At 71.1% G+C, this 111356-nt stretch carries 104 protein-coding genes (2 of these 104 cut by a window edge); 61 read left to right on the top strand and 43 right to left on the bottom strand.

The annotated features are described in order from the left end of the window. On the top strand, window positions 1-689 hold the 3' portion of the coding sequence (locus tag ACFQ6S_RS09630; protein WP_383405540.1) for a SpoIIE family protein phosphatase. The gene continues 1498 nt to the left of window position 1, outside the view; the window shows 689 of its 2187 coding nt (coding positions 1499-2187); the start codon falls outside the window, past its left edge; the stop codon is at window positions 687-689. A gap of 38 nt (window positions 690-727) precedes the next feature. Here ACFQ6S_RS09630 and ACFQ6S_RS09625 read toward each other — a convergent pair whose 3' ends face one another. Then, complete coding sequence (locus tag ACFQ6S_RS09625) at window positions 728-1627, bottom strand: DMT family transporter (RefSeq protein ID WP_383405538.1); 900 nt, start codon at window positions 1625-1627, stop codon at window positions 728-730. A 68-nt stretch (window positions 1628-1695) separates the two neighbouring features. Between ACFQ6S_RS09625 and ACFQ6S_RS09620 the strand changes: the two genes are divergently transcribed. The 4 genes from ACFQ6S_RS09620 to ACFQ6S_RS09605 all read left to right on the top strand — a co-directional run bounded on the left by ACFQ6S_RS09620 (window position 1696) and on the right by ACFQ6S_RS09605 (window position 7134). Then, on the top strand, window positions 1696-2550 hold the full coding sequence (locus ACFQ6S_RS09620) for a LysR family transcriptional regulator (protein WP_383405536.1): 855 nt from the start codon (window positions 1696-1698) through the stop codon (window positions 2548-2550). Between the two features lie 407 nt (window positions 2551-2957). Then, window positions 2958-3731 (top strand): HAD family hydrolase, encoded by a 774-nt coding sequence (locus ACFQ6S_RS09615; RefSeq protein ID WP_383405533.1) that lies wholly within the window; start codon window positions 2958-2960, stop codon window positions 3729-3731. After that, on the top strand, window positions 3728-6127 hold the full coding sequence (locus ACFQ6S_RS09610; protein ID WP_383405531.1) for a glycoside hydrolase family 65 protein: 2400 nt from the start codon (window positions 3728-3730) through the stop codon (window positions 6125-6127). Before ACFQ6S_RS09615 ends, ACFQ6S_RS09610 begins: the two co-directional genes overlap by 4 nt. A 125-nt stretch (window positions 6128-6252) precedes the next feature. Beyond that, a complete protein-coding gene (locus tag ACFQ6S_RS09605; protein ID WP_383405529.1) occupies window positions 6253-7134 on the top strand; it encodes a universal stress protein in 882 nt (293 codons plus the stop codon). A gap of 3 nt (window positions 7135-7137) precedes the next feature. On the opposite strand, the gene ppk2 is transcribed toward ACFQ6S_RS09605, so the two are convergent. Next, entirely contained in the window at window positions 7138-7941 is an 804-nt protein-coding gene (ppk2, locus tag ACFQ6S_RS09600) for a polyphosphate kinase 2 (RefSeq protein WP_383405527.1), read from the bottom strand. Between the two features lie 125 nt (window positions 7942-8066). Between ppk2 and ACFQ6S_RS09595 the strand changes: the two genes are divergently transcribed. Next, on the top strand, window positions 8067-8219 hold the full coding sequence (locus tag ACFQ6S_RS09595) for a hypothetical protein (RefSeq protein ID WP_383405525.1): 153 nt from the start codon (window positions 8067-8069) through the stop codon (window positions 8217-8219). Beyond that, a complete protein-coding gene (locus ACFQ6S_RS09590) occupies window positions 8216-8407 on the top strand; it encodes a hypothetical protein (protein ID WP_383405523.1) in 192 nt (63 codons plus the stop codon). The genes ACFQ6S_RS09595 and ACFQ6S_RS09590 overlap by 4 nt, the downstream gene beginning before the upstream one ends. Window positions 8408-8462: 55 nt before the next feature. Here the strand turns inward: ACFQ6S_RS09590 and ACFQ6S_RS09585 are convergent, their stop codons facing one another. Then, window positions 8463-8819 (bottom strand): DUF6479 family protein, encoded by a 357-nt coding sequence (locus ACFQ6S_RS09585; protein ID WP_383405521.1) that lies wholly within the window; start codon window positions 8817-8819, stop codon window positions 8463-8465. A 143-nt stretch (window positions 8820-8962) separates the two neighbouring features. Between ACFQ6S_RS09585 and ACFQ6S_RS09580 the strand changes: the two genes are divergently transcribed. The 6 genes from ACFQ6S_RS09580 (at window position 8963) to ACFQ6S_RS09555 (ending at window position 15002) form a co-directional block, all read left to right on the top strand. Continuing rightward, window positions 8963-9337, top strand: coding sequence for a ferredoxin (locus ACFQ6S_RS09580; RefSeq protein WP_383405519.1), 375 nt, complete (start codon window positions 8963-8965; stop codon window positions 9335-9337). A gap of 82 nt (window positions 9338-9419) precedes the next feature. Next, on the top strand, window positions 9420-10598 hold the full coding sequence (locus ACFQ6S_RS09575) for an acyl-CoA dehydrogenase family protein (protein WP_383405517.1): 1179 nt from the start codon (window positions 9420-9422) through the stop codon (window positions 10596-10598). Between the two features lie 182 nt (window positions 10599-10780). Then, a complete protein-coding gene (locus tag ACFQ6S_RS09570) occupies window positions 10781-12328 on the top strand; it encodes a S8 family serine peptidase (RefSeq protein ID WP_383405515.1) in 1548 nt (515 codons plus the stop codon). Between the two features lie 3 nt (window positions 12329-12331). Next, a complete protein-coding gene (locus tag ACFQ6S_RS09565) occupies window positions 12332-12652 on the top strand; it encodes a hypothetical protein (RefSeq protein WP_383405513.1) in 321 nt (106 codons plus the stop codon). 2 nt (window positions 12653-12654) lie between these two features. Next, entirely contained in the window at window positions 12655-13734 is a 1080-nt protein-coding gene (locus tag ACFQ6S_RS09560; protein ID WP_383405511.1) for a M14 family metallopeptidase, read from the top strand. A 68-nt stretch (window positions 13735-13802) separates the two neighbouring features. After that, the gene (locus tag ACFQ6S_RS09555) at window positions 13803-15002 is read left to right on the top strand and encodes a hypothetical protein (RefSeq protein ID WP_383405510.1); all 1200 of its coding nucleotides are present in this window, start codon (window positions 13803-13805) and stop codon (window positions 15000-15002) included. A gap of 11 nt (window positions 15003-15013) precedes the next feature. Here the strand turns inward: ACFQ6S_RS09555 and ACFQ6S_RS09550 are convergent, their stop codons facing one another. Next, a complete protein-coding gene (locus tag ACFQ6S_RS09550) occupies window positions 15014-15445 on the bottom strand; it encodes a peptidoglycan-binding protein (protein ID WP_383405508.1) in 432 nt (143 codons plus the stop codon). Window positions 15446-15688: 243 nt separating this feature from the next. On the opposite strand from ACFQ6S_RS09550, the gene ACFQ6S_RS09545 reads away from it, so the two are divergent. The 3 genes from ACFQ6S_RS09545 (at window position 15689) to ACFQ6S_RS09535 (ending at window position 20429) form a co-directional block, all read left to right on the top strand. Then, on the top strand, window positions 15689-16468 hold the full coding sequence (locus tag ACFQ6S_RS09545) for an oxygenase MpaB family protein (protein ID WP_383406524.1): 780 nt from the start codon (window positions 15689-15691) through the stop codon (window positions 16466-16468). A gap of 63 nt (window positions 16469-16531) precedes the next feature. After that, window positions 16532-18772, top strand: a complete 2241-nt coding sequence (locus ACFQ6S_RS09540) for a tetratricopeptide repeat protein (protein WP_383405506.1) — start codon at window positions 16532-16534, stop codon at window positions 18770-18772. 82 nt (window positions 18773-18854) lie between these two features. After that, window positions 18855-20429, top strand: a complete 1575-nt coding sequence (locus ACFQ6S_RS09535; protein ID WP_383405504.1) for a phytoene desaturase family protein — start codon at window positions 18855-18857, stop codon at window positions 20427-20429. Window positions 20430-20474: 45 nt separating this feature from the next. On the opposite strand, the gene ACFQ6S_RS09530 is transcribed toward ACFQ6S_RS09535, so the two are convergent. Continuing rightward, window positions 20475-21290, bottom strand: a complete 816-nt coding sequence (locus ACFQ6S_RS09530; protein WP_383405502.1) for an SDR family NAD(P)-dependent oxidoreductase — start codon at window positions 21288-21290, stop codon at window positions 20475-20477. A 54-nt stretch (window positions 21291-21344) separates the two neighbouring features. On the opposite strand from ACFQ6S_RS09530, the gene ACFQ6S_RS09525 reads away from it, so the two are divergent. After that, window positions 21345-22196 (top strand): helix-turn-helix transcriptional regulator, encoded by an 852-nt coding sequence (locus tag ACFQ6S_RS09525; protein ID WP_383405500.1) that lies wholly within the window; start codon window positions 21345-21347, stop codon window positions 22194-22196. Between the two features lie 4 nt (window positions 22197-22200). On the opposite strand, the gene ACFQ6S_RS09520 is transcribed toward ACFQ6S_RS09525, so the two are convergent. Continuing rightward, a complete protein-coding gene (locus ACFQ6S_RS09520) occupies window positions 22201-23970 on the bottom strand; it encodes a serine hydrolase (protein ID WP_383405498.1) in 1770 nt (589 codons plus the stop codon). Between the two features lie 169 nt (window positions 23971-24139). Here ACFQ6S_RS09520 and ACFQ6S_RS09515 point away from each other — a divergent pair, with 169 nt between their 5' ends. Both ACFQ6S_RS09515 and ACFQ6S_RS09510 read left to right on the top strand, forming a co-directional pair. Further along, on the top strand, window positions 24140-25249 hold the full coding sequence (locus tag ACFQ6S_RS09515; protein ID WP_383405496.1) for a nitronate monooxygenase: 1110 nt from the start codon (window positions 24140-24142) through the stop codon (window positions 25247-25249). Further along, the gene (locus ACFQ6S_RS09510; RefSeq protein ID WP_383405495.1) at window positions 25246-26823 is read left to right on the top strand and encodes an acyl-CoA synthetase; all 1578 of its coding nucleotides are present in this window, start codon (window positions 25246-25248) and stop codon (window positions 26821-26823) included. The genes ACFQ6S_RS09515 and ACFQ6S_RS09510 overlap by 4 nt, the downstream gene beginning before the upstream one ends. A 2-nt stretch (window positions 26824-26825) precedes the next feature. On the opposite strand, the gene ACFQ6S_RS09505 is transcribed toward ACFQ6S_RS09510, so the two are convergent. The 4 genes from ACFQ6S_RS09505 to ACFQ6S_RS09490 form a co-directional block, all read right to left on the bottom strand. Beyond that, window positions 26826-29735 carry an ATP-binding protein gene (locus ACFQ6S_RS09505; RefSeq protein WP_383405493.1) on the bottom strand — a complete coding sequence of 970 codons (2910 nt, stop codon included), beginning with the start codon at window positions 29733-29735 and terminating at the stop codon, window positions 26826-26828. 187 nt (window positions 29736-29922) lie between these two features. Beyond that, window positions 29923-30840 carry a (-)-alpha-amorphene synthase gene (locus ACFQ6S_RS09500; protein ID WP_383405491.1) on the bottom strand — a complete coding sequence of 306 codons (918 nt, stop codon included), beginning with the start codon at window positions 30838-30840 and terminating at the stop codon, window positions 29923-29925. 73 nt (window positions 30841-30913) lie between these two features. Continuing rightward, window positions 30914-32461 carry a cytochrome P450 gene (locus ACFQ6S_RS09495; protein WP_383405489.1) on the bottom strand — a complete coding sequence of 516 codons (1548 nt, stop codon included), beginning with the start codon at window positions 32459-32461 and terminating at the stop codon, window positions 30914-30916. A gap of 164 nt (window positions 32462-32625) precedes the next feature. Continuing rightward, entirely contained in the window at window positions 32626-35058 is a 2433-nt protein-coding gene (locus ACFQ6S_RS09490; RefSeq protein WP_383405487.1) for a penicillin acylase family protein, read from the bottom strand. Window positions 35059-35178: 120 nt separating this feature from the next. On the opposite strand from ACFQ6S_RS09490, the gene ACFQ6S_RS09485 reads away from it, so the two are divergent. Continuing rightward, the gene (locus ACFQ6S_RS09485; RefSeq protein ID WP_383405485.1) at window positions 35179-36678 is read left to right on the top strand and encodes an acyl-CoA synthetase; all 1500 of its coding nucleotides are present in this window, start codon (window positions 35179-35181) and stop codon (window positions 36676-36678) included. A gap of 23 nt (window positions 36679-36701) precedes the next feature. Here the strand turns inward: ACFQ6S_RS09485 and paaK are convergent, their stop codons facing one another. Beyond that, window positions 36702-37997 (bottom strand): phenylacetate--CoA ligase PaaK, encoded by a 1296-nt coding sequence (gene paaK, locus ACFQ6S_RS09480; protein WP_383405483.1) that lies wholly within the window; start codon window positions 37995-37997, stop codon window positions 36702-36704. A gap of 201 nt (window positions 37998-38198) precedes the next feature. Here paaK and ACFQ6S_RS09475 point away from each other — a divergent pair, with 201 nt between their 5' ends. The 3 genes from ACFQ6S_RS09475 (at window position 38199) to ACFQ6S_RS09465 (ending at window position 40905) form a co-directional block, all read left to right on the top strand. Then, on the top strand, window positions 38199-39053 hold the full coding sequence (locus tag ACFQ6S_RS09475; protein WP_383405481.1) for an alpha/beta fold hydrolase: 855 nt from the start codon (window positions 38199-38201) through the stop codon (window positions 39051-39053). A 79-nt stretch (window positions 39054-39132) separates the two neighbouring features. Beyond that, complete coding sequence (locus tag ACFQ6S_RS09470; protein WP_383405479.1) at window positions 39133-39618, top strand: cation:proton antiporter regulatory subunit; 486 nt, start codon at window positions 39133-39135, stop codon at window positions 39616-39618. Window positions 39619-39624: 6 nt separating this feature from the next. Continuing rightward, window positions 39625-40905: a cation:proton antiporter gene (locus ACFQ6S_RS09465; protein ID WP_383405477.1), complete on the top strand. Its 1281-nt coding sequence runs from the start codon at window positions 39625-39627 to the stop codon at window positions 40903-40905. Between the two features lie 136 nt (window positions 40906-41041). Here ACFQ6S_RS09465 and ACFQ6S_RS09460 read toward each other — a convergent pair whose 3' ends face one another. From ACFQ6S_RS09460 to ACFQ6S_RS09450, 3 genes are all read right to left on the bottom strand, one after another. After that, window positions 41042-41482: a hypothetical protein gene (locus ACFQ6S_RS09460; protein ID WP_383405476.1), complete on the bottom strand. Its 441-nt coding sequence runs from the start codon at window positions 41480-41482 to the stop codon at window positions 41042-41044. 138 nt (window positions 41483-41620) lie between these two features. After that, window positions 41621-43420 carry a sulfatase gene (locus ACFQ6S_RS09455; RefSeq protein WP_383405474.1) on the bottom strand — a complete coding sequence of 600 codons (1800 nt, stop codon included), beginning with the start codon at window positions 43418-43420 and terminating at the stop codon, window positions 41621-41623. 117 nt (window positions 43421-43537) lie between these two features. Then, window positions 43538-45166, bottom strand: coding sequence for an acyl-CoA synthetase (locus ACFQ6S_RS09450; protein ID WP_383405472.1), 1629 nt, complete (start codon window positions 45164-45166; stop codon window positions 43538-43540). Between the two features lie 166 nt (window positions 45167-45332). Here ACFQ6S_RS09450 and ACFQ6S_RS09445 point away from each other — a divergent pair, with 166 nt between their 5' ends. From ACFQ6S_RS09445 to ACFQ6S_RS09415, 7 genes are all read left to right on the top strand, one after another. Continuing rightward, entirely contained in the window at window positions 45333-46133 is an 801-nt protein-coding gene (locus ACFQ6S_RS09445) for a crotonase/enoyl-CoA hydratase family protein (RefSeq protein WP_383405470.1), read from the top strand. Window positions 46134-46180: 47 nt separating this feature from the next. After that, window positions 46181-47137 carry a Zn-ribbon domain-containing OB-fold protein gene (locus ACFQ6S_RS09440; RefSeq protein WP_383405468.1) on the top strand — a complete coding sequence of 319 codons (957 nt, stop codon included), beginning with the start codon at window positions 46181-46183 and terminating at the stop codon, window positions 47135-47137. Further along, window positions 47134-48183, top strand: coding sequence for a thiolase domain-containing protein (locus ACFQ6S_RS09435; protein WP_383405466.1), 1050 nt, complete (start codon window positions 47134-47136; stop codon window positions 48181-48183). The genes ACFQ6S_RS09440 and ACFQ6S_RS09435 overlap by 4 nt, the downstream gene beginning before the upstream one ends. After that, complete coding sequence (locus ACFQ6S_RS09430; protein WP_383405464.1) at window positions 48180-49346, top strand: thiolase domain-containing protein; 1167 nt, start codon at window positions 48180-48182, stop codon at window positions 49344-49346. The genes ACFQ6S_RS09435 and ACFQ6S_RS09430 overlap by 4 nt, the downstream gene beginning before the upstream one ends. Window positions 49347-49464: 118 nt before the next feature. After that, window positions 49465-49710, top strand: a complete 246-nt coding sequence (locus ACFQ6S_RS09425; RefSeq protein WP_383405462.1) for a DUF397 domain-containing protein — start codon at window positions 49465-49467, stop codon at window positions 49708-49710. A gap of 154 nt (window positions 49711-49864) precedes the next feature. Beyond that, the gene (locus ACFQ6S_RS09420) at window positions 49865-50362 is read left to right on the top strand and encodes a hypothetical protein (RefSeq protein ID WP_383405461.1); all 498 of its coding nucleotides are present in this window, start codon (window positions 49865-49867) and stop codon (window positions 50360-50362) included. A gap of 230 nt (window positions 50363-50592) precedes the next feature. After that, window positions 50593-52827 (top strand): glycoside hydrolase N-terminal domain-containing protein, encoded by a 2235-nt coding sequence (locus ACFQ6S_RS09415; RefSeq protein ID WP_383405459.1) that lies wholly within the window; start codon window positions 50593-50595, stop codon window positions 52825-52827. Here ACFQ6S_RS09415 and ACFQ6S_RS09410 read toward each other — a convergent pair. After that, the gene (locus ACFQ6S_RS09410; protein WP_383406521.1) at window positions 52805-54730 is read right to left on the bottom strand and encodes an N-acetylmuramoyl-L-alanine amidase; all 1926 of its coding nucleotides are present in this window, start codon (window positions 54728-54730) and stop codon (window positions 52805-52807) included. The two genes, ACFQ6S_RS09415 and ACFQ6S_RS09410, sit on opposite strands and share 23 nt — an antisense overlap. Before the next feature lie 291 nt (window positions 54731-55021). After that, complete coding sequence (locus tag ACFQ6S_RS09405; RefSeq protein ID WP_383405457.1) at window positions 55022-56155, bottom strand: aminoglycoside phosphotransferase family protein; 1134 nt, start codon at window positions 56153-56155, stop codon at window positions 55022-55024. Between the two features lie 245 nt (window positions 56156-56400). Between ACFQ6S_RS09405 and ACFQ6S_RS09400 the strand changes: the two genes are divergently transcribed. Beyond that, a complete protein-coding gene (locus ACFQ6S_RS09400; RefSeq protein WP_383405455.1) occupies window positions 56401-57891 on the top strand; it encodes a hypothetical protein in 1491 nt (496 codons plus the stop codon). Window positions 57892-57968: 77 nt separating this feature from the next. Here the strand turns inward: ACFQ6S_RS09400 and ACFQ6S_RS09395 are convergent, their stop codons facing one another. Beyond that, a complete protein-coding gene (locus tag ACFQ6S_RS09395; protein WP_383405453.1) occupies window positions 57969-59399 on the bottom strand; it encodes a PP2C family protein-serine/threonine phosphatase in 1431 nt (476 codons plus the stop codon). 432 nt (window positions 59400-59831) lie between these two features. Between ACFQ6S_RS09395 and ACFQ6S_RS09390 the strand changes: the two genes are divergently transcribed. Further along, window positions 59832-60245, top strand: a complete 414-nt coding sequence (locus tag ACFQ6S_RS09390; protein WP_383405451.1) for an SsgA family sporulation/cell division regulator — start codon at window positions 59832-59834, stop codon at window positions 60243-60245. Window positions 60246-60291: 46 nt separating this feature from the next. On the opposite strand, the gene ACFQ6S_RS09385 is transcribed toward ACFQ6S_RS09390, so the two are convergent. Then, the gene (locus ACFQ6S_RS09385) at window positions 60292-61389 is read right to left on the bottom strand and encodes a chemotaxis protein (protein ID WP_383405449.1); all 1098 of its coding nucleotides are present in this window, start codon (window positions 61387-61389) and stop codon (window positions 60292-60294) included. A 65-nt stretch (window positions 61390-61454) separates the two neighbouring features. Next, the gene (locus tag ACFQ6S_RS09380) at window positions 61455-63038 is read right to left on the bottom strand and encodes an alpha/beta hydrolase (RefSeq protein ID WP_383405447.1); all 1584 of its coding nucleotides are present in this window, start codon (window positions 63036-63038) and stop codon (window positions 61455-61457) included. 266 nt (window positions 63039-63304) lie between these two features. Here ACFQ6S_RS09380 and ACFQ6S_RS09375 point away from each other — a divergent pair, with 266 nt between their 5' ends. Beyond that, window positions 63305-63955 (top strand): chaplin family protein, encoded by a 651-nt coding sequence (locus tag ACFQ6S_RS09375; RefSeq protein ID WP_383405445.1) that lies wholly within the window; start codon window positions 63305-63307, stop codon window positions 63953-63955. A gap of 241 nt (window positions 63956-64196) precedes the next feature. Then, window positions 64197-65051, top strand: a complete 855-nt coding sequence (locus ACFQ6S_RS09370) for a GNAT family N-acetyltransferase (protein WP_383405443.1) — start codon at window positions 64197-64199, stop codon at window positions 65049-65051. 52 nt (window positions 65052-65103) lie between these two features. On the opposite strand, the gene ACFQ6S_RS09365 is transcribed toward ACFQ6S_RS09370, so the two are convergent. Further along, entirely contained in the window at window positions 65104-65589 is a 486-nt protein-coding gene (locus ACFQ6S_RS09365; RefSeq protein WP_383405442.1) for a nucleoside deaminase, read from the bottom strand. Window positions 65590-65713: 124 nt separating this feature from the next. Between ACFQ6S_RS09365 and ACFQ6S_RS09360 the strand changes: the two genes are divergently transcribed. Beyond that, window positions 65714-66490, top strand: coding sequence for a GNAT family N-acetyltransferase (locus ACFQ6S_RS09360; protein ID WP_383405440.1), 777 nt, complete (start codon window positions 65714-65716; stop codon window positions 66488-66490). A gap of 24 nt (window positions 66491-66514) precedes the next feature. Here ACFQ6S_RS09360 and ACFQ6S_RS09355 read toward each other — a convergent pair whose 3' ends face one another. Continuing rightward, window positions 66515-67222, bottom strand: coding sequence for a TetR/AcrR family transcriptional regulator (locus ACFQ6S_RS09355; protein ID WP_383405438.1), 708 nt, complete (start codon window positions 67220-67222; stop codon window positions 66515-66517). A gap of 126 nt (window positions 67223-67348) precedes the next feature. Here ACFQ6S_RS09355 and ACFQ6S_RS09350 point away from each other — a divergent pair, with 126 nt between their 5' ends. Continuing rightward, window positions 67349-68308: an NAD-dependent epimerase/dehydratase family protein gene (locus ACFQ6S_RS09350; protein ID WP_383405436.1), complete on the top strand. Its 960-nt coding sequence runs from the start codon at window positions 67349-67351 to the stop codon at window positions 68306-68308. A 57-nt stretch (window positions 68309-68365) separates the two neighbouring features. Then, entirely contained in the window at window positions 68366-69310 is a 945-nt protein-coding gene (locus ACFQ6S_RS09345) for an NAD-dependent epimerase/dehydratase family protein (RefSeq protein ID WP_383405434.1), read from the top strand. A gap of 36 nt (window positions 69311-69346) precedes the next feature. Here ACFQ6S_RS09345 and ACFQ6S_RS09340 read toward each other — a convergent pair whose 3' ends face one another. The 3 genes from ACFQ6S_RS09340 to ACFQ6S_RS09330 form a co-directional block, all read right to left on the bottom strand. Beyond that, on the bottom strand, window positions 69347-69610 hold the full coding sequence (locus ACFQ6S_RS09340) for a GlsB/YeaQ/YmgE family stress response membrane protein (RefSeq protein ID WP_383405433.1): 264 nt from the start codon (window positions 69608-69610) through the stop codon (window positions 69347-69349). A 70-nt stretch (window positions 69611-69680) separates the two neighbouring features. Continuing rightward, complete coding sequence (locus tag ACFQ6S_RS09335) at window positions 69681-70238, bottom strand: AAA family ATPase (RefSeq protein WP_383405431.1); 558 nt, start codon at window positions 70236-70238, stop codon at window positions 69681-69683. Window positions 70239-70280: 42 nt separating this feature from the next. Next, entirely contained in the window at window positions 70281-70871 is a 591-nt protein-coding gene (locus tag ACFQ6S_RS09330; RefSeq protein ID WP_383405429.1) for a hypothetical protein, read from the bottom strand. A 199-nt stretch (window positions 70872-71070) separates the two neighbouring features. Here ACFQ6S_RS09330 and ACFQ6S_RS09325 point away from each other — a divergent pair, with 199 nt between their 5' ends. Beyond that, window positions 71071-71838 carry an ArsR/SmtB family transcription factor gene (locus ACFQ6S_RS09325; RefSeq protein WP_383406518.1) on the top strand — a complete coding sequence of 256 codons (768 nt, stop codon included), beginning with the start codon at window positions 71071-71073 and terminating at the stop codon, window positions 71836-71838. Between the two features lie 82 nt (window positions 71839-71920). On the opposite strand, the gene ACFQ6S_RS09320 is transcribed toward ACFQ6S_RS09325, so the two are convergent. Both ACFQ6S_RS09320 and ACFQ6S_RS09315 read right to left on the bottom strand, forming a co-directional pair. Next, a complete protein-coding gene (locus ACFQ6S_RS09320) occupies window positions 71921-72361 on the bottom strand; it encodes an SPW repeat protein (RefSeq protein ID WP_383405427.1) in 441 nt (146 codons plus the stop codon). 135 nt (window positions 72362-72496) lie between these two features. Then, window positions 72497-73117, bottom strand: a complete 621-nt coding sequence (locus ACFQ6S_RS09315) for a sigma-70 family RNA polymerase sigma factor (protein ID WP_383405425.1) — start codon at window positions 73115-73117, stop codon at window positions 72497-72499. Window positions 73118-73215: 98 nt separating this feature from the next. On the opposite strand from ACFQ6S_RS09315, the gene ACFQ6S_RS09310 reads away from it, so the two are divergent. Then, window positions 73216-74262 carry a MerR family transcriptional regulator gene (locus tag ACFQ6S_RS09310; RefSeq protein ID WP_383405423.1) on the top strand — a complete coding sequence of 349 codons (1047 nt, stop codon included), beginning with the start codon at window positions 73216-73218 and terminating at the stop codon, window positions 74260-74262. Window positions 74263-74286: 24 nt separating this feature from the next. Here ACFQ6S_RS09310 and ACFQ6S_RS09305 read toward each other — a convergent pair whose 3' ends face one another. Together ACFQ6S_RS09305 and ACFQ6S_RS09300 are read right to left on the bottom strand one after the other, a co-directional pair. Further along, a complete protein-coding gene (locus ACFQ6S_RS09305) occupies window positions 74287-75657 on the bottom strand; it encodes a cryptochrome/photolyase family protein (protein WP_383405421.1) in 1371 nt (456 codons plus the stop codon). Window positions 75658-75721: 64 nt separating this feature from the next. Beyond that, complete coding sequence (locus ACFQ6S_RS09300; RefSeq protein WP_383405419.1) at window positions 75722-77248, bottom strand: SDR family oxidoreductase; 1527 nt, start codon at window positions 77246-77248, stop codon at window positions 75722-75724. Between the two features lie 242 nt (window positions 77249-77490). On the opposite strand from ACFQ6S_RS09300, the gene ACFQ6S_RS09295 reads away from it, so the two are divergent. After that, on the top strand, window positions 77491-77658 hold the full coding sequence (locus ACFQ6S_RS09295; protein ID WP_383405417.1) for a hypothetical protein: 168 nt from the start codon (window positions 77491-77493) through the stop codon (window positions 77656-77658). 24 nt (window positions 77659-77682) lie between these two features. On the opposite strand, the gene ACFQ6S_RS09290 is transcribed toward ACFQ6S_RS09295, so the two are convergent. After that, complete coding sequence (locus ACFQ6S_RS09290) at window positions 77683-78723, bottom strand: acyl-CoA dehydrogenase family protein (RefSeq protein ID WP_383405415.1); 1041 nt, start codon at window positions 78721-78723, stop codon at window positions 77683-77685. A 99-nt stretch (window positions 78724-78822) separates the two neighbouring features. Here ACFQ6S_RS09290 and ACFQ6S_RS09285 point away from each other — a divergent pair, with 99 nt between their 5' ends. From ACFQ6S_RS09285 to ACFQ6S_RS09240, 10 genes are all read left to right on the top strand, one after another. Further along, window positions 78823-79179, top strand: coding sequence for a YciI family protein (locus ACFQ6S_RS09285; protein WP_383405413.1), 357 nt, complete (start codon window positions 78823-78825; stop codon window positions 79177-79179). Next, window positions 79176-80369: an RNA polymerase sigma factor gene (locus tag ACFQ6S_RS09280; protein WP_383405411.1), complete on the top strand. Its 1194-nt coding sequence runs from the start codon at window positions 79176-79178 to the stop codon at window positions 80367-80369. Before ACFQ6S_RS09285 ends, ACFQ6S_RS09280 begins: the two co-directional genes overlap by 4 nt. A gap of 143 nt (window positions 80370-80512) precedes the next feature. Then, window positions 80513-81283: a GntR family transcriptional regulator gene (locus tag ACFQ6S_RS09275; RefSeq protein WP_383405409.1), complete on the top strand. Its 771-nt coding sequence runs from the start codon at window positions 80513-80515 to the stop codon at window positions 81281-81283. Between the two features lie 60 nt (window positions 81284-81343). Beyond that, entirely contained in the window at window positions 81344-81571 is a 228-nt protein-coding gene (locus tag ACFQ6S_RS09270) for a ferredoxin family protein (protein WP_381630816.1), read from the top strand. A gap of 14 nt (window positions 81572-81585) precedes the next feature. Further along, window positions 81586-82941 (top strand): ABC transporter substrate-binding protein, encoded by a 1356-nt coding sequence (locus ACFQ6S_RS09265; RefSeq protein WP_383405407.1) that lies wholly within the window; start codon window positions 81586-81588, stop codon window positions 82939-82941. Further along, window positions 82938-83786, top strand: a complete 849-nt coding sequence (locus tag ACFQ6S_RS09260; RefSeq protein ID WP_383405405.1) for an ABC transporter permease — start codon at window positions 82938-82940, stop codon at window positions 83784-83786. Before ACFQ6S_RS09265 ends, ACFQ6S_RS09260 begins: the two co-directional genes overlap by 4 nt. Continuing rightward, window positions 83783-84586, top strand: a complete 804-nt coding sequence (locus tag ACFQ6S_RS09255) for an ABC transporter ATP-binding protein (RefSeq protein ID WP_383405403.1) — start codon at window positions 83783-83785, stop codon at window positions 84584-84586. The genes ACFQ6S_RS09260 and ACFQ6S_RS09255 overlap by 4 nt, the downstream gene beginning before the upstream one ends. 43 nt (window positions 84587-84629) lie before the next feature. After that, window positions 84630-87392, top strand: coding sequence for a fumarate reductase/succinate dehydrogenase flavoprotein subunit (locus ACFQ6S_RS09250; RefSeq protein ID WP_383405401.1), 2763 nt, complete (start codon window positions 84630-84632; stop codon window positions 87390-87392). A gap of 224 nt (window positions 87393-87616) precedes the next feature. After that, complete coding sequence (locus tag ACFQ6S_RS09245; RefSeq protein WP_383405399.1) at window positions 87617-88327, top strand: chitinase; 711 nt, start codon at window positions 87617-87619, stop codon at window positions 88325-88327. A gap of 39 nt (window positions 88328-88366) precedes the next feature. Beyond that, window positions 88367-89272, top strand: a complete 906-nt coding sequence (locus ACFQ6S_RS09240) for an aldo/keto reductase (protein WP_383405398.1) — start codon at window positions 88367-88369, stop codon at window positions 89270-89272. A gap of 19 nt (window positions 89273-89291) precedes the next feature. Here the strand turns inward: ACFQ6S_RS09240 and sph are convergent, their stop codons facing one another. Beyond that, on the bottom strand, window positions 89292-90278 hold the full coding sequence (gene sph / locus ACFQ6S_RS09235) for a sphingomyelin phosphodiesterase (protein WP_383405396.1): 987 nt from the start codon (window positions 90276-90278) through the stop codon (window positions 89292-89294). Window positions 90279-90397: 119 nt separating this feature from the next. Next, a complete protein-coding gene (locus tag ACFQ6S_RS09230) occupies window positions 90398-90856 on the bottom strand; it encodes a pyridoxamine 5'-phosphate oxidase family protein (RefSeq protein WP_383405394.1) in 459 nt (152 codons plus the stop codon). 134 nt (window positions 90857-90990) lie between these two features. Here ACFQ6S_RS09230 and ACFQ6S_RS09225 point away from each other — a divergent pair, with 134 nt between their 5' ends. Together ACFQ6S_RS09225 and ACFQ6S_RS09220 are read left to right on the top strand one after the other, a co-directional pair. Then, window positions 90991-91377 carry a VOC family protein gene (locus ACFQ6S_RS09225; RefSeq protein ID WP_383405392.1) on the top strand — a complete coding sequence of 129 codons (387 nt, stop codon included), beginning with the start codon at window positions 90991-90993 and terminating at the stop codon, window positions 91375-91377. Window positions 91378-91424: 47 nt separating this feature from the next. Continuing rightward, window positions 91425-92495 (top strand): adenosine deaminase, encoded by a 1071-nt coding sequence (locus ACFQ6S_RS09220; RefSeq protein ID WP_383405390.1) that lies wholly within the window; start codon window positions 91425-91427, stop codon window positions 92493-92495. A 19-nt stretch (window positions 92496-92514) separates the two neighbouring features. Here the strand turns inward: ACFQ6S_RS09220 and ACFQ6S_RS09215 are convergent, their stop codons facing one another. Then, window positions 92515-93018, bottom strand: a complete 504-nt coding sequence (locus tag ACFQ6S_RS09215; RefSeq protein ID WP_383405388.1) for a DUF664 domain-containing protein — start codon at window positions 93016-93018, stop codon at window positions 92515-92517. Between the two features lie 25 nt (window positions 93019-93043). After that, window positions 93044-93931: a LysR substrate-binding domain-containing protein gene (locus ACFQ6S_RS09210; protein WP_383405386.1), complete on the bottom strand. Its 888-nt coding sequence runs from the start codon at window positions 93929-93931 to the stop codon at window positions 93044-93046. A 138-nt stretch (window positions 93932-94069) separates the two neighbouring features. Between ACFQ6S_RS09210 and mgrA the strand changes: the two genes are divergently transcribed. Then, window positions 94070-95062 carry an L-glyceraldehyde 3-phosphate reductase gene (gene mgrA, locus ACFQ6S_RS09205; RefSeq protein WP_383405384.1) on the top strand — a complete coding sequence of 331 codons (993 nt, stop codon included), beginning with the start codon at window positions 94070-94072 and terminating at the stop codon, window positions 95060-95062. Here the strand turns inward: mgrA and ACFQ6S_RS09200 are convergent. Together ACFQ6S_RS09200 and ACFQ6S_RS09195 are read right to left on the bottom strand one after the other, a co-directional pair. Then, the gene (locus ACFQ6S_RS09200) at window positions 95052-95339 is read right to left on the bottom strand and encodes a DUF1905 domain-containing protein (RefSeq protein ID WP_383405382.1); all 288 of its coding nucleotides are present in this window, start codon (window positions 95337-95339) and stop codon (window positions 95052-95054) included. The genes mgrA and ACFQ6S_RS09200 overlap by 11 nt on opposite strands. Window positions 95340-95410: 71 nt before the next feature. Continuing rightward, complete coding sequence (locus ACFQ6S_RS09195; protein ID WP_383405380.1) at window positions 95411-95794, bottom strand: nuclear transport factor 2 family protein; 384 nt, start codon at window positions 95792-95794, stop codon at window positions 95411-95413. Window positions 95795-96141: 347 nt separating this feature from the next. On the opposite strand from ACFQ6S_RS09195, the gene ACFQ6S_RS09190 reads away from it, so the two are divergent. From ACFQ6S_RS09190 to ACFQ6S_RS09175, 4 genes are all read left to right on the top strand, one after another. Beyond that, entirely contained in the window at window positions 96142-96552 is a 411-nt protein-coding gene (locus ACFQ6S_RS09190) for a hypothetical protein (RefSeq protein ID WP_383405379.1), read from the top strand. 71 nt (window positions 96553-96623) lie between these two features. Next, window positions 96624-98969: an FHA domain-containing protein gene (locus tag ACFQ6S_RS09185; RefSeq protein WP_383405377.1), complete on the top strand. Its 2346-nt coding sequence runs from the start codon at window positions 96624-96626 to the stop codon at window positions 98967-98969. 9 nt (window positions 98970-98978) lie between these two features. Then, a complete protein-coding gene (locus tag ACFQ6S_RS09180; protein WP_383405375.1) occupies window positions 98979-99524 on the top strand; it encodes a hypothetical protein in 546 nt (181 codons plus the stop codon). Continuing rightward, entirely contained in the window at window positions 99514-100560 is a 1047-nt protein-coding gene (locus ACFQ6S_RS09175; protein WP_383405373.1) for a serine/threonine-protein kinase, read from the top strand. The genes ACFQ6S_RS09180 and ACFQ6S_RS09175 overlap by 11 nt, the downstream gene beginning before the upstream one ends. A gap of 12 nt (window positions 100561-100572) precedes the next feature. Here the strand turns inward: ACFQ6S_RS09175 and ACFQ6S_RS09170 are convergent, their stop codons facing one another. Beyond that, window positions 100573-101862, bottom strand: coding sequence for a streptophobe family protein (locus tag ACFQ6S_RS09170; protein ID WP_383405371.1), 1290 nt, complete (start codon window positions 101860-101862; stop codon window positions 100573-100575). A gap of 134 nt (window positions 101863-101996) precedes the next feature. Between ACFQ6S_RS09170 and ACFQ6S_RS09165 the strand changes: the two genes are divergently transcribed. From ACFQ6S_RS09165 to ACFQ6S_RS09155, 3 genes are all read left to right on the top strand, one after another. Continuing rightward, window positions 101997-103121 (top strand): DUF6777 domain-containing protein, encoded by a 1125-nt coding sequence (locus tag ACFQ6S_RS09165; protein ID WP_383405369.1) that lies wholly within the window; start codon window positions 101997-101999, stop codon window positions 103119-103121. A gap of 99 nt (window positions 103122-103220) precedes the next feature. Further along, complete coding sequence (locus ACFQ6S_RS09160) at window positions 103221-103676, top strand: ATP-binding protein (RefSeq protein ID WP_383405367.1); 456 nt, start codon at window positions 103221-103223, stop codon at window positions 103674-103676. 89 nt (window positions 103677-103765) lie between these two features. After that, entirely contained in the window at window positions 103766-104212 is a 447-nt protein-coding gene (locus ACFQ6S_RS09155; RefSeq protein WP_383405366.1) for a helix-turn-helix domain-containing protein, read from the top strand. Between the two features lie 15 nt (window positions 104213-104227). Here the strand turns inward: ACFQ6S_RS09155 and ACFQ6S_RS09150 are convergent, their stop codons facing one another. The 3 genes from ACFQ6S_RS09150 to ACFQ6S_RS09140 all read right to left on the bottom strand — a co-directional run bounded on the left by ACFQ6S_RS09150 (window position 104228) and on the right by ACFQ6S_RS09140 (window position 106772). Next, window positions 104228-104830, bottom strand: coding sequence for a ClpP family protease (locus ACFQ6S_RS09150; protein ID WP_383405364.1), 603 nt, complete (start codon window positions 104828-104830; stop codon window positions 104228-104230). Window position 104831: 1 nt separating this feature from the next. Further along, window positions 104832-105470 carry a ClpP family protease gene (locus tag ACFQ6S_RS09145; RefSeq protein WP_383405362.1) on the bottom strand — a complete coding sequence of 213 codons (639 nt, stop codon included), beginning with the start codon at window positions 105468-105470 and terminating at the stop codon, window positions 104832-104834. An 87-nt stretch (window positions 105471-105557) separates the two neighbouring features. After that, the gene (locus ACFQ6S_RS09140) at window positions 105558-106772 is read right to left on the bottom strand and encodes an epoxide hydrolase family protein (protein ID WP_383405360.1); all 1215 of its coding nucleotides are present in this window, start codon (window positions 106770-106772) and stop codon (window positions 105558-105560) included. 124 nt (window positions 106773-106896) lie between these two features. Here ACFQ6S_RS09140 and ACFQ6S_RS09135 point away from each other — a divergent pair, with 124 nt between their 5' ends. Beyond that, on the top strand, window positions 106897-107379 hold the full coding sequence (locus ACFQ6S_RS09135; protein ID WP_383405358.1) for a VOC family protein: 483 nt from the start codon (window positions 106897-106899) through the stop codon (window positions 107377-107379). Between the two features lie 20 nt (window positions 107380-107399). Here the strand turns inward: ACFQ6S_RS09135 and ACFQ6S_RS09130 are convergent, their stop codons facing one another. From ACFQ6S_RS09130 to ACFQ6S_RS09115, 4 genes are all read right to left on the bottom strand, one after another. After that, complete coding sequence (locus tag ACFQ6S_RS09130; protein WP_383405356.1) at window positions 107400-108326, bottom strand: SGNH/GDSL hydrolase family protein; 927 nt, start codon at window positions 108324-108326, stop codon at window positions 107400-107402. A 118-nt stretch (window positions 108327-108444) separates the two neighbouring features. Next, entirely contained in the window at window positions 108445-109323 is an 879-nt protein-coding gene (locus ACFQ6S_RS09125) for a geranyl diphosphate 2-C-methyltransferase (protein ID WP_383405354.1), read from the bottom strand. 50 nt (window positions 109324-109373) lie between these two features. Further along, on the bottom strand, window positions 109374-110423 hold the full coding sequence (locus ACFQ6S_RS09120; protein ID WP_383405352.1) for a family 2 encapsulin nanocompartment cargo protein terpene cyclase: 1050 nt from the start codon (window positions 110421-110423) through the stop codon (window positions 109374-109376). A gap of 16 nt (window positions 110424-110439) precedes the next feature. After that, window positions 110440-111356, bottom strand: partial view of a family 2B encapsulin nanocompartment shell protein gene (locus tag ACFQ6S_RS09115; protein ID WP_383405350.1) — the 3' portion only. It continues 514 nt past the right edge of the window; only the last 917 of its 1431 coding nucleotides appear in the window; its start codon lies beyond the right edge, outside the window — the gene reads right to left on this strand; it ends in the stop codon at window positions 110440-110442.

Below are 111356 nucleotides of genomic sequence, written 5' to 3'. Positions count from 1 at the left end.
CCCGGCAGCTGCCCGAGGTCGCCGGTCTGAGCGCCGTCGCCCGCTATCGTCCGGCCGGCCACGGACTGGAGGTCGGCGGCGACTTCTACGACCTGATCCGGCTGGACGACACCACCGCCGCGGCCGCGATCGGCGACGTCCAGGGACATGACGTCGACGCGGCGGCCCTGATGGGACAGGTACGCGCGGCCGTCCACGGGCACGCGGCCGCCGGCGCCGCGCCGGGCGACGTCCTAGGCACGACGAACCGGCTGCTGGACGACCTCGACTCGGGCAGGTTCGCCAGCTGCCTCTACGCACGTCTCGACCTCGCGCGCGGGATGGCCTGTCTGGCGGGCGCGGGGCATCCGCCTGCCGTGCTGCGGCACCCGGACGGCAGTACCGAGGTGCTGCGGGTCCCTCCGGGACTGCTCCTCGGTGTCGAGCGCACGGCCGAGTATCCGGCCGTCGAGGTCCCGTTCCTGCCCGGATCCGTTCTCGTCCTGTACACGGACGGACTGATCGAGCGCCCCGGCCTCGACCCGGACGTCGCCGTGGACGCGCTCGCCGAACTCGTCGCCCGCGCCGATCCGGCCGACCTGGACGACATGGCCGACCGCCTCATCCGCCACGCGGGCGAGCCCGTCGACGACGTCGCCCTGTTCCTGATCCGCCGCGGGCCGGCGACTCCTGGGCGGAGCGTCGGCTGAACGTGGCCCGGGAATCCTGGCGCCGACGGCCGAGGACGTCAGCCCCGCGACGTCAGGATGCTCAATGAGTTGGCGGCGACGATGGCGCCGATGCCCGCCCACTCCGGTCCGCCCAGGCCCTGACCGAGGCCGATCCAGCCGACCACGGCCGCGAGGACCGGATTGACGCTCATGAACAGGCCGAAGGCGCGGGGCGGGACGTGGCGCAGGGTGAACAGGTCCGCGAGGTACGGCACGGCCGAGGACAGGACACCGGCGGTGACCGCGCAGGCGACGGCGCCGACCGTGGGCGGGTGCCGTACGGCGACGGCGATGCCGACCGGCAGGAACATCACCGCCGAGATGCCGGCCGCGACCGCCGCGCCCTGGGCGCCGGGGACACGCCGGCCGACCGTGCGGTTGAGCAGGATGTACGACGCCCAGCAGACGGCCGCCAGCAGGCCCAGGGCCATCCCGAGGTAGTCGGTCGAGGGCCGCGGGCGCATCAGGACGACGACACCGGCCGCGGCGATCACCGCGCAGCACACGTCCACCCGGCGGCGCGAGGTCGCCAGGGCGATGGTGAGCGGGCCGAGGAACTCCAGGGTCACCGCCAGACCCAGCCCTACGCGCTCGATCGCCGAGTACAGGGAGAGGTTCATGGTGCCGAACACCAGTGCCAGCAGGATCACCGGCCACCACTGACGCCAGGTGAACGCACGCAGCCGCGGCCTGCCGACGGCGAACAGCACCAGCGCGGCGACGTACTGGCGCACGGCGACCACACCGACGGGGCCGAGGACGGGAAAGGCGAGGGAGCCGATCGCGGCACCGGTCTGGTTGGACAGGCCGCTGCCGATCATCGTGGCCACGCCGGCGAGGCGTCCGCCGGTGTGCTCGGGAGCGGCCGGCTCGACGGCGGAGGAGGGCGCGGTCGCGGGTGCGGTTCGGGTGCGCATGCGGCGATCGTGTGTCCTGTCGATCCTTGCGCAAAATGCGTGCGCGAGATGATCTATACGCTTCAGTCATGGATGTGGAGCTGAGACAGTTGCGCTGCCTCGTCGCGATCGTCGACGAGGGCACCTTCACCGACGCCGCCATAGCCCTCGGTGTCTCCCAGGCGGCCGTTTCCCGCTCGCTGGCCTCGCTGGAACGTGCGCTGGGCGCCCGGCTGCTGCGGCGGACCTCCCGCGAGGTGTCCCCGACCGGGACCGGGCTGCGTGTCCTGGCCCACGCGCGGCGGGTGCTCGGCGAGGTGGACGAACTGGTCCGGGAAGCGGCCTCGGGGCACGCCCGGCTGCGGATGGGCTACGCCTGGGCGGCGCTCGGCCGGCACACCCCGGCCTTCCAGCGCCGCTGGGCCGCCGCCCACCCCGGGACCGACCTTCAGCTCGTCCGCGTCAACTCCTCCACCGCGGGGCTCGCCGAGGGCGCCTGCGACCTGTCCGTCGTGCGGCGGCCGGTGGACGACCGGCGGTTCGACTCCGCCATCGTGGGACTGGAGCGGCGCCTGTGCGCAGTGGCCGCCGACGACCCGCTGGCCCGGCGCCGCTCGGTCCGACTCGCCGACCTCAGCGGACGTACCCTCCTCGTCGACCGCCGCACCGGCACCACGACCACCGACCTGTGGCCGCCCGACTCGCGCCCGGCGACCGAGGAGACACACGACGTCGACGACTGGCTCACGGTGATCTCGACGGGCCGTTGCGTCGGCGTGACGGCCGAGGCCACCGCCAACCAGTACCCGCGCCCCGGAGTCGTCTACCGGCCGCTGCGCGACGCCGAACCCATCGCCGTACGGCTGGCCTGGTGGCGCGAAGACCCGCCGCCCGCCGCACAGGCGGTGATCGAACTGCTCACGGCGCTGTACCGGGGGGACTGAGGCCGGTCCGGGAATGCCGGGCCCGCACACGGGGCGGGAAGGGCCCCATCCACTTCTCGCGGATCCTGATTGCGCGGTGCACGGCTGCGAGCCGCTTCCCCGCGCCTGTGTGGGTCCTTCCCGTCACCTCCAGCACACCACGCCCGCGGCGGGTACGCCAGAGCCGTTCGGCACTTCAGGGGCGGCGGCGAGGTGACAAGGCAGGCTTGACGGGTACCCATGAGCGGATCCCGCCCGGGCGCGGGAGAACCGTCGAGTGGAGGTGAGCAGGCCGTGGGCCTCGCGTTCCCTGGTGCCGTCCCGGCCCGGCGTCCCCCGGATGCCGCAGACGCGCGGTCGCGCGCCGAGCGGCGCCCGATCGCCGTGCCCCGCCCGATCGCCGTCCGCCGTGCGCGGCGGGTGTGACCATGCACCGGCCCCTCGACCCCGACCGGTCCGACGCCCCCCTCGCCGACATCCTGCGCGACGTGCGTGCCGTCGTCTTCGACACCGACGGAGTCATCACCGACTCGGCCAAGGTGCACGCCGCCGCCTGGAAGGTCGCCTTCGACGACTTCCTGCGCGCGCACCCGCCCGACGACCCCGACCGGCGCGGCCCCTTCGACGTGCGGGACGACTATCTCCGGCACGTGGACGGCAAGTCCCGTCTCGACGGGGCCGCGGCCTTCCTCGCCGCGCGCGGCATCGAGGCGGCGCCCGAGACGGTACGGGCCGTGGCCCAGGACAAGGAACGCCTCTTCACCGAGCGGCTGCGCGAGCGCGGCGTCGACGCCTACCCGGGGACCGTACGGCTGGTGAAGGCGCTGCGCGCGGCGGGAGTGCCCCGTGCGGCGGCCTCCGCCTCCCGGCACGCCGGCGAGCTGCTGAGCAGGGCCGGGGTGCTCGATCTGTTCGACGCCCTGGTGGACGGCGGCGAGGCGGCCCGGCTGGGTCTCGCGGGCAAGCCCGAACCCGACCTCTTCCTGGAGGCGGTGAGCCGGCTGGGCGTGTCCGCCGACCGGGCGGCCGTCGTCGAGGACGCCCTGGCGGGCGTGGAGGCCGGGCGGCGCGGCGGATTCGCCCTGGTGGTCGGCGTGGACCGGGCCGTCGGCGCGGACACGGGGGCGCGCCTGCTGCGGCACGGCGCCGACATCGTCGTACGCGACCTCGGAGAACTCTGCGCGGGAGGAGAGCCGAAGTGACGGACGAGCCGAGCCCGGAGGCCGAGGCGGTGGGCTGGACCTGGGAGTACGAGGGCTATACGCCCGCCGACGAACGCCTCCGCGAGTCGCTGTGCACCCTCGGCAACGGTTACTTCGCCACCCGGGGCGTGCTCCCGGAGTGTGCCGCCGACGACATCCACTATCCGGGGACCTATGTGGCCGGCATCTACAACCGACTCACCTCCGATGTGTCGGGCCGCCGGGTGGAGAACGAGGACATCGTCAATGTCCCGAACTGGCTGCCCCTGCGCTTCCGCCTCCCCGAGGGGCACTGGATCGACCCCGACAACACGACCGTGCTCCAACACCGCCAGTTGCTGCGTCTGCCCGCAGGGCTGCTGGAACGCCGGACCCGCTACGACCTCGGCGAGGGCCGGATGCTGACGGTGCGTCAGCAGCGGTTCGTGCACATGGCCGACCCTCATCTGGCCGCCCTGCGCACCGAGTTCACGGCCGAGGGGTACTCCGGACCGCTGGAGGTGGAGGCCGCCCTGGACGGCGGTGTCACCAACTCCGGTGTGCCGCGCTACCGGGAGCTCGACGGCCGCCATCTGACGCACATCCACACCGGCGCCTCCGCCCGGGACACCGTGTGGCTGCGCTGCCGCACCCGCACCTCCGACGTCCGGATCGGCCTCGCGGCCCGGCTCACCGCCGACGTGCCCGCCGAGATCCGCCACGAACTGCCGTATGTCATCCAGCGGATGACGCTCGACCTGGCCCCCGGCCGTACCGCCACCGTCGACAAGACCATCGCCCTGCACACCTCCCGCGACCCGGCGATCAGCGACCCGCTGCACGCCGCCATCGACCGGGTCGGCCGGTCCCCGGGTTTCGAGGCGCTGCTCGAGTCCCATCGCACCGCCTGGGGCCAGCTCTGGCGCCGCGCCGAGCTCGACGTCCCCGGTGAGTCGGGCATCATCCTGCGACTGCACCTCTTCCACGTCCTGCAGACCCTCTCCCCGCACACCGCCGAACTCGACGTCGGCGTGCCCGCCCGGGGACTGCACGGCGAGGCGTACCGCGGCCACGTCTTCTGGGACGAGTTGTTCGTCCTGCCCTACCTCAACCTGCACTTCCCGGAGGTCTCCCGGGCCCTGCTCCGCTACCGTCACCGCCGCCTCGAACAGGCCCGCACCACCGCGGCGGCGGCCGGCCGGCGGGGTGCGATGTACCCCTGGCAGAGCGGCAGTGACGGGCGTGAGGAGACCCAGCAGCTCCATCTCAACCCGCGCTCGGGACGCTGGCTGCCCGACCACTCCCACCTCCAGCACCATGTGGGATCGGCCATCGCCTACAACGTGTGGCAGTACTGCGAGGCCAGCGGCGACATGGAGTTCCTGCACACCAAGGGCGCCGAGATGCTGTTGCAGATCGCGCGCTTCTGGGCCGACAAGGCCGTCTACGACGGCGGCATGGGCCGATACCGCATCAAGGGCGTCGTCGGCCCCGACGAGTACCACGAGGCCTACCCGGACGCCGAGACACCGGGCCTGGACGACAACGCGTACACCAACGTCACCGCGGCCTGGGTGCTCGCCCGCACCCTGGAGCTGCTGGACACCCTGCCCGAGCCGCGCCGGCGCGAACTCGTCGAACGCACCGGCCTGGACGCCGGCGAACTCACCCTGTGGGAGGACGTCGCACACACTCTGCACGTCCCATTCCACGGCGACGTCATCAGCCAGTTCGCGGGCTACGGCGACCTCACCGAACTCGACTGGAACGGATACCGCGAGCGATACGGCGACATCCGGCGGCTCGACCGGATCCTGGAGGCGGAGGGCGACACCGTCAACCGCTACCAGGCCTCCAAACAGGCCGATGTCCTGATGCTCGGCTACCTCTTCGCGCCGGCCGAGCTGCGGGACCTGTTCCGCAGGTTGGGCTACCGGCTCGACGAGGACATGTGGCGGCGCACCGTCGACCACTACATGCACCGCACCAGTCACGGCTCCACCCTCAGCGGCCTGGTGCACGGATGGGTGCTGGCCCGGTGCCGGCGCACCGAGGCGTGGAAGTTCGTCCAGGAGGCCCTTCAGGGCGACATCGCCGACGTGCAGGGCGGCACCACCGGCGAAGGCATCCACCTCGGCGCCATGGCCGGCACCCTCGACCTCGTCCAGCGCGGACTGACCGGCCTGGAGACCCGGGACGGCGCGCTGTGGCTCGACCCCGTGCCGCTGCCCGAGCTGTCCACCTACGGGTTCTCCCTGCGCTACCAGGGCAACTGGGGCGTACGGCTGCGCCTGGAGCGGGGACTGCTGGAGATCGAGGTCCCCTCCTCCGACGCCTCACCGATCGACGTACGGCTCCCGGAGCGCGAGGTCTTCCTCCAGCCGGGGGAGCAGGGGCGACTGGTCCTGCCCGACTGACACCGGCCCGGTGCGTGATGCGGCCGGCGGGTGGAGGCTGAGAGAACAGCGCTCCGCGGTCCGCGCCCGGGGCAGCCGCGGAGAGATCGCAGGCGCTCGCGGATCCTGCCCGGAAAGGGGAAGCGATGAGGGGCCCGGTGGTCGTAGGGGTGGACGGTTCGCCGTCGAGCATGGCGGCCGTGGAGGTCGCGGCGCACGAGGCCCGGCTGCGGGGCGTGGGGCTGCGGCTGGTGCACGCCTTCGGCCGGCCGGTCGCGCACATACCGCCCGGCGGGCGGCCCTGGGAGCCGAGCGACGCCGGGATGCACGAACTCATCGACGGCACACTCACCAAGGCGGAGCGCCGCGCCCATGACACGGGACCCGGCGTCGAGATCACGCGCGAGGTCGTCGTCGGGGAGCCGGTGACGGTCCTGGAGATCGAATCGCGCACCGCGTCCCTGGCCGTGGTCGGCAGCCGGGGCCTGAGCCGGTTCGGCGCCCTGCTGCTCGGCTCGACGGCCGGTCACCTGGCCGCCCACGCCGCCTGCCCGGTGCTGGTGGTGCGGCGCCGGCCCAACCCCGCCGGGCCCGTCCTGCTGGCCGTGGACGGCTCGCCCGCGGCCCGCGGAGCGGTCGAGTTCGCCTTCGCCCACGCCTCCCTGCACGGCGTCGGCCTGGTGGCCCTGCACGCCTGGAGCATCCGGACCGAACGCGCCTACGAGTCTCCCGCCGACCCGCCGTTCGTGACGTACGACGAGGGCCGGCTGCACGACGAGGAGGAGCGCGTGCTCGCCGAGGCGCTGGGCGGGCTGCGCGACCGCTATCCCGATGTCGCGGTGGACCGCAGGCTGGTGCGCGACCGGGTCCGGCACTCCCTGATCGAGGCCAGTGCGGACGCGGGGCTCGTGGTGGTCGGGGCGCGCGGACGGGGCGGGTTCGCCGGGTTGCTGCTGGGCTCGGTCAGCCAGGCGGTGCTGCACCACGCCCAGTGCCCGGTCGCCGTCGTCCGGCCCGGCCACGAGTGAGGCTCAGAGATCGGCCGCGTGGTCCGGTACGTAGTTCTGAAGGTTGCGCGGCGGTCGCCGGTAGCCGGTCGGCTCCGGCCGCTCGGGCAGGTCCAGGACCGGCGGGAGCACGTCCTGGTAGGGGACGGAGGCCAGCAGGTGGGCGATCATGTTCAGCCGGGCGCGGCGCTTGTCGTCGCTCTCCACCACGTACCAGGGCGCCTCGGTGATGTCGGTGTGCACCAGCATCTCGTCCTTGGCCCGCGAGTACTCCTCCCAGCGGGTGATCGACTCCAGGTCCATCGGAGACAGCTTCCAGCGGCGCAGCGGGTCCTCGAGCCGGCGGCGGAAACGCTCCTGCTGCTCTTCGTCGCTCACCGAGAACCAGTACTTGCGCAGCAGGATCCCGGCCTCCGTCAGCATCCGCTCGAACAGCGGGCACTGCCGCAGGAAGAGCTGGTACTCGGCCCGGGTGCAAAAGCCCATGACGTGCTCGACGCCGGCCCGGTTGTACCAGCTGCGGTCGAACAGCACGATCTCCCCGGCGGCCGGGAGATGCCCGATGTACCGCTGGAAGTACCACTGGGTGCGCTCGCGCTCCGTCGGCTTGGGCAGGGCCGCGATCCGTGCCACCCGTGGGTTGAGATGCTCCGTGACCCGCTTGATGGTGCCGCCCTTGCCCGCCGCGTCCCGGCCCTCGAAGACCACGACCAGCCGGGCGCCCTCCGCCCGCACCCACTCCTGGAGCTTCACCAACTCCGTCTGCAGGCGCAGCAGTTCCTTCTCGTACGTCTTGCGGCGCAGCTTCGCCGCCTTGTCGCCGGCCATGCCGCCTCCCCACAGCCGAACTCGGACCCCGGAACTGCACGGTACTGACCGACGGCGGGCGGCGCACCCCGGACGCCGGCGCACGGCCCTCGCGTGGGCGGCGGGCGGGCAGGCAGGATGACCTCATGGCCGGTGCAGATCCACACATCCACGTCGAGCGGGGTGTGACCCGCTACGACGCCCGGGTACGCAACCTCCTGGCCGGTACCTTCGGCCTGGCCGGTGACCTCCCCGCGACGGTCGTCACCGGCTGCTCCTCGCGGTGCCGTACGCGATGACCTCACCGAGGCCCGAGAGCGTCACCTGCCTCGCCTGCCGGGAGCATGCCCGTACCGAGCATCTTCGCCTCGCCGAGCAGATCGAACGGCTGGGGACGATGCCGGGCTCCGTCGTCACCGGCGGCGAGGCGGGCGAGGCGGCGCAGCATCACCGGGACCTCGCGCGGAGGTTCGCCGGCGGCGGTTGAGGCGCACGGGCGCCGGTCGGCCCGGGAGGTGGACGGCGGCAACGCGGAGCCGCGGTCAGCCCTGTCCGCCGCCGCCGAACGATCCGCTTCCGCCGTCGTCCCAGCGGGGCCGTCGCTGCGACGCACTGCGCCGGGAGGGCATGTTGCCGTGGGCGGGCATCTCGTGCGGGGTCAGCCGGCGGTCGCTCCTGGGCACCTCGTCCGGCTCCCGGTGCTCCCGGACCTCATGGACCGGGCCGCCCTCGGGCACCCGGGGTTGCTCCTCGGGGCGCGGCGGAGACGGTTCCCGGCGCCTGATCCGGGCGCCCACGACGAAGGCGCCGATGAGCAGTCCCACGACGACCAGACCGGCGACGATCAGTCCGATGCCGAGCGCGCCTTCCGCGGCGATGTTCGTCCGTGCGATGTTCATGGCCCCGCGAGTACCCGTGGCATCCCGTATGAACCCGATCGGTCCGACCGCGCCGCCAGGGTCACCCGCACGGAGCACGAGGGCCGGCCGGAACCCTTGCGAGCACCGGGTTTGGGGCCCATCGGACCGGCTACCCGAGCGATGTGACACAGACGACGTCCCAGCAGCAGCCGGTCCAGTTTCTGGAGGACCGCTTCACGTGCGCCCAGGCTTGTACCGAGTGCGCCCGGGCCTGTGCCCTGCGTGCGAGCCTGGTCGATCCCGACGGGCCCGAGGACCAGGAACTTCTGCGACGCAAGGGCATCCTGTGCGCCGAGGTGTGTGACGCGACCTGCCGAGTGCTGGCCGAGCAGAACCAACTGGACGAGGCCGCTTTGCGGCTCCAGCTGGAGTGGGCCCGGACGGTGTGCCTGGAGAGCGCGCACGCGTTCGACCGTCTGCCGGCCGCCGAGGAGACCGCCCAGGCGTGCCGCGACTGCGCGCGGGCCTGCACGGAGTTCATGAGCACCCTCGACTGAGGCGTCCTCGCCATTCCCAATTTCTGAAACACGTTCTACGGTGTGCGCCGTCAGGACCGCCCTTGGGGAGCCTGGAGGCGCCGTGCACCTCGAATACACGCCCGAGCAGCAGCGGCTGCGCAGCGAACTGCGCGACTACTTCGCCGAACTGGTGCCGGACCTCACCCAGACCCGCTTCACCGACCCGGCAGCCCAGAAACGCCACTACCGCAAGACCATCCGGCGGCTCGGCGCGGCCGGCTGGCTGGGCGTGGGCTGGCCCAAGGAGTACGGCGGACGCGGCCTGACCACGATGGAACAGTTCATCTTCTTCGACGAGGCCGCGCAGGCCGGCGTACCGCTGCCGCTGATGGCACTCAACACCGTCGGCCCGACGATCATGCGGTACGGCACCGACGAGCAGAAGGCGTACTTCCTGCCGCGGATCCTCTCCGGCGAGATCGACTTCGCCATCGGCTACAGCGAGCCCGAGGCGGGCACCGACCTGGCGTCCCTGAAGACGCGCGCGGTGCGGGACGGCGACGACTACGTCGTCAACGGCCAGAAGATCTGGACGACCAACGGCGACACGGCCGACTGGGTCTGGCTCGCCGTCCGCACCGACCCCGGCGCCCCGCCGCACAAGGGCATCACGATGCTCCTCGTCCCGACCACCGATCCCGGCTACTCGTGCACCGTCATCAACACCCTCGCCTCGCACGACACCACGGCCAGCTACTACGAGAACATCCGCGTGCCCGTCTCCCGCCGCGTCGGCGCGGAGAACCAGGGCTGGCGCCTGATCACCAACCAGCTCAACCACGAGCGCGTCACCCTCGCCGCCCACGGCACCATGGCCATCCGCGCCCTGCACGACGTCCAGCGCTGGGCCATGGAGACCAAACTCGCCGACGGCCGCCGGGTGATCGACCTCCCCTGGGTACGCCGCCGCCTGGCCCAGACCCACACCAGGCTCGACGCCCTCAAGCTCCTCAACTGGCGGATGGTCAGCGCCGTTCAGGAAGGCACGCTCACCCCGCAGGACGCGTCCGCCGTCAAGGTCTACGGCTCCGAAGCGCGCCGCGACGCCTACGCGTGGCTGATGGAGATCGTCGCGGCGCCCGGGGCGCTGAAGGAGGGTTCGGCGGGCGCGGTGCTGCACGGCGAACTGGAGCGCGGCTACCGCTCGGCCGTCATCTTCACCTTCGGCGGCGGCAACAACGAGATCCAGCGGGAGATCATCTCGTGGATCGGGCTGGGGATGCCGAGGGTACGGCGATAGCGAGTTGGTTGACCCGGCAAAAACTGAACGGGCAACTGAGGCCCCGCTGCGGGGGAATCGTGCGTTTGCCGAGCGTTGAGGGTGCGAGGAGACTGGCGGAGAGGGGGTTTTACAAGGCCGCGAGTCCGGCGCCGTGACGTCACCGGCGGGGGCTCACGCGCCGACCTGAAGAGGCGAGTGCAATGTCACGTCAGTACTACCAGCGTGGTCATCTCGTCGAGGCTGAAGAACTCGACGACGTCGTCGCGGTCAAGATGGGCACGGAAATCCGTGCGAGCGCCGCCGCCGAGAGAGCCGCGGAACTGGGGAGCAGCGCCCGCGGGGAGATCCGCGAGGCCGGCGTCGACGACGAGACCACCGACGCGTTCGCGCGCGCGAGCTGGGTGTTCGTCAGGCCGAACCAGCGGACGCGCGAGGTGTTCACCGCGGGCGGGGCGATTCCCGGCGCGGAGACAAGCGGCAAGGTGATCCGGCGGCCCAACGGCAGGATCGGTATCGCGACCGACGCGTTGACCGTCCGACTGGAGCCGGAACTCTCCGAGGAGGAGGCCGAACGCGAGCTCGAGGCAGCGGGCCTGACGGTTGTCGGCAGGCTGGGCTTCGCGAGGAATTTGTACGAGGTGCGCGCCCCGGCGTCGCAGGACGCCCTCGCGGCCTCCGTCGAACTGCACGGCAACGACCGCTTCGTGTTCGCCGAACCGGCGTTCATCGAGCACGTCCCCGCCCGCTTCAGGCCCACCGGGGCCCGCTACGGGGAGCAGTGGCAATGGAGGAACCCCGGTGTCGACGGCGGTACTCCCGACGCCGATGTGCACATCGAGACGGCCTGGGACCGAACCTTCGGGGCGGGGATCCGGGTCGCCGTCATCGACAACGGCTTCGACGCGCAGCACCCGGACCTCGCCGCCGGGCTGGACCCGCTGTCGGGCTTCTTCGCCGAGGGCGCGCAGCGCCCGGCCTTCGTCCAAGGCACCTCGGGGATGCCGGACAGCGATCACGGCACGTTCTGTGCCGGCATGGTCGGGGCCCGGCACGACAACGGGGCGGGAGGTACGGGTGCGGCCCCCGAGTGCGGCCTGATGCTGCTGGCCTGTCTGCCGGACCAGATCGGAACGCAGACCAGCCTCGGTCGGGCGGTGGCGTACGCGGCCGACCCGTCGACGGAGGTTCCCGGGATCGGTCCCGGTGGCGGGGCGGACATTCTCGTCAGCAGCCTGGGCCCGAACGGTGCGGACTGGGACCTGTCCAGCACTCTGGAGCTCGCCCTCGAGTTCGCCGCCTCGCACGGACGGCAGGGCAAGGGGCTGCCGATCTTCTGGGCGGCGAGCAACGGCAGGAACGTCGACATCGCCAAGGACGAAGTGGTCTCCCACGCGGACGTGATCGCCGTGGTGCGCTCGACCAACAAGGACCGGGAGGACAACGCGGCACGCGGCCCGGAGGTGGAACTGATCGCCCCCGGCGTCGACGTCCTCAGCACCACGTCCGGCGGTGGCTACGGAACCAGCACCGGCACCAGCTTCGCCGCTCCCTGCGCGGCCGGGTGCGCGGCACTCGCACTGTCGGTGAACCCCCAGCTCACGCGGGATCAACTACGTGAGGTGATGCACCGGTCGGCCGACCGGATCGGCGGCCCGCAGGTCCAGTACGACGCGGCCGGTCACAACGACGACTACGGCTTCGGCCGGGTGAACGCCGCCCAGGCCGTCGAGCTCGCCGACGGGATCTAGGCGATGAGCGAGGAACCCGCGGTCTTCCGCTGCCATGTCGTCGCCGAGAACGCCGAGGCGCTCAGGGAGTTCGTCCGTGAGACACGGCCCGACGTCGGCTGCCGCGCCGTCGCGCGCGGCAGCCGGGCGGGTGTCGGACTCGACCTCTACTTCCGCCAGGACCAGCTCGACCGTGCCAGGGCGGCCAGATCGGCACCGCTGGTGGACATCACGACGATCGAGAACGTCACGGACAACTGGCGCGCCCGAAAGGAAGAGGTCGGCGCGGGAGACCGCTTCGCCGACCGGGACGCCGTTCCGCACGGGCTCGGCCGTAAGGAGTGACCGTGTATCTCAACGTGGCCGAGATCGAATCGGCGATCACCAGTCTGCACGGCGCCTACCCCGGGGCGACCGAGGTCATCGACCTGCCGCACCCCACGCACGAAGGCCGGACGACGAGGCTGCTGCGGGTCGGCACGCGGCAGTCCGACGAAGTGCCCGCCATCCTGCTGCTGGGTGGGATGCACGCGCGCGAGTGGGTGCCGCCCGACGCGTTGATCTCGCTGGCAGCCGACCTGCTGGAGGCCCATGACGCCGTCACCGGGCTCGGTTACGGGTCCTCGACGTTCACGGCGGCGCAGGTCACGCGGGTGCTGGAGGAAGTCAGTCTGTTCTTCTTCCCCTGCGTCAACCCCGATGGCCGGGCCTTCAGCCAGACCACCTCCGCGATGTGGCGGAAGAACCGCCGGTCGGCACCTGCCGGTTCCACGGGCCCCTCATGCGTGGGAGTCGATCTGAACCGGAACTTCGACTTCGTGTGGGACCACAAGGCAAAGTTCGCCCCGGACGCGGATGTTCACACATCGGACAAGCCGTGCGATCCGCAGGTTTACCGCGGACCGGCCGCCGCCTCGGAGCCCGAGACCCGGAACGTGGTCTGGGCACTCGACAGCCACCCGCGGATCCGGTGGATGGTCGACGTCCACAGCGCGGTTCCGGTGATCCTGCACAACTGGGGCTCCGACCAGAACCAGTCCACCAGCCCCAGCGACAACTTCCTCAACTCCGACCTCGACCCCATACGCGGGCGACCCGACGACGGCATCGGCGAGTTCATCGCCGAACCGGACCTGAAGATCGCCGTCGAACTGGCGGAACGGATGAACGACGCGGTTCGTGCGGTGCGCGGGGTCGACTACGGGGTCGAGCCGGCGTACGGGCTGTATCCCACCTCGGGCACGAGTGACGACTACGCCTACAGCCGGCACCTCACCGACCCGGCCGACGCCAAGGTGTTCGGCTACACCATCGAATGTGGTGACACCTTCCAACCCGAGTTCAGCGAAGCCGAAGAGGTCATCCGGGAGGTCTCGGCCGCGTTGCTGGCACTCGCGCTCAACGCTCCGGCGGTCACGGACGCCTGAGGCCCGGCGGCGCACCCTCGTTCGGGGCAATCACCGGCGGCACACGGCCGGATACCGACGATGGGCGCATGGGACTTGGCCAGTGGATGCGAGGCTTGATTCCGGGGCGCTACCCCGAGTGGTACCGCGAGCGACGGTCCTGGGAACAAGGCGAGGACGCCCGCGCCACGGTCCGGAAACTCCGGGCGATGCTCAACGAACGCAAACGGGCGGTGGAGAGTTCCGGCACTCCGGACGGTCTGGCGTTGCTGGCCGCGGCGGAGGAGGAACTGCACTGCGCGGAGCGCATCCTGAACTTCGACCACCATCACCGGGCGCCCATGGGCTCTCATGTGACGGCGGCGCAGGTCCACCTGAACACGGCACGTCTGCTCTGGCTGAAGTCGTTTCTCTCGTCCCCGGCCGAAGTGGCGCCCTATCTCCCCGGAATGCTCGCGGTGGTCAGAGAACACCTGACCCGCGACGACCCGCGCAGGGTCGCCACGGAAGTCGTGATGGAGAAGACCGCGCGGCGACGGCTCATCGACGAGACGGAACTGCTCATCGTCCTCGAGGCCGTCGATGTGGCCCACACCGTCGCACTGCGTGAGAAGCTCCGCGCGAGCAGTTTCGTACGCATCGTCTGGAGGGTGGCCGTCTTCCTCTTCTTTCTGGCTGTAGCGGTGGCCGTACTCACCTCCCTCTTCCCCGAATCCGTTCCCCTGTGCTTCAACCCCTCACGGCCGAACGACGCGCCCGCCACGGATTCGAAGGTCGACTATGTGGTCGTCTGCCCCACGGGAAGTCAGGATTCCTTCCAATCCACCGAACTCGACCAGAACTTCGCCGCCGTTTCGGCATGGGGCGACTATCTCGTCGTGGAATTCGTCGGCCTCGTCGCCGCCGGCGTGGCGGCGGCGACCACACTGCGGAAAATCAGGGGTACGTCGACGCCCTTTCCCGTGCCGATCGCCCTGGCGGCTCTCAAGATTCCCGCAGGTGCGCTTACGGCCGTACTGGGTCTGCTCCTCATGCGGGGCGGCTTCGTGCCCGGGCTCACCTCGCTGGACTCCTCGGCGCAGATCATCGCCTGGGCCGTCATCTTCGGATACTCCCAGCAACTCTTCACCAGATGGGTCGACCTCCAGGGCCAGAAGGTCCTGGAATCCGTAGGCGGCCCCCAGGGTGCCCGGGCTTCCTCCGGTCGCACCGCCGTTCCTGTCACGGGATCTGCGCCCGCGGCAGGAACGGCAAGGGGCCATTCTGCTGATGAAGATGTCGATGGCTGATCGGCCGAGGACTACTCCGCGCCCACGACGTGCGGCACGTGCAGCTTGTCCCAGGACTTCCTCCCGGGCAGACCGTCCGCGTCCTTGCCGGTGAAACCCAGCTTGCGCTGCCACTTGGAGTAGGACGCCCGGTCCGCGTCGCTCCACTGGAAGTCCGGCCCGCCTGGATATGACGAGCAGCCTTCCTCGATGAGGCGGTAGCCCATGGCCTCGATGATCGGGCTGGTCCTGGTCGGCTGGAAGAAGCCGGGACCAGGGAACGGCTCGAAACCGACGACCGATTCCGGGGCGGAAACGCGGATACGCTGTCCGATCTGAATCAAGTTCGGATTGGTGATCTCGGGGTTCCACTCCAGAACCTGGGCCAGTGTCAGGCCGTGCATGGCGGCAATCTTGTTGAGATTGTCACCCTTCTTCGCCACGTAGAATTTTGTCTCACCCATATGGCCTACTTTAGCCAGGAATTGGCTGACCGCAAACGCGGACTCAATTGCGGATTCAGCTGTTTACGCGTCAACTGCAGAGTCCGTGTGCTGCGGATGAACGGGGTCTTCCCAAGCCGCCCTCGATGCGTACCGTGTTCGGCGTACGTCCATACGAAGCGGAGAGGGGCGACCGTGGCCTTCCTGGGGGACGATCGGGCCGCGGTGCGGTCGGTCACCTGGCAGTTGCACGCCGACCCGATCATGTGGGTCGCCGGAGTCCGTGCGCTCTACCTCCAGGCCCTGCACCCCCGAGCCGTCCGCGGCGTCACGCAGAACTCCGACTTCCGGCGCGACGCCTGGGGACGTCTGCTGCGCACCGCGAACTTCGTCGGCACCATCACCTACGGCACCACCGAGGCCGCCGAGAAGGCCGGCGCCCGGGTGCGGAGGATCCACAGCATGCTGAGCGCCACCGACCCGGACACGGGGGAGCGGTACGGCGTCGGCGAACCCGGACTGCTGCTGTGGGTGCACTGCGCCGCGATCGACTCCTATCTGCAGGTCGCGCGCCGCTCCGGCATCCGCCTCACCGACGAGCAGGCTGACCGCTACATCGACGAACAGCGCCTCGGATCCCGTCTGGTGGGCCTCGACCCCGACGCCGTACCGGCGAACCGGGCCGAGATGGCGGCGTACTTCGAGAAGGTGCGCCCCGAGCTCGCGTGCGGACCCGAGGCACGCGAGGTGGACGACTTCCTGCTCCGCCCGCCGACGCACCCCCTTCTCGTTCCGGCGCGCGAGGTGATCTGGCGGCGCGTGGCGCACCTTGCGTACGCCGCCCTGCCGCCATACGCCCACGAGCTGTACGGCAGACCGGCCCCGAAACCCGCCACCGTCACCCGTCAGTTGCGTGTCACGGGCACCCTGCTGCGCTGTATTCCCGCACGTCTGCGCTGGCAACTCCCGCCCAAACACATCCTGCGCGCCATGGCACGACTCGGTCCCGGCTCGCGCCCGGCACCGTACAAACTCGGACGATAGCTCGCCATACTGGACGAGCCGAGGGAGGGTGGGGCGGACCACAACGGGGGGCGAGCGCGGGAGATGGGGGACAGCAGGCTGATCCAGGGCCGGTACCGGCTGCTCGATCCGATCGGGCGCGGCGGTATGGGCGAGGTGTGGCGTGCGCGCGACGAGTCGCTGGGCCGGCAGGTCGCCGTGAAGTGCCTCAAGCCGCTGGGACCCCATCACGACCACTCCTTCACCCGTGTCCTGCGTGAGCGGTTTCGCCGCGAGGCCCGGGTGGCGGCGGCCCTGCAGCACCGCGGGGTGACCGTCGTCCACGACTTCGGCGAGTCCGACGGCGTGCTGTTCCTGGTCATGGAGCTGCTGGAGGGCCGCAACCTCAGCCAGCTGCTGGAGGACAACAAGCATCATCCGCTGCCCGTCCCGGATGTCGTCGACATCGCCGACCAGGTCGCCGCCGCCCTCGCCTACACCCACCGGCAGGGCATCGTGCACCGGGATCTGAAACCGGCGAACATCATGCGGCTCGCCGACGGCACGGTGAAGATCTGCGACTTCGGCATAGCGCGTCTCGCCCACGACATCGGCTTCACCTCCCGGCTGACCGGCACCGGGATCGCGATGGGCACCCCGCACTACATGTCACCGGAGCAGATCGGCGGGGAGGAGGTGGACCAGCGCAGCGACCTGTACTCGCTGGGGTGCGTGCTGTACGAGATCGCGACCGGGGTGCCCCCGTTCGACCTGGACGACCCCTGGGCGATCCTCGTCGGGCACCGCGACACCCCGCCCCGGCCGCCGCGCAGCCACCGTGCCGAGCTGCCGGAGTACTTCGAGCAGGTCATCCTCTCCCTGTTGGCCAAGCGCCCCGAGGAACGCCCGCACGACGGAGGAGAGTTGGGCCGCCGGATCAGCGCGGGCCGTACGACCCCGGCGTACGTACCGACCGTGGTGACCCCGCAACCGGCCCTGCGGCCCCCGGAACCCGTGGCCCGCGAGACCCGCCTGCCCTCCTGGACCCGTGGCATGACCACCGGCCACAAGGCCACCGGCGCCGGACTGCGCACCACACCCCCCGACGCCGCGGCCGGCCTCACCGGCGAGTGGATCCCCCGTCCGGCCACGGGCCGGCCCGACGAGACCGCCGTACCCGATCAGCCGCCCGCCCCGTCCGCGGCGACGCTGACCGCGCTGGCCGGACGGCACAACGCCGGGCTGAGCCTCGGCCGGCTGGGCCGCTGGACCGAGGCGGGCGAGGTGCACCGGGCCGTGGCGGCCGAGCGCGAGCACCTTCTGGGCCCCGACCACCCCGACACCCTGGCCAGCCGCTACGAGGTCGCCTTCACCCTGAGCCGCACCGGCCGCGCCGCCGACGCGCTGCGCGAGTACAAGCACGTCGCCCGTGCCCGCAGCCTCGCCCTCGGTCCGGACCACCCCGACACGCTCGCCGCCAGGCAGGAAATGGCCTACGTTCTCGGCCAGTTGGGCCGCCACTTCGACGCCCACCAGGTCTACACATCGGTGCTCATCGCCCGCGAGCGCGCCATGGGCCCCGACCATCCCGACACCCTGCGCTGCCGTCACAACCTCGCCTTCAACCTCAGTCGGCTCGGCCGGCTGGAGGACTCGTACCGCATGGCCGACGAGGTCGCCGCCGCCCGCGCCCGCATCCTCGGCCCGCACCACCCCGACACCCTGGTCACCCGCTACGAAGTCGCGTACGCACTGGGCCAGTTGGGCCGCTGGGCGGAGGCCCTGCAGACCTACGGCGAGGTCGCCGAGGCCCGAGCCCAGGCCCTCGGCCCCGATCATCCCGACACCCTCGCCGCCCGCTACGAGGTCGGTATCAGCCTCGGCCGTCTCGGGCGCAGCGCTGAGGCGCTCAGGCTCTACCGCGACCTGATCGACGATCGCACCCGCGTCCACGGCCCCGCCCACCCCGAGACCCTGCGCGCCCGTCACGGCCTCGGGGTCAACCTCGGCCGCCTCGGCCGCTGGGAGGAGGCGCTCGCCGAGTCCCGTGACGTGTGCGCGATCCGGGAGCGCGTGCTGAGCCACGACCACCCCGACACCCTGGTCAGCCGGCGCGAGGTCGCGGTGAGCCTCGGCTGGCTGGGCCGCTGGCCGGACGCGCTCACCGAGTACCGCAGAGTGGCCGACGCCCGCGAACGCGTCCTCGGCGCCGACCACCCCGACACCCTCGCCAGCCGCAACGACGAGGCCCACTGCCTGCAACAGCTCGGGCGGGCAGCGGAGGCGGTCGAGCTGTACCGGAGGGTGGCGCTGCTGCGGCAACAGCGGGTGCCGGGCGGGCAGTGATCCCGCCGGACTCAGGGGTACGGCTCCCACTGTCGCGATCTGCCCTCTGGCCGACCTAGATCATCACGTGTTACGAAGAACCATGCCTGCACACGAGGGAAACCCGGGACACCGTACGTACGACGCCGTGATCGTCGGCGGAGGCCACAACGGGCTGGTCGCCGCCGCCTACCTGGCGCGGGCCGGGCGGTCCGTGCTGGTGCTGGAGAGGCTGGACCACACCGGGGGCGCCGCCGTGTCCACGCGGCCGTTCGCCGGGGTCGACGCACGGCTCTCCCGCTACTCGTACCTGGTCAGCCTGCTGCCCTCGAAGATCGTGCAGGACCTCGGCCTGTCCTTCCGCATCCGCACTCGCGACGTCTCCTCGTACACGCCCGTCGAGCGGGGCGGACGGCCGACCGGGCTGCTCGTGGGCGGCGGCGAGGGACGCACCCGGGAGGCGTTCGCCCGGCTGACGGGCGGGGAGCGCGAGTACGAGGCCTGGCAGCGCTTCTACGGCATGACCGGCGAGGTCGCCCAGCGGGTGTTCCCGACCCTCACCGAACCGCTGCCGAGTCGTGCGGAGCTGCGCCGCCGGGTGGACGACGAGGAGGCCTGGCGGACCCTCTTCGAGGAGCCGATCGGTGTCGCGATCGAGGAGCGTTTCACCGACGACCTGGTGCGTGGTGTGGTCCTGACGGACGCCCTCATCGGCACGTTCGCCGACGCCCATGACGCGTCGCTGAGTCAGAACCGGTGCTTCCTCTACCACGTGATCGGTGGCGGCACCGGCGACTGGGACGTCCCCGTCGGCGGCATGGGCGCCCTCACCGACGCGCTGGCCACGGCTGCGCGCGAGGCGGGCGCGGTCATCGTCACCGGGCACGAGGCGGTACGGATCGACACGGACGGTCGTACGGCGGAGGTCAGCTATCGGACGGCGGACGGCGAGGGAGTCGCCGCCGCCCGGCACGTCCTGGTGAACGCCTCCCCGCAAGCGTTGGCCGCCCTCACCGGCGACACGCCCCCGGCCCCCGCCGAGGGCGCCCAGCTCAAGGTGAACATGCTGCTCAAGCGTCTGCCCCGGCTGCGCGACAGCTCCGTCGACCCGCGTGAGGCATTCGCCGGCACCTTCCACATCGCCGAGGGCTACGAGCAGCTGGCCGCCGCTCACGAGCAGGCGGCCGCCGGGGAGCTCCCCGTCGCACCGCCCTCCGAGATCTACTGCCACTCGCTCACGGACCCGACGATCCTCGGCCCGGACCTCGTCGAGCGGGGCTACCAGACCCTCACCCTCTTCGGCCTGCACACCCCGGCCCGGCTCTTCGAACGCGACAACGACGCCGTACGCGACGAACTGCTGAAGTCGACGCTCGCCCAGCTCGACGCCCACCTCGCCGAGCCGATCGTCGACTGCCTCGCGACGGACGCGGACGGGCGCCCGTGCATCGAGGCGAAGACGCCGCTGGACCTGGAGCGCGACCTGCGACTGCCCGGCGGGAACATCTTCCACCGGGAGCTCTCCTGGCCGTACGCCCAGGAGGGCACCGGCCGCTGGGGCGTGGAGACCCGCCACGCGAACGTGCTGCTGTGCGGGGCGGGCGCGGTACGCGGGGGAGGGGTGAGCGGGGTGCCGGGGCACAACGCGGCGATGGCGGTGCTGGAGGCGGCCGACTAGGTGCCGCGGTCCCTCTGCCGGGCCCCTGCGGTCGCCCGGTGTCGCTCAGGCCCGCGCGCCGCCGTCCACCTGGAGGATCACGCCGGTGACATAGGAGGCGCGGTCGCTCAGCAGCCAGGCCGCGGCCTCGGCGATCTCCTCCGGGCCGGCGGCCCGGCCCAGCGGGTTCTGTGCGGTGAGCCGGTCGATGATGCCGGGGGAGTCGCGCTCCCACTCGTCGACCATCTCGGTGAGGGTGAGCCCGGGGGCGATGGCGTTGACGCGGATGCCCTCGCGGCCGTACGTGACGGCGGCCGATCCGGTCAGGCTGTTGACCGCCCGCTTCAACGCCCCGTACACGGGCAGCTCGGGATTGGCCGCGAGGCTGCCGACGCTCGAGTTGTTGACGATCGCGCCGCGCCCGGCCGTGGCGCGGATGGCGGCGACCTCGGCCTTCATGGCCAGCCACGGCCCCCTGAGGTTGACGGCGCTGATCCGGTCGAACTCCGCCTCCGGCAGCTGGTCCATCGGACCGGGCGGCTGGATCGTCGCGCCGTTGTTGAAGGCGACGTCCAGCCGGCCGTACAGCTCCACCGCCCGGTCGACGGCGGCCCGGACGCTGTCCGCGTCGGCCAGGTCGCACGGCACATGGTCCGCGGTGCCGCCCGCCGCCCGGATCTCCTCCGTGACCGTCTTGAGCTGGGCCTGCGTGCGGGCCGCCAGGACCACTCGGGCGCCCTCACGGGCGAACAGCCGAGCGGCGGCGGCGCCGATGCCACGGCCAACGCCGGTGACGAACGCGACCTTGTCGTCGAGCAGGCCGGTCGCGGTGACAGATGTGTTGTTCATGCCGTCGAGCCTGCGCCCGGTCGCGCGGCTCATCCAGGCACCGGCGGTACCTGGCTGAGCACCCGGACACACGCGCACACTGGAGACGTGGACCGACGACAACTGGCTGACTTCCTGCGCAGCCGGCGCGAGCGCATCGCCCCCGCCGAGGTGGGGCTGCCGACCGGACCGCGGCGCCGAACGCCGGGGCTGCGCCGCGAGGAGGTGGCGCAGCTGGCGTTCATCTCGACCGAGTACTACACCCGGCTGGAGCAGGCCCGCGCCCCGCACCCCTCGCGCGAGGTACTGGCGCAGCTCGCCCGCGCCCTGCGCCTGTCGGACGCGGAGGGTGCCCACCTGCACCACCTCGCCGGTGCCCCGCCCGGCCCGTCTCCGGGACCCTCGCGCGAGGTCCGCCAGAGCATCGTCGACCTGCTGCACCGGCTGCCGCACGCCGCGGCGATCGTGGTCTCGGCCGGATTCGAGATCATCGCCTGGAACGACCTCGCGGCCGCCCTGATGGAGGACTTCTCCGCCCTGCCCCGCCGCGACCGCAACCTCGTCCGGCGCGCCTTTCTCGGACCGCACCCCGAGGGCCGGCGGCTCTACGGGGTATCGGATGTGGCGGAGTTCGCCCGGAACTCGACACAGGAACTGCGCGCCGCCGCGGCCCGCTACCCGGACGACCCGGAGCTGACCGCACTGGTCCGTGAACTCCTGCACGGCAGCGAGGAGTTCGCCCGGCTGTGGGCCGCACACGACGTCACCGCCGCACCCACGCTGCGCAAGACCTTCGCCCACCCCGTCGTCGGCCCCGTCACGGTCAACTGCGACGTCCTGGACATCGCCGACCGTGACCAGCGGGTCGTCATCTACACCGCCACCCCCGGATCGCCGTCCGAGGAGGCACTACGGCTCCTGTCCGTCCTCGGTACCGAGCGTCTGAACGTGCCCGGCTGATCCGTCAGTCCGCGGCGGCGGTCCAGCCGTTCGCCGTGACCCGTGCCGCGTCCGCGGGCCGGGCCTCGTCGAACAGGACGGTGCGCGCCGCGTCGACGCGCAGGCCGTCGACGTAGGCCCCACGCCCCACATACAGCCGGTCGGTGGCGTACCGCCAGCGGATCGCCAGCTGCCGGTGTGCCGGGAGCCGGGCCGTGAGGCGGTGCCAGACGCGGCCGGACCAGCCGGTGGCCGAACCGGTCGCGTGCTCTTGAGGCTCCTCGCCGTGTCGGGTCGTCGTGAAGGGGAGCGCCTGCCAGGTGGTGCCCCCGTCGGTCGTCGCCTCCAGGGTGAGCACGTCGGCCTGGGGCTCGGTGTCCCACCACAGGGCGCAGCACAGCCGCGCGTCGCCGGAGGACGTGTCGAGCGCGGGGAGCGCGAGGGTCGCGGTCGCGGCGGTCGCCATTCCCGAGAACCATGCGGTACGGCCGTGCCGTGGGCGGACCGGTACGGCGCGGGCCATGTTGTTCGCGGCGGCGACCCGGGGCGCGGAACCGGAGCGCCAACCGCGCACCGGGTGGACCGAGTTGCCGAGGACGACGAGGAAGGAGTCGGTCGTCGGGTCGAGGACCAGCGAGGTGCCGGTGAAGCCGGTGTGCCCCGCGGTGCGCGGAGTGGCCATCGCGCCCATGTACCAGTGCTGGTAGAGCTCGAAACCGAGGCCGTGCTCATCGCCGGGGAAGGCGGTGTTGAAGTCGGTGAACATCAGCTCCACCGACTCCGGCGCCAGGATGCGCGACCGGCCGTAGGCGCCGCCGTTGAGCAGTGTCCGGCCGAGGACCGCGAGGTCCCACGCGTTCGAGAACACGCCCGCGTGGCCCGCGATCCCGCCCAGGCTGAAGGCGTTCTCGTCGTGCACCTCGCCCCACACCAGGCCACGGTCCAGACCGGACCAGGGCTTGCGGGCGTCCTCGGTGGCCGCGATCCGCGGTTTCCAGGCGGCGGGCGGGTTGTAACGGGTGCGGTGCATGCCGAGGGGGCCGGTGATCTCGTCGTGGAGGAGCGTGTCGAGTGTGCGGCCGGTGATCTTCTCCAGGACCAGCTGGAGGGAGATCAGGTTCAGGTCCGAGTAGAGGTACGTGGTGCCCGGCGGGTTCAACGGCGCCTCGTTCCAGATGAGCTGGAGCTTCTCCTCGTACGTCGGCGCTGCGTAGAGCGGGATCCAGGCGCGGAACCCCGAGGTGTGGGTGAGGAGCTGACGGATCGTGATGTCCTGCTTGCCCGCGCCGCCGAAGTCCGGGAGGTAGGAGGCGACCGTGGCCTCAAGCTCCAGAGCGCCCCGCGCGATCTGCTGCACGGCGAGGATCGAGGTGAACAGCTTGGAGACCGAGGCCAGATCGAAGACGGTGTCGTCGGCCATGGGGAGCTGCTGGTCGACCGGGAACTCGATGCCGGTGTCGGTCTTCTCGTCGTACGCCTGATAGCGCACTGCCATCCCGATCGGCTCGTGCAGGGCAACGGTTCCGCCCCGCCCGGCGAGCAGGACCGCGCCCGCGTACCAGGGGTGCTTGGGGGAGAGGCCCAGGAACGCCTCGGCGTCGGTGACCAGTTGACGGAGGTGGGCGGGGAGCAGGCCGGCACGCTCGGGGGAGCCGTGGCGCAAGGTGGTGGCGCGGCGGCCGGAGGTGGCGGCCGCCGGTCCGGCGGGGAAGGGGGCGATGACCAGGGCGCCGCCCAGGGCCAGGGCCCCTCTGCCCAGTTGACGCCGAGTCAGTCTGACGCTGTCGTCCGTCATCGAGGGTCCTCCCGCCGCTACGGCTGAAAGTATCTTTCCGGGATCACCTTGCGTGGTGAAACTTTCGTGTCAGGAGTGGGCCGTGTCAACGGGGCAGTCGCCGCAAGAGATCTGACGGTGTATCAGAAAAGGCCTTCCGTCGTCCGGGGGTCTGCGGCATCCTGCGCCCATGCAGACGGAGCTGAGCAAGAAACTGGGAGTCGAGCACGCCATTTTCGGCTTCACGCCGTTCCCCGCCGTCGCCGCGGCCATCAGCCGGGCCGGCGGTTTCGGAGTGCTCGGCGCGGTCCGCTACACGGCCCCCGACGACCTCAAACGCGACCTGGACTGGGTCGAGGCCCACGTCGAGGGCCGGCCATACGGCCTGGACGTCGTCATGCCGGCGAAGAAGGTCGAAGGCGTCACCGAGGCCGACGTCGAGGCGATGATCCCCCAGGGGCACCGGGAGTTCGTCAAGGACACCCTCGCCAAGTACGGCGTGCCCGAACTCGCCGAGGGGGAGGCCTCCGGCTGGCGTATCACCGGATGGATGGAGCAGGTCGCCCGCACCCAGCTCGACGTGGCCCTCGACTACCCGATCAAGCTGCTCGCCAACGCCCTGGGCTCACCGCCCGTGGACATCGTCGAGCGGGCCCACGACCGGGGCGTGCTCGTCGCCGCGCTCGCGGGCAGCGCCCGGCACGCCCGCAAACACAAAGACGCGGGCATCGACATCGTCGTCGCCCAGGGCTACGAGGCGGGCGGCCACACAGGTGACATCGCCTCCATGGTTCTCACCCCCGAGGTGGTCGAGGCGGTAGACCCCCTGCCCGTGCTCGCTGCCGGGGGCATCGGAAGCGGCCAACAGGTGGCCGCCGCACTGAGCCTCGGCGCTCAGGGTGTGTGGTTGGGCTCCATATGGCTGACCACCACAGAAGCCGATCTGCACTCGTCCGCCCTGACCGCCAAACTGCTGGCGGCCGGCTCCGCCGACACGGTCCGCTCGCGCGCCCTGACCGGAAAGCCCGCACGGCAGCTGCGCACCGAGTGGACCGACGCCTGGGACGACCCGAACGGGCCCGGCACCCTTCCCATGCCCCTGCAGGGACTGCTCGTGGCCGAGGCCGTCTCCCGGATCCAGAAGTACGAGATCGCACCGCTGCTCGGCACGCCCGTCGGCCAGATCGTGGGCCGGATGAACACCGAACGAACTGTCCAAGCCGTCTTCGACGACCTCACCCGCGGCTTCGAACGAGCCGTCGACCGCATCAACCGCATCGCCGGAAGGAGCGGCCAGTGACCAGCACATCCGCGGCACCCGCCGTCAGCACCCCGCCCGTCGGCTTCTGGGCCCAGGCCACCGCCGACCCCGAACGCACGGTCCTCGTCGCCCCCGACGGCGAGCGATGGACGGCCGGCCGGCTGCACGCCGCCACCAACCGTCTGGTGCACGGCCTGCGCGCGGCCGGACTCCGGCGGGGGGACGCCTTCGCGGTCGTCCTCCCCAACGGCGTCGAGTTCTTCACGGCGTACCTGGCCGCCTCCCAGGCCGGGTTCTATCTGGTCCCCGTCAACCATCACTTCGTCGGCCCCGAGATCGCCTGGATCGTCGCCGACTCCGGCGCCAAGGTGCTCATCTCCCACGAGCGGTTCGCCGGCCCCGCCCGCCAGGCCGCCGACGAGGCCGGTCTCCCGGCGACCCACCGGTACGCCGTCGGCGAGGTCGACGGCTTCCGGCCGTACGCCGAACTCCTCGACGGGCAGCCGGAGTCCGCGCCCGCCGACCGCACGCTCGGCTGGGTCATGAACTACACCTCGGGCACCACCGGCCGCCCCCGCGGCATCCGCCGCCCCCTGCCCGGCAAGCCCCCCGAGGAGGCGTACCTGGGCGGCTTCCTCGGCATCTTCGGCATCAAGCCGTTCGACGACAACGTGCACCTCGTCTGTTCGCCGCTGTACCACACGGCCGTGCTCCAGTTCGCGGGCGCGTCCCTGCACATAGGGCACGGGCTGGTGCTGATGGACAAGTGGACACCCGAACAGATGCTCCGCGTCATCGACACCCACAAGTGCACGCACACTCATATGGTCCCGACACAGTTCCACCGTCTGCTGGCGCTCCCGGAAGAGACACGTTCCCGCTACGACGTCACGTCCATGCGGCACGCCATCCACGGGGCCGCCCCCTGCCCCGACCATGTGAAGCGGGCGATGCTGGACTGGTGGGGCCCCTGTGTGGAGGAGTACTACGCCGCCAGTGAGGGCGGTGGCGCGTTCGCGACGGCCGAGGACTGGCTGAAGAAGCCCGGCACGGTCGGCAAGGCCTGGCCGATCAGCGAACTCGCCGTCTTCGACGACGACGGCAAGCGGCTGCCGCCCGGCGAACTCGGCACCGTCTACCTGAAGATGAACACGGGAGGTTTCGCCTACCACAAGGACGAGGCCAAGACGAAGAAGAACCGCATCGGCGACTTCTTCACCGTCGGTGACCTCGGCTATCTCGACGAGGACGGCTATCTCTTCCTCCGTGACCGCAAGATCGACATGATCATCTCCGGCGGGGTCAACATCTACCCGGCCGAGATCGAGTCCGTCCTGCTGGCCCACCCGGCCGTCGCCGACGCCGCCGCCTTCGGTATTCCCCACGACGAATGGGGCGAGGAGGTCAAGGCCGTCGTCGAACCGGCCCCCGGCCACGAGCCCGGCCCCGCCCTCGCCGCCGCGCTCCTGGACCACTGCGCCGGGCAACTCGCCGGCTACAAACGGCCCAAGAGCGTCGACTTCATCGCCGAGATGCCGCGCGATCCCAACGGGAAGCTGTACAAGCGACGGTTGCGGGATCCGTACTGGGAGGGACGCACGCGCCCCGTGTGACGTCAGGGACGCAAACGAGGAGGGGCCTCCAGGGCCCTGGCGAGGCCGGCCGCGTCGGTGCCGATCTTGCGGTAGACGCTGGACAGCAACTGCCGCACGCCTTGCTCGGTCAGGTTCAGCTCCTTGGCGATCACCGCCACAGGGCGTCCCTCGACGGTCAGTTCGGCCGTACGGCGTTCCCGCACGCTCAGGGTGTCCGCCTGCACATAGCGCAGGGGCAGCGGGCGCAGACCGGCACCCGAGAGTTCCTCCCGGGCGCGGGCGGCCAGTGCCTCGGCCCCGCAGTGGACGGCGCCTTCCAGCCCTTGGTAGAGCCGGTCGGCGGCCTCCTGGAGCCGTCCGTTGCGGGACAGCGCGGCGCCGTGGCCGACCTGGGCGCGAGCGAGTTCGTAGGAGGCGGGGGACCGCTCCAGGTGGTCCACCGCCTCCGCGTACAGATCGAGTGCCGCCGGCCCGCCGGTCACCTCGGCGAGGGTGTGCAGGGCCTGACCGAGGGTGGAGGCGGCGCCGAAGTCGCGGGCGCGGCGGACGGCGTCCTGGGCGTGGGCGATCGCCTCGTCCGGGGCGGTGGGCGCGAGCGCGGTGGCGAGCCGCAGCTGCCACGGGCACCAGGCGGGGTTGCGCCAGGCCCGGCCGTCCAGCCATTCCCCTACCGCGGACAGCAGCGTCGCTGCCTCCGAGTGCCGTCCCTCCGCCAGGAGCAGTTCCGCGTACACGGTGCGCGGGTCGGGATAGATGATGGCGTTCGGAGCCATCTCACCGAAGTGGTGGTCGTCGGCGAGTGCGCGAGCCTCGGTGATGCGCCCACGGGCCAGCAACGTCTGGATCAGGACGCTGACGCCGTACCACTGGGCGGCCACGACGCCTTCCACCTTGTCGGCGATGCGCAGGCCTTCCCGGACCAGGTCCTCGGCTTCGGCCAGACAACCGCGGTGGTAGCGGACATAGCCGGCGATGGTCTGGCCGAAGGCCAGGTGGGAGCCGTGCCAGCCCTTGCCCACGCACTCGGCGATGCCCTTCTCGAACAACTCCTCGGCCCGTCGAGGCTGGTCGCCGTACATGAACACCAGGGCGACCGAAAGGGGTACCTCGAAGCCCCGGCTCTCGTCGGTCCAGCTCATGCCGCCGCGCAGGGACTTCTCCGCGTACGTGAGGGCGGTCTGCCGCGGTTCGCCGCGCAGGACGGCATCCCAGGCCCGCAGTCCCAGGATGTAGCGCTCCTCCAGGCTGCGGCCGGGTAGCTGCTCGGCGAGCCGCGCCAGTGTCCGGGAACGGGCGGGTGAGTCGGGATCGTCGGCGCGCATCGTGCTCCAGACGAACTGATCCGCCTGCATACGCAGCTTGACGCGCGGATTCGTGGCCTGCCGGGCCTCCTCGGCGGCCACGGTCGCGGCCTCGGCCATCCGATCGGTATGGGCGAGCGCTGTCGTCAGCCGATAGACGATGGAGGCGCGCAGGTCGGGGTCGACGTCGGGCTCCGCCAGCGCCTGGCGGAGGTGCCGCACCGTGGCCGTGGGCTCGATCAGGAACGTGGCGCACGCGAGTTCGTGCAGGACCGCGGCACGGTCCTCGGGGAGGGGCGGCTCCTGCAGCGCGCGGGTCAGCAGGCGCCGGGCGGCCTCGGTCGCCCCGGCGCGAAGGTACTCACGAGCGGCCTCGCGCAGACATTCGACCGTCTCGGGGCTGCCCTCGCAGGGCACCTCCAGCAGATGCCGGGCGGCGACGGTGGGGCCGTATCCCGCGTTCAGGACGGCGTCCGCGGCCGCGTTGTGCAGACCGGCCCGGAAGCCCGAGCGGATGGAACGGTAGATGGTCGTGGCGATCAGCGGGTGCACGAACTCGAGTTCACCCTCCGGGCCATGGCCGTCGGTGAGGACCCGGGCCGCCCGCAGTTTCTGGGCCGCCTCGGCGGCGGTCTCGTCGCCGAGCACCGCGATGGCCGCGGCGAGCTGTGGTGAGAAGGGCGAACCCAGCACGGCGGCGGAGTGCGCGAAGCGGACGGTCGCGGTGTCGAGCCCGTCCAGACGTTCGATCAGTCCCGGGCCCTTGATCGCCGCGGCGAGTTCACGCATCGCGGGCAGGTCGTCCTCGCTGCCGCTCAGGTTCCGCTCGCCGAGTCCGATGGCGAGCTCCACCGTCTCGAAGGGGCTTCCACCGGTGGCCGACCAGCATTCCTTGCAGAACACGTCCTCGGCGCTCTCGCCGACTTCGTTCCTGACGATCTGCGCCACGCCGTCGGCGGTGAGACATGCGAGGTCGTGGGGGCGGTCCCCGTGATGTCCGACGAGCGTACGGAGTTCGCCCGCTTCGGAGGGCAGTTCGTCGGGCCGGTAGGCGACCACGATCAGCAGGGGCAGGTCGTCGACCCGTGAGGCGAAGGAATCGAGCCAGCTCAAGGATTCGGCGTCCGCCCAGTGCAGGTCGTCCAGGAGCAGGACAACGGGCGCCTTCTTGATGGTGAGGCACGTCATGACCCAGTCGAGACCTTCGCGGACCCCGGTCGGGTCCGGTGCCGGGGCGGGACCCCTCGCTTCGAGACCGAGCACGGCGGCCATCACGTCGTACCAACTGCCCAGAAAGGCCCGGAGCTCCGCTCCCTCCATCCGCGCCAGCCAGGGCTGCACCAGCTGGCGCACCACGCGGAATGCCGACCCCTGCTCCTTCTCCCCGCCCCTGCCCGACAGCACGGTGAACCCCGATGCCCGGGCCCGGTGACGTGCTTCCGTCATGAGTGCCGTCTTGCCCAGTCCGGCCGGTCCGCTGAAGGCGAGCAGTCCCCTGCGCCTGGCTTGCGGCACACCGTCCGTGGTGCGTCGCAGTTCCTTGAACGCGGCGTCGAGGGCCTGAAGTTCCCGTCGGCGCTCGATCAACGTCCTTTGTTCGGTGACCGGGTGCCGAGGCTCCATCGCCATGTGCCGTACCGCCTTCTCTCGTTCGGCTCGGAGGAGCCGAGCGTACGCCTCGTGGACGTGCGGCAGGTCGGATTGGGCACCATAGGGTGAATCGTGAACGGAAGGTGGGAGAACGCCCGCCCGCTGGGTAATCGACACAGATGGACGTCTCCCGGGTGGCGCTGAAGCCGGAGCACGCCAGAAGGGGCTACGGCACGGCGGGCACCGACGTCACATCCGCGTAGCGCGGCACGGTGCGGGCCCAGTCGTAGCAGCCGCGGATCCAGCCGATCATGCCTTCCACGTAGCCGATGCCCGCCGGGCTCAACGCCGGTTTGATCCCGGCATAGAGCCTCTGGAACGTCTCGACCGTGCTGTTGATCTCCCCGATGGCCAGGAGCACGGCCGCCTGCAGAGAGCACCGTTGTTCGCGCTGGTGGGCCAGGGCGAGGTTGATCACTTCGCCCGCGCGCTGCTCCTTCACCGCGGAGAACAGGTCGGCTGTCCACACCGCCGCGTCGGCCGACAGCCGGCTCAGCCGCCGCACGACGGGATGATGTACCTCGGCGGCGGTCAGTTCACGTGCCCAGGCGCCCTCGTAGAGCGGGTAGAACGGCTCGACACCCGCGGTCAGTGACCGTATGGACGTGCAGTCGCCGGTGCGCAGGAGCAGCGGGTGGGTCTGGGCCACGGCCTCGTACAACAGGCCGTGCACGTATTCACAGCTCTGCCAGGCCCATCGCGCGGCCTGTGCGGGTGTGCAGTGTTCCCGGACCTGTCGATGGAGATCGGCCAGGGCGGCCCCGAGGGGAGTGCTGGGCGGCCGGCCCTCCCGCAGAATCGCGACACTCTCGCACAGCATGGGCAGCAGCCTGCTCGGAGAGCGTCGGCCGAGGTCTTCCGCAAGGTCGTCGAAGACGAACTGATAGGCGATCTGATGGGCCACGATCTGAAGGACCCCGGAATCCACGCTGGGGCTGGTGTAGCAGGCGAGTTCGGCGGGGCGAGTGCGGGCGATCATCGCCGCCACATCCGGTTCGTCCGTCAGCCCCCACACCCTCAGCCAGGCGTCGACGCCGATCGCGGCTTCGGATTCATGAGGGTTCCGCCGGAGCGGAAAAGGCATATGGAGGTGGGTGTCGATCAGGTCCCGGAGGTTGGAGAGGGGCATTCCGTCCGGTAGGCCGAGCGTGATTTCCTCATGCGTTGTCGACAACGTGATCACCTGCCGTTCGGGTATCCGATGTGCACGGAGCGGCTGTCGCTCGGGGCGCGCGCGAGGCGGCGGCGGGCATACGGGAACGGGGCTCGCAGGTCATGACCAGTGAACGCGGCCCCATCGTGATCCCGGGGCGCGGTTTCTGATCGGCATACCCCGGCAGATGACGCAGGCGCCGGCGCCCGGCGATGGTCGCGAGCGCCAGGGTGGCCTCCACCATCGCGAACTCGTCACCGATGCATTTGCGGTTGCCTGCGGAGAACGGCATCATCGCGCGACGCTGTTCGGCGGTGGGCTGCCCCGGCAACCAGCGGTCGGGGTCGAAACGCTCGGGCTCGGGGAACGACGAGGGATCGTGGTGCAGCAGGTGAGGGCTGTACAGGACGGCGGCTCCCTTGGGTAGACGGCATCCGGCGAGTTCCGTCTCCTTGGTGGCCACGCGGGTGAAGAGCCAGCCGGGTGACGAGTGGCGCAGTGTCTCGGAGACGACGCACCGGGTGTAGACGAGGTGCGGCAGATCGTCGGGACCGGGCCTTTGGCCTTCGGGGAGGAGCGAGTCGAGCTCGGCGTGCAGACGTCGCTCCGCCTCCGGATGGAGGGCCAGCAGGCTGAAGGCGCTGGCCAGGGTCAGTGCCTGGGTCTCGACGCCGGTCAGCAACAGCGTGATCAGGTGATCGTGGACCTCCTGGTCGGTGATGGCAGCCGGCGCGCCTTCACCGCTCGCGGCCTTCAGCAGAGTGCCCAGTACGTCGTCGCGGTCGGCGCTCTGACGCCGTTGCGCGATCGCCGTGTCGATGATCTCGTGCAGGCGCGAGAGCGCGCGCCGGTAGCGGCGGTTGGCGGGGGTGGGAAGGCGGAACAGGGTGTCGATCGGTACGACCGTGCGGACGAACAGGCCACGTACGACCGCGGCGAGACAGTCCCGCACCTCGGCGGTCGTGCGGTCGTCCAGCGAGTCGGAGAGAAGAACACGGCTGGTCACCCGTGTCGTGAGCGCCATCATCGCTTCGGTGACCGCAACGGTCTCACCTGTCGGCCACGCGCGGCACACGGCCTCGGCCTCCTCGGTGACCAGGTCCGTGTAGTCGACGACGTGAGAAGGCCGGAAAGCGGGCTGCAACAGCTTGCGTTTGTCCCGATGAGTAGGCTGGCGGCAGGTGACGAGGCCGTCGCCCATCAGCTTCCCGAGCCTGTCGTACAGCGGGCCCCCCTTGTCGAAAGTGTGCGGATCCATGAGCACCTCGTGGGTCAGCTCGGGGTGGCACACCATCCAGGCGCGCTGGGGGCCCAGTCGTATCTCGACCAGATCGCCGTACGCGGGCAAAGAATTCAGAAACTCCAGCGGTTGTCGGTAGAACGCGATACCGTGGCCGAGGAGTGGGAATATGCCTGGAGCAGTTCCTGTCCGCCAAGCTCGCTTTGGTTCAGGCACCGCATGACTCATGAAAACCTCCTGCCATACGCGACACGCGAAAGTGGTAAACGTGCCCCGGACTTGAACACTTGAGACAAGTCCTGCCCAGTCCATGTGGCTCTCGGTTTCCCGAAACCTTTCTCCAAAGGGGCGCACGGGAGCACGCGGAAGCAAAAGAAGCATTCCGTCAACCGTCGTGGACGCATGGCGCATTCACAGCGCATCCCGTGTGTCACTCATATGTGGTCCCGCCCCATGTGGAACGGGACCACACTGACTCAGCGTTCTCGTATGTGGACGGTCTTCAGTGCCGACGACGCCAGGATGTCCTTCTCGCAGAACCGCGAGGTCACCCACTTCTCACCCGAGAACAGCCGGGTCTGATCGCTGAAGTGAGGCGAGTTCGGGTTCGAGGACTGCGAGTACGTCAGCAGCGTTCGGGCCACCGGACAGCGGCTGCCGTCCCAGCCCACCGCCTGGATGTGACTGGAGCCGGTCGTCACCTCCGTGTAGCCGCCCCGCGCCTGGTCCCACACGGGCTCGATCTTGTTCCACACGCCCATCCCCTCGGTGCCGCCGTGCACGGGGATGCGCTGACCGTTCCGTATGACGAACTGGTGCTCGCCGAGGCGGGAGTCGAGCGCGATGCCCGCCGCCCGGAGCTCGGCGACCGTGTCCGCGAGGGCCGTGGCGAAGCCGGGAGCGCCGGTGTTGAGCGTGTTCGGGGTCCGGACGGGGTCCGCCGCCGAGAACGGCACCTTCCATCGCTGGGCGGCCGGTACCTTCGCCGACAGCTTCCGCCAGAACCGGTCGAAGAGCAGGGCACCCCGACTGCCAGTGTCCATGGTGCGGTCCCAGGCTGCCAGCACCGAGCATGCCTCGGACACGTCAACGGCCTTGCCGTCACTGCCTGTTGCCGTGCCGCCCGGTAGTGCGGCACATGCCTTCGCCGAGTCGGCCACCGCCAGGTCGGCCGCCGGCACCCGGTTCGCGAACTGCTGGCGCTCCAGGTCGCGGACGGTCAGACCGCCCCGCTCAGCCATCGCCGCCACGTTCCCGATCGCGCCGCGGGTGCGCAGGGAGCGCTGTGTGCCGATGTCGCCGAAGACTCGCTCATAGCCGGTGAGCGGCTGGTCCGCATGAGTGAGCCACGCGCTGTCGTTGGAGTTCTCGACGTACGCCGCGTCCCTGAGCGTCGGCATGCGGGCCGGCCCGAACGTCCCGCGCTGGACGGCGTCGGCGTCGCTGCCCAGCGCGCAGGCGCCGCGGGAGCCGTCGAGGACCGCGAGACCCGCCGCCGGATACGTGGCCCTGCCCAGATCCGTGGAACACCGCGACGCGAGGTCGTCGGTGATCCGGGGCAGAACTTGCGACTGGGTGTAGAGGGAGTGCCCCGAGGAGTCCGCGGCGATCGTGTTCACCCACGGCAGGCCCTGGTTCCGGGCGAGGGAACGCTGAACGCCGGCCGTATCGCGCGCCTTGCCGAAACCGAGCGAGGTGTCGGCGAACCGGAGGTTGTCCGCGTTGGGGTCGTTGAACGCGTACGCCGTCGTGGTGGTCCAGGTCAGCGGGAGGTCGGCGTCGGCCTCGGTGGCGGCGACGACCGGGCCGTAACGGGTCCACCACTGGGTGCGGGTCACCGGTGTGCCGTCCTTGACCGCGACGGTCACGGTCCGCTTCTTCATCCGCTCGCGTCCGCCGTCCACGAGGTAGACGGTGGGGTCGGCCGGATCCAGGGTCAGCTGGTGCAGATTGAACGGCACCCCGGTCGACACCGTGTGGCTCCACGCCACATGGGAGTTGTAACCGATGGCGATCGTCGGCGAGCCGAGCAGCGACGCGCCGGCCACATTCAGCTCGCCCGGAATGGTCTGCTGCGCCTGCCAGAAGCGGCGCCCGCCGTGCCATGGGTAGTGCGGGTTGCCCAGCAGCAGACCGCGGCCGTTCGCCGTCGTGTCGCCGTTGAAGGCGACCGCGTTCGAGCCCATGTCCGTGTCGGAGGTGCGCTCGCGCACGGCCCGGATCAGGACATCGGCGTCCGGGCTCGTCCCGAGGCCCTTGGCGCGGGCGGCGGAGGCAGCGGGCGGCCGGGCGGAGGTGATCTCGTCCACGGCGCCGCCCTGGCCGCCGAGCACCGCGATGGCGTAGGAGCGGGTCGCCACGTCCAGCGAGGTGACAGGGCGCACCCAGGCGGCGCCCTTGCACGCGGGGTCGTTGATCCGGTTCTTCTTCAGCCAGGCGTTGTACCCCGCCGCGAAGCCCCGCGTCAGATCCTCGACCTGACGGCTCGGGCCGCGCGGTGCGGGCTGGGCGAGCAGCTTCTCCACCGTGCGGGCCTGGCGTACGCCGCGGAAGTACAGGTCGCTGGAGAGGTTGCTCGTCGCCGAGGACAGTGCGGAGTCGGTCGGCGCTTTCGGTCCGAAGAAACGCGAACGCTCGCCGCGTACGGTCACGAAGCCGTCGGCGAGCGTGCACACCTGGTCGGCGGCCTGCGCCCAACCGGTGCCGAAGCCGAGGGACTTGTAGTCCTTGGCGACGATGTGCGGGATGCCGTACTCGGTGTAGCGGATCGTGGCGGACAGGCCGCCGTGGGCGGGGTGCTTCTGTGGGTCCTGCGACTCGTGCCGGTCGGCCGCGGCCGCGGGTAAGCCGGCCACGGTGGCGAACAGGGCGACGGCCGCGACGACGAGCCGTCTGGGGCGGGTGCGCATCGTGCCTCCCAACGTCGTTGAGGGAAGGAGCCGCTGAGCGTACCAACGGGTATGTTTCCCCGGTCGGGTGTCCGGCCCATGCCTTGACCCGTCTCCGCGAGGGACCGAGGATCATGTGTCATGACGCCAGGACACGGCAGTACGGTTGACGGAGTACTGCGCCGCAGCGCCCGCCGCACCCCCGCGCGCATCGCGATCGAGGACAGCGCACAGGTGTGGACGTACGAGGAACTCGACGCGGCGGTCTCCCGCGCGGCGAGCGTCCTGCTCGACCAGGGCCTCGGCCGGGGCGACCGCGTCGCCGCCTACGGGCACAACTCGGGCGCCTATCTGATCGCCTTCCTGGCCTGCGCCCGCGCGGGCCTGGTGCACGTCCCCGTCAACCAGAACCTCACCGGCGACGACCTCGCCTACATCGTCGGCCAGTCCGGCAGCACCCTGGTCCTCACCGACCCGGCCCTGGCCGACCGGCTCCCCGACGGCGTCCGTACGCTGCCGCTGCGCGACGCCGACGACTCGCTGCTGGCGCTGCAGGCCGCCGCGCCGGCCTACGACGGCCCGGAGCCGCGCAGCGAGGACCTGGTGCAACTGCTCTACACCTCCGGTACGACGGCTCTGCCGAAGGGCGCGATGATGACCCACCGCGCCCTGGTCCACGAGTACCTCAGCGCGATCACCGCCCTGGACCTGAGCCCGGGCGACCGCCCCGTCCACTCGCTGCCGCTGTACCACTCGGCGCAGATGCATGTGTTCCTCATGCCGTACCTGGCCGTCGGCGCCACCAACGTCATCCTGGAGTCGCCCGACGGCGACCGCCTCTTCGAGCTGATCGAGGCGGGCCGCGCGGACAGCCTCTTCGCCCCGCCAACGGTGTGGATCGGCCTGGCCAACCGACCCGACTTCGCCACTCGTGACCTCGGCGGACTGCGCAAGGCCTACTACGGCGCCTCGATCATGCCGGTGCCGGTCCTGGAGCGGCTGCGTGAGCGCCTGCCCGCGCTGGCCTTCTACAACTGCTTCGGCCAGAGCGAGATCGGCCCGCTCGCCACGGTGCTGGCGCCTGACGAGCACAAGGGCCGGATGGACTCCTGCGGCCGGACCGTTCTCTTCGTCGACGCCCGTGTCGTGGACGAGGACGGCGAGGACGTACCCGACGGCACCTCCGGTGAGATCGTCTACCGCTCCCCGCAGCTCTGCGAGGGCTACTGGGACAAGCCCGAGGAGACCGCCGAGGCCTTCCGCGACGGCTGGTTCCGCTCCGGCGACCTCGCGGTGCGGGACGCACACGGCTACTTCACGATCGTCGACCGGGTGAAGGACGTCATCAACTCCGGGGGCGTACTGATCGCTTCACGTGAGGTCGAGGACGCGCTGTACACGCACGAGGGCGTCGCCGAGGTCGCCGTGATCGGCCTGCCCGACGAGCGGTGGATCGAGGCCGTCACGGCGGTCGTCGTGACGCGCGGCGAGGTGGGCGAGGCCGAACTGATCGGCCACGCGCGCGAGAGGCTCGCCCACTTCAAGGCGCCGAAGCGGGTGGTGTTCGTGGACGAGCTCCCGCGCAACGCGAGCGGGAAGATCCTCAAGCGGGAGCTGCGGGACCGGTTCGCCGACGTCTAGCCGGGGCCGGTCCGCGCGGATGGTCAGCGGGGCCGCAGATCCTGGATCCGCCGGATCTTGCCGACGGAGCGCTCCAGTGACTCCGGTTCGACGATCTCCACGGCGACCGACACCCCGATGCCGTCCTTCACGGCCGCCGCGATGGCCTGCGCGGCGGCGTCCCGGGTCTCGGGGGAGGCGTCGGGGCGGGCTTCGGCCCGGACGGTGAGGGCGTCGAGCCGGCCCTCCCGGGTCAGACGCAGCTGGAAGTGGGGTGCCACACCCGGGGTGCGCAGCACGATCTCCTCGATCTGGGTGGGGAAGAGATTGACCCCGCGCAGGATGACCATGTCGTCACTGCGCCCGGTGATCTTCTCCATCCGCCGGAACACCCGGGCGGTCCCCGGCAGCAGCCGCGTCAGGTCCCGGGTGCGGTACCGGACGATCGGCATCGCCTCCTTGGTGAGCGAGGTGAAGACCAGTTCGCCCTCCTCGCCGTCGGGCAGCGCCTCGCCGGTGATCGGGTCCACGATCTCCGGGAAGAAGTGGTCCTCCCACACATGCAGCCCGTCCTTGGTCTCCACGCACTCCTGCGCGACCCCGGGCCCGATCACCTCGGACAGTCCGTATATGTCGACGGCGTCGATCGCGAACCGCTCCTCGATCTCGCGGCGCATCTGCTCGGTCCAGGGCTCGGCGCCGAAGATGCCCACCCGCAGGGATGTGCCGCGCGGATCGACGCCCTGCCGCTCGAACTCGTCGAGGAGGGTGAGCATGTACGACGGCGTCACCATGATGATGTCGGGCTTGAGGTCCTGGATCAGCTGGACCTGGCGGGCCGTCATACCGCCGGACGCGGGGATGACCGTACACCCCAGCCTTTCGGCCCCATAGTGTGCGCCGAGCCCACCGGTGAACAACCCATAGCCGTAGGCCACATGCACCTTGTCCCCGGGACGTCCGCCCGCCGCCCGGATGGAGCGGGCCACCATGTCGGACCACAGGGAGAGGTCGGCGTCGCTGTAGCCGACGACCGTGGGGCGTCCGGTGGTGCCGCTGGAGGCGTGGATACGGCGGATACGGTCCTGTGGCACGGCGAACATGCCGTACGGGTAGTTCTCGCGCAGGTCGGCCTTGACCGTGAACGGGAAGCGGGCCAGATCGGCGAGGGAACGGCAGTCGTCGGGCCGTACGCCCGCCTTGTCGAAGGACTCCCGGTAGAAGGGCACGTTGGCGTAGGCGTGCCGCAGCGAACTCCGCAACCGCTCCAGCTGCAGTGCCCGCAGCGCCTCCGGGCCGAGCCGTTCCCCCGAGTCCAGCAGTTCCGTCGTGTCCGCCATGAGGAGCTCTCCCTCGCCAACCGCGTCAATCCGGGCGACCGATCATTCGGTCCGGGTGTTGGGATCAGTAATCCAGGAGGTGGTTGATCGGGCAAGGGGGCAGGGCGCACTTTCTGCCGGTGAGGCTCGGGGTCACGGCGTTCGCGGGCCTGTGACCTGCCCCGTTGCGGGACGGGCGGGCCGACGGACAAGATCAGGACCATGCCGACCTTCCGCGCCTGCGACGGTACCGAGATCACCTACCACCTGCGGGGCGTGGGCGAACCGCTCGTCGTCCTGCCCGGCGGGCCGATGCGGGCCTCGGGCTACCTGGGAGACCTGGGCGGACTGTCGGCGCACCGGCAACTGGTGCTGCTCGACCTGCGCGGCACCGGGGGATCGGCCGTGCCCGCCGACCCGGCCACCTATCGCTGCGACCACCTGGTGGACGACGTCGAGATATTGCGCGACCACATAGGGCTGGACCACATGGATGTGCTCGCGCACTCGGCAGGCGGGAGCCTCGCCATGTTGTACGCCGCCCGGTATCCGCAGCGGGTGGCGCGGCTGGCGCTCGTGACCGCGACGCCATGGGCCCTGGGGACGCCGCCCACGGCCGAGGACCGCTTGGCCGCCGCTCGGTTGCGCGAGGGCGAGCCGTGGTTCGAGCAGGCGTTTCCGGCGTTCGAGACCTGGCTGGCCGGGGCCGGTGACTTCGACCCCGTGTTCGCGCCCTTCTTCTACGGGCGTTGGGACGACGCGGCCAAGGACCACGACGCGCGCGGCGACGACGAGACCAACGAAGAGGCGGCCGGCATCTACGGTTCCGACGGCGCCTACGACCCGCCCACGACGCGCTCCGAACTCTCCCGGCTCGCCGCCCCGGTACTCGTCCTCGCGGGCCAACTCGACGGAGCACCCGCCCCCGAACTCGCCCGCCGCACCGCGGACGTCTTCACGAACGCCGAGTTCGCCGTGCAGCCCGGCGCCGGGCACTTCCCATGGCTCGACGACGCGGAATGGTTCGTACGGCGTGTCCGCGCCTTCCTGGACGGGAGTGGCCGACGGGCGGGCTGAGTTCGGCCCGGATACCCATGGGTCGTTAAAGTTTCGTCAAAGAGTGCTGGACGAGACACCTGAACGAGGGGGGACAGCTATGGGCGCGCCACGCCTGAGCAGTACGCCGTTGCCCGGCATCGGAGTCCGCTACGACCTCACCACCCGCGAACAACGCCGCCTGTCCGTGGTCGCCCACCGGGACGGCTCGCGGACGCTGAGCGCCTACCGCCAGGACGATCCCGACGCGTGCGCGCTGTCGGTGAGGCTCAGTTCCGCCGAAGCGACCACACTGATCGACGCGTTGATGCCGGCGCACCACAGCCCGAACCTGCTGTCCACCACCGAACTGGGCCTCGTCGCCGAGCGCGTCGAGCTGTCCGCCACCTCGCACTGGAACGGACGGCTGCTGGGGGAGACCCGGATGCGCACCGAGACCGGCGTGTCCATCGTGGCCGTCCTGCGCCGCGCAGAGGCCATCCCGTCTCCCGCCCCGGACTTCCGGCTGGCCGGCGGGGACACCCTGATCGTGATCGGCACGCGCGAGGGCGTCGATTCGGCCGCCGAGATACTCGGGCGGGTGTGAGCCGCGATGCACTCCTCCGCGGTCTTCCTCATCGAGTTCGGCGCGATCATCCTCGGTCTGGGACTGCTGGGCCGGTTCGCCGGGCGGTTCCAGTTCTCGCCGATACCCCTCTATCTGCTGGCCGGGCTCGCCTTCGGCGAGGGCGGACTTCTTCCGCTGGGCACCAGCGAGGAGTTCGTCGCCATCGGCGCCGAGATCGGGGTCATCCTGCTGCTGCTGATGCTCGGCCTCGAGTACACGGCCAGCGACCTCGTCTCCAACCTCAAGACGCAGTACCCGGCCGGACTGGTCGACGCCGCGCTCAACGCGCTGCCGGGCGCCGCCATGGCCCTGCTGCTCGGCTGGGGCCCGGTCGCCGCCGTCGTACTGGCGGGCGTCACCTGGATATCGTCGTCCGGCGTCATCGCGAAGGTCCTCGGCGACCTCGGACGGCTCGGCAACCGCGAGACCCCCGTCGTGCTGAGCATCCTCGTCCTCGAGGACCTCTCCATGGCCGTCTACCTGCCGATCGTCACCGCCCTGCTGGCCGGCGCCGGTCTCGCGGCGGGCAGTGTCACCCTCGCCATCGCGCTCGGCGTCGCCGGGCTGGTCCTCCTCCTCGCGGTCCGCTACGGCCGCCACATCTCGCGGTTCGTCTCCAGCGACGACCCCGAGAAGCTGCTGCTGGTCGTGCTGGGGCTGACCCTGGTCGTGGCCGGGGTCGCCCAGCAGCTCCAGGTATCGGCCGCCGTCGGCGCGTTCCTGGTCGGCATCGCGCTCTCCGGCGAGGTGGCGGAAGGTGCGCACAACCTGCTGGCGCCGCTGCGGGACCTGTTCGCCGCGGTGTTCTTCGTCTTCTTCGGGCTGCACACCGATCCCGCGAGCATCCCCCCGGTCCTGCTGCCCGCGCTCGCCCTGGCCGTCGTCACGGCGTTCACCAAGATCGCCACGGGCTACTGGGCGGCCAAGCGGGCCGGTATCTCAGCCAAGGGCCGCTGGCGGGCCGGTGGAACGCTGGTCGCCCGCGGCGAGTTCTCCATCGTCATCGCCGGGCTCGCCGTCACCGCGGGCATCGAGCCGTCCCTGGGCCCGCTGGCCACCGCCTACGTACTGATCCTGGTCATCGTGGGCCCGCTCACCGCCCGCTACACCGAACCGCTGGCGACGCTGCTGACGCGGCGGCGTGCGGGTGGGGCCGCGTCGACGGGCGTCGCGGCCGTCGAGAGCGGGAGCGAGACCCTGGCCGAGCCGGCGGCGGACGCGGCGTACGACACGGTGGACGGTCGGGACGTGCTCGGCCGGTCCTGAGCGGGGGTGCACAGGATGCCCGTTACGGCCGGGAGTTGAGGCTCCCGGCCGTACGCATGTCAGTGCGCCAGCGGCAGCCGTTCGCCCATCACCGCGGCAACCGCACACATGACGACGCGCCGAGGCGCTTACACGGTCAGCGGTTGAGCCGGCGCCGGTACACCACGAAACCGGCGGTCAGCGCCAGCGCGCCCACGGCCAGGCCGGCTCCCAGGGCCACTTCGAAGTCCGCCGGCCCCGAGCTGCCGCCCATCCCGCCCCTGACCCCCTGAGTGGGCAGGACCGAGCGCGTGGGAAGGGGGGACAGCGTGGGAATGGGCGACTGCGTGGGGAAGGACGAGACGAAGCCGCCGCGATGGGGCAGGACCTCACAGGCGACACCGTCGTCCGCGCCGTGGTCCCGGTCCAGACGGTTGGGGTCGCCGGGGTCTCGGTTGAACTCCGCCTGTGCGTCTTCCTGGAAGGTGAAGTCGCGGCAGTCCAGGTCGTCCCCGGCGGGTGCCGCGTGGGCCGCCGGGCCGGTGAGGACGAGAACGGTGATCGCGGTCGTGCATATCGCATGGACGCGTCGGTTCACGGGTGCGCCTTTCGGTCCTGAGGTCACTGGGGCCCCTCGTTGCGACCGTAGTTACGCCACCCGTGCGCCGTCGCGTGCTGCTACGCCGGACGGGCCTCGCCATCCGCGCGACACCCGAACGGCCCAGCCGTCCGCCGCTCAGTCCCCTTGTGGCCCGTACGCCGTCATGAAGCGGTCCCGGAAGCGGTCCATGCCCCAGGTGGGGGCGTTCTCGGCGGGCTTGAGGCCGTCGGTCCAGTGCCAGTCGGCGATCCGGTCGAGGACCTTCGGGTCACGGGCGACGATCGTGACCGGGACGTCCTTGCTGGTGCTGCCGGCGGTGACCGTGGGGACCGGCTGGTGGTCGCCGAGGAAGACCAGGACCGTGTCGTCGGTGCCGTAGCGTTCGACCCACTCGGTGAGGCTGTGCAGCGAGTACTCGATGGCGCGGCGGTACTCGGTGCGCACGCGCTCCGGGTCCTGCCAGACCTCCTTGGGGTCGGTCCCCTCCTTCTTGATCCCGTGGAAGACCGAGCCGTCGCCGAGGTCGTCCCAGTCGATCATGCGGGCGATGGGGGACCAAGGATTGTGGCTGGAGGCCAGGATGATCTCCGCCATGATCGGCTTGCGGTCCTTCTTGCCGTGCTCAAGGCGCTGGAAGGCCTCCAGGCTGAACTGGTCCGGCACGGGCGTCCAGCTGAAATACGGGCCTTGGTAGCCCAGGTGCTCGGAGTCGTAGATGTGGTCGAGCGCGAAGAACCTGCCCTCCGGCCAGGCCCGCCGCACCCCCGGCACGACGCCTACCGTGCGCCACGCGCCCGTCTTGCGGAAGTAGCTGTTCAGTGTGGCGCGGTCGCTGGTCGTCAGACTCCGGTACCGCTGCTGGTTCTTGATCCAGAGACCGGAGAGGAACGTGGAGTGGGCGAGCCAGCTGCCCGCACCCGTCACCGGTGACTTCAGCCAGGCGCTGCGCGACTCGAACCCGGCCGCCTTGAGCGAGCTCGTCCCCTCCTTGAGCGCCGCGTCGATCTGCGGCGCCATCGCGGGGTCGTCGATCGCGACCCGGCCGTAGCTCTCGATGAACGTGAACAGCACGTCCTTGCCGCGCAGCCCCGTCAGCAGCTGGTCCGGCGGCGTCTTCGCGAAGGCGTCGACGGCAGCCTGCTTCTCGAAGATCCGCCCGTCCTTGAGGCCCGCCCGCACCTGGTCGACGCGATTGTTCACGAACTCGGCGTTGCCCTTGGTGGCCAGCGGGACTCCGCCGACCTGGATGCCCAGGGTCATGGACGTGATCCACGCGGTGCCGAGGATCAGCGTCGTGCGGGTGGCGACCTGGCGATGGCCGACCATCAGGTTCGTCACGCGGACCATCGCCAGCGTCATCAGGACGAGCACCGCGACGAACAGGACGATGACCCCGGCCATGGCCAGCACCTGTCCGGTACGACCGAAGGACTCCCGGACGAACTCCGCCGCGTCGTCCAGCAGGATCCAGTCCAGGACCAGGTCGAAGGGACGGGCCAGCACCGAGTAGAAGCCCATGTCGACGAACTTCAGGACGGTGAGCAGTCCGAGGAGCGCACCCGAGGCCACCGCCAGCAGCCGCCGGGAGCGCGGAGGCACCGCCAGCAGCAGTCCGGTGAGCAGGATTCCCTCGGCCGGGAGGCGGAAGAACGCCTCCGGACCGAGCCGTTCGAGACGGTTGGGCACGAGAAGCGCGAAGAGCAGCAGCGCGCCGGCCAGAACGGTCGTGCCCACGGTGACGCCGCGTGCCGTACGGGGATAGCGGCGCCGCCAGTCGAACCAGCCGTACGGACCCGACCCGCCGATCTTGCGGATCCAGCCGAACCTGCCCGGGGGTGCACTGTCGGAGGAGGGTTTCTGGGTGCGGCTCTCTTCGGTTTCCTCCCCGCTCTCAGCGGTGTCCAGCGGCTGACGAGAGCGAGTGAAGAGCGACACCCGAGCGGTCCTTCCGTGCGGTCGTGCGATGGCATGGCAAACAGCGGCCGATGACCTGGCCTGCCACCATCAGTACGACCGTACGTCACCTCACGTTCAACCAGACCTGTGCGGGATTCACCGATCCTCCGCCACGGCCACCTCACGCGCCCACCGGTAGTCGGCCTTGCCGCTGGGCGAACGCCGGATCGCGTCCGTGACCACCAGCTGGCGAGGGATCTTGTAGCCGGCCAGGTGGGAACGGCAGTGCGTCTGGATGTCGGCCAGCGACGGCCGGACCGCGCCGGCGCGCAGCTGCACCACCGCCGCCACGTGATGCCCCCACTTCGCGTCCGGCACCCCTGCCACGAGCGCGTCGTAGACATCGGGGTGGGACTTGAGCGCCTGCTCGACCTCCTCGGGGTACACCTTCTCGCCCCCGGTGTTGATGCACTGCGAGCCGCGCCCCAGCACGGTGACGACGCCGTCCTCGTCGACCGTGGCCATGTCGCCCAGCAGCACCCACCGCTCGCCGTTCCGCTCGAAGAAGGTCTCGGCGGTCTTCCCCTGGTCGTTGTAGTAGCCGAGCGGCACATGGCCGCACTGGGCGACCCGGCCCACCTCGCCCACGGCGACCGGCTCGTGGGTGGCCGGATCGACCACCTGCGTACGGGCGTTGACGCGGATGCGGAAGCCGCGCTCGGGCCCGGAGTCCTCGGTCGCCGTTCCGTTGAAGCCGGATTCCGAGGAGCCGAAGTTGTTCAGCAGCATCACGTTCGGGACGAGCTCCTGGAACTGCCGGCGCACCGTGTCCGACATGATCGCCCCGGACGACGACACGCTGAACATCGACGAGCAGTCCGTGCCCTTCATGGGGCCGCTCAGCGCGTCGACCAGCGGTCGCAGCATCGCGTCGCCCACCAGCGACACGCTGGTGACCTTCTCCTTCTCGATCGTCCGCAGGACGTCCTCGGGGGAGAACTTGCGGTGGATCACGATGCGCTGGCCGAAGTTGAAGCCGATGAACGCGGTCAGCGTGGACGTTCCGTGCATCAGCGGAGCGGTGGGGAAGAAGGTGATCCCGTCGCCGCCCGCCGCCACCCGCTCGGCGAGCTCCTCCGGCTTCTGCACCGGCTCGCCCGTCGGCGCGCCGCCGCCCAGCCCCGAGAAGAACAGGTCCTCCTGGCGCCACATCACGCCCTTGGGCATCCCGGTGGTGCCGCCGGTGTAGATGATGAACTGGTCGTCCCCGGACCGCGCCGGGAACCCCCGCTCGGGCGACCCGGCCGCCTCGGCGTCCGCGAAGGACACGGCCGGCACGACCGGCGCGTCGGTCGCACCCGGCGCCACACTGCCCACCCGTACCAGATGCCGTAGCCCGTCCACCCGAGGCAGCGCCGCCGCCACCCGGTCCGTGAACTCCGCCTCGAAGACCAGGGCCACCAGATCGGCGTCCCGGTACAGATACACCAACTCCTCTTCGACATAACGGTAGTTGACGTTGACGGGGACGATCCGCGCCTTCAGGCAGCCCAGCACCGTCTGCAGGTACTCGATGCCGTTGTAGAGGTGCAGCCCCAGGTGCTCACCGGGACGTATCCCGCCATCGAGCAGATGATGCGCGATCCGGTTGGCCGCCGTGTCCAGCTCGGCGTACGTCAGGCGGCGTTCCGCACCCGTACCCGGATGGTCGACGTACACCAGCGCCTCGCGGTCGGGAACCGCGTCGACGACCGACTCGAACAGGTCGGCAAGGTTGTACTCCACCGTTCCTCCCGCCCTCGCACTCCACCGGCTGCCGGTCATCAGAGCAAAGGGCGGCACAACTGTGAAGGGTCCGCGCACAAGAAATCTGACTACCTGTCAGAAAACCCTTGAAGTGCCTCGACGCCTCCTGCAACCTGTTCTCGTTCTTTCAGAGGGGAGAAGGGCCATGGGTGGGACGGAACACCTCACGGTGCGGCGCGAAGGCGCCACACTGGTGCTCACGCTCAACAGGCCGGAGGCCAAGAACGCGCTCTCGTTGCCCATGCTCGTCGGCCTGTACGACGGCTGGCTCGAGGCCGACGCCGACGACACGGTGCGCTCGATCGTGTTCACCGGCGCGGGCGACTCGTTCTGCGCGGGCATGGATCTCAAGGCCCTGGCCGGCCAGGGCATGACGGGCGAGCAGTACCGCGACCGGCTGAAGGCCGACCCGGATCTGCACTGGAAGGCGATGCTGCGCCACCACCGCCCCCGCAAGCCGGTGATCGCCGCCGTCGAGGGGTACTGCGTCGCGGGCGGCACCGAGATGCTCCAGGGCACCGACATCCGGGTCGCGGGCGAGTCGGCCACCTTCGGGCTCTTCGAAGTGAAGCGCGGCCTGTTCCCGATCGGCGGCTCCACGGTCCGGCTGCAACGGCAGATCCCGCGCACCCACGCCCTGGAGATGCTGCTGACCGGCCGCCCGTACAGCGCCCAGGAGGCCGCCGACATCGGCCTGATCGGCCATGTCGTCCCCGACGGCATGGCACTGGACAAGGCCCTGGCCATCGCCGAACAGATCAACGCCTGTGGCCCGCTGGCCGTCGAGGCCGTCAAGGCGTCCGTCTACGACACGGCCGAGATGACCGAGACCGACGGCCTCGCCGCCGAACTCAAGCGCGGCTGGCCGGTCTTCGACACCGCGGACGCCAAGGAGGGCGCCCGCGCCTTCGCGGAGAAGCGCCCGCCCGTCTACAAGCGAGCCTGACCGCCGTGGCCGGCCCGTGCGTCCAACCTCCAAAGGAGATCAGCGGGATGCCCGAAGTTCTCAAAGCGCCGCTCGTCGTCGAGTTCCCCTTCACCCGCTCGCTCGGTCCCGTGCAGAGCGCCTTCCTCACCGGACTGCGTGAGCGGGTCGTGCTCGGGGTGCGCACGGGCGACGGCCGTACGCTGGTCCCACCCGTCGAGTACGACCCCGTCACGGCCGAGGAGATCCGCGAGCTGGTCGAGGTCGCCCCCACCGGCACGGTCACCACCTGGGCCTGGAACCACGCCCCGCGCCGCGACCAGCCCCTCGACACCCCCTTCGCCTGGGTCCTGGTCCGCCTCGACGGCGCCGACACCGCCCTCCTGCACGCTCTCGACGCCCCCGGCCCCGACGCCGTGCGCACCGGCATGCGCGTCCGCGTCCGCTGGGCCGAGGAACGCACCGGTGCCATCACGGACATCGCCTGCTTCGAGCCCTACGACGGCGGCCCGGACGACGGCGGCTCGGCCGAACCCGCGGATCACACCGGCGAGTTCGAGGACATGGTCACCGGCATCGTCGCCGCCGCCCGTCTCGACTACACCTACTCGCCCGGCCGCGCCCAGACCGCCTACATCAACGCTCTCGCCGAACAGCGCAACGTTGGCGAACGCTGCCCGTCCTGCCGCAAGGTGTACGTCCCGCCGAGGGGTGCGTGCCCCACATGTGGCCTGGCCACACAGGAACAGGTCGAGGTCGGTCCCAGCGGCACAGTCACCACCTTCTGCATCGTCAACATCAAGGCGAAGAACCTCGACATCGAGGTGCCGTACGTCTACGCCCACATCGCCCTCGACGGCGCCGACCTCGCCCTGCACGGCCGGATCGGCGGCATCCCCTACGACCAGGTGCGCATGGGCCTGCGTGTCGAACCGGTATGGACGGAGGGCGCCCGCTATCCCGACCACTACCGGCCCACGGGCGAGCCGGACGCGGACTACGACACCTACAGGGAGCTGCTGTGAACCGCGAGATCGCCGTCGTCGCCTTCGCCCAGACCGACCACCGGCGCACCAGCGCGGAGCTCTCCGAGGTGGAGATGCTCATGCCGGTTCTGCACGAGGTCCTGGCCCAGACCGCCCTGAAGACCGCCGACATCGGCTTCACCTGCTCCGGCTCCAGCGACTACCTCGCCGGCCGCGCCTTCTCCTTCACCCTCGCCCTCGACGGCGTCGGCGCCTGGCCGCCGATCTCCGAGTCGCACGTTGAGATGGACGGCGCGTGGGCGCTGTACGAGGCGTGGACCAAGCTGCTGACCGGGGACGCCGACACCGCCCTCGTCTACTCCTACGGCAAGTCCTCGCCCGGCCCCCTGCGCGACGTCCTCACCCGCCAGCTCGACCCCTACTACGTCGCCCCCCTCTGGCCCGACTCCGTCGCCCTGGCCGCCCTCCAGGCCCAGGCCCTCATCGACGCGGGCGACACGGACGAACCCGCGCTCGCCGCCGTCGCCGCCCGCAGCCGCGAAGAGGCCACCGCCAACTCCCATGCCCAGCTGCGGGGTTCGGTGCCCCACGGGGACTACGTCGTACGGCCGCTGCGGACCGGCGACTGCCCGCCCATCGGCGACGGGGCCGCCGCGGTGATCCTCGCGGCGGGGGAGCGGGCCCGCGAGCTGTGCGAACGGCCCGCCTGGATCCGCGGCATCGACCACCGCATCGAGGCACACGGTCTCGGCGTGCGCGACCTGACCGACTCGCCCTCGACCCGCCTGGCCGCCGAGAAGGCCGGCGCCTTCGAACGGCCCGTCGACACGGCCGAGTTGCACGCGCCCTTCACCTCGCAGGAGGTCGTCCTGCGCAAGGCGCTCAAGCTCGGGGACGGCGTGCGCGTGAACCCGTCGGGCGGAGCGCTCGCCGCCAACCCCGTCATGGCCGCCGGACTCATCCGCGTCGGAGAGGCCGCCGCCCGCATCCACCGGGTCGAGTCCGACCGTGCGCTCGCGCACGCCACGTCCGGTCCCTGTCTGCAACAGAATCTGGTCGCCGTACTCGAAGGGGATCCGCGATGAGCAAGGAGCCCGTGGCCGTCGTAGGCATCGGCCAGACCAAGCACGTCGCCGCGCGCCGGGACGTGTCGATCGCCGGGCTCGTCCGGGAGGCCGCCCGCGGCGCCCTCGACGACGCCGAGCTGACCTGGGCGGACATCGACGCCGTGGTCATCGGCAAGGCGCCCGACTTCTTCGAGGGCGTGATGATGCCGGAGCTGTATCTCGCCGACGCCCTCGGCGCGGTGGGCAAGCCGATGCTCCGGGTGCACACGGCCGGGTCGGTCGGCGGATCGACGGCCCTCGTCGCCGCCAACCTGGTCGCGGCCCGCGTGCACGGCACCGTGCTGACGCTCGCCTTCGAGAAGCAGTCCGAGTCGAACGCCATGTGGGGACTGTCCCTTCCGATCCCCTTCCAGCAGCCCCTGCTCGCGGGGGCGGGCGGGTTCTTCGCCCCGCACGTGCGTGCGTACATGCGGCGCAGCGGCGCGCCCGACACGGTCGGCTCGCTGGTGGCGTACAAGGACCGCCGCAACGCCCTGAAGAACCCCTTCGCACACCTCCACGAGCACGACATCACCCTGGAGAAGGTCCAGTCCTCGCCCATGCTGTGGGACCCGATCCGCTACTCGGAGACCTGCCCCTCCTCCGACGGCGCCTGCGCGATGATCCTCACCGACCGCGCGGGAGCCGCCCGTGCGCCCCGCCCGCCCGCCTGGATGCTCGGCGGCGCGATGCGCAGCGAGCCGACCATGTTCGCGGGCAAGGACTTCGTGTCGCCGCAGGCCGGTAAGGACTGCGCGGCCGATGTGTACCGGCAGGCGGGCATCGCCGATCCGCGCCGTGACATCGACGCCGTCGAGATGTACGTGCCGTTCTCCTGGTACGAGCCCATGTGGCTGGAGAACCTCGGCTTCGCCGCCGAGGGCGAGGGCTGGAAGCTCACCGAGTCCGGGGTGACCGAACTGGACGGCGACCTGCCCGTCAACATGTCGGGCGGAGTGCTGTCCACCAACCCCATCGGGGCCTCGGGCATGATCCGCTTCGCCGAAGCGGCACTTCAGGTGCGCGGACAGGCCGGGGAACACCAGGTGGAGGGCGCACGCAAGGCCCTCGGACACGCCTACGGCGGCGGATCGCAGTTCTTCTCGATGTGGCTCGTGGGCTCCGAGCCCCCGGACGCCTGAGAGCGCTCCCGGACCGTGTTGAAGGAGCCTTGGCAAAGGTCCCCCTCACGTGGCCTGTTGGCACCCGGAACCGATCGCTAGGCTGGCCGCGGACTACGAAATCGGGAGGAGCACGGACGTGGCCGAGAGCACCATCCAGCAGCAGCCGCGGCTCGCGGGCTGGGACAAGCCGGAGCTGGACCTCAGCAACGCCGATTGGCACTCGAGCAGCCGCGGCCTGGGCGATGTCCAGATCGCCTTTGTCGAGGGATTCATCGCGATGCGCAACAGCGGCAGCCCGGAGAGCCCTTCCCTGATCTTCACACCCGCCGAGTGGGGTGCGTTCGTGTCGGGTGCGCGGGAGGGCGAGTTCGACCTGACCTGACGAGACGAGGCGAACGGAGCCGAGCCGGCGGTCATCGCCGGCTCGGTCACCCCGCGCCCGCAGGTCACCGCACCCCTTGCCGAAGAGCGAGGGAGCAGTCGTCGAACGCCTGCCCTCACGTCACGTAACAGGCCCGGCCACGTACCATGGCGACATGTCGTTCCTCCGCCGCCGTAGCGCCACGCCCGCCGGGCCCGACTTCGACGTACTGGCCATGGACCCGGGTGACTGGCCCGGCAATCTGGGCGCCGGGCTGCTGCCCGCCCCCGACGGCAGCTGCCAGGGTGTCTTCCTGCGCTACGACCTCTTCGGCGGCCGCGGCCCGGCGATGATCATCGGCAATCTGCCCGAGGGCTCCCCGGCCCGGGAGATCGAGGAGGACGAGATCCCCTTCGAGGTCGGGCAGCTGCTGGTGGCCCTGGAGAACGACGAAGAGGTCACCGTCGTCGGCAGCGAGGACGTGCCCGTCATGCAGGGCGACAACCTCCTGATCGTGCGCCGCCTGAAGCTCTCCGAGAGCCGGATCTCCTGCGTGCAGTTCGACCGCAGTGACAACGTCCTGGTCACCATCGCCGCATGGGACCGCCCCATCACGGACGATCTTTACGCGCTTCTGAAGCCGCTCCCGGCGGAGCTCTTCCAGCAGGGCTGAATCGTCCCCCGCACGGCGCGAGCCGGACGAACCCCTTCTCGTCTTGTCATGACCCTTGTCGCAGAGTCATCGGATCTCTAGCGTCAGGGGTCATGTCGTATGAGCCGCACGGGATCACTCGAAGGACCACACTGAAGGCAGCGGTCGGAGGGGCAGGCGGGTTTGCTCTGAGTGCCGGGATCGCCGAGACTGCCGCTGCGGATTCCTCCGATGTGTCGGCGGAGTCGTCCGTGCTCTGGTACGCCGCCCCGGCGGCCGACTGGGAACGTGAAGCCCTGCCCATCGGCAACGGCGCGCTCGGCGCCATGGTGTTCGGCACTCTCGCCTCCGAACGGCTCCAGTTCAACGAGAAGACCCTCTGGACCGGCGGCCCCGGCTCCGCCCAGGGCTACGACCACGGCAACTGGCGCGCACCCCGCCCCGGCGCGATCACCGCCGTACAGGACGACCTCGACGCCTCGACCACCCTGGACCCCGAATCGGTGGCCGACCGGCTCGGCCAGCCGAGGATCGGCTACGGGGCCCACCAGACCTTCGGCGACCTCCACCTCGACCTGCCGGACGCGCCGACGACGCCCCCGGCGGACTACCGTCGCACGCTCGACCTCGACATCGGCGTCGCCTCCGTCGCCTACACCCACCAAGGCGTCCGTCACCAAAGGGACTTCTTCGCCTCCCACCCCGACGGAGTGATCGTGGGACGGCTCGGCGCCGACCGGCCCGCCGGCATCACCTTCACCCTCCGCCACACCTCGCCGCGCGCCGACTTCACCGCCACGGCAGCCGACGGCACCCTCACCGTGCGGGGCGCGCTCGACGACAACGGCCTCCGCTTCGAGGCACAGGTCCGGGTGCACGCTGAGGGCGGCACCGTGACCTCCGGAACCGACGGCACCGTCACCGTGACCGGGGCGGACAGCGCCTGGTTCGTCCTCGCCGCCGGCACAGACTACGCCGACACCTACCCCGACTACCGCGGCCCCGATCCGCATGCCGCCGTCAGCCGTGCCGTGCAAGGCGCGGGCGACCGCTACCGGACCCTGCTCGACCGCCACGTCCGCGATCACCGCGCTCTCTTCGGCCGAGTCGCCCTCGACATCGGCCAGTCTCTCCCCGCGGACATCCCCACCGGCCGGCTGCTGGCCGAGTACACCGCCGGGACCAGCGCCGCGGACCGCGCCCTGGAAGCGCTCTACTTCCAGTACGGCCGTTACCTGCTCATCGCCTCCTCACGCCCCGGCTCCCTGCCCGCCAACCTCCAGGGCGTCTGGAACAACAGCACCACGCCCCCGTGGTCCGCCGACTACCACACCAACATCAACATCCAGATGAACTACTGGCCCGCCGAGGCCGCCAACCTCGCCGAGACGACGGCGCCCTACGACCGTTTCGTCGAGGCCCTGCGCGCGCCCGGCCGCCGTACGGCACGCGAGATGTTCGGCTCACGCGGCTGGGTGGTGCACAACGAGACCAACCCGTACGGCTTCACCGGCGTCCACGACTGGGCGACCGCCTTCTGGTTCCCCGAGGCGGCGGCCTGGCTCACCCAACAGCTGTACGAGCACTACAGATTCGGCGGCTCGACCGACTATCTGCGCACCACCGCCTACCCGGTGATGAAGGAGGCCACCGAGTTCTGGCTCGACAACCTGCGCACCGACCCGCGGGACGGAACCCTCGTCGTCACCCCCAGCTACTCCCCCGAGCACGGCGACTTCACGGCCGGCGCGGCCATGTCGCAGCAGATCGTCCACGACCTGTTCACCAACACCCTCGAAGCGGCCCGGACCCTGGGCGACGCGCCCGACTTCCGGCGCAGGGTCGAAGCGGCGCTGGACCGGCTCGACCCCGGCCTGCGCATCGGCTCCTGGGGTCAACTCCAGGAGTGGAAGCAGGACTTGGACGACCCCGCCGACACACACCGCCATGTCTCGCACCTGTTCGCCCTGCACCCCGGACGGCAGATCGAACCCGGCAGCGCATGGGCCCAGGCTGCCAAGGTCTCCTTGACCGCACGCGGCGACGGCGGCACCGGCTGGTCCAAGGCCTGGAAAATCAACTTCTGGGCGCGGCTGCGCGACGGCGACCACGCGCACCGGATGCTCGGCGAACAGCTCAAGTCCTCGACCCTGCCCAACCTCTGGGACACCCACCCGCCGTTCCAGATCGACGGCAACTTCGGCGCCACCTCCGGCGTCGTGGAAATGCTGCTCCAGAGCCAGCACGACGTCATCGAGGTGCTGCCCGCCCTGCCGGCCGCATGGCCGACCGGCTCGGTACGCGGCCTGCGTGCCCGCGGCGGCGCCAGCGTCGACATCGAGTGGACGGACGGCAGGGCGACCCGTATCGCCGTGACCGCGTCACGCAGCCGCGAACTCACCCTACGCAGCGACCTGTTCGAGGCCGGTCAGCTCACCTTCAAGGCCGTGGCCGGGCGACGTCTCACCTGGGAGAGACAGGAGTAGCGTCCTCGGACCTCGAATGGATCACCCGCACATCCGCCGCCCGCACGAACCCCACGCGGTGGCCGAACTGGATCTCGTAGTAGAGATCCTTGCCGGTCACCACCCGGTGCGACTCATCGCCGAAGGTCACCGCGTAGTAGTACTCGCCCGGCACCTGGTCGCCCACCACATACCGCTGGCCGGCCGGCATGGTGTACGGCAGTGCGGACACGGTCTGAGCGGGTACGTTCGCAGGATAGGCGGAGGCCTCGGGGTAGGCGCGGCCGTACACCGGGACGCTCTGCACGCCGTCCTTCGGCGTCACCACCCGGCCTGCCGCGTTCACCGCGGTCCGGTGATGCCGGGTGTTCTTGAACCACGCCTTCTGGCCCAGGTACCAGATCGCCGTCCAGCCGCCCTTTTGCCCCGCGACCGCGTACTGCTGCCCGGTCGAGACCCGCGAGGACAGGTCGTTGACGCCCTTGGACGGGGTCGTGCCCAGCCCGATGTCCTTGATCAGCGGATACGACTCACCGGGCCCGGAGTACAGCCGTACAGCGCTCGAACCGTGGACCGCGCAGGGCTGGTCCGCGGACTCACAGCCCGTGTACTCGGGCCGGTTGGCCGCGTAGTCGGGGCGGATCGTCACCATGCCGCCGTGCGGGCCGCCCGAGGGCACGAAGGGGCGGCCGAGCAGCTCGAAGTAGTGCCGCCAGTCCCAGTACGGGCCCGGGTCGGTATGCATACCGCGGACCGTCGACGCGGTCGGGCCCGGCACGGTGTCGTGGCCCAGGATGTGCTGCCGGTCCAGCGGGATGTCGTACTTCCTCGCGAGATACCTCACCAGGCGTGCCGAGGACCGGTACATCGCCTCCGTGTACCAGGCGTCCGGCCGCGCCAGGAAGCCCTCGTGCTCCAGACCGATCGACTTGGCGTTGACGTACCAGTTGCCCGCGTGCCACGCCACGTCCTTGGCCTTCACATGCTGGGCGATGTGGCCGTCCGTGGAGCGCAGGGTGTATTGCCACGACACATAGGTCGGGTCCTGCACCATCTTGAGGACGCCGTCCCAGGCGCCCTCCGTGTCGTGGATGACGATGTAGTCGATGCCATGGGAGGCGGGACGCTCGCCCAGGTCGTGGTTGCCGTAGTCGCCGTCCCCGAACTCCTCGTACGGCGCCGGGATCCACTCGCAGGACACCGTCGGCGGGCACTCGGTCTCCGCCGCGTCGAGCGTGCGCAACCCCGCCCGCTGCAACTGCCGGGTATCGGGGGTCAGACCCGGCTGGGCCGCGAGGGACACCAGCTGGCCGCCGTCCGTCCGGCGCTCCTGGCCGGTGCGCAGCACGGCGTAGACGTCGTTCGCGTACGCCGTCGCCGTGGCGGTGTCGTCGGCGCCCGAGAAGCGGGCCACCGCGCCGTACCAGTCCGCCGGGTCGGAACTCAGGGGCTCGCCCAGCTCCTTCTGGGCGGCGGCGAGCAGCGCGGCGCCACCGGCCACGTTGGCGGCCGGGTCCGTACGCAACTGCCCGGGGTTCAGCCCGGTCAGTCCGGCCGCCTTCGGCAGCGTCGTGAGGCGGGCCGGGAACTCTGCGGGCTCCGGCAGCTTCGTCTTCGGGAGCAGCGCCGCGCGGGCGCTGTCACCGCGAGCGTCCTCCGAGCCGTCGCTGTGATGCGGGGTGGCCCCGGCGAGCGCGGTGCGGGCGTCGGTGAGGTGCATCGGGCCGTAGCCGCCGGTCACACTGGGCGCCCCGCCGTGCGAGTCCCATCGGGACTGGAGGTAGGAGACGCCGAGCAGGACGCTCTGCGGAACGTGGTACTCGGCGGCGGCGGAGGTGAAGGCCGACTGCAGGCCGCTCTCCGCGCCGCGGCCATCGGACGGGGCCGCGCCGAGCAACGGCAGCAGAAGTGTCGCGGCGGCCATGGTGGTGACGGATCCACGCAATGCAGCCTCCTGGGACGGTCGGGCTCGGTGAGCCGTGCGGGGCCGGGCGTGGGTCTGTGGTACCGGCTGTCCGACGATCCGTCAATCATGCCAAGGGGCCGAGGAATTCCCTTGTCAAGCGGGATTCCCGGGAGTTTCGGGCCGGCGGCCTCCTGGCCTGCGGGGCGTCAGTGGCGTATCCCAATGAGCCCTTCGACGGCTCACCCGAATGGGCCGCACACACGAAGGCCCGCGGTACGCCGCTGAGCGCACCGCGGACCACCGTCCCCGTCAGCGAGTGCCGACCGCCGCACGAACGGCCCGCCGGGCCAGCTGGCAGTCGTCGTGCAGCCGCCTCAGCAGCAGCCGCTGTTCCTCGCCGGACGGCGCAGCACCCGGGTGGGCCACTCCCGATGCCGCCGGGGTCACGTCGTGCATCGAACGCTGCACGGCCGTCTCGTAGGTACGGATCTCGCGGGTCAGTACGAGCATCAGGTTCACCAGGAACGCGTCCCGCGAGGCAGGACCCGCCGACTGGGCGATCTGGCTGATCTGCCGCCGGGCCACCGGTGCGTCCCCCAGCACCGACCACAGCGTCGCCAGGTCGTAGCCCGGCAGGTACCAGCCCGCGTGCTCCCAGTCCACCAGCACTGGACCGGCTGGTGAGAGCAGGATGTTCGACAGCAGTGCGTCGCCGTGGCAGAACTGGCCCATGCCCTGGCGGCCCGCGATGCCGTGCAGCAGTTTCTGCAGATCGCCCATGTCCCGGTCGGTGAGCAGTCCCAGCTCGTGGTACCGGGAGATGCGGGCGGCGTACTCCAGCGGCGCGTCGAACGTGCCCGCGGGGGGCCGCCACGCGTTGAGCCGGCAGATCGCGCCGAGTGCCGCCCTGATGTCCGCCCGCGGCGGCACCTCTAGGGGGTGCCGCTGAAGGGCCGCCACCCGGCCCGGCATCCGCTCGATGACGAGGGTGCAGTTGTCCGGATCCGCCGCGATCAGTCTCGGCACACGCACCGGGGGGCGGTGCCGGACGAACGAGCGGTATGCCGCTATTTCGTGCCGGATTCGTTCGGCCCAGGAGGGCGAGTGGTCCAGTAAACACTTGGCGACGGCCGTGCTGCGCCCGGTCGTGCCGACCAGGAGCACGGATCGCCCGCTGCTGCGCAGGACCTGGACCGGGGCGAACTCCGGGCAGATCCGGTGCACCGACGCGATCGCGGTACGCAACTGGGCGCCCTGGGGGCCGGACAAGTCGAGTCTCCCGCTGAGCGGTTGGGTGCCGAGCCCCGCGGCGCGCAGCGGCCGGCCCGCGCCGAGCACGGGGGCCGCCGCCGGCCGCGCGGGGGCGAGGTAGGGGCCGCCGCCCGCCGGGCGGGCTCGAAGCGACCGGGGCGGGGCGGACACGGAGGACGATGCTGCGTACATGGGAGAAACAGATCCCTTCGTGTGCCTGCGACGTCAAAGCGCTGCCCGATCCGGCCGCCCGGGTGCACCCTGGGGAATGCACCAGCCGTAGCTGGAGGGCGACCGGGTCGGGGTGGCGCGTTCCTACCTGACACCCGATGCCCAGTGGCACACCATCTGGCGCACCCTGGCGAACCCTGGCGAATAGTCCCGAGGCAACTCTCACCGGGCTACTGTCAACTCAGCCGAGAACCTGGGGGCTTGATGTGAGCGGAGAACCCAACACCCGCCTGGCGGACCTGTTCGGCCTGGCCGGCTGGTCCAAGGGCGAACTCGCGAGGCTGGTCAACCGGCAGGCGGCGGCCATGGGCCACCCCCAGCTCTCGACCGACACCTCGCGGGTGCGGCGGTGGATCGACATGGGAGAGATCCCGCGCGATCCCGTGCCGCGGGTGCTGGCGGCTCTGTTCACCGAGCGTCTCGGCCGTGTCGTGACCATCGAGGACCTCGGTCTGGTCCGGCACGGGCGTACGGGGAAACGGCAGGACGGCGGGAGTGTGGAGCATCCCGACGGCGTGCCGTGGGCGCCCGAGCGGACTGCTGCGGTCCTCACCGAATTCACGGGAATGGACCTCATGCTCAACCGACGCGGCTTGGTGGGCGCGGGTGCCGCGCTCGCCGCGGGATCCGCACTCAGCGGCGCCATGCACGACTGGCTGCACTCCGACCCGGCCCTCAAGGCCGACGCCCCTCAGTTCGACGACCCCTTGCACGCCGACCCCGCTGGGTTCGACCGTTACGAGGCCGCCCCCATCGGATCGCAGGAGATCGAGGAGCTGGAGCGCTCGGTCGAGGTGTTCCGGGCCTGGGACGCGGCCCGCGGTGGCGGGCTGCAGCGCAAAGCGGTCGTGGGACAACTCAACGAGGTGGGCGGCATGCTCGCCTACCGTCACCCCGATCATCTGCAGCGGCGCCTGTGGGGCGTCGCCGCCAATCTCGCGGTGCTCGCGGGCTGGATGTCGCACGACGTCGGCCTGGAGCCCACGGCCCAGAAGTACTTCGTCATCGCCGCCCACGCGGCCCGGGAGGGCGGCGACCGGCCCCGCGCCGGGGAGGCGCTCTCCCGAGCGGCTCGCCAGATGGTGCACCTCGGCCGGCCCGACGACGCACTCGACCTGCTCAAACTCGCTCAGTCCGGCTCCGGGGACGAGGTGCTGCCGCGCACCAGGGCCATGTTCCACACCATCGAGGCCTGGGCGCAGGCGTCGATGGGCAAGGGCCAGGCCATGCGCCGCACCCTCGGCCGGGCGGAGGACCTCTTCGTCTCCGACCGGAGCGATGTGCCGCCACCGAGCTGGATGCAGACCTTCAAGGACGAGGATCTGTACGGCATGCAGGCTCTGGCCTACCGCACGCTGGCCGAGTTCGAGCCGACCGCGGCCGCGCACGCCCAGCACTACGCGGAGAAGGCCCTGGCCCTGCGCGTCGACGGGCGGGAGCGGTCGAAGATCTTCGACCATCTGTCCATGGCGTCCGCCTGCTTCATCGCGGACGACCCCGAACAGGCCGACCGCTACGCACGGCTGGCCCTGATGTCGATGGGCTCCAACTCGTCCGGCCGCACCTGGGACCGGCTCCGGCAGATGTACCGGCTCACCGCCGAGTACTCCGGCTACCCGAGGATCAACGAACTGCGGGAGGAGATCAGGTTGGCGCTGCCCAAGGCGAGGAAGCCGGGCGGCAGCGCATCGGCGTAGAACGACAGCGCCACAGCGCACGCAGATACGGCGCACAGCCACAGGGGGACTGTGCGGCTGACCGGATCCCGGACGCTCTAGGACGTCACCCTGGCCACGAGCACACAGGCGTCGTCCTCGCGCTCCCTGTCACCGAACTCGTCCACGATCAACCGTAGGCAATCCTGTGCCGCGCCCGCCCCATCGAGGCGGGGGCCCAGGTCCGACAACACCTGCATGGAGTCCGTCGCGCCGCGCCCCGGCACCAGTCCGTCGGTGTGCAGCACGAGCAGATCGCCCACCTCCAGGGTCTCCTCGGCCTGCGCGTAGACGGCGCCCGAGGTGGCACCGAGCAGGACACCGTCCGGTGCGTTCAGCCTGCGCCCCGTCCCGTCGCGGAACAGCAGCGGGGCGGGGTGTCCGGCCTGTGCCCAGGTCAGGGTGCGGGTGTCGGGCCGGTAGCGACAGCAGACGGCGCTGCCCAGGGCCGGCTGGACGGTGGCGTCGAGCAACTGGTTGAGCCAGGACATCAGTTGGCCCGGCTGGGTGCCGGCCATCGCCATGCCGCGTACGGCGCCGAGCAGGGTCGCCATGCCGGACGCGACGGCGACGCCGTGGCCGGTCAGGTCACCGACGCTCAACAGGGTCTGTCCGTCGGCCAGTTCGAGCACGTCGTACCAGTCGCCGCCGATCAGCGCGCCCGGCGGCGACGACAGCTGGTGGGCGGCGAGGTCGAGCGTCTCGGGGCCCTGGTGCGGGAGTCGCAGGGAGCCGCGCCACGGCGGCAGTACGGCCTCCTGCAACTCGACCGCGATCCGGTGCTCGGTCTGGGCCTGGTGCCGGTGGCGCTGGAGCGAGTCACGGGTCTCGCTGACCGCGCTACGGCATCGGCGCAGTTCGCTGACGTCCCGCAGCACGGCCCACATCGAGGCGGTGCTGCCGTCAGAGTCGAGCACGGGTTCGCCCATCATGTGCACGGTCCGCGCCTCGCCGTCCGGGCGGACGACCCGGAACTCCCCGTCGATGGGTTTGGCGTCGACCAGGCAGTCGGTGACCATCGAGGTCAGCTTCGGCCGGTCCTCGTCGAGCACCAGGGACGGCAGTTCGTCGAGGGTGAGCGGCGCCGCGGCGGGGTCGCGGCCCAGGATCTGGTAAAGCTCACCGGACCAACTGGCCTCGTCCGTCAGCAGGTTCCACTCCGCACTGCCGACCCGGCTGAGCAGTGAGCCACGCCGCGGAGCGGGCGGCTCGGCACGGTCGGGGAGCACGGCCGTGGGAGCCGGGGACACCAGCGGCGGGCCCTCCTGCAGCTGCCCGAGGTGGGTGTCGAGGTCGTCGAGCTGGTGCAGTGCGAGGTCGTAGAGTGCCCGCTGCCATCGTTCCTGCGGGTCCGAGGCGTCGCTCGGAGTGTCCCGCCGTACGGCGTCGACGTCGCCCTTGAGCCGCCGCGCCTGCGATATGAGCGCGTCGACCGAGCCGCGCCCTGGCGGCTGAGCGGCGGGGCGGTCCGCAGAGAGATGGGGCGGCATGACGCACTCCGATGCGGGACGGTACGACCAAGGCTGACGGTAGGACCGGTTACGACTGTTGCACAGCCCGCGACGCCCTGTAAGGGATTTGGCAACACCCGATGCGGTGGTGCGTGTGGCATATGCCAGAGTCTTCCCGGAGGGCTTGAGTCGTGCGATTGGCGTACGTCGTCGATGGTCTCAAGTCTTAGGTGGCGTACGGGATTTGATGGGCCATTGAGGCGATCGCACGGCCCTCATTCGTGTGTTCGACGGCCGGATGTTCTAGGGGTGGGGCCACGGTGGTGGTCGGTCGGCGGGTTGTGCTCGGTGGGTGTGATGCAGCTCACGAAATTGATGTGCCCTTCGGTGTAATGCAAACGGCGTCTGCGGGGTCGTAAAGGCACAGCGGCAAAAAACCGTCCGCCTTTCGACCCGCAGGGGAGACCGCCCATGGACATCGCCCTCGAGCAGCCCGCCCGCGCCCGCCTGATCACCGGCGAGGAGCGCGAGGTCCCCGTCCCCGCGAAGCTGCGGTACGCGTCCACGGACCCGCTGGCGGTGTACCTCGACTTCCCGGGCGAGGTCTCTCTCGACGGCCAGGGTGCCACCTGGACCTTCGCGCGCGGCCTGCTCGAGGCGGGGCTGCGCGGCCCGGCGGGGGACGGTGACGTGCACATCTGGCCGTGCGGCGAGGAGCGGACGGTCGTGGAGCTGCACTCGCCGTACGGCATGGCCCTGCTCCAGTTCGACACGTCCGCTCTCAGCCGGTTCCTGCTGCGCACGTACGCCGTCGTCGCGGCCGGTGAGGAGGATCTGGAGGCGGTCGTGGAGCGCGGTCTGAGCGCGCTCTTCGACGGAGTGTGACGAGGCAGGCAGGGGGCTGCCGCTGTGCCCCCTCGCCGCCCCGGCGTCAGAACCGCAGCACGCCCGCGATCCCACGGGCGTCGCTGAGTGTGCCGTCCGGTACGAAGCGGACCTCGGCGCCGGTCTCCAGGCACTGCTCGACGATCTCGTCCACGATGTCCTCGCGGGCGTCCAGTTCGTCGCTCCCGGCCGGGATCAGATGCTCGCCGTCCTCGCCGCGCACCGTCACCCGGTAGTTCTCCTCGACGGCCAGCAACCGGATCCGGCCCTCGCGGGCGCTGCGCCAGACCTCGTCCACACCGGCCGCGAACGACTTGCGGCCACGGGCGTTGACGAGTTCGCGTGTCACCGCGTCCGTGTGCGTGCGGTTCTCGGCGGTGATCCGTGGCTCGATCGCCTGCCACACCGCATCGCGGGTGCCGTGCGCGAGCCCGCCGTGCGGGATGTGCACGGCGTGCTTGCCGACGCCCCCGATCTCGTCGAGCAGCGACAGCGCCGCCTGCTCGCCGGTGACGTACAACGGCCGCGGATTGCGCCGGAGGATCGCGCTCAGGGCGGAGTCGGCGTCCTTGAGGAAGTGGCGGGTGCCCTCGTCGCGGAACGTGCTCGGTGTGTCGCCGATCCGCTCCTGACGCTCGGCGTCGAAGTTCTCTGCCTGCCGGGTCAGCGGGAAGCCGCCCGTGCGGGCCTCGGTGATGCGGTCCAGGCTGCCGTTCCACAGGGTGACGCGGTCGGCGGAGACCGACAGCACCCAGTACGGCCGCTCGGCGGCCTGCGCGGAGACCAGGTTGCGGGTCAGGAAGGTGTCCGAGAGCACCACGCGCTCGGGCACGGAACGGGCGAGCGACCACACCTGGTGCTCACCGGGGGCTGCGAAGATCACCAAGCCGTCCTCGGCGTAGGTGAGATCGACCTCGGCGAGGGCCTGGTCGAGCTGCCGCCCGACGTCCGCCCGTCGCTCACGGGTGACCGACGGATCGGCCTCCAGCTGCTTCTTGGCCGCGGCCACGACATTGCGCAGCCGGACCTGGTCCTGGGCCCGGTAGGGCTCTCGGCGATGCGTCGGCGTCAGCACGGACACGGCCGGATAAGGGCGCGGGCGCCGCAGCTCGGTGAGGGTGGTGGGACTGAGTGCGTGCTCCATAAGAGCACGATAGGACCGTTTCACCGATCGGGCATTAGGGGCAATCGCCTCACCCCTGCCCGGGTCTACCGATCGTCGTCGTCCGGCGCGCAGGAGCTGCCGTCGGGCGGCAGCGTGCCGTACAGCAGGAAGGCGTCGACCTTGCTGTGCACGCACTTGGAGGAGGCGTACCCGGTGTGGCCGCCGCCCTTGTTGTCCAGGACCACCGCGGAGGAACCGAGCCGCCGTGCCGTCTCCACGGTCCAGCGGTACGGCGTCGCCGGGTCGCCCCGGGTGCCCACGAGGAGCATCTTCGGCGTCTCGACGTCCTTGACGTCGTCGCGTATGAAGTCCGTGCCCTTGGGGCGGCCGTAGCACATCAGCACCCCGCTGAGCCGGTACGGCCCGAAGACGGGCGAGGCCCGGTCGTACTCGGCGCGCAGCCGGTCGAGGTTGTCCGCGATCTGCTTGCCCGTGGGCCGGTCGGGGTCGTCGGCGCAGTTGATCGCCATCAGTGCCGCGGGCATGTTGTCGAGGGGGACGTCCTGCTCGTCGACGAGACCGCCGTCGGGGTCGTCGGTCTCCTCCCGGCGCGAGGGGGCGGCACCGCCGGCCGCGAAGGTCTCGATGGCGTGTGTGTCGCCGTCCTCCACCAGCGAGGCCAGGGCCCGCTCCAGGGAGGGCCACAACTCCTCGCTGTAGAGCGCCTGTCCGATGGCGCCGACCAGGTCCTGGCCGGTGAACGGCTCGCCGAAGGCCGTCGGGACCGGGTCCTCGTCCAGCGAGTCGACGAGCTGTACGACCTGCTTGCGTGCCTCGCGCGCGTCCTGCCCGAACGGACAGGCGATGTCCTTCACACACCAGTTGATGAACTCCTCCAGCGCCTTCTGCTGCCCCTGGGCGCCCGCGACCCCCTGCTCGGTCAGCGGCTCGGTCAGCGTGTCCACGCCGTCGAGCACCAACCGGCCGACCTTGTCCGGGAACTGGGCGGCGTAGACCGCGCCCAGTCGCGTTCCGTATGAGAAGCCCAGGTAGTTGAGCTTGTCGTCGCCGAGGGCCTGGCGCATCACGTCCATGTCGCGCGAGGCGTTGACCGTGCCTATGTAGGGAAGCACGGGACCGGAGTGGCGGGCGCAGGCCGCTGCCGCCTTCCTCAACTGCGCGAGGACGGCCTGCGGATCACGGCTGATCTCGTTGCCGTCGTCCGGCATGTCGATGTTCTCCTCGCCGTCCCCGCAGCTGACCGGGGAGGACCTGCCGACACCGCGCGGATCGAAGGTCACGATGTCGTAGTTGTCCGTCAGCTCCATGAAGTCCTTGCCGCCGGCCATGAACTCGGGGACGCCGGGCCCGCCCGGACCGCCGAAGTTGAGCAGCACCGAGCCCCGCTTCTCGCCGGTGGCCCGGTAGCGGGCGAGCGCGAGATCGAGGCTGCCCTTGCGTGGGTGCGCGTAGTCGAGGGGAACGGTGACCTTGCCGCACTGGAGATCCTTCGGCAGCCCCTCGCCCGGACACTTGGCCCAGGCAACCTTTTGCTCGTAGAAACGGGTCAGGTCGGGCTCGGGGTCGTCGGTGGCCGTCGACAGGCCTGTGCCGACCAGCGCAAGGCCCATCGCGCCGGTGACCGCGCAGCGCCGCAGCGTGAGCCGCGTTGACAGCTTGGCCAGCATCGATGCCTCCAGGACGCCCCTCGCGGACCGGGAATCGGCGTCCCGATCACGATAAGCGGGCCCTGGAGGGCACGCCTCCCGAGCGGGATCGTCGGGGCTGCCGTACTCTGCGCCCCTTGCATTCCTATCGGGCGTTTTTGCCACTAGTTCGACAAACGTGCCACTCGATGGGGTGAAAGGCCGATAAGCCATAACTCTAATGGTTCGTCTGCGTTTTATCCGGTGCGGGCGAGTGCCCGTGACCAAGTCTGGAAGGCAGGGAACCTATGAGACGGGTTACCCGAAACGGTGTGATCGCCTTCGCCGCCTCGGGCGCGATGGCTGTGACGGTACCGGCGTACGCCGATTCCGCGGCGGACGGTTCCGCGGCCGACTCGCCCGGGCTGCTGTCCGGCAACACCATTCAGGTCCCGCTGCACGTCCCGGTGAACGTGTGCGGGAACACCGTGAACGTGGTGGGGCTGCTCAACCCGGCCGTGGGCAACAAGTGCACCAACGAGGACGGTGGGGCCAAGAAGAAGAGCGTCCCGTCGCACGGCGGGGCATCGGCCGAGGGGAGCGGAAAGGATTCGCCGGGCGTCGGGTCCGGCAATGTGGTGGAGCTCCCGGTTCACCTCCCGGTGAACGTCAGCGGTAACAGCGTGAACGTGGTCGGCGTCGGCAACGCGGCGATCGGCAACGAGTCGGTGAACGGCCCCGGCAAGCAGCCGCCCCGCACCACGCGGCCCGCTCCGAAGCCGACGCCACGGGCGCATCACCCGCGGCCGGCGCCGCCCGCGCACGTGCCGCACGGGCCCGGGGCCGCCCTCGCCCAGACCGGAGCGGACCAGACGGTCCCCGCCGTCGTGGGCGCCACGGCCCTCCTCCTGGGCGGTGCCGTCCTGTACCGCCGCTCCCGTCCGAAGGCGGTGCGCTGACCCCGTCGCGCAAGCGGTACGGCAGGCCCCACCGGGCAGATGAGCGGTGGGGCCTTTGTCGTACGGCGTCAGCGTCGTACGACGTCGCACGACGTGCGGTGAACATCCGTGCGGCGGCTCACCCGCCGAGCGCGTCATCGGCTTGATCATGCCGTGACGCCCTCCGCGGTGATCCGCGAGGATGCTGCGTGCGCGGTCGCTCACCGCGTGTGCGGAATCCCCCACGGAACGGAGCGCATCCATGGCCTCTCTGGCCCCCGAGGACCTCGTCATCACACAGGCCGGCATCGACGACTGGCCGGTCGTCCGGGGATGGGCCGTCGACGAGGGCTGGAACCCGGGGCTCGCGGACAGCGCGGCCTTCTTCGCGCAGGACCCCGAGGGCTTCTTCATCGGCCGGATCGACGGCGAGCCCGTCTCGGCGATCTCCGTCGTCACCTACGGCTCCGACTACGCGTTCCTGGGCTGGTACCTGGTCCGCCCCGACGCACGCGGCCGCGGCCACGGCCTCGCCACCTGGAAGGCAGCGCTGGCGCACGCGGAGAACCGCACGGTGGGGCTCGACGGGGTCGTCGCCCAGCAGGACAACTACGCCCGGTCCGGCTTCGAACTCGCCCACCGCACGTTCCGGTACACCGGCACCGCACCCGCGGTCGAGGCACCGGCGGGCGTCCGGACGGTACGGCCCGAGGACGTCGAGGACCTCACCGCGTACGACAGCGCCTGTACGCCCGCCGACCGCCCCCGCTTCCTCACCCGCTGGCTGACCGCTCCCGGGCACCATGCCGTCGTCCGCCGCGCCGGCCACCGTGTCACCGGCTACGGCGTGATCCGCCCCGGCCACGACTGCCCGCGCATCGGCCCGCTCTTCGCGGACACCGCCGAGGACGCCCGAGCCGTATTCGCCGCCCTGACCGCCGACGCGGCCGGCCGCGAGGTCGCCGTCGACGTGCCCGAGAACAACCCGGCCGGTGTCGCCCTCGCCGAGGAGGCCGGCTTCACGCCCTCCTTCGAGACGGCGCGCATGTACACGGGCCCGGTACGGCCGTACGCCCATGACCGCGTCTTCGGCGTCACCACGCTGGAACTCGGCTAGCGGGGCCCGGACCGCCGCTGCCCGGGCCGTACGCCGTCCAGGGCGCGGCCCGTCAGCCGGCGCGCCGGTGGAACCGGAAGTGCAGCGCCCGGATGTCCTCCGTCAGCTCGGGCACCGGACCCTCCACGGCCACGCCCGGCGCGACGTCCTGGATCGGCAGTGGCCGTACCGGCGCGGCGGGTACCCCCAACTCGTCCAGCCATCCGACGAGTTGCTGCGAGGACGCGACGTACACGATGCGCCCCAGGCCCACCCACGCGTGCGCGGCCGCACACATCGGGCAGTGCTCGCCGGAGGTGTACACGGTCGCGGCGGCCCGCTCCTCGGGCGACATATGGGCGGCCGACCAGCGTGCCAGCTCGAACTCGGGGTGCCGGGTGCGGTCGCCCGAGGCCACTCGGTTGTGGTCCTCGGCGAGCACCTCACCTTCCGCTCCCACCAGCACCGACCCGAACGGCTCGTCCCCGGCCTCCAGCGCCTCTGCCGCCAACGCGACGCAGCGGCGCAGGTGCGGCAGTTCGGTGTCCTTAACGACCATGGCGTACGGCCCTCCTCACGGCACGGATCTCCCTGCGCACCCCATCTTCGCCGACGCGTGGACGGAGGGCCGGGCGGGCCGAAAAGGGCTTGTGCCGGCGGCATCATGGTGCTGGAGTGAGCCCATGGATCATGCCGGGGTGCTAGCCCTCTTCGACCGGGACATGCGGGAGGGTGCGCGGCCGGACGGCCCCGACGCCCTGGTCGAGCGGGTGGGCGGGGTCGCGCGCCAGGTGGCGCCGGCGCACGGCTGGAACGGCGTCGTGTGGTCCGACCTGGACGAGGCGAGCGCCGACGCGGCGATAGCCGAACAGATCGCCCACTTCTCCGGGCTCGGGCTCGAGTTCGAGTGGAAGCTCTACGGCCACGACCTCCCGGTGGACCTCGGACAGCGGCTCAGGGACGCGGGCTTCACGCCCCAGCCCGAGGAGACCCTGATGATCGGCGAGGCCGCCGACCTGGACCTGGACGCGGAGCCGCCGGACGGTATCCGTCTCCTCCCCGTGACCGACCGGGCCGGCGTCGACCTGGTCGCGCAGGTCCACGAGAAGGCCTTCGGCACCGACGCCTCCCGGTTCCGGCACCAGTTGCTCGCCCAGCTCACGGCCGACGCGGACATGGTGGTCGCGGTCGTCGCCCTGGCCGGTGACATCCCGGTGAGCGCGGCTCGGATGGAACTGGTGCCGGGGACGCGCTTCGCCGGGCTGTGGGGCGGCGGGACCGTCGAGGAGTGGCGGGGCCGGGGCATCTACCGCGCGCTGGTCGCCCATCGCGGCCGTGCCGCCGTGGCCCGTGGCTACCGGTATCTCCAGGTCGACGCCATGAGCACGAGCCGCCCCATCCTGGAACGGCTCGGCTTCGAACCACTGACCACCACCACGCCGTACGTGTACACGCCGTAGGCGCCGAGACGCCCGGCGCGCCGCTCAGCCGAGCCCGAACGCGTCCGCCAGCGAGTCGATCTGTGCTGTGAGCAGCGTGCCCCCGTCATGGCCCATGCCCTCGAACTGGCCCGACACCTCCAGCCCGATCGCCCCGTGCATATGGGACCAGGCGAACACGGAACCGGCCAGAGCCGCGCCCTCCGCCGTCGCGGCCACCTGCCCGCGCACCCATTGCGACACCGCCGCGTCCCGCTGCGCCCAGGCCGTCATCTGCTCCACCACCGGCAGCACCGCCGCCGACGGCTCGGCCGCTTCGAAGGCCGGCAGGAACGGCCCGAGCACCGCCCGCGCGCTGTCGACCGTGTCCGCAGGCGCGGTGTAGCCCGGCACCGGTGTGCCCTCGATGAGCAGATAGCGGTGCGGCTGCTCCACCGCCCAGTCCCGGCAGGCCGCCGCGAGGGACCGCAGCCGCGCCCGCGGTGACGTGTTCGGCGCCAGGGTGCCGGCCGTCGCCGTGACGGCCGCCGCGAGGTCGGCGTAGGCGTCCCGGATGAGCTCCGTCAGCAGTGCGTCACGGGAGTCGAAGTAGCGGTAGAGGGCGGGACCCGAGAGCCCCACTTCCTTGGCGATCCGGGTGAGTGCCACTCCGTCCGTACCGCCCTCGGCCAGTTGCCGGAGGGCGATCTCCTTGATCTCCGCGCGGGTCTGCTCGCGATATCGCGCTCTCGGGGTCTGCGCACTGCTGGTCACGACGGCTCCTCCTGGGTCTCGCGACACACCTTAACGAAAGTCCGGTACTCCCACTCTTGCTATGCACCATCGTAAGAGTTACGGTATCTAATATAAGCGAGAACAAGTAACCGAGATGGAGTCATCATGAACGCCTGCACCGACCACACCCGCTCCCTGCACGCCGTACTCGGCTCGGGCCCCGCCGGGACCGCTCTGGCCCGGGAGCTCGTCCGCCGCGGACACCCGGTGCGTCTCGTCGACCGCAAGGGCGACGGCCCCGCGCTCGACGGAGTGGAGCGGCTCGGCGCCGATGTGAGCACGGCGGAGGGGGCGCGGGCCGCCACGGCCGGAGCCGCCGTCGTCTACCACGCGGTCAACGTCGGCTATCACCTCCAGGTCGAGGTGATGCCCCGCATCACGGAGGCGATCCTGGGTGCGGTGGAGGCCTCCGGTGCGCGACTGGTCGTACTCGACACGCTCTACCCCTACGGCGAGACCGGGGGAGCGGTGATGACCGAGGACTCCCCGTGGAACGCGACCAGCCGCAAGGGGCGGATGCGTGCCGAGCTGGACGAGAAGTACCTGGCGGCGCACCGCGAGGGCCGGGCCCGGGTGGTCCTCGCCCGCTCCGCCGACTTCGTCGGACCCGGCGTGCTGAACTCCTCACTCGGCGGGGCCGCCTTCCCGGGCGCCCTGACCGGCGGGGATGTCCTGGGACTCGGTGACATCGACCTGCCGCACAGCTACACCAATATCGAGGACGTGGCCGCGGGTCTCGCCACCCTCGGCGAGCGTCCGGAGGGTGACGGCCGGGTCTGGCATCTGCCGACCGTGCCGGCCGTCAGCACCCGCGAGATCCACGCGATGATCGAGAAGCGGGTGGGCAGGGCGCTGAACGTCGTGGTCCTGCCCGAGCCCCGGCCCTTCGGCCCGTTCGACGAGGAGTTCATGGCCGAGTACGGCGAGATGTTCTACCAGCACACCGAGCCCCAGATCGTGGACTCCTCCGCCTTCGAGCAGGCCTTCGGCGTCAGCCCCACCCCGCTCGCGGACACCCTCGACGCCACCGTCGCCTGGTACGAGCAGCTGCTCGCGGGGCGCTGAAGGGACTCTCCGACGCGCGGATGTCACATCCGTGCCCGGCAGATTCGTCGCAGGTTCATGACGACGAACCACAGTGACGACAAAGGCCGGGGCCGGACGATCCTCCTCGCGGGTGCCGGCGGTGTCCTCGGCCGGCACATCACCCGCTCCCTGACCGAGGCGGGCCACAAGGTCATCGGCCTCGGTCGCGGCCCGCGCAACGACATCCAGGCCGACCTGATGGACCGCGACGCCCTGCTGCGTGCGCTCGACGGCCATCACTTCGACACGGTGATCCACGCCGCGACCGCACTGCGCAGGCCGCCCATGCGCCACCGCGACATGCACGCCACCAACGCGCTGCGCACCGCCGGAACCGCCCACCTCGTGGAGGCCGCGCAGACCGTCGGTGCCCGGCGACTCGTGGCCGAGTCGATGGTCTTCGGATACGGCTATGGCGACCACGGCGATCATGTGATCACCGAGGACGCCCCCTTCGGCCCACACGGCCGCTCCTCAGAACTGGAAAGGCACATCGCGGCGATGCGGACCAAGGAACAACTCGCCTTCGGTGCACCGGGAATGGAGGGCATCGCACTCCGCTTCGGCCTGTTCTACGGCCCCGGCGGCACCGACGCCCTGCTGCCCCTGCTGCGCAGGCGGCAACTGGCCGTCCCCGCCGACCACGGACGCGTCCTGCCCTGGATCGAGCTCACCGACGCCGCGCGGGCGGTCGTCGCTGCCGTCGAACGCGGGCGGCCCGGCCAGGCGTACAACATCGCCGACCGGACTCCGACGGGGTTCGGGACCCATGTCCGGTGCGTGGCCGAGGAGTTCGGGCTGCCGAAGCCGATGACCGTACCGCTGTGGCTGATGCGGCCCATGTCGTACGCGCACACGATGATGTCGACGACGCTGCGCGTGTCCACGGCGAAGGCGGAACGGGAACTCGGCTGGGTGCCCGCGCACGCGGCGGTCCGCGACGGCCTCGCCGTGATGCGGGCCGCCGCGGAACTCACCTGATCGGCGCGCTGTCGTCCCGTCCTGCCTGTCGCTGTGTCAGCGGCGCGCCTTCGTCCGGTCCAGTGCGGCGACGCCCAGTGCGGCGAGGCCGATCTGGATGAGCCACTCGATCCAGTCGACGCCGTCGGTGTCCCCCACGTCGAGACCGGCCGCGATCGCCGAACCGATCAGCGCGGCCACGATGCCGACGAGGATCGTCAACAGGACGCCGATGCGCTGACGACCCGGAACCACGAGTCGTCCCAGTACACCAATGATGATGCCGATCACGATGGCACTGATGATGCCCGAGATCTCCATTTCGACCCTCTTCCTCCTGTCCCCGCAGTAGTCCAAGTTCCCCGTGGAGACAGGGACAGTCCGTTCCGCTTCAACCGCCGTTCGACGCGGCCCCGTCGACGCCCCACCCGGTGGCGGCCACGAGCTCCGCGGCGATGGCGATCACCGTGCGGCCGTCGGTTGCCACGCGCAGCACGTCCGCGGGTGCTCGCTCGTCCAGGAGCCGTGCCTTGCGCGCGCTGCCCCTGACCTCGTGCGCCAACTCGGAGCCCAGTTCGCGCCCGGTCAGCCGCTGTTCGGCCGTCTCGTCGGTGGCGGTCAGCAGAACCCGTAGGAACCGTGCGTCTTCGCCGAGGGCCCGGCGGAACAGGGGCGTGGCCTCGTCGAGCACGCTCACGGTGTTCGTATAGACGAGCCGCCGGTATCCGAGCTCGGCGTAATTCCCCCACACGGCGGCCAGGTTGCGCGCGGTGATGCCGGCCCGGTGCGCGTCGTCCGGCGGCGCCGGATGGACGGCTCCCATGAAGTCGCCGTCGATCACCGCGTGCGCGACCCGTGCGGCCCGCAGCCGGGCCGAAACCTCCCAGGCGACCGTGGTCTTCCCGACCCCGGCCCGTCCCCCGATGAGCAGTACCTCCACCTGATCCATACGGGCAGCGTGCCCCAAAGGGCGCGCGAAGTGCCGTCGCCGTCAGCGTTTTTCGTCGACCCAGGAGGTCAACCGGCCGTCCGGGTGCAGGGCGACACGCAACCCGTTGTTCCCGCCGTACGCGGCGTGGCCGTCGGCGAGAAGCGTGTCGAGGCGTGTGCCGTCGGCGAAGACGTCGGCCTCGTAGTGGTCGTCGGTGATCCGGTAGATCTTGGCCGTCGACGCCCCGTCCGCCAGCGTCGACGTGCCGATCAGGACCCGCTGCGGTTGCGGCTCGGCGCGCTCGACCCAGGACGTGACCTTTCCGTTTGGCCGGAGGGTGATGTGCAGTCCGTTGTGCTGGGCGTATGTCGGCATGCCCTGGGTGTAGAGGGTCCCGTAGCGCATGCCCTTGGCCCAGATCTCCGCCTCGTAGCGGTTCTCTCCGGTCTTGAAGACCTTCGCCCGGCTGACCTTGTCCGCGAGCCCGACTGTGGTGACGTACACGCGCTTGGCCTTGGAGTGCTCGGCGGCGGGCGGGACGGTCGTGGCTGTGGGTGTGTGGGCGGCGAAGGCGCCGGCGGCCGAGACGCCCAGCGCGGCGGTGACGCCGGCGGCTAGGAGGGCGGTGCGGAGGGTGCGGGGGGCACGCATCAGTGAGTCGCTTCCTTCGGTGGGGTTCGTTCCGACGCGTTCGAAGCTACGGACCGTCCATCAAGGGCTCCCACACGTCATGTAACAGTCTTTTGTCATCTATCGGTTGAAAGGGGTAAAGCCGGATGAAGCACTCTCGATTGACATGCAGGTAATTGCCTGCATAACGTTGAGTGTGCGATCAGACAGCGACCCCGCGATGGACAAGGTCTTCAAGGCACTGGCCGACGAGACGCGCAGACGGCTCCTGGACCGGCTGCACGAGGACAACGGGCAGACGCTGGGGGAGCTGTGCGCGCGGATCGACATGGCGCGCCAGTCGGTTACCCAGCATCTGGCCGTCCTGGAGGCCGCCAACCTGGTCAGCACGGTGCGGCGGGGGCGGGAGAAGCTGCACTACCTCAATCCGGTCCCGCTCCACGAGATCCAGGAGCGGTGGATCGACAAGTTCGAGCGCCCGCGCCTGCGCGTGCTCGGGGCCGTGAAACGACGAGCCGAGGAAGCCATGACCGACAAGCCCACATTCGTCTACGTCACCTACATCGAGAGCACGCCCGAGAGGGTCTGGGACGCACTCACCGACGCCGACCTGACCGCCGCCTACTGGGGCCACAGCAACGTCTCGGACTGGCGGCCCGGCTCCCGCTGGGAACACGTCCGCACCGACGGCTCGGGCGTCGCCGACGTGGTCGGCACCGTCGTGGAGAGCGAGCGGCCGACCCGTCTGGTCACCACCTGGGCGGCACCGGAGGAGGAGGGGCAGGAGGACAAGTACTCCCGGGTCACGTTCGACATCCAGCAGCATGCCGAGATCGTCCGGCTCACCGTGACCCACGAGGACCTGGCGGACGAGAGCGCGCGTGCCGACGTGTCGTCCGGCTGGCCGGCCGTACTGTCCAACCTCAAGTCGCTCCTGGAGACCGGCCATGTACTGCCTCAGGAGCCGTGGTTGATGCCGACCCGCTGAACGGTGTCACCGACGGGCGGACGCGAGAAGGCCGGTCCGCGCAGGTGCGGACCGGCCTCGGTGTCTGCCTCTCCCGCGTGCGCTACGGCCTCGGGGTGCTCTTGGCCACCGTCCCGGCGCACATCAGCCCCAGGATCACGGCCAGCGCGCCGATGATGATGTTGTTCACGACGACACCGGCGTCCGGGCTGTCCCCGACCACCCACGGGGCGATGATCATCCACACGCCCATCGCGCAGAAGGCCCAGCTCAGGCCATACATGCGCTCAGGAGCCCGGGTGAACCCCAGGGCCAGCAGGCCGATCGCGATCCCCATGATCAGGTTGTGGGTCACGAGCGCGGGCTGGCTCGTCGTGTAGTGGAGTATCCACGGGGACACGGCGCAGTACAGACCGAGCAGGAACACCGGTCCGTCCAAGAGCGTCACATCACGACCGCCGAGCATGCGGGCGTAGCGGTCCCGCATTTCGGATACATCGGGGTGGCTGGTTATGTCACCTCTGGTGGGCGAGACGTTGGCCATGACTCGTCTCCTTTGACTCGCAGGCCTGACCGCTGCTGGTGCGGTGTGCGGTAAGCGCCGCCTTCGCCCATTCTGCGCTTATTTTTTCTTTATGTGTAGAGGTGGGAGGTGTGTGCGGATGCGTCGAGGTGCCTCTCAGGCCTCCTCCACATCCTGCCGGAGACGGTGATGCAGACGATGCAGCCCGCGCCGCGCGTGGCTCTTGACCGTCCCCAGCGGCCAGCCGGTGCGTTCGGCGATCTGGGTCTGGGTCAGGTCCTCGTAGAAGGTCAGCCGAAGTACCCGTTGCTGTGCGGCCGGAAGCCCGGCGAGCGCGTCGCTGACGAGAATGCGGTCCAGAGCGGCCTCGGCGAACCGGTCGCTGTCTGCGTCGGCGGGGGAGAGGCGGGTGCCGGCGGAGGCGACGAGGTCACTGCGTCGGGTCCGCGCGGACAGTGCGTCGGCGATCTTGCGCCGGGTGATGCCCGCGATCCATCCGGCGATCGTGCCGCGCTCCGGCCGGTAGCCGCGCCTGCCCCGCCACACGCCGAGGAAGACCTGCTGAGTGACGTCCTCAGCCTCTTTGGCGTCGCCCAACGCGCGCCAGGCGAGCGTGTGCACAAGGGGCGACCAGCGTCGGTACACGGCGGCCAGAGACGCCTCGTCGCCGGTGACCAGGCCCCGCTCCAGCTCTTCCGCACCGGTCGGCGACGGGGCCGGACCGGTGGACGAAGGGGTCGAGGGGGCGGAGGGAGCGGCGCTCGGTGACGGTGTCATCCCGGAGGCTCCTCTCCTGCCGCGGTGGTGACGCCATCGTGTGAAACGGGGCGAAAGGGCGGCAACATGCATCGTTTGTGCGTCGTATCGTCGGGCCCATGGAGGAGAACGCGAGCAGGGCGCACGCCGAGGCACGTTCGGAGGCGGCCTCCCGGGACGCGCGGGCAGGACTCACGACCGGCGCGCTGGCCCGCAGGCTCGGGGTGGCACCCACCACGCTGCGTTCCTGGGACCGCAGGTACGGCATCGGCCCGGAGGTCCGCGGCGCCGGCCGGCACCGGAGGTGGACCCCGCAGGACGTCGCCGTGCTGGAGGCGATGTGCCGGCTGACGTCCGCGGGAGTACCGCCCGCCGAGGCGGCTCGCACCGCGCGGCGGGGAACGGCGGGCGCCACGCCCGACGCCGGCGTCCCTTCGGGCACGAAGGCGGCACCGACGGGCGGATCCCGGACCCGAGCCGGCGGCACGCTCCCCCTGGGCGATGTGCGCCAGGAGTGCCGGGGACTGGCCCGGGCCGCGGTGCGGCTCGACGCGCCCGCCATGGAGCAGCAGTTGGCCTCGGCGGTGGAGGACCACGGCCTCGTCGTCGCCTGGCAGGAGGTAATGGTGCCGACGCTGCACGCGGTGGGCCGCAAGTGGGCTTCGTCCGGCGACCGTTACGTCGAGGTGGAGCACCTGCTCTCCTGGCACGTGTCCGGCGCACTCCGTCGGCACACCCGCCCCCTGGCGGCACCGGTCACCGCCCCCGCTCCGGGACCGACACTGCTGGCCTGCGTACCCGGCGAGCAGCACAGCCTGCCGCTCGAGGCGCTCAACGCCGGGTTGTGCGAACTGGGCCTGCCCACCCGGATGTTCGGCGGTGCCGTCCCCATGGAGGCGCTCACGGCGGCGGTGACGCGGATCGGCCCGACGGCCGTCGCGTTGTGGGCCCAGAGCCGGTCGGCCGCGAGCCTGCCGCTGGCCCGGCACATCGCCGGCGCGCAGTGGGGCGTACGAGGCGCCCGTGGCCGCCCCGTGGTGCTGCTGGGCGGCCCCGGCTGGCTGGGGCGCCCGGGAACGGGGATGCTGCGGCCCACCTCGCTGACGGAGGCGCTGGACATGCTGTCGGGGCTGTACGCCGACGGGGCGCCCGCAGGCTCGTGGTGAGGCCGGGCCGACGGCGGCCGGTCCTCACCGCCCGCGGGCCTGCTTGAAGCGAGCCAGCCCGTCGGACAGGTCGACGATCGGATCCGGGTAGTCGAGCGCGGCTCGGTCGTCGTCCGGCAGCCGCCACGGCTCGTGCACCGCGCGCCCCTCGACTTCCGCCAACTCCGGCACCCAGCGCCGGACATAGCCGCCGTCGGGGTCGTGGCGCCTGGCCTGGGTGACCGGGTTCAGCACACGGTTGGGCCGGGTGTCGGTGCCGGTCCCGGCCACCCACTGCCAGTTGAGCTGGTTGTTGGCGACGTCGCCGTCGACCAGTAGGTCCAGGAAGTGCCGTGCGCCGACCCGCCAGTCGACGTACAGGGTCTTGGCGAGGAAGCTCGCCGTCAGCAGGCGGCCGCGGTTGTGCATCCAGCCCTCGTGCCGCAGCTGGCGCATCGCGGCGTCGATGACCGGATAGCCCGTGCGGCCCTCCTTCCACGCCGCGATGTCGTCGCGCGCCTCCCGTTCGGACCGCCAACGGTCGTGCCGGGTGCGGTAGTCGACGGTTGCCGCGTCCGGGCGGGAGGCGAGGACCTGCCGATGGAAGTCGCGCCAGGCGAGCTGCCGTACGAAGGCCTCGGCACCCGGCCCACCGGCCCGGCGCGCGCGGTGGACGAGCTCGACCGGGGAGAGGGTCCCGAAGTGCAGGTGCGGCGAGAGACGGGAGGTGGCGTCGCCGGCGAGGTCGTCATGGCGCTCCTCGTAGGAGGACACCGGGCCGCGCAGCCAGGCGGTGAGCCGTTTGCGGCCCTCCCGCTCGCCGCCGGTGGCGAGCCCCTCCGACAGTCCCGAAAGCCCGTCGCGGGACGGCAGCGGCTCGGACCCGACGCCTTCGGGGACCCGAACCGTGCGCGGCGCGGCGAGCGCCTCCCGGACCAGCTCGTCGGACCAGCGGCGGAAGTACGGCGTGAAGACCGCGAAGTGGTCCGAGCCGGCCGGCGTCACCGCACCGGGAGCGACGGCGGTCGTCACGGTGTCGTGGACGTGCAGCCGTACCCCGTCCGCCTCCAGGGCGCTCCGCAGCCGTGCCTCGCGCCGCTGGGCGTGGGCGCTGACGTCGGACGCCATGTGCACCTCGTCGGCGTCCGCCTCGACGACCACCTTGCACACCTGGTCGACGAGGTCGCCCTCGCGCACGATCAGCCGCCCGCCCCGCTCGAGCAGACCGGCGTCCAGGTCCTGCAGACAGTCGGCGAGGAAGGCCAGCCGGTTGGGTACGGCGAACCCGGCGTCGTCCACCGCACGGTCCCGCACGAACAGCGGGACCGTGCGCTCGGTGCCGTCGAGGGCCGCGCGGAGCGGCGGGTGGTCGTGCAGGCGCAGATCGGACGTGAACAGGACGACGGAGATGCTCATGTCGTGTACTCCGTGAAGTCGGGGACGGCGTCCGCTCCCCGGTCGGTGCGGGAGGGCGGGAAGGTCAGGGAACGGGGGTGCGGCCCGGTGCGGGGGCGGGCGTACTCGCCGCGGCCAGGGCGATGTTGCGGGCCATGCCGCCGAACACGACCGCGTGGAAAGGGGAGACGCTCCACCAGTAGGCCTGGCCGAGCAGACCGTGGGGATGGAAGAGGGCGCGCTGCCGGTACCGGGTGTGGCCGTCGTCGTCGGTGAGGACACGCATCTCCAGCCACGCCAGCCCCGGCAGCCGCATCTCGGCGCGCAGCCGCAGCAGCCGGCCGGGCTCGATCGCCTCGACCCGCCAGAAGTCCAGCGAGTCACCGACCCGCAGCCGGGACGCGTCGCGGCGGCCCCGGCGCAGGCCCACCCCGCCCGCCAGCCGGTCCAGCCGGCCGCGCACCGCCCACGCCAGCGGGAAGGAGTACCAGCCGTTCTCGCCGCCGATCCCCTCGATCACCCGCCACAGCGCCTCGGGCGAGGCGTCGACCCGACGCTCCCGGTGATCGGCGTAGAGACTTCCGCCCGCCCAGTCCGGGTCGGTCGGCAGGGGGTCGCTCGGGGCGCCGGGCACGGAGGCCGACGACCAGCGGGTCGTCACCCGCGCCTCCCGCACCCGCCGCAGGGCCAGCCCCACCGCCTCGTCGAAGCCGATCGGATGCCCCGGCGGGTCCGGCACGTACCGGGCGATGTCGTGCTCGCGGCAGACCACCTCGTGGCGCAGGGACTCGGTGAGCGGCCGCGCGATGGAGGAGGGGACCGGCGTGACCAGGCCGACCCAGAGGCTGGAGAGGCCGGGGGTGAGGACCGGCACCGCAAGGATGACCCGGCGGGGCAGCCCGGCGATCTCCGCGTAGCGGACCATCATCTCCCGGTACGTGAGCACGTCCGGCCCGCCGATGTCGAAGGTCCGGTTGACGTCGTGGGCCATCCGGGCGCTGCCGACGAGGGCGCGCAGCACGTCCCGGACCGCCACGGGCTGGATGCGGGTGTGCACCCAGCCGGGGGTGACCATCACGGGCAGACGTTCGGTCAGATAGCGCAGCATTTCGAAGGAGGCGGAGCCCGAGCCGATGATGACGGCCGCCCGCAGGACGGTGGTCGGCACCCCGGAGCCGAGCAGGATCCGGCCGACCTCGGCGCGCGAGCGCAGATGCGGGGAGAGCGCGTGCTCGGGCACATCGGCGGGGGTGAGGCCGCCGAGGTAGACGATCCGGCGCACACCCGCGGCCCGTGCCTGATCGGCGAAGGTCCGCGCCGCTCTGCGGTCGGTCTCCTCGAAGTCCTTCCCTGAGCCCAGGGCGTGCACCAGGTAGTACGCCACGTCGATGCCGTCGAGGGCCCGGCGGACGGACGCGGCCTCGGTGACGTCCCCGCGCACCACCTCGGCGTCCTCGGCCCAGGGATGGTCGCGCAGCCGGTCGGGGGAGCGGGCCAGACAGCGCACCCGGTGTCCCGCGTCCAGCAGCTCGGGCACGAGGCGCCCGCCGATGTATCCCGTGGCGCCGGTCACCAGGCACCGCAGTTCCTCACGCACCTCGTCCTGCTCCATCTGGCTCGATCCTCACGTGTCGGAGTCCCCTGGTGATCACTTCCCCGTCCGGGTGCGTTTCGGATGCGGTGCGCAGGCGGTCACACTCCCGGAAGGAATCGGCGGGTCCGCGGGGTGAGCGCGTGGGCGCACGGCCGGAAAGGTGAAGCCGTACATGCCCGCGCCGATGGCGGGCAGGCGGAATGTAGGAGACGAGTGGTCGACGGGCGAGCCGAAGTCCGATTCTGGAGGTGTCTGACGCTATGGGCGCGAAGGTGTTGGAGCGGTTTTCCGCGGGAGCTCCGCGTGGATCGTGGCCGGCCGAGGAGTACGCCGCCGAGTGCCGCGCCCAGGGTGAGGCGGCGACCGTCGTGATGGACCTGAAGTCGGACGCCTTCCTCGTCGTGGTCCCGACGCGCGACGAGGACTGAACGCGCTTCCAGGGCATGTCCGACCTAGGACGCCTGGGTCACCAGCACGTCCAGATGAGCCCCGCGCGACTCCGCGGTCTGGCCCTGCACCAGCAGGAACAGGGCTTCCCGTGCCAGGCGTTGTGCCCGGCCGGTCAGCGACAGCGACCGGCCGCCGCCGGCCACCACCCCGGCGGTGGTGGCCGTACGCATCAGCTCGGCCGCCCGGATGCGCAGCGTCAGGCGCTGCGCCATGCGTTCGCTCGTCGGGGGAAGGTCGGCCAACTCATAGGCCCTGCCGCGAATCTCCTCCAGGCGGGAGCGCAGGGGGTCCGCGGTCTCACCGGCCAGCGGGGCGAGAGCCGCCTCGGTGATCCCGAACACGGCCGGGGAGGCGTCGACCGTCTTGGCACGGTCGGTGGCGGCCCACTCCTCGTAGGGCTTGCGCAGCGCGACGGCTTCCTCCGGCAGCCACAGTCCGTCCAGCTCCAGCGACACCGTGCGGGACGCGGTGAGCGCCGCGAGACGCATCGGCTCCGAGGCACGCAGCCCCGGCTGCTCCCGGGCCTCGGTGAAGGCGAAGACCACCTCGCCGCCGTCCGTGACACCGGCGAGCAGCATCACATCGTTCAGCCCCCAGCCGGTGTACCAGGGCACCGTCCCGTCGAACCGCCACCCGTCGCGCATCCGGGCGACGCGCACGGGTGTGCGCGGATACGACCGCAGGTGCGCGTACGCCACTCCCGACAGCAGTTCGCCGCGCGCCAGCGGACCCAGCAGCCGTTCCCGCACCGGGCCCTCGCTCCGGGTCAGCGTGGCGACCGGGGTGTGGTGCTGCGTCTGCACGAACCAGGTCGAGCAGCATGCCCCGGCCAGGATCTCCGCCGTCCGCCGGGCCACCGCCGCGGGCGCCGCCCATCCGCCGTACGTCTCCGGTGCGCTCACCCCGAGCAGTCCCGAGCCCTTGATCGCGTCGATGTGGCTGGTGGGCACGCCCTCCTGATCGACGCGTTCGGCCAGCGGGGCGAGCAGATCGTGCGCGAGGCGGTGGGCGCGGGCGACGAGGGGATGGTCCTTGATGGTCATGGACGAAATTCTTCCGGGGCGTGCGTGCGGGGTGTCGATTCCGGGGTGTGTCGTTCGTGTAGGAGGTGAGAGCGCACGACGACGCCCGAGGAGACCGCCATGAAGTACTACCTGCTCAATTTGATGCAGCCCGTCGGGGAACTGCCCGCCCCGGACGCCCTCGGCGAGATCGAGAAGAACCTCGACGAGCTCAACCGGGAACTGCGCGAGGCCGGCGCCTGGGTGTTCGCCGGGGGACTGCACGGCCCGGAGTCCTCCACCGTGCTGCGGCCCCGCGACGGCGACGTCCTGGTCACCGACGGCCCGTACGCCGAGGGCAAGGAGATGCTCGGCGGCATCAGCCTCATCAAGGCGCCCGATCTGGACGCGGCCCTGGAATGGGGACGCAAGCTGGCCCTGGCGACCACCCTGCCGATCGAGGTGCGGCCGTTCATGGGCGAAGCCGAGGACCGATGACGGTCCCGGACGTCGAGGCCGTCTTCCGCGCGGAGTACGGCCGCGCGGTCGCCGTCCTCGTCCGCTTCCTCGGCGACATCGACCTCGCCGAGGAGGCGGTCCAGGACGCCTTCGCCACCGCCCTGCGGCGCTGGCCGGAGTCCGGGGTGCCACCGAGCCCGGCCGGCTGGATCATCACCACCGCCCGCAACCGTGCCGTCGACCGGCTGCGCCGGGAGGCCGGCCGGGACGAACGCCACGCCCAGGCGGCCCTGTTGCACGCCCCCGACGCACCGCGCGAGGAGGGTTCCGTGCGTGACGAACGGCTCCGGCTCGTCTTCACCTGCTGCCATCCCGCGCTGGCCGTCCAGGCGCGGGTCGCGCTCACCCTGCGCCTGCTGGGCGGCCTGACCACCGCACAGATCGCGCGAGCCTTCCTGGTGCCCGAACCGACCATGGCCCAGCGCCTGGTGCGGGCCAAGGCGAAGATCCGCAACGCCGGCATCCCGTACCGCGTGCCCCGCGACGCCGACCTGCCGGACCGGCTCACGGGAGTGCTGGCAGTCGTCTACCTGATCTTCAACCAGGGGTACGAGGGTGAGGCGGGCCTGGGTGCGGAGGCCGTACGCCTCGGTCGGCTCCTGGCCGAACTCATGCCGGACGAGCCCGAGGTCACCGGGCTGCTCGCGCTCATGCTCCTCGTCGAGTCCCGCCGGCCCGCCCGGCAGGACGTGCACGGCGCGCTCGTGCCGCTGCCGGAACAGGACCGCGAGCGCTGGGACCGCGACCTGATCGCCGAGGGCCAGTCGCTCGTCCGTCGATGCCTGCGCCGGGGCAGGCCGGGGCCGTACCGGTTGCAGGCCGCGATCCAGGCCGTGCACAGCGACGCACCGACCCCGCGGGACACGGACTGGGGACAGATCCGACAGCTCTACGACCACCTCATGGCGCTCGCTCCGAGCCCGGTCGTGGCCCTGAACCGGGCGGTCGCCGTGGCCGAGACTCAGGGCCCGGCCCCGGCCCTCGACCTCGTGGACGCGCTGGACCTGGACGGTTACCACGTCTTCCACGCAGTCCGCGCGGACCTGCTGCGCCGCCTCGGCCGCGGCACGGAAGCCGTGCGGGCCTACGAGAGAGCCATCGAGCTCTCGCAGAACCCGGCCGAGCAGGCGTACCTCGAACGCCGGCGCAGGGAACTCATCCGTGCGTGAGCGCCGCGCCCGTACTGCGGCGATGGTGGCGAAAGTGGGTCCGCTGCCCAGGAAGCCGCAGGTCAGCGAGCAGGTGAAGGGTACTCAGGTGGCGCAATGATGCAGTAACACCATTGCGACGACACCGTCGGTATGGTCACCGCATGCCAGCCGAACGAATCCGCGAGCACACCGCGCCGCTCGCCGCCGCACGCCGCCGACGGCTGCGTGCGGACCGGGCGCGGCAGCTCGCGGACCTGCTGCGGCACCTGGTCCTGACCGGAGGATTTCCCAGCGGCGCGCTGCCCCACGAGGACGTGCTCGCCGCCGACTACCAGGTGTCGCGCAACACCGTCCGGCACGCACTGGACCTGCTGCGCGCCGAACAGCTCGTCGAGCGGCTGCCCGGCGTCGGCACCGTCGTCGTCGCCGAGAAGTACTCGCACGGCCTCGACCGGCTGATGGGACTCGCGGAAACCCTGCGGGAACACGGCCGGGTCGCCAACGAGGTACGCACCATGGGCCCCGTCGCCGCGCCCGCACCCGTGGCCGAGCGACTGCGGCTGCCCACCGGCACCGACGTGCTCTACATCGAGCGGCTGCGCAGGCTGAACGGGCTGCCGCTCTCGCTCGACCTCACCTATCTGCCCCTGGACATCGGCGGCGAGCTCATCGGCGCCGACCTGGAGAACACCGACGTCTTCCGGTTGCTGGAGCAGATCACCGGGCAACCGCTCGGACACGCGGAGATCACCCTGGAGGCCGTCAACGCCGACGCGCACTCCGCGACCGTGCTCCAGGCGCCGCGCGGCACCGCCGTGCTGATGCTGGAGCGCCTAACCCACCTGTGCGACGGCAGGCCCGTGGACCTGGAGTTCATCCGGTTCCGCGGGGACCGGATCGCGATGAGCGGGCTGCTGCGCCGCTCCGTCTGAACACCCCGCGATCCGCGCAGCGTTTCCCTCACCCCTCGCAGTACCTCACTGGAGACAGCCATGCCCTTGGTGCCCCAGCGGGCCGACGTGCCCGTGACCATCGACGAGTCGAAGTGCATCGACGGCTGCACGCTCTGTGTGGACATGTGTCCGCTGGACTCCCTGGCGATCAACCCCGACAGCGGCAAGGCGTACATGCACGTCGACGAGTGCTGGTACTGCGGCCCCTGCGCCGCCCGCTGCCCCACCGGGGCCGTCACGGTCAACATGCCCTATCTGCTCCGGTGAAAGGCGCTCCGACAATGAAACGCACGACTCCCGCCGCCCTTCTCGCGGCCGCTCTCCTCGGCACCCTCCTCACCGGCTGCGGCGGCGACGCGTCCGCCGGCGACGCCACCCACGTCACGGTCACCGTCGGCTACCAGTCCAAGACCATCAACACCGTGACCGCCGGCACCCTGCTGCGCTCCCTCGGCTACTTCGAACGCGAACTCGCCGCACAGGGCAAACGGGACGGCATCACCTACAAGGTCGACTGGCAGGACTACGCCACCGGCGCGCCCATCACCGCCCAGATGACCGCCGGAAAGATCGACATCGGGTCCATGGGCGACTTCCCGCTGCTCATCAACGCCGCCCGCGGCAAGCAGCTGAACCGTCCCACCCGTCTTGTCGCGGTCACCGGCTACAACCTGCGCGGCGCCCTCAACACCGTGGTGACGGCACCGCAGTCGAAACTCGGCTCGCTCAAGGACCTGAAGGGCAAGACCGTCTCCACCAGCGTCGGTTCGGCGGCCGACGGAACCCTCGTACGAGCGCTCCAGCAGGCCGGACTCGACCCGAACGAGGACATCCGCAAGCTCAACCAGCAGCCGTCGGTGGGTGCTTCGGCCCTCCAGGCCGGCAGCACCGACGCCCTGTCGCAGTTCGTGGCCTGGCCCGGACTGCTCGCCTTCCAGGGCAAGGCGAAGGCCCTGTACGACGGCGCCGAACTGAACCTGCCGACCTTTCACGGAGTGACGGTCCGCAAGGACTTCGCCGAGCAGCGGCCGAAGGTGCTCGACGCCTTCCTCGCCGCGCAGATCGACGCCACGCGCTATCTGAACGAACACCCCGTGCAGGCCGCCGAGAAGGTCGCCGAGGCCACCGGCCTGCCCGCGGAGGTCGTCTACCTCTACAACGGCAGCGGCGGTATCGCCACCTTCGACCCGGCCGTCAAGCCGCAGCTCGTCGCCGCGCTGAAGAAGGACGTACCGGTGCTGCGCTCGGCGAAGCTCGTGGGTGACGTGGACGTGGACGCCTTCGTCGACGACGGCCCGCTGAAGCGGCTCTACGGCAGCGCCTACGCGAAGCAGCTCGCCGCCACGCCCGCACCCTCGGGCAACGAGGTGTGGCTCAAGGGCGAGGACCGCACCCGGGCCTTCGACTCGCCCGCCGCACTGCTGGAGTTCGTCGCCGCGCACAAGAACCAGATACGCGCCGCATACGTCCCGGATGCCACCACCGGCACCCGCTGGTACGCGGACAGGGCCGTCTGGGTCCGACAGGGCCAGAAGGTGAGCCCCTTCGTCACCGCCTCCGGCGCCCGCGCGTACACCCAGGCCCACCCCGGCGCCCGTACCGTCTCCTACGCCGCCGCGCTGGAGCAGGCGTCATGACCGCGCTGACCGCCCCGACGAGGAAGGCGTCGCCGGAGCAGGTCCCGACACCCGTGCGGCGCACGCACCGGTTGCGCCCCGTCGTACGCGTCCTGTCGTTGCTCGCGGCACTCGGACTGTGGCAGCTGCTCACCACGCTCGACGTCCAACTGTGGCTGCGTTTCGACCAGTTCCCGTCCGTCACCGACGTGGCCGGGAAGTTCGGGGAGCGGCTCGGCGACGGTGCGTACTGGCAGGACGTGATCGACAGCCTGCGCCGGATCATCACCGGCTTCCTGCTGGCGGCCGTGCTCGGCGTCGCGGCGGGCGTGGCCGTCGGCCGCTCCCGCTGGGCCGCGGACCTGCTCGGGCCGGTCCTGGAGGTGCTGCGGCCCATCCCGGCCATCGCGCTGGTGCCCGTGGCGATCCTGCTCTTCCCCAGCAACGAGGAGGGCATCGTCTTCATCACCTTCACCGCCGCGTTCTTCCCGGTGCTGGTCGCCACCCGGCACGCGGTGCGCGCCCTGGTCCCGGTGTGGGAGGAGGCGGTGCTCACGATGGGCGGCGGACGGTGGCGGGTGCTCGCCTCCGTGGTGCTGCCCGGCGCGCTCCCGGGGATCTTCGGCGGACTGTCGGTCGGGATCGGCGTCTCGTGGATCTGTGTGATCTCCGCGGAGATGATCTCCGGCGAGTACGGGATCGGCTACCGCACCTGGCAGGACTACACGGTCATCGACTATCCGGGTGTCTTCACCGGCATCGTCAGCATCGGCCTGCTCGGCTGGCTGACGTCCACGCTGGTGGAGCTCCTGGGACGCAGGCTCACGCACTGGCTGCCGCGCCGCGAGGGGAAGGCGACCTCATGACCACCCACTCGGACACCGTCACCACCTCCGCCGCCTCGCCACGGACCGGCGGGACCGCGTCGGGAGCACGCCTCAGCCTCACCGGCGCGCTGCTCGGACGACCGGGCGCCGCCGTGCTCCACGACCTCGATCTCGAAGCCGCCCCCGGCGAGATCCTTACCGTCGTCGGCCCGTCCGGGTGCGGGAAGTCGACCCTGCTGCGCACCCTGGCCGGGCTGTTGCCGGCGCTCGCCGGAGAGGTCGCGCAGGACGGGCGGCCCATCACCGCGCCCGGCGCGGACCGGGCGCTGGTCTTCCAGGAGGACGCGCTGCTGCCGTGGCGCACGGCCCTCGCCAACGTCGAACTGCCCCTGGCCATCAGGGGACTGGGCCGCACCGAGCGCAGGTCCAGGGCACAGGAGTGGCTGGACCGGGTCGGACTGGCGGGCCGGGAGCGGCAGTTGCCGCACCGGCTCTCCGGCGGACAGCGCCAGCGCGTCCAGCTCGCCCGCGCCCTCGCCGGCCAGCCGCGCGCCGTGCTGATGGACGAGCCGTTCGGTGCGCTGGATGCCCAGACGCGGGCCGGTATGCAGCAGTTGCTGGTGCAGGCACTGCACGGGACGGGCGCCACCGTCGTCTTCGTCACCCACGACGTGGACGAGGCCCTGTTCCTCGGCGACCGGGTGGCGCTGCTCGGCGAGGGCGGCCTCACCGGCGTCCGTACGGTGCCCCGGCCCCGTGACCGCGGGGCCCGCGACGACCCGGCGACCGTGGCCCTGCGCCGCGACATCCTCGACTCCCTCGGCTCCCGTACGTCCTGAGAGTCCCTCGGCAGCCCTCGTACGTCCTGAAAGGCACCCCGCCATGACCCCCGCGCCCCTGACGGAGATCCCCGCCCTCGACTCGGCCGAGGAGCTGAGCTGCGACGTCCTCGTGATCGGCGGCGGCACCGCCGGCACCATGGCCGCGCTGACCGCCGCCGGGCGCGGCGCCTCCGTGCTGCTGCTGGAGAAGGCTCACGTACGGCACTCCGGAGCGCTGGCCATGGGCATGGACGGGGTCAACAACGCCGTCATCCCCGGCCGTGCCGAACCGGACGACTACGTCGCCGAGATCACCCGCGCCAACGACGGCATCGTCGACCAGTCGACGGTCCGTCAGACGGCCACCCGGGGCTTCGAGATGGTGCAGCGTCTGGAGTCGTACGGCGTGAAGTTCGAGAAGGACGAGCACGGCGAGTACGCGGTCCGCCAGGTGCACCGCTCGGGCTCGTACGTGCTGCCCATGCCCGAGGGCAAGGACGTCAAGAAGGTCCTCTACCGGCAGCTGCGCAGGCGGGAGGTGCGCGAGAAGGTCCGTATCGAGAACCGGCTGATGCCGGTGCGGGTCCTGACCGCCGAGGGCAGGGCGGTCGGTGCCGTCGCGTTCAACACCCGCACCGGTGCCTTCGTGGTCGTGCGGGCGGGTGCGGTGATCCTCGCGACCGGGGCCTGCGGACGCCTTGGGCTGCCCGCGAGCGGCTATCTGTACGGCACGTACGAGAACCCGACCAACGCGGGCGACGGCTACGCGATGGCGTATCACGCGGGCGCCGAGCTCACCGGCATCGAGTGCTTCCAGATCAACCCGCTCATCAAGGACTACAACGGCCCGGCCTGCGCCTACGTCGCCAACCCCTTCGGTGGCTACCAGGTGAACCGGCACGGGCAGCGCTTCGTCGACTCCGACTACTGGTCCGGGCAGATGATGGCGGAGTTCGCCGCCGAGGTGGCCTCCGACCGCGGGCCGGTCTACCTCAAGCTCAGCCATCTGCCGGAGGAGTCGGTCTCGGCGCTGGAATCGATCCTGCACTCCACCGAGCGCCCCACCCGCGGCACCTTCCATGCCGGGCGCGGGCACGACTACCGCACGCACGACGTGGAGATGCACATCTCCGAGATCGGCCTGTGCGGCGGCCACTCCGCCTCCGGAGTACGGGTGGACGACCACGCCCGCACCACCGTGCCGCGCCTGTACGCGGCCGGTGACCTGGCCTGCGTACCGCACAACTACATGATCGGCGCGTTCGTCTACGGCGACCTTGCGGGCGAGGACGCCGCTCAGTACACCGCGTACGAGGGCGAGTTGCCGCGTGAGCAGCTGGCCGAGGCCCATGAGCTGATCTACCGGCCGCTGCGCAATCCGGAGGGACCGCCACAGCCCCAGGTCGAGTACAAGCTGCGCCGCTTCGTGAACGACTATGTCGCTCCGCCCAAGAGCGGGGCCCGGCTCTCCCTCGCGCTGGAGCACTTCGAGCGGATGCGGGACGAGATCGCCGGCATGGGGGCGAGCACGCCGCACGAACTGATGCGCTGCGCCGAGGTGTCGTTCATCCGCGACTGCGCCGAGATGGCGGCGAGGTCGTCCCTCGCCCGCACCGAGTCCCGCTGGGGGCTCTACCACGAGCGCCTGGACCATCCGCAGCGGGACGACACGGCCTGGCTGCACCACCTCGACCTGCGCAGGGGCCCGACCGGGGCGATGGAGTTCACGGCGCGCCCCGTCGACCCGTACCTGGTCCCGGTGCCGGAGTTCACCCCCACCGGCGGCCCGCCCCGCCACCTGGGTGAGGTGCATGCCCTGCCGACCGCGACGGCGGGACGTGCGGAGGCAGCCCCGGCAGCGTCCGACGAGGCTCCGGATGACGCCCCGCCGGCCGGCGGCACGACGCAGGGAACCTCGTCGGAATCCGCTCGGGAACGGCTCCTCGAACTCGTCGCGCTGACGGAGGAGGAACCCGATCTGCAGGCCCTGGAGCCCTACTTGAAGGACGGGGATCCCGCCGTGCGGCTCGGGGCGGTGGCGGCGCTGACGGAGACGGCACCACCCGGAGTGGGCCCTGCGCTGGCCCATGCCCTGCAAGACAGCGATGGAGAGGTGCGTGCCGCGGCCGCCTCCTCGTTGCGCGAGCTCGCCGAAGTCCTGCCCGCGGAAGCGGAGTTGCGCGCCCCGCTGGTCTCCGCCCTCACGGCATCCGATCCGGCGGCACGCGCGGCGGCCCTGGACGTGCTGCGCGCCCTGCGCCTCGGGGACGCGGCACTGTTCGCCGGGCACCTGGCCGACCCGGGCATCGACGTGCGCCTGGCCGCCGTACGTGCCCTGGTGTCGGTGGACGCGGTCGATCCGTTGTCCGAGGCGGCCGGTGACGCCGCGCGGGAGGTACGGGTCGCCGTGGCGCGCGGGTTCGCCGCCCTGGCCCCGCACCTGACGGGCGCGGGGGACGGCCCGCCGACCGCTCTGCGCCGCCTGATCCACGACGCCGACGCGCTGGTACGCGCCGCGGCGCTCGAAGCCCTGGGAGTCCTCGGCGTCCCGCACGGACTCCTCTCCACCGTGACGGCGGCGCTCACCGACCCGGCCTGGCAGGTCCGCGCCGGTGCCGCCAAGGCACTCGGCGGGGCGGCACCGGAACACGGCGTTCCCGCTCTCACCGGACTGCTGGGCGACGCGGACGCCGATGTGCGCAAGGCCGCGGTACTCGCCCTGCTACGGCATGCCGCGCACGAGGAAGCCCGTACGGCACTGGCCACCGCGGTCGACGACGCGGACGCCGACGTCCGTGCGTACGCGGGGCGGGCGGTGCGCTGACCGGGCCGCCTCGACTCCCGGCGGAACGAACCCCGTTGCTTGGTCTATACCTTGTCTGGTCTACACCCTTGACTGGTACAGACCAAAGCGGTTGAGTGTGTCCCCACACCCCCCACCACGGCCGCCCCCACGCCGTGACCGACACCGTCGGTGCGTGCGCACAAGGTGCTCCCGTCCCCTGCCCTTGTACGGGTGCGGCCGTGCTCCGCAAAGGAGTTGATCCTGTGTCGAGGCGCCGTATAGCCGCAATTGTCTCCTCACTAGCCCTGGGCAGCGCCGCGCTCCTCCTCCAGCCGGCCCCCAGCGCGTCCGCCGCCGGGTTCGTCGTCAGCGAGGCGCAGTTCAACCAGATGTTCCCGAACCGGAATTCGTTCTACACGTACAGCGGCCTGACCGCCGCCCTCAGTGCCTACCCGGGCTTCGCCAACACCGGCAGCGACACCGTGAAGAAGCAGGAGGCCGCGGCCTTCCTCGCCAACGTCAACCACGAGACCGGCGGACTCGTCCACATCGTCGAGCAGAACACCGCCAACTACCCCCACTACTGCGACCGCAGCCAGCCCTACGGCTGCCCCGCCGGCCAGGACGCCTACTACGGACGCGGCCCCATCCAGCTCAGCTGGAACTTCAACTACAAGGCCGCCGGTGACGCGCTCGGCATCGACCTGCTCAACAACCCCTGGCGGGTACAGAACGAGGCTGCCGTCGCCTGGAAGACCGGCCTTTGGTACTGGAACACCCAGTCCGGTCCCGGGACGATGACCCCGCACAACGCGATGGTGAACCAGGCCGGCTTCGGCCAGACCATCCGCTCCATCAACGGCTCCCTGGAGTGCGACGGCAAGAACCCGGCCCAGGTGCAGAGCCGCGTCGACGCCTACAACCGGTTCACCTCGATCCTCGGCGTCTCGCCGGGCGGCAACCTCTACTGCTGACGCCCCGCGCGTGCCCGTGACGTGTGCGAGACTCCGCCGATGACCTCCGAAACGATCACCGCGGACGCCGCGGGCACCTGGAAGTCCGGCGACCTGTCCGTGAACCGCGTCGGCTTCGGCGCGATGCGGCTCACGGGCAGCGCCGCCTTCCACCACGGCACTCCGAGCGACCGGGGACGCTCGATCGCCGTACTGCGCAAGGCGGTCGAGCTCGGCGTCGATCACATCGACACGGCGGCCTTCTACTTCTCGGCCCTGCGCTCCGCCAACGAACTGATCAACACCGCGCTGGCGCCGTACCCCGACGGCCTGGTCATCGCCACCAAGGTGGGTCCCCACCGCGACCAGGGCGGCGACTGGGGCACCTCCGCCCGCCCCGAGCAACTGCGCGGCCATGTCGAGGAGAACCTGCGCCAGCTCGGCCGCGACCACCTGGATCTCGTCTACCTGCGCCGGATGGGGCAGGACTCCATCGCCGAGCACTTCGGCGCGCTGGCCGAGCTGCGGGAGGACGGGCTGATCCGGCACCTCGGCATCTCCGCCGTGGAGCCACGGCATCTCGCCGAGGCGCGGGCCATCGCGCCGGTGGTGTGCGTGCAGAACCGGTACGCGCTCGACCGGCCCGACCCCGAGGCCGACGAGCTTCTGCGCCTGTGCGGCGAGCAGGGCATCGCCTTCGTGCCGTTCTACGCCGTCGCCGGGGAGGTGGGAGAGCAGGGCGCGACCGCCGCCCACGACGACGAGGTGCTCAACGTGGCGCGGGCGCACGGCGCGAGCCCCGCCCAGGTGCGCATCGCCTGGACCCTGCATCAGGGGCCGCACGTCCTGGCCATCCCCGGCACCGGCAACCCGGACCACCTGGCCGAGAACGTGGCCGCGGGGGCCCTGCGCCTCACCCCGGAGGAGCTGGCCCGGCTCAACGGGGCGCGCGAGCAGACCGGTTGAGCCGGGCCTTCCGGAGTGCTCAGCCCGCGGACCCGGTCACCGGGTAGTGGTCGGACAGGTTCGTGTAGGTGTAGTCCGTGCCCCAGCTCGACACCGTCCAGGGCGCGCTCTGCTCCTTGACGACGTCGTTCTTCCAGACCGCCGGACGGGCGTGACCCGAGCGGTGCAGGACGTAGTCCAGGTCCTCGCGCGGGTCGTCGGGGTAGCGGTCGCGGGCGATGGAGTTCTCCTGCGTGTCGAAGGAGTACGGGTGCCCGGTGCGCGCGTCTGCCCCCACCAGCCCGCCGTCGGCGAGCATCGAGGCGTACTCGGAGGTGCGCGAGTCGACGTTCAGGTCACCGGCGAGCAGCACCTGCTCGTTCGCCGGGATGTTCTTGGCGTCCAGGAACGCGTCGATCGTCCTGAACTGCCGGCTGCGCATCGCGGCGGCCTCACCGGCGTCACAGCCGGGATCCGTCGACTGCGCGTGCGTGCCGACGACGTGCACCTTGGTGCCGTTCACGTTCAGCACCACATACGCGAAGCCCTTGTTGGACCACCAGTCCGCCCCGCAGGCGTCCTTGTAGACCCACTGTTCCTTGCGCACTATCGGCCACTTGCTGAGGATCGTGACCCCGCCGTCCTCGGGCGTGGTCGCCGAGTACGCGCCGCCGGTGGCGTCCCAGCCGCTCTTGCTGCGCCCGACCACCGGGGTCTGGTACGGGTAGCGGCCCGCGAGCGAGCTCTTCAGCGCGTCCGAGGAGGAGTTGTCGAATGCCTCCTGGAACACGACGACGTCGTTGCCCTGGGTGAACGGAGCCTTGGCGATCTCCGCGGCCCGGTGATCCTGGCCCCAGTTCGGGTACAGGGACTTGCTGAACAGGAAGACGTTGTACGACAGCACCTTGAGCGGCGGAGTCTGCTCGGCGGCCGACGCCTCGGGCGCCGCGCCCACGAGACCGGCGGTGGCGAGCGAGAGCGCGAGCACGGCCGAGCCCTGTGCACGGCGGTGTGCGATGAGCGTCACTGGATCTCCCTGTGATCGAAGGGGGTTGAGTGGCGCCGCACATCAAATCATCAGGGATTACTCCTAGGTAACAGTTGTGCGGGAAATGGATGGCGAAGGGACGTACGCAGGAAACTTGTTCAGACAAGCCACGTTCCGTTTCGCATCAGATGCCGTTGCGGCAGTTCGCGCACCTCATGCCATGCCTGCACCGATCGCGGACTCACCCGGTAGAAGGCATACCTCGCGGAGTCGCCGCGGGGATCCCAGCCCGTCTTCGCGAGGAACGCCTCGGCCGCCGCGGCCGGCACCTCCTCGCAGTCGTGGACGTCCACGTCGCCGTCGATGAGAACGACGTCGCGGGTGTCGCCGAAGGCCAGCCGCGTCCGGCGGCCGGTGCGGAGGTTGCGGCCCGTGGGGTTGCCGGGGCGCGTGGCCATCCAGAGCGCCTCGCCGTCCCAGACGAACCACAGCGCGACCAGGCACGGCACTCCGTCGGCGTCCGCCGAGGCCACCCAGATGTCCGTCTCCCGCTCCAGCCGGTCCAGAACGTCCCGCTTGCGGTCCTCGGGGCTGCGCGGCGTCTCCATGATCGTCATGCCCGGAACGCTAGTCGCCGACGACCCGTCGCACCTCGGGCGGCAGGCGTAGGACCGTGGTCCCGGTCATGACTGGCGCCGCCGAAGTTTTACGTATAACCTCTCCCGTCAACCGACTGCCCCGGAAGGTCCTGATGAGCCGCATCGCCCTGGTCACCCTCGTCGTCGACGACTACGACGAGGCGATCCGCTTCTACACGGAAGCCCTCGGCTTCCGGCTCGTCGAGGACACCCCGCGCCCGGACGGCTCCCGCTGGGTCGTCGTCCAGCCCGGCGAGCAGGGCACCGCACTGCTGCTGGCCCGCGCCAAGGGTGAGGAGCAGCGCACCCGGGTCGGTGACCAGACCGGCGGGCGCGTCGGGTTCTTCCTGCACACCGAGGACTTCGCCCGTGATCACGACCGGATGCTCGCCGCGGGCGTGACCTTCCTGGAGGAACCCCGGCACGAGCCGTACGGCTCGGTCGCCGTCTTCCAGGATCTGTACGGCAACCGCTGGGACCTGCTCCAGCCCGTCGGCTGACCCGCCTCCCGCCGCTTCGAACCGCCCCGATCGAGAAAGACCACGCCATGACCGCTACGCGCGTAGACGCCGAAGTGATCCGCCGCCTCCCCAAGGCCGTCCTGCACGACCACCTCGACGGCGGCCTGCGCCCCGCCACCGTGGTGGAGCTCGCGGAAGCGGTCGGCCACACCCTGCCCACCACCGACCCGGACGAGCTCGCCGCCTGGTACTTCGAGGCCGCGAACTCCGGTGACCTGGTCCGCTACATCGCCACCTTCGAGCACACCCTCGCCGTGATGCAGAGCCGCGAGGGGCTGCTGCGCACCGCCGAGGAGTACGTCCTCGACCTGGCCGCCGACGGTGTCGTGTACGGCGAGGTGCGCTACGCCCCCGAGCTGAACACCAACGGCGGGCTGACCCTGGCCGAGGTCGTCGAGACCGTCCAGGAGGGGCTCGCGGCGGGCATGGCCAAGGCCGCGGCCGCCGGGACCCCGGTGCGGGTCGGCACCCTGCTGTGCGGCATGCGGATGTTCGACCGGGTGCGCGAGGCCGCCGACCTGGCCGTCGCCTTCCGGGACGCCGGTGTCGTCGGCTTCGACATCGCCGGTGCCGAGGCCGGCTTCCCCGCCGCCGACCACCTGGCCGCCTTCGAGCACCTGCGCCGCGAGAGCGTGCCGTTCACCATCCACGCCGGCGAGGCCGACGGCCTGTCCAGCATCCACCAGGCCCTCCAGATCTGCGGCGCCCAGCGCATAGGCCACGGCGTGCGCATCACCGACGACATCGTGGACGGCAAGCTCGGCCGCCTGGCCGGCTGGGTGCGCGACCGGCGTATCGCGCTGGAGATGTGCCCGACGTCCAACCTCCAGACCGGCGCCGCCACCTCGATAGCCGGACACCCGATCACCGCGCTGAAGGACCTGGGCTTCCGGGTCACCCTCAACACCGACAACCGTCTGGTGTCGGGGACGACGATGACCCGGGAGATGTCGCTGCTGGTCCAGGAGGCCGGCTGGACGGTCGAGGACCTGCGCACGGTCACGGTGAACGCCCTGAAGAGCGCGTTCGTCCCCTTCGACGAGCGCAAGGCCCTCATCGAGGACGTCGTACTGCCGGGCTACGCGGCCGAGCTGTGAGGCGGCTCGCGGACTCCGTCTAGGACACCAGCCCGCGGATGTAGGCGGCCTGTCCGACGTGCTGGAGATCGTCGGACAGGACGCTGACCAGCCGTACGCCCAGAGTGACCGGTGGATCCCAGCGCTCGTCCACGATGCGCTCCAGATCCTTGGCGGCCACCTCGCGCAGCGCCCCCAGCGTCTGGGCGTGCACGGCGTCGTAGTAGCCGGTCAGCAGGTCGCCGGAGTCGACGCGCACCTTGGCGACCTTCGCCGAGGTGTGGCCGTAGCCGGTGTCGCGGCGCGGCAGGTCGAGCCCGAAGGTCTTCTGGTAGTCCTGGGTCAGCCACACCTGGTCGAGCTCGAAGGCGTCGGCGATGTGATCGTCCTGGACCCGGGTGAGATGCCAGACGAGCCAGGCGATGGAATTGGCGTCGGCGGACGGCCGGGCGTGCAGGGCGTCGGGGCCGAGGCCCTCGACCGCGGCGTGGACCTCTTCCTGGATGCGGTTGAACCCGTCGATGAGGATGTCCTTGGCATGCATGGGTCCACCATCGCGCACCCGTCCGTCAGGCGCCTTCGGTTTCCAGCAGGGTCATCAGGGCCCGGGCCGCCGGGCTCGTGGCCTGGGCCGGCGGCAGCAGGGCGACCGTCTCGTAGACGGTCTCGCCGGTGCCCTTCACCGGCAGCGCGGTCAGGGCCGGCCGCTTGTGCCGGAAGTGGCGCGGTACGACGGCAATGCCGAGGTCCTCGTCCACCAGGTCCAGCAGGCTGTGCACATCGTTGACCTCCAGGGACACCGTCCGCCGTACGCCCGCGGCGGCGAACACCGCGTCGGTCGCCCGGCGCGGCCCCCAGTCCGGGTGGAAGTCGACGAAGACCTCTCCGCCCAGTTCCTCCGGGGTGACCGCGGCCCCGGCGGTCGCGAGCCGGTGGCTCGGATGGCACAGGACGGTCATCGGCTCGCTGGTCAGTGGTACGACGCGCAACTGGTCGGTGTCCTCCTGCGCGGTCCGCACGGCGAAGGCCAGATCGAGGCGCCCGGCCGCGACCTCCTCCGCCAGCGCGCCCGAACCGGCCTGCCGCAGACAGATCTCCACGTCCGGATGTTCCCGCCGGAAGGCCGCGAGCAGCCCCGCCACATGCACCCCGGCGATGCACTGCTCGGACCCGAGGGCCAGCATCCCGCGCAGCACGCCCTGTACCGCGGCCACCGCCTCATGGGCGGCCCGCACCTGCGCCAGGATCCGCTCGGCCTCGCACAGCAGGGCCCGGCCCGCCGGAGTGAGGGTCACTCTGCGGGTCGTGCGCACGAACAGCGGTGTCTGCAACTCCCGCTCCAGAGCCCGGATCGAGGCCGACAGGCCCGACTGGGACACGAGCAGGCGCTCGGCCGCCCGGGTGAAGTGCTGGTCCTCGGCGACCGCCACGAAATGCTGGAGATGGCGCAGTTCCATGATTGAGCAGCGTAGCCGCTGAATCCCATCTGATTTACCTGTTGGACCACTGCCCGCAGGTCGCGACAGCATGGACGGTGACTGGAATACCCGGCTCTGCGGAGCCGTCCTTCGTGTGCCAACCCCTCTGGAGTCGCGTTGTACACCGCACACCCCGACCGCTACGCGGACATGCCCTACCGGCGCACCGGACGCAGCGGCCTCAAGCTCCCCGCGCTGTCCCTCGGACTGTGGCACAACTTCGGTCCGGACCGCCCGGTCGAGACCCAGCGGGCCATCCTGCGCCGCGCCTTCGACCTCGGTGTCACCCACTTCGACCTGGCCAACAACTACGGCCCGCCGCCCGGCGCCGCCGAGTCCGCGTTCGGCGAGGCTCTGAAGGCGGACTTCGCGCCGTACCGCGACGAGCTGATCATCTCCACCAAGGCCGGCTATCTGATGTGGCCGGGCCCGTACGGCGAGTGGGGCTCGCGCAAGTACCTGCTGTCCTCGCTCGACCAGAGCCTGACGCGGATGGGCCTGGACTACGTCGACATCTTCTACTCGCACCGCCCCGACCCGGAGACTCCGCTGGAGGAGACGATGGGCGCCCTGCACTCGGCGGTGCAGCAGGGCAAGGCGCTGTACGTGGGCGTCTCCAACTACTCGGCCGAGCAGACCCGCGAGGCCGCCCGCATCCTGGGCGAGCTGGGCACCCCGCTGCTCATCCATCAGCCCCGCTACTCGCTGCTCGACCGCCGCCCCGAGGACGAGGGCCTGCTCGACGCCCTGGACGAGCTCCAGGTCGGCTCCATCGTCTTCTCCCCGCTGGAGCAGGGCCTGCTGACCGGCCGCTACCTCGACGGCATCCCGGAGGGCTCGCGGGCCGCGAGCGACAGCCCGTTCCTGAACTCGGACGCGGTGACCGAGGACCTGGTCGGCAGGCTGCGCGCCCTCGACGACATCGCCAAGTCTCGCGGTCAGACGCTGGCCCAGCTGGCCCTGGCCTGGGTCCTGCGCGGCGGCCGGGTGACCTCCGCGCTGGTCGGCGCGAGCAGTGCCCGGCAGATCGAGGACAGCGTCGCCGCGGCCGGCAACCTGGACTTCGAGGCGGATGAGCTGGCCCGGATCGACGCGGTGATCAAGGGCTGAGCCGTTCCGTCAGACGGACGGTCACGGAGTCGCCCTCCCGCTTCCCGATGGCGTTGCGCACATCGGCTTTGACGGGGAGCTTGTGGGTGCCGTCTCCGAGGGCCATGAACGAGCCCTGGAACGGATGTCCGTCGATCGTCCCGCGGATCTTGACCAGTCCGCGGGTGCCGAAGAAGTCGACGGACTCCGGCCACACGACATAGGTCCAACCGCCCTTGTTCGGGCTCTTGCGCAGAACGGCGGTGAATTCCGCGTCCACATGCGCACCGGTGGTCATGATGTCCTCCGTTCGCGGCGGTCTCTCCGGCTTTCACTGGACAGACCGCCGCGAGACGCGGAACTCATCGCTCACGCGCCGGTGGGCACCCGGTCCAGGAAGCCGAGGACGGTCTTGATCCGTCCGTCGCCGTCCAGCGTGATCACGTCGGACCCGGCCACCGGCGCCGAGCCGTCGGCCTCATTGACCAGCTCCCAGGCGAAGCGGGCCGTGTCGTGGTGGCCGTCCACGGGGCCGGCGAGCCGGAAGGCGAAACCCGGGAACTGCTCATGGGCGGCCGTTATCACCGCCGCGATCTCCGCGTGACCTCCGACGTACGAGAGGGGGTCGGTGTAGGTGCCGTCCTCGGCCCAGGTGACGGCGACCGCCTTCGACAGGTCCTCCGGTTCGCGCGAATTCCAGGCCTCGAAGTAGCGGGTGACGGCGCTCTCGTATCGATCGGTGTGCGCGGACATGGGCGATCAGCCTCCATCGAGGTCGCAACTGCTGCTGAGAACCCGGATCCCGTTCGCGGCGACCCGGTACCGCAACGATGCCCGCCCCCGCCGGAAAGCTCGATTACGCCCGAGGTAATGCACGCCGAACATGGCGTTGACGTGTACCCGCCGCATTTCGGCCAACGATTGCTGTGAATATGCCAGGAGACTGGCCGGAAAGTCGTGGTGACAGTGTTTCAGTAGTGAACATACTCAACTACGAGGGCGCATCACATGGGGCGACGACGTCCTCACGCACCGCTCACGAGCCGCACGGAAAGCGAGGTCCGCCGACAGGCGAACACGGCATCACGGGGGGAGGCCACGTGCACGACGAGTTCCTTTGCCATGTCACCGCGTACGGCGTCTGCGGCGGGCGACGCATCGGAGTACCTCTCGGAACCTACCGGGCACCCACCCTGGCCCTCGCCCTGTGGTGGTTACGCGACCGGGCGTCGTGGATGGCCGAACGATTAGATCCGCGACCGGAGGCCGAGCACTTCCCCCCGAACGCGCTCGTTCCGGTCGCCGACACCGCGCCCGACGTCCCCGCCGTGCTGCGCAAGTGGTGCGGTGACGTCCGCCAGCAGGAGCTGGTCGCCGACGAGTTGGCGGCCGGACGGCTGGTGCGTATCGCCGTGAGCGACGACACCACCGAGTACGAACTGCTCGCCGAGTCCGTGGACGCGCTGCGTATGCAGCGGACCATCCCGGCGCTGGTCGTACCCGTCGCCTGACCCCTTCCCCGAGCGATCTCCACCCCGTGCGCAGGCAGGCGCATACAGGGGCAGATCGATAGAATCCTGGCATGGCGGAGCGTTCGGTCGCACCGACTGCGCCCGTACTCGTCCTGGAGACCGAGTCGGGCTCGACCGTGATGACCCCGGGCCGTGACTACTCCGTCGGCCGTGACCCGCTCAGCGACATCGTCATCGACGACTCCCGGGTCTCCTGGCACCACGCGGTGCTGCGGCCCGAGGCCGGCCGCTGGACACTCGCCGACGCGAACAGCACGAACGGCACCTACACCGACGGGCACCCCATCCAGCAGTGGGACGTCGGCCCCGGCACCGTCATCCGCTTCGGCAATCCCACCGACGGCCCTCGCGCGGTCCTGCTCGACCGCCCCGCCCCGACCCGGGCGCCGCAGCGGCCCTCGGCCGTCTCCATGCCAGGACACACGGGCACCTTCCGGCAGCCCACCAACGTCCGGCCACTGCCCACCCGCACCGTCCGCATCGGCCGCGCCGCCGACAACGACCTGGTCATCGACGACCTGGTCGTCTCCCGCCACCACGCCGAGCTGCGCGCCCTGCCCGACGGGACGTACGAGATCGCCGACCTCGGCAGCCACAACCGCACCTATCTCAACGGCCGCCCGGTCACCGCAGCCCCGATCGGCCCCGGCGACATCGTCGGCATCGGACACTCCGCGTTCTGCCTGGTCGGCGAGCAGCTCCAGGAGTACGTCGACACCGGCGAGATCTCCCTCGAGGTGCAGGACCTCGCCGTCACCGTCGACCACGGCCGCAGGACCCTCCTCGACCACGTCTCCTTCCCGGTGGCGGAGAAGTGCCTGCTCGCCGTCGTGGGCCCGAGCGGCGCGGGCAAGTCCACCCTCCTCAACGCCCTCACCGGACAGCGCCCCGCCGACCAGGGCACCGTGCTCTACGACGGCCGCGACCTCTACCGCGACTACGCGGAGCTGCGCCAGCGCATCGGTCTGGTCCCGCAGGACGACATCCTGCACGCCCAACTCACCGTCCGCAGCGCCCTGTCCTACGCCGCCGAGCTGCGCTTCCCCCAGGACACCGCGAAGGCCGAACGGCGCGCCCGGGTCGACGAGGTCATCCGCGAGCTCGGCCTGGAGCAGCGCGGCGGGCAGCATGTGCACCGCCTCTCGGGCGGGCAGCGCAAGCGCGTCAGCGTCGCCCTGGAGCTGTTGACCAAGCCGTCGCTGCTGTTCCTCGACGAGCCGACGTCCGGGCTCGACCCCGGCATGGACCGCTCGGTCATGCACATGCTGCGCGGCCTGGCCGACGACGGCCGCACCGTCATCGTCGTCACCCACAGCGTGCTCAGCCTCGACGTCTGCGACCGGCTCCTCGTCCTGGCGCCCGGCGGCCGCATCGCCTACTACGGGCCGCCCGAGGAGGCCTTGGCCTTCTTCGGCTTCGAGCACTGGCCGGAGGCATTCGAGGCCTTCGAGCACGACCAGGAACGCGACTGGGCCGGGGACTACCGCACCTCGCTCTACCACCAGCAGTACATCGCCGATGCGACCGCGCAGCCGAGCAGGCCCGGCAACGGTCCGGTCGCGGTCGGCCGCCCGCCCCGGCCGCGCGGCCGGGGCGCCCAGCTGCGCACGCTGGTGCGCCGCTACACGGCCGCGCTCAGCGCCGACCGGACGTTCCTCATCATCATGATCGCCCTGCCCTTCGTCATGGGCGCGATGGCCCGTGCCCTCGCGGGCGGCAGATTGACCCAGGAGTCGGCGATGAACACGCTGCTGATCCTGTGCGTCGGCGGCGTCCTGACGGGCTCGGCGAACGCCGTGCGCGAGCTCGTCAAGGAGCGCGTCATCTACCAGCGGGAGCGGGCCGTCGGCCTGTCCAGATCGGCGTACCTGATGTCCAAGGTGGTGGTCCTCGGGACGATCACCGTGCTCCAGGCCGTCGTGCTGACCCTGGTCGCGCTGCTCGGCGTCGATCTGAACGCCCCGGGCGGCGAAGGCGTGTTGATGTCGCCCCTCGTCGAAATCACCGTCGCCGTCGCGCTGCTCGCCTTCACGGCGATGATGCTCGGTCTGGTCGTCTCCGCGCTGGTGCGCAAGGAGGAGGTGACGATGCCGCTGCTGGTGCTGCTCGCCATCGTCCAGGTCGTCTTCTGCGGCGCCCTGCTCAAGCTGCACGGCGTCCCCGGCCTGGAGCAGCTGTCCTGGCTGGTGCCCTCGCGATGGGCGCTCGGCGCGATGGCCGGCACCGTCGAACTGGCCCGGATCGTACCGGGCGACCTGACCGACGACCCGCTGTTCGAGCACTCGATCGGCGTGTGGCTGCTCAACGTGGCCATGCTGGTCGTGCTGTCCGTGGTCTTCGGGTTCCTCGTCTCGCGGCTGCTGCGCCGACGCGAACCCGTCGTGATGCGGAAGTAGGCGCGGACGATGACTGCACCCGGCTTCCGGCCCACCCACGTCGTCCCCGGTCACGGCATGCCCGCCTGGGAGGCCCCCGACCCCGCCCGGCCCACCGTGCCCCTAGACCCGCTCCTGCCGGTCCAGCTCGTCGAACGGCGCGGCGACTGGGGGCGCATCCTGTGCGCCAACGGCTGGTCGGCCTGGGTCGACGGCCGCTTCCTGGTCGCCGTACCCCCGGACCCGCCCACCACCGACGCGGGCCCACCGGCCCGCACCGCCGACCCGCGCCCCCTGCTCGCCCGCGCCGAGCGGGCCCTGGGCGGCTACCGCTCCGCGGTCGAGGACCTCGCGGCCGGCGGCCTGGACGGCGAGGCGTTCCGCGCCCGCACGCGAGGGCTGCGGGTCGGGGTCGTCGTCGACGGGGAGTCCGTGTGGCTGTACGACGCCGAGCACGGGCGGTGGGCGTACGCGGACGGCACCCGGCTGAGCACCTACGCCGCGGACGACGGGCCGCGCGCCCAAGGGGAGCCCGGCCATGCTTCGACCCAGGTCGTGACGCCCGATGGCCCGTGACACGAGCCTGTTCTCGGGCCGGCCCTCCGAGCTGGTGGGCCGGCAGGTCGCGGGCTACCGCATCGAGCGCGAGATCGGCCGGGGCGGCATGGCCGTGGTCTACCGCGCCCGTGACCTGCGCCTGGACCGGACCGTGGCGCTGAAGCTGCTCGCCCCGGAACTCGCCCGCAACGACACCTTCCGGCGCCGCTTCACCCATGAGTCCCGGGCGGCCGCCGCGATCGACCACCCGCACATCGTGCCGGTCTTCGAGGCGGGCGAGACGGACGGCGTCCTGTACATCGCCATGCGCTACGTCGCCGGCAGCGACCTGCGTCATCTCCTGGACCGCCAGGGCCCGTTGCCCCCCGGGACGGCCCTGCGCATCGCCGCGCAGGTCGCCTCCGCCCTCGACGCGGCACACGAGCACGGGCTGGTCCACCGGGATGTGAAGCCCGGCAACATCCTCGTCGCGCGCGGCACCGACAGCGACCACCCCGAGCACGTCTACCTCACCGACTTCGGTCTGACGAAGAAGTCCCTGTCCCTGACCGGCGTCACCACCGTCGGCCAGTTCGTCGGCACCCTCGACTACGTGGCCCCCGAGCAGATCTCCGGCAAGCCGGTCGACGCGCGCTGCGACGTCTACGGGTTCGCCTGTGTGGTCTACGAGTGCCTGGCCGGCCGTCCGCCGTTCCGCCGCGACGAGGACATGGCCCTGCTGTGGGCCCACCAGTACGACGAGCCGCCGCCCCTGACCGAGGCGCGACCGGATCTCGCCCCGCCCGTCGACGCCGTGTTCGGCAGGGCGCTCGCCAAGAACCCGGACCACCGTCAGGACTCCTGCCTCGCCTTCGTCGCCGAGCTGCGCGCCGCCGTGGCGGGTGGCACCGGGGAGGGGCACGCGCCGACGGAGGTCGACCTCAGGGTCGTAGGACTGCGGAGAGGGTCTGGGCAGGACGCGGCGAGAGAGTCCGCGAGGGACGCGGTGAGGGAGCCCGCGATGAGTCCGCCGCAGCCCCCGCCCCGCTGGGCCGAGCCGGTCTTCCGGCGGTGAACGGTGCCCCGCTCAGCGTCCGGCGGGCGGCGCCGCGACCTCGCCCCGGTGCCGTACCCGGCGCGCCAGCAGCCCGCCGAGGAACCCGGTGACCAGCCCCCACAGCAACGCCAGTCCCAGGGCCGTCCACACCTCGGGCCGCAGGAACAGCTCGCCGCCCAGGTCCCCGCCCAGGTCGCCGATGCCGAGGACCGAGAGCCCGTAGTGCGCGGAGATCCGGCCGACCAGGCAGATCATCAGCACCGTGAGCGCCAGCGCCACGGCCATGTGCACGGCGTGCTGCCAGGCCCGCATCCGGGCCGGCGAACGCCTGGCCATCACGAAAGCGGCGGCCAGCAGCAGCACCGCGTCGACGACGACCAGCCACCACACCCGCCCGTCGTGCTCGGCGAGGGTGCCCAGATTGAGCTCGGCGACGTCCTTGCCGCGCAGCACCTCGTCGAGCACATGCGGCATGGGCAGCCCGAACGGCCCGTCCACCCGGCCGTTCCAGGTCGCGCCGAGCCCGATCGTCAGGGCGAGCCACACCAGGTTCGGCAGCCCGAGCAGGATCACCGCGAAGGTCTCGGCCGCCTGCCCGCGCGTCGCCGCGACGACCAGGCCGATGACGACACCCAGCCCGACGTAAGCGAGCAGCAGCACCACCATGGCGTACGCCGCCGGCCGTACCGACTCCTGGAAGCGCAGCAGCCGCCCCGGCAGCGGGGCCCCGCGCGAGACCAGCAGGGCCAGCACCAGCACGCCCGCCAGCCACAGCAGCCCGAAGAACACGGTCACCAGGACGTCCGTGGTGAAGCCCACCTCGGGTGAGATGCCGAACAGGTCACCGAGGTCGCCCAGCGCGTCCTGCCCAAGGTCGCGCAGGGAGAGGGAGAAGGTCTGACGGGCGGAGAAGGCCAGCGCCAGCAACGCGGCCAGCCACAGTACGGCGATCCTGCCGGCCCACCCCGCCAGCTCCCCGGCACCGGCGACGGCCCGGTGCCGCAGCGGCCACAGGAAACCGGCGGCCAGCACGAGAGCGCCGGTGAGCGTGACGGACAGCGGGATCACGGTCAGCCCGGCATCCGACTCGGCCAGCCCTCCTGCGCTCCCCGAAAGCTCCACCGTGCCGCCGACGGCCGTGACCACGGTCGCCGCGGCGACCCGGGGGAACGCTCCGTCCGGGAGGTCCGCCGCCCCGGCCGCCCACAGCCCGAGCGAGGCGACCACCCCCATAGCGACCACCCCGGCCAGCACCACGACGACGGCCTGCACCCAGCCATGGGCGGCCACGGCCGGACGGGAGGGGGGCAGCGTGCTCACCCTGCCCACGCTAAGCAGCGCCCCCGCGCCACGCCCGCCGGGAGGTCCGTCCGCGTCGGCTTGCGGGGGGTGCGTGATCGGAACACAGAATGGGAGCGTCGCGAAAAGAATTCCCGCGTCGGGAAGAAGGCTTCGTGAGCGTCGAACCTCCGTCGTCCGGCCGCCCGACAGGGCCGCCCTCGGGCCCCCTGTCGGGTCCCTCCCAACCGCCCTCCGGCCCGCCCTCGCAGCCCCCGCCCAGCGGTGGCGGCGCGCAACCGCCGGGCCCGGGACCCCGCCGCCCCTGGTGGAGGTCCGGGCAGCCCAGGCTCGCGGTGCTCGCCACCGTGGTCGTGGCCGCCGTGGTCGTGGCCGTCGTGCTGTCCCGGGGCGATGGCGGCACCGTTCGCAGGGGAGAGATCTTCCTCCAGGCGGCGGACAGGACGGGCCCGGACCCGTTCACCGAATCCACCGCGCAGGACAGCTCCGCCCCGCCCGCCACCCCGTCCCCGAACACCGGGACGGCACCGTCCAACGAGGTGCGCGGCGTCACCGGCAGTGCGCCCGGCCTGTACGGCGGCAGCCGTGACGTCGCCGCCTGCGACGTGGAGAAGCAGGTCGACTACCTCCGGGCGGCCCCGGAGAAGAACAAGGCGTTCGCGTCGGTCGCCCGCGTGGAGGCCTCCGCCGTCCCCGCCCACCTGCGCTCCCTCACTCCGGTCCAGCTGCGCCTGGACACCCGCGTCACCAACCACGGGTACGTCGACGGCGCCGCCACCAGCTACCAGGCCGTCCTCCAGGCGGGCACCGCGGTCCTCGTCGACGACCGCGGGGTGCCCCGGGTGCGCTGCGCCTGCGGCAACCCGCTGACCCCGCCGGTCCCCCAGGAGGGCACACCCGAGCAGACCGGCGACTCCTGGCCGTCGTACCACGCCTCGAACGTCGTGGTGGTGGTGCCCGCGACGACGGTCATCAACGTCTTCGTCATCTACGACGACGAGGACGACGGCTGGATCGCCCGCGAGCGAGGCGACGAGGGCGACAAGGACCGGCCGACCGACCGGCCGGCGAAACCCTCCCCGTCGGTGAGCGTGTCTACCCCGACGTCGCCGAGCACCCCGACGAGTCCGGAGACGTCCGAACCGGAACCGCCCTCGCAGCCCACGACAACCGAGCCCGAGTCGCCCGGGAGCACCGCCCCGCCGCCCCCGGACGAGGACACGACCACCACGTCACAGTCGGCGCCCACCGAGTCCGCACCGCCGTCGCCGGCGCTGTGACGTACGGCGCCACCTGCACTGTGACTGCTCGGCGCGGCTCTGGGTAACAGGACTGATGCAGCAGCATCCGGCCAGTGCCGGCTTCCGAGAGAGAAACGCATGATCGAGCACGCGGACGGGGCAGTGATTCCTACTGGTTTCGACGTGCCCGTGGAACCACTGAGGCGGGCAGCGCACTACAGCGGTGAACCGGGATGCATCGCCGAGGCGCGGTCCTTCGCCGCGCTGTTCCTGGGCCGGCTCAGGACCGAGTGGTGCGCCACGATCGGCGAACCCGCCGAGGAGAAGGTCCTCCTGGTGGTCAGCGAACTGGTCACCAACGCCGACCGGCACAGCAACGGCCCGTACATCCTGGACCTGGAGGGCACGGACGACGCGGTGACGGTCTGCGTGTACGACAGCAGCTCCGCCCTGCCCCGCCGCTACCCCAGGGATCCGGAGCGGGTCGGCCGGCACGGCCTGGAGATCGTGCACGCCCTCGCGGCGGAGGTCGCCGTGGAGCGGGTGCCGGTCGGCAAGCGGGTGCGGGCCGTGATGCCGCTGGCCGACGAGTGACGGCCGCGGCCGGGCGGGGCGGCCGCGATTTCCCCCAGGGCGGAATGCCGATCCCTTCCCCTCAGGCGCGGCGCTCCTAGGCTGAGAAGGTGACCGAACAAGCGCCGAACGAAGCCCGCGTCATTCCCCTGCGCCCGCCGGCCGGCCACCAGTCGGCCGCCCGCCCGGGAGGGATCCGCCCCGCGTCCGAACGCCCTGCCACCGCCGCACCACAGGCCCCCGCGCCCAAGGAACCCCTCTGGCGCGACCTGATCGGCGACGTCCTGCGCCGCGAACGCCTCGCCCAGGAGCGGACGCTCAAGGACGTGGCCGACACGGCGCGGATCTCCATGCCGTATCTCTCGGAGGTGGAGCGCGGCCGCAAGGAGGCCTCCTCGGAGGTTCTCGCGGCCGCCGCCCACGCCCTCGGGCTCGGACTCGGTGACCTGCTGTCGCTGGCGCAGGGCGAGCTCGTCCGGGTCACCAGCCGCCGGATGCCCAGCGGCAGCCGCGGCAGGGCGGGTTCGTCGTACGACGGGCTGTGCCTGGCGGCCTGAGGCCGCGCCGGCGTCTCAGACCCGCATGAGGCGCCGGCTCACCACCTCGTCGGCCAGGCCGTAAGCCACGGCTTCCTCGGCGGTGAACACCTTGTCGCGGTCCATGTCCGCGCGCAGCGTCGCGATGTCGTGCTGGGTGTGCCGGGCCAGCACCTCCTCGACCTGCGAGCGGATCCGGACCATCTCCTTGGCCTGCAGCGCGAGATCGGACACCATGCCCCGGCTGCCGCCCGAGGCGGGCTGACCCAGCAGCACGCGCGCGTGCTCCAGCACGAACCGCCGCCCCGGATCCCCGCCGGCCAGCAGCACCGCGGCCGTCGACGCCGCCTGCCCCACACAGAACGTGGAGATCGGCGCCTGTACGTACGTCATCGTGTCGTAGATCGCCATCAGCGAAGTGAACGATCCGCCGGGGGAGTTGATGTAGATCGCGATCTCGTTCTCCGGCGCCGAGGACTCCAGATGGAGGAGCTGCGCGATGACGACGTTGGCGACGCCGTCGTCGATCTCGGTGCCAAGGAAGATGATCCGCTCCGACAGCAGCCGGCTGAACACGTCGGAGGAGCGCTCGCCGTGCGCGGTCCGCTCGACGACGTACGGAATCGTGTAGTTCCCCATGTCAGAGCCCCATCCGTCGCTTGGAGGCGGCCGGGCGGACGTCCGCGAGGGACTCCACGACCCGGTCCACCAGGCCGTACTCCGTGGCCTGTTCGGCCGTGAACCAGCGGTCGCGGTCACCGTCCCGGGAGATGGTCTCCGGGGTCTGGCCGGTGTGCTCGGCGGTGAGCCGCTCGATGGTCTTCTTCGTGAACTCCAGGTTCTCCGCCTGGATCTCGATGTCCGCGGTGGTGCCGCCGATGCCCGCCGACGGCTGGTGCATCATGATCCGCGCGTTCGGCAGCGCGTACCGCTTGCCCGCGGTGCCGACACTCAGCAGGAACTGGCCCATGCTGGCCGCGAATCCCATCGCGAGCGTGGCGACGTCGTTCGGGATCAGCCGCATCGTGTCGTAGATCGCCAGGCCCGCGTGCACCGAGCCGCCCGGGCTGTTGATGTACAGGCTGATGTCGGTGCGCGGGTCCTCCGCCGATAGCAGGAGCAGCTGGGCGCACACCCGGTTGGCCGAGGCCTCGGTGACCTCGGTGCCCAGCAACACGATGCGCTGGCCGAGCAGTTGGGCGGCGAGATGGTCGTCGAAGCGCGTCGGCGGGGCGTCGCCCTCCTCGGCCCGGGGCATGAGCGCGGCAAGTGGAGTCATCGGTTCTCCTCGTGGTGGTGGGGATGCCGGTGACTCCACTGTTGACCTCGGACGATGCGGGTGTCCGGTTTCTCTGCCCGTGGCAGATCAGCTGACGGCAGAGTCCTCCCGCAGCTGACGGAAGAAGGCCCGTACGTCGTCCACCAGAAGGTCCGGCTCCTCCATCGCCGCGAAGTGCCCGCCCCGGTCGAGCTCCGTCCATCGGACGATGTTCTCCGTCCGCTCCGCTTTGTGGCGCAGGGGGATCTGCGGGTCGCCGGGGAAGGAGGCCACCGCGGTCGGGGCCGTCGAGGGCTCGTGCGGGGCGGCGACCCGGTCACCCTTGGCGTGGGCGCGCTCGTAGTAGACCCGGGCGGACGAGCCCGCCGTGCCCGTCAACCAGTACAGCATCACGTTCGTGAGCATCTGGTCCCGGTCGACGGCCTCCTCGGGCAGTCGCTCGGAGTCCGTCCACTCCTGGAACTTCTCGACGATCCAGGCGAGTTGGCCGACCGGCGAGTCAGTGAGCGCGTAGGACAGGGTCTGCGGCCGGGTGGACTGAATGTGGAAGTAGCCCGTCCCGTCCCGGAACCACTGAGCCCAACGACGCCACGAGGCGACCGTCCGCTCACGCTCCTGAGGACTCAGTGCCTCCAGTTCCGCTGCGGTCGGCTCGGTGGCCGCCTGAGCGCCGGGCAGCAGGTTGAGGTGGATCCCGATCGCCCGGTCGGGGTGGGCACGGCCCAGTTCACGCGAGATGCCCGCACCCCAGTCGCCGCCCTGGGCGCCGAACCGCTCGTAGCCGAGGCGTGTCATCAGTTCGACCCACGCGTCGGCGATCCGGAGCGCCTCCCAGCCGGTCTCCCGGGTGGGTCCGGAGAAGCCGAAGCCGGGAATGCTCGGCAGCACCACGTGGAAGGCGTCTGCGGGGTCGCCGCCGTGTGCGGCCGGGTCCGTCAGCGGACCGACGATGTCCAGGAATTCGACGATGGACCCCGGCCAGCCGTGCGTGACGATCAGTGGAGTGGCGTCCGGCTCGGGCGAACGGATGTGCGCGAAATGCACCCGCGCACCGTCGATCTCGGTGGTGAACTGCGGCCACTCGTTCAGCCGGGCCTCCGCCGCCCGCCAGTCGTACTCGTGCCGCCAGTGATGCACCAGCTCACGCAGGTAGTCCGACGGCACGCCGTACGCCCATCCCACCCCGGGCAGCTCGTCGGGCCACCGGATCCGGTCGAGGCGGCCGTGCAGGTCGTCGAGGTCGCTCTGCGGTATGTCGATGCGGAAGGGATGGATGCCGTGGTCGGCGGGCGAAGACGTCATGACCGCGATGCTAGTTCTGAACGGTGTAACGGCCACCTGGATTACTGGGCCCTGCGACCGATGAGTTCCGGGGCGAGGATCGGTCGACACAGATGACAGCGGATCCACGCTCCAGGAGGTAGTCATGGCAAGCGACGGTTTCACCACGTGTCTCTGGTTCGACGGCCAGGCGGAGGAGGCCGCCCACTTCTATGTCTCCGTCTTCAAGAACTCCAGCGTCGGCAAGATCGCGCGCTACCCCGAGGGCGCCATGCAGCCCGCCGGCACCGTGATGACCGTCGAGTTCACGGCCAACGGCCAGAAGTTCCTCGGTCTGAACGGCGGGCCCCAGTTCAAGTTCACCGAGGCGACCTCCTTCATGATCTTCTGTGAGAACCAGGAGGAGATCGACCACTACTGGACCAAGCTCATCGAGAACGGCGGCGAGCCCGGTCCGTGCGGCTGGCTCAAGGACAGGTACGGCGTGTCCTGGCAGGTCGTCCCGGACCGCCTCGACGAGATGGTCACCGACCCGGACCCGGCCAAGGCCGCCCGCGTGACCAAGGCGTTCATGGCGATGCACAAGTTCGACATCGCCGCCCTGGAAAAGGCCTACGCGGGGGAGTGAGCCCAGCCCCACGGGCCGCCCTACCGGTTCTGACGGATCACCCGGGTGATCTCCAGGGCGATCCGCTGGATGCCGGGGGAGCGGACCGGGCACGGCTTCGGCGTCGAGGTCGTCGGTGCCAGACAGAAGTGCAGATAGTCGTCGTCGCGGTGCAGGGACGTCCGGTCGCGGCCCGGCTGGGTGCAGTACTCGGTGTGCGCGTGCTCGTACGCCGTGCACGGCAGGTACTGGACCCAGGAATAGCGGGCCCCGGCCGCGCTCAGCGCCCTGCCCGCGTCGGCGACCAGGTCCCCGGAGGCGGCGGCCCGCTCCTCGTACAGGGCGTTGACGCGCCGGACCCGGTCGGGAGTGATCGGGTCCGGGCCCTGGAGCACCCAGACGATCCGCGTGTCGCCGGCACCGGCGATCTGGTCGGAGAGCCGCTTCATGTCGGCCGCGTACCGTGCGAAGTACCGCTCCGGGGAGGCGTCATGGGTGATCCGGTCCATGCACGGCGTGTAACCCCACGCGTTGCCCCAGAACTGGAGCACCACGAAGTCGGGGCGCAGCCTGCGCACCAGGGTCGCCGCCTTGTCCGCGACCGGCACGAGAGACTGTTCGCCGGTGCCCTCCAGGTAGTCGCACAGGGTGGTGCCCGAGTACGGCGCGCTCGTGTACGCCGCCCGCAGCTGCCGGCGTAACTCCTGCCCGAGCGCCTTCTGCGCCTCCATCGCGAGCGAGTCGCCGAGATACAGCACGGAGGGCGCCTTCGCGGGGGCGCTCGGTGAGGTCCGGCGCTCGGTGGCGGAATCGGTGGCCGACGGTGAGGCGGGCGCCCGCTGCTGTGTGGTGACCGACGCCCCCGGCACTTCCGGAGGCGGCGCGGCCTCGGGCCCGGACGCCGGATCCCCGCACGCGCCGAGCAGCACGGCGGACAACAGCACCCCCACGATCCACGGCTTGCGCATACGGCAACTCCCGCCCCGGACACCGAAAACGGCTCCCCAGGCAAGCACGGCCGGGCGCAAGGGGGAAGACACACGTCGGCCACGGATCACCCGTGGCCGACGCGAGCCCGACGGTCGCTCAGACGCGGTCCGCCGCGATGAGCAGATACTGGAAGCTGCCGTTGCGGTACGCGTTCAGGAACGTGTCCTCGATCCCCGTCACCAGGTGATCGGCCTCGCGGCGCAACTCCCAGTAGGGGATGGCCGCCTCGGTCAGGTCCTCCACATGGACCGGTACGAGCCGGTTGCGGGCCATGGCGCGGAAGTACTCCGAACGCGGATGGATGTCGCAGATGTAGTGGGCGTTGATGAGGGACACCTCGCGCGAGGCACGCCCGTAGGTGTCGTTGTAGCAGCCGGTGATCACCACGTAGCGGCCGCCCCGGCGCAGCAGCCGGGCGTGCTCGGCGAACAGCAGGTCCAGCTCCACGTACATGGTGGACTCGTTGTTCCAGGAGGCCGCGTACGCCCCGGACGCCAGACCGGTGTCCAGCATGTTGCGGTGGTGGTAGCGCACCCGGTCGTCGATACCCCGCTTGCGGGCCTGCGCGTTCGCGAACTCGGCCTGCTTCTCGGAGATGGTGACCCCGTCGGCCTGGCAGCCATGGCGCAGATGCGCCACCACACTGCCGCCGCCGCGCCCGCAGCCGGCGTCGAAGACCCGGTCGGCGGGGGAGAGGGGGCCGAGGCGCTCGGCGAGGAGTTCGGCCTGGGCGTGCTCCAGCCGGTGCAGCTCGGCGGTGACGCGCTCACGGCGCAGGCCGGGGTCGGGCTCGTCGAGCACGGAGCGGTCGGCGTCCCCGATGCCGTAGTGATGGTGGTACAGGTCGTCGAGCTTGCCGAGCTCGAGGTTGACCGGGTTCTCCTCGGCGTTCCAGTAGTCCGCGACGCGGGTCTGGTACGTGGACTGGGTCGGCAGCGACACTTCGGCGGTGCCGGCTTCGGGGGCGATGGTCAACGGTGACTCCTCGCGTTGGTGCTTGTGACGTTCTGTCATTCGATCGCGCTCTACCAGTAGTTGGGCAGGTGGTAGCGGTGGCTGTTGGTGGCGTGCCACTCGTGGTTCCCGGCCACCCAGTCGTCCAGGCCGCGGGCGTAGCGCTCGACGAGTGGTGAGGTGGCCGACAGCAGGGCCGACTCCTCCTCGAACGCCTCCATGATCCGGTTGTGGATCTCGACGGCCTTCAGATAGGCCGCCTTCAGACCGCAGCGCTCGTTGGCGGCGATGACCTGCGGCAGGTTCAGATGGGTCGGGTCACTGGCCAGTTCCTTGGTGAAGGAGTACAGGTCGTTGACGATCGTGGTGGCGTTGCAGGCGAGCGCCGTGATGCGCTGGATCTCGGGGCGGGCGTACAGCGCCTCGGGCAGTTCGTAGCCGTCGACGGCGTCCACGATCGACAGACAGGGACGGAAGTTGTTGAACTGCCGCATCACCAGGTACTCCCACACATGCGGGACGTACCGTGTCTCGCTCCAGGCCGCCTCGGCGAGATAGCCCATGTGAAGCCGGGCCAGATCGTGCACGAGCCGGTCGGTCTGGCTGGGCGTGGCGACGGCGGAGTAGTCCTTCAGCGCCCAGTGATACGAGCGCAGCGGACCGTCCCCCTGCATGCCGTGCGCCCACTCCTCCTGGAACTCCGGCGGGCCGTGGTACGGGTCCAGCGCCGACTGGGCCATGATCAGCCGCCCGCCGAGACCGCTGCGTGCGGCGCCCCTGCCCTCGTCCTCCTCGCAGTAGCAGGAGTCGACGATGTTCTCGGCCAGCAGCAGCTCCCCGGCCACCGTCAGGCGATCCAGGTCGGCCGCCGCCGGATGCTGGAGCGCCACCGCCCGGCCGAACTGGAACCCCGAGAAGTCCCCCGACCAGGCCGGCGGGAACAGGTCGAGGCGGCGGGCCCAGTCCTCCAGCCTGCGGTCCACCTCCGCGACCCTCTCGGGGTCCGCGGGGGCGACCTGCCGGTACTTCAGCCCGGGGATCGCGCCGCCGCGCCGGGTCCGGATGGTGCGGGCGAGGTTCGGCGGTCCGGGCAGGGACGGCGAGGAGGCCGTCGTGCTCATCGGGTGCTCCAAGCGGTCACTCGGCCGTCCGGCCGATCTGGGCGTTCTCCAGGATCCCGACCGCGTCGGGCACGAGGATCGCCATCGAGTAGTAGGCGGTGACGAGGTAGCGGATGATCGAGTTGGCGTCGATTCCCATGAACCGCACGTTCAGACCGGGCTGGTGCTCCTCGGGAATCCCGGTCTGGTACAGCCCGATTGCGCCCTGGTCGCCCTCTCCGGTGCGCAGCGCGATGATGCTGCTGGTGTGCTGCGGGCTGACCGGGATCTTGTTGCAGGGAAAGATCGGGACCCCGCGCCAGGCGGGGATCTCGTGCCCGTCGACGTTCGCCGTGCCGGGCACCAGACCGCGCCGGTTGCACTGCCGGAAGAACGCCGCGATGGCCTTGGGATGGGCGATGAACAGCTTGGTCTTGCGGCGCATCGACAGCAGTTCGTCCATGTCGTCCGGGGTCGGCGGCCCGTTGAAGGTGCTGATCCGCTGCCCGTAGTCGGCGCTGTGCAGCAGCCCGAATTCCCGGTTGTTGACCAGCTCCCACTCCTGGCGTTCGCGGATCTCCTCGATGGTCAGCCGCAGTTGCTGTTCGGTCTGGTTCATCGGGTTGTTGAAGAGGTCGGCGACCCGGGTGTGCACCCGCAGCACGGTCTGGGTCAGGGACAACTCGTACTCGCGCGGGGTGAGTTCGTAGTCGACGAAACCGCCGTCGATGGTCGGCTCACCGATGTGGCCCGCCTGCACCGGGACGTCGGCCTCGCCCTTGCGGTTCATGGGCAGGTTCCGGCGTTCGGCGTAGGCCTCCAGATGCGCCGCGAGCGAGGGCACCCGGTCGGTGAGCTCCTGGACCACGGTCCAGGGCAGTACCAGCAGCACGCCCGCGGTCTCGGCCCGCATCGAGCTCAGCCACAGCGGGTCGGGCTGGCCGATGGCCTCGT

It is taken from the genome of Streptomyces sp. NPDC056479 (assembly GCF_042795335.1).
Classification (GTDB): domain Bacteria; phylum Actinomycetota; class Actinomycetes; order Streptomycetales; family Streptomycetaceae; genus Streptomyces.
Note: the sequence above shows the minus strand (reverse complement) of the source record. Positions and strands in the feature narration are given on the sequence as shown.

Coding starts and splice junctions, on each gene's coding strand:
- ACFQ6S_RS09625 (WP_383405538.1), bottom strand. CDS start 1,627: ATGCGCACCCGAACCGCACCCGCGACCGCGCCCTCCTCCGCCGTCGAG.
- ACFQ6S_RS09620 (WP_383405536.1), top strand. CDS start 1,696: ATGGATGTGGAGCTGAGACAGTTGCGCTGCCTCGTCGCGATCGTCGAC.
- ACFQ6S_RS09615 (WP_383405533.1), top strand. CDS start 2,958: ATGCACCGGCCCCTCGACCCCGACCGGTCCGACGCCCCCCTCGCCGAC.
- ACFQ6S_RS09605 (WP_383405529.1), top strand. CDS start 6,253: ATGAGGGGCCCGGTGGTCGTAGGGGTGGACGGTTCGCCGTCGAGCATG.
- ppk2 (WP_383405527.1), bottom strand. CDS start 7,941: ATGGCCGGCGACAAGGCGGCGAAGCTGCGCCGCAAGACGTACGAGAAG.
- ACFQ6S_RS09595 (WP_383405525.1), top strand. CDS start 8,067: ATGGCCGGTGCAGATCCACACATCCACGTCGAGCGGGGTGTGACCCGC.
- ACFQ6S_RS09590 (WP_383405523.1), top strand. CDS start 8,216: ATGACCTCACCGAGGCCCGAGAGCGTCACCTGCCTCGCCTGCCGGGAG.
- ACFQ6S_RS09585 (WP_383405521.1), bottom strand. CDS start 8,819: ATGAACATCGCACGGACGAACATCGCCGCGGAAGGCGCGCTCGGCATC.
- ACFQ6S_RS09570 (WP_383405515.1), top strand. CDS start 10,781: ATGTCACGTCAGTACTACCAGCGTGGTCATCTCGTCGAGGCTGAAGAA.
- ACFQ6S_RS09565 (WP_383405513.1), top strand. CDS start 12,332: ATGAGCGAGGAACCCGCGGTCTTCCGCTGCCATGTCGTCGCCGAGAAC.
- ACFQ6S_RS09555 (WP_383405510.1), top strand. CDS start 13,803: ATGGGACTTGGCCAGTGGATGCGAGGCTTGATTCCGGGGCGCTACCCC.
- ACFQ6S_RS09550 (WP_383405508.1), bottom strand. CDS start 15,445: ATGGGTGAGACAAAATTCTACGTGGCGAAGAAGGGTGACAATCTCAAC.
- ACFQ6S_RS09545 (WP_383406524.1), top strand. CDS start 15,689: ATGTGGGTCGCCGGAGTCCGTGCGCTCTACCTCCAGGCCCTGCACCCC.
- ACFQ6S_RS09540 (WP_383405506.1), top strand. CDS start 16,532: ATGGGGGACAGCAGGCTGATCCAGGGCCGGTACCGGCTGCTCGATCCG.
- ACFQ6S_RS09535 (WP_383405504.1), top strand. CDS start 18,855: ATGCCTGCACACGAGGGAAACCCGGGACACCGTACGTACGACGCCGTG.
- ACFQ6S_RS09530 (WP_383405502.1), bottom strand. CDS start 21,290: ATGAGCCGCGCGACCGGGCGCAGGCTCGACGGCATGAACAACACATCT.
- ACFQ6S_RS09520 (WP_383405498.1), bottom strand. CDS start 23,970: ATGACGGACGACAGCGTCAGACTGACTCGGCGTCAACTGGGCAGAGGG.
- ACFQ6S_RS09515 (WP_383405496.1), top strand. CDS start 24,140: ATGCAGACGGAGCTGAGCAAGAAACTGGGAGTCGAGCACGCCATTTTC.
- ACFQ6S_RS09505 (WP_383405493.1), bottom strand. CDS start 29,735: ATGGCGATGGAGCCTCGGCACCCGGTCACCGAACAAAGGACGTTGATC.
- ACFQ6S_RS09500 (WP_383405491.1), bottom strand. CDS start 30,840: ATGCCTTTTCCGCTCCGGCGGAACCCTCATGAATCCGAAGCCGCGATC.
- ACFQ6S_RS09495 (WP_383405489.1), bottom strand. CDS start 32,461: ATGGACTGGGCAGGACTTGTCTCAAGTGTTCAAGTCCGGGGCACGTTT.
- ACFQ6S_RS09490 (WP_383405487.1), bottom strand. CDS start 35,058: ATGCGCACCCGCCCCAGACGGCTCGTCGTCGCGGCCGTCGCCCTGTTC.
- ACFQ6S_RS09485 (WP_383405485.1), top strand. CDS start 35,179: ATGACGCCAGGACACGGCAGTACGGTTGACGGAGTACTGCGCCGCAGC.
- paaK (WP_383405483.1), bottom strand. CDS start 37,997: ATGGCGGACACGACGGAACTGCTGGACTCGGGGGAACGGCTCGGCCCG.
- ACFQ6S_RS09475 (WP_383405481.1), top strand. CDS start 38,199: ATGCCGACCTTCCGCGCCTGCGACGGTACCGAGATCACCTACCACCTG.
- ACFQ6S_RS09470 (WP_383405479.1), top strand. CDS start 39,133: ATGGGCGCGCCACGCCTGAGCAGTACGCCGTTGCCCGGCATCGGAGTC.
- ACFQ6S_RS09465 (WP_383405477.1), top strand. CDS start 39,625: ATGCACTCCTCCGCGGTCTTCCTCATCGAGTTCGGCGCGATCATCCTC.
- ACFQ6S_RS09445 (WP_383405470.1), top strand. CDS start 45,333: ATGGGTGGGACGGAACACCTCACGGTGCGGCGCGAAGGCGCCACACTG.
- ACFQ6S_RS09440 (WP_383405468.1), top strand. CDS start 46,181: ATGCCCGAAGTTCTCAAAGCGCCGCTCGTCGTCGAGTTCCCCTTCACC.
- ACFQ6S_RS09430 (WP_383405464.1), top strand. CDS start 48,180: ATGAGCAAGGAGCCCGTGGCCGTCGTAGGCATCGGCCAGACCAAGCAC.
- ACFQ6S_RS09420 (WP_383405461.1), top strand. CDS start 49,865: ATGTCGTTCCTCCGCCGCCGTAGCGCCACGCCCGCCGGGCCCGACTTC.
- ACFQ6S_RS09410 (WP_383406521.1), bottom strand. CDS start 54,730: ATGGCCGCCGCGACACTTCTGCTGCCGTTGCTCGGCGCGGCCCCGTCC.
- ACFQ6S_RS09405 (WP_383405457.1), bottom strand. CDS start 56,155: ATGTACGCAGCATCGTCCTCCGTGTCCGCCCCGCCCCGGTCGCTTCGA.
- ACFQ6S_RS09395 (WP_383405453.1), bottom strand. CDS start 59,399: ATGCCGCCCCATCTCTCTGCGGACCGCCCCGCCGCTCAGCCGCCAGGG.
- ACFQ6S_RS09390 (WP_383405451.1), top strand. CDS start 59,832: ATGGACATCGCCCTCGAGCAGCCCGCCCGCGCCCGCCTGATCACCGGC.
- ACFQ6S_RS09385 (WP_383405449.1), bottom strand. CDS start 61,389: ATGGAGCACGCACTCAGTCCCACCACCCTCACCGAGCTGCGGCGCCCG.
- ACFQ6S_RS09380 (WP_383405447.1), bottom strand. CDS start 63,038: ATGCTGGCCAAGCTGTCAACGCGGCTCACGCTGCGGCGCTGCGCGGTC.
- ACFQ6S_RS09375 (WP_383405445.1), top strand. CDS start 63,305: ATGAGACGGGTTACCCGAAACGGTGTGATCGCCTTCGCCGCCTCGGGC.
- ACFQ6S_RS09370 (WP_383405443.1), top strand. CDS start 64,197: ATGGCCTCTCTGGCCCCCGAGGACCTCGTCATCACACAGGCCGGCATC.
- ACFQ6S_RS09365 (WP_383405442.1), bottom strand. CDS start 65,589: ATGGTCGTTAAGGACACCGAACTGCCGCACCTGCGCCGCTGCGTCGCG.
- ACFQ6S_RS09360 (WP_383405440.1), top strand. CDS start 65,714: ATGGATCATGCCGGGGTGCTAGCCCTCTTCGACCGGGACATGCGGGAG.
- ACFQ6S_RS09350 (WP_383405436.1), top strand. CDS start 67,349: ATGAACGCCTGCACCGACCACACCCGCTCCCTGCACGCCGTACTCGGC.
- ACFQ6S_RS09345 (WP_383405434.1), top strand. CDS start 68,366: ATGACGACGAACCACAGTGACGACAAAGGCCGGGGCCGGACGATCCTC.
- ACFQ6S_RS09340 (WP_383405433.1), bottom strand. CDS start 69,610: ATGGAGATCTCGGGCATCATCAGTGCCATCGTGATCGGCATCATCATT.
- ACFQ6S_RS09335 (WP_383405431.1), bottom strand. CDS start 70,238: ATGGATCAGGTGGAGGTACTGCTCATCGGGGGACGGGCCGGGGTCGGG.
- ACFQ6S_RS09330 (WP_383405429.1), bottom strand. CDS start 70,871: ATGCGTGCCCCCCGCACCCTCCGCACCGCCCTCCTAGCCGCCGGCGTC.
- ACFQ6S_RS09325 (WP_383406518.1), top strand. CDS start 71,071: ATGGACAAGGTCTTCAAGGCACTGGCCGACGAGACGCGCAGACGGCTC.
- ACFQ6S_RS09320 (WP_383405427.1), bottom strand. CDS start 72,361: ATGGCCAACGTCTCGCCCACCAGAGGTGACATAACCAGCCACCCCGAT.
- ACFQ6S_RS09315 (WP_383405425.1), bottom strand. CDS start 73,117: ATGACACCGTCACCGAGCGCCGCTCCCTCCGCCCCCTCGACCCCTTCG.
- ACFQ6S_RS09310 (WP_383405423.1), top strand. CDS start 73,216: ATGGAGGAGAACGCGAGCAGGGCGCACGCCGAGGCACGTTCGGAGGCG.
- ACFQ6S_RS09305 (WP_383405421.1), bottom strand. CDS start 75,657: ATGAGCATCTCCGTCGTCCTGTTCACGTCCGATCTGCGCCTGCACGAC.
- ACFQ6S_RS09300 (WP_383405419.1), bottom strand. CDS start 77,248: ATGGAGCAGGACGAGGTGCGTGAGGAACTGCGGTGCCTGGTGACCGGC.
- ACFQ6S_RS09295 (WP_383405417.1), top strand. CDS start 77,491: ATGGGCGCGAAGGTGTTGGAGCGGTTTTCCGCGGGAGCTCCGCGTGGA.
- ACFQ6S_RS09290 (WP_383405415.1), bottom strand. CDS start 78,723: ATGACCATCAAGGACCATCCCCTCGTCGCCCGCGCCCACCGCCTCGCG.
- ACFQ6S_RS09285 (WP_383405413.1), top strand. CDS start 78,823: ATGAAGTACTACCTGCTCAATTTGATGCAGCCCGTCGGGGAACTGCCC.
- ACFQ6S_RS09280 (WP_383405411.1), top strand. CDS start 79,176: ATGACGGTCCCGGACGTCGAGGCCGTCTTCCGCGCGGAGTACGGCCGC.
- ACFQ6S_RS09275 (WP_383405409.1), top strand. CDS start 80,513: ATGCCAGCCGAACGAATCCGCGAGCACACCGCGCCGCTCGCCGCCGCA.
- ACFQ6S_RS09270 (WP_381630816.1), top strand. CDS start 81,344: ATGCCCTTGGTGCCCCAGCGGGCCGACGTGCCCGTGACCATCGACGAG.
- ACFQ6S_RS09265 (WP_383405407.1), top strand. CDS start 81,586: ATGAAACGCACGACTCCCGCCGCCCTTCTCGCGGCCGCTCTCCTCGGC.
- ACFQ6S_RS09260 (WP_383405405.1), top strand. CDS start 82,938: ATGACCGCGCTGACCGCCCCGACGAGGAAGGCGTCGCCGGAGCAGGTC.
- ACFQ6S_RS09255 (WP_383405403.1), top strand. CDS start 83,783: ATGACCACCCACTCGGACACCGTCACCACCTCCGCCGCCTCGCCACGG.
- ACFQ6S_RS09250 (WP_383405401.1), top strand. CDS start 84,630: ATGACCCCCGCGCCCCTGACGGAGATCCCCGCCCTCGACTCGGCCGAG.
- ACFQ6S_RS09240 (WP_383405398.1), top strand. CDS start 88,367: ATGACCTCCGAAACGATCACCGCGGACGCCGCGGGCACCTGGAAGTCC.
- ACFQ6S_RS09230 (WP_383405394.1), bottom strand. CDS start 90,856: ATGACGATCATGGAGACGCCGCGCAGCCCCGAGGACCGCAAGCGGGAC.
- ACFQ6S_RS09225 (WP_383405392.1), top strand. CDS start 90,991: ATGAGCCGCATCGCCCTGGTCACCCTCGTCGTCGACGACTACGACGAG.
- ACFQ6S_RS09220 (WP_383405390.1), top strand. CDS start 91,425: ATGACCGCTACGCGCGTAGACGCCGAAGTGATCCGCCGCCTCCCCAAG.
- ACFQ6S_RS09215 (WP_383405388.1), bottom strand. CDS start 93,018: ATGCATGCCAAGGACATCCTCATCGACGGGTTCAACCGCATCCAGGAA.
- ACFQ6S_RS09210 (WP_383405386.1), bottom strand. CDS start 93,931: ATGGAACTGCGCCATCTCCAGCATTTCGTGGCGGTCGCCGAGGACCAG.
- ACFQ6S_RS09200 (WP_383405382.1), bottom strand. CDS start 95,339: ATGACCACCGGTGCGCATGTGGACGCGGAATTCACCGCCGTTCTGCGC.
- ACFQ6S_RS09195 (WP_383405380.1), bottom strand. CDS start 95,794: ATGTCCGCGCACACCGATCGATACGAGAGCGCCGTCACCCGCTACTTC.
- ACFQ6S_RS09185 (WP_383405377.1), top strand. CDS start 96,624: ATGGCGGAGCGTTCGGTCGCACCGACTGCGCCCGTACTCGTCCTGGAG.
- ACFQ6S_RS09180 (WP_383405375.1), top strand. CDS start 98,979: ATGACTGCACCCGGCTTCCGGCCCACCCACGTCGTCCCCGGTCACGGC.
- ACFQ6S_RS09175 (WP_383405373.1), top strand. CDS start 99,514: ATGGCCCGTGACACGAGCCTGTTCTCGGGCCGGCCCTCCGAGCTGGTG.
- ACFQ6S_RS09160 (WP_383405367.1), top strand. CDS start 103,221: ATGATCGAGCACGCGGACGGGGCAGTGATTCCTACTGGTTTCGACGTG.
- ACFQ6S_RS09150 (WP_383405364.1), bottom strand. CDS start 104,830: ATGGGGAACTACACGATTCCGTACGTCGTCGAGCGGACCGCGCACGGC.
- ACFQ6S_RS09145 (WP_383405362.1), bottom strand. CDS start 105,470: ATGACTCCACTTGCCGCGCTCATGCCCCGGGCCGAGGAGGGCGACGCC.
- ACFQ6S_RS09140 (WP_383405360.1), bottom strand. CDS start 106,772: ATGACGTCTTCGCCCGCCGACCACGGCATCCATCCCTTCCGCATCGAC.
- ACFQ6S_RS09135 (WP_383405358.1), top strand. CDS start 106,897: ATGGCAAGCGACGGTTTCACCACGTGTCTCTGGTTCGACGGCCAGGCG.
- ACFQ6S_RS09130 (WP_383405356.1), bottom strand. CDS start 108,326: ATGCGCAAGCCGTGGATCGTGGGGGTGCTGTTGTCCGCCGTGCTGCTC.
- ACFQ6S_RS09120 (WP_383405352.1), bottom strand. CDS start 110,423: ATGAGCACGACGGCCTCCTCGCCGTCCCTGCCCGGACCGCCGAACCTC.